Genomic DNA, 101,865 nt, shown 5'->3' on the forward strand with positions numbered 1-101,865 from the left:
GACAGTTGTAGCGCTCGACCAGCGTCACGTCGGCGCCGGCCTTCGCGGCAGCCCACGCCGCTGCGCAACCCGCCGGGCCGCCGCCGATCACCACCACATCGCACTTGTGATAGACGTCGATCTCGCGCGCCTCCTCGCGGATCGTGCCGCCGCGCCGGGGCGGGGGCAGGGTGTGCCGGGTGCTCTCGAACACGTCGGAGCCGAGGAAGCGCTCCTCGCTGTGGCCGGCGATCCGCTGCAACTTCACGTCTTTGTCGTCGGCCACGTTGCGCTCCCAATTTCACCGAAGTGCTATGCCCTCGAGCGCGGAGAGGCAAGCCGCGCGGCGGCTTTCGCATTGCGCCCCGGGAGGGCATTCGCTAGGGCGCCCACTCCGCGTGAGGCCCGATGGCGGAGTGGTTACGCAGAGGACTGCAAATCCTTGCACGCCGGTTCGATTCCGGCTCGGGCCTCCACTCCCCTCCAGCGCCGGGCGACCCTGAGATGAGCAGCGCCACGAGAGCTCCGGTGCGGCGCCCGCTGATCGTCGCGGCGATCATGCTGTCCTCGTTCATGATCGCCATCGAGCAGACTATCGTCGCTACGGCGATGCCGCAGATCGTGCGCTACATCGGCGGGCTCTCGCTCTATTCGTGGGTGTTCTCGTCGTTCCTGCTGACCCAGGCCGCTACCACCGTGCTGTTCGGCAAGCTGGCCGACCTTTACGGGCGCAAGCACGTGGTTCTGGCGGGCATCGCCATTTTCCTGATCGGCTCGATCGGTTGCGGCTTCGCCTGGTCGATGCCCTCGCTGATCGCGTTCCGGCTGGTGCAGGGCCTCGGCTCCGGGGCGATCATGCCGGTGACGATGACCATCGTCGGCGACCTGTTCCCCGCACGCGAGCGCGGCAAGGTCCAGGGTTGGCTGGCGAGCGTGTGGGGGGTCTCCTCGATCGCCGGGCCGCTGGCGGGCGGGTTGATCATCCAACACCTGAGCTGGGCGTGGATCTTCTGGATCAACGTGCCCGTCGGGCTCGCCTCGGCGGCACTGTTCTTCCTCTTCCTTCGTGAGGACGTCGAACACAAGAAGCGCAGCGTCGATGCAGCGGGGGCGGTGCTGTTCGCGCTCGCGGTCGCCGCGTTCATGCTGCTGTTGACCGAAGGCGGTTCGGGCCGAGTGTTCCTGCCGGCGCTGTCGCTCGCGGTGTGCCTCGTTTGCGCGGCACTGTTCGTGCTCCAGGAGCGGCGCGCAGCGGACCCGATGATCGCCTTCTCGCTGTGGTCCCGGCGAGTCATGGCGACGACCAACGGTGCGAGCCTCTTCAGCGGCGCGGCGATGATCGGGGTGACGAGCTTCCTGCCGATGTACGTCCAGGTCGAGATGGGCCGCTCGCCGCTCGTCGCCGGGTTCATGCTCACCGCCATGGTGCTCGGCTGGCCGATCGCCGCGACCTGGAGCGCGCGCAACTTCCACCGCTTCGGGTTGCGCCGGGTGCTGATCGCGGGAGCTGCGCTGATCGCGCTCGGCGGCGTGCCCTTCGTCCTCCTCAGCCCGACGACGTCGCCTTACGTCGCCGGCCTCGGTTCGCTGGTGATGGGCTTCGGCATGGGCTTCTTCAACACCGCCGCGATCATCATCGTGCAGGACAGCGTCGAGTGGCAGGAGCGCGGGGCGGCGACGTCCTCTTTCGTGTTCGCGCGCAACCTCGGCAGCACGCTTGGCGCCGCGGCGCTCGGCGGGTTGCTCAACTGGCGTCTGACCAGCGGCGGGTCGGGCTCGCTGCAGGACATCCAGCGCGCGCTCGCTGGCGGCTCATCGGCCACGCTGGCGGCGAGCAAGCAGGCGCTGGGGGAGGGCCTGCACCTGACCTTCTGGGGCGTGCTGGCCGTTGCCGCCGCAACCCTTTTGCTGGCGCTATGGGTTCCCCACGTCGAGTTGCGCCCGCGAGGCGAAGGGCACGGCGGCTAAGGTCCAGACCCTAGAGCACCATCAGGTCGTGCGCGAAGATGACCTCGCCCGAGAAGTGCTTCCTCGCCGCGGCGATCCACATTCCGTCGGTGACCCCCGGCATCAGCGAGACGGTGTGGGCGATGACCAGGGTCTTCACCCCGGCTTCTTGGGCTATCCGCCCTGCTTCCTCGATCGGCGTGTGCGAGCTGACCACGTGCTGCAGAAGCTTCTGCGCGTCCCCCGCAATCGCCGAGCCGCGTTCCTGGTTGTCGACGCGCGCATCGCCGGTCCGGCCGGCGAGAGCCGGGGCCTGGTTGGGATTGAGATAGATAGCCTCGTGCACCAGCACGTCGGCGCCCTTGGCCAGTTCGACAACGCTTTGCACCGGCGAGGTGTCGCCGGAAAAGGCGATCGAGCGGCCCGGTGTGTCGATGCGATAGGCGAGCGACTTGAAGATCGGCGTGTGCTTGACCAGCGTGCAGCTGACCTTGACCGTGCCGTCGTCCATCACCGCCTGCGGAGTGCTGAGCTCGTGGGCGGTGACCGGACCCATCGGTGGATGGCCGATGTCGTCGAGCCAGACGTCGACGTCTGGCTTGATCGCCTGCAGGTACCCGTCGAGCACCGTCTGGAGCGGCGGCGGGCCGTAGATGTCGAGCGGCCGGGTCAGCCCGGCGTACCAGGCGAAGTAGACCAGCGTGCCGAGCTCGATGTTATGGTCCGGGTGATTGTGGGTGATGAAGATGTTGCGGATGTCCTGCAGCTTCAGTCCGCCGCGGACCAGCTGCTCGCTGGCACCGTAGCCGCAGTCGACCACATAGACCCGGTCGCCGACGACCACCGCGTAGCACGTCATGTACTGCGCTCCGCCGACGCTGGGGCCGGCGCGCGAGCCGAGGATGTAGAGCTTGGTGTCGCTTTCCGGGGTGGCCAGCGCCATCCGCGAGGTGGCGAGCGATGCAGCAGCGGACACCGCTCCCGCGGTCCGCAGAAGACCGCGGCGGTCGATATTCCAGTTCTGACCCACTTTGATTACCCTTCCGATGTTCCGCCCCCAGGCGGCGGAATGGTGAATCCCTGCTCCCTTTCTCACAGGCTTATCGGCCGCTCGACGCTTGTCAATCGAGCACGGGGATTGCGGCCTCGCGCCAAGGCGATTAAGGGCCCGCGCTGTGCCGCCTTAGCTCAGTTGGTAGAGCATCGCATTCGTAATGCGGGGGTCACAGGTTCGAGTCCTGTAGGCGGCACCATACCCCATCAATCGAGAACGATCACCTCGCCCGCCAGCCGCTCGACCTCCGCGGCCGCGTGGCTGACGAGCAGCGTCGGCAAGCCGAGCTCGTCGCGGATGCGTTCGATCAGGCGCAGAATCTCCTCGGCGCGCGGCGGATCGAGCGAGGTCAGCGGTTCGTCGAGCAGGAGGAACTTCGGTGCGGCGAGGAGCGCACGGCCGATCGCCACGCGCTTGGCTTCACCGCCCGAGAGCGTCGCTGGAAAGCGCCGTGCGAGGTGGCCGATGCCGAGGAAATCGAGCGCTTCCGAGCGCGTCATCAACCCGGCTTCGGCCTGCTCTCCGTAAGCCAGGTTGGCGGACACCGTGCGGTGGGGGAACAGTCGCAAGTCCTGAAACACGTAGCCGGCGCGGCGGCGCTCGGGCGGCAGGTCGATGCCGATGGCGCTGTCGAACAGGGTCTCGCCGCCGATGCGGACGTGGCCGGAAAGCGGCTCGTGGAGACCGGCGATGCAGTTGAGCAGCGTGGTCTTGCCGATTCCCGATGGGCCGGTGATTGCCACCAGCTTCGCCTCGCTGGCGATCTCGCACTCGCGCGTGCCCTCGCCGGCGCGGTAGGTCAGGGCGATGTCAAAGGACATGGGCGCGCCTTCCGTGCGAACGGCGCACGAGGAGTTCAGAAGCGAGCAGAGCGGCCACCGAAAGCAGCACAGAGATGATTGCCAGGCGCGTCACCGCCGCTTCTGCTCCGGGCACCTGCAGCCCGGTGTAGATCGCCAGCGGCAGGGTGCGCGTCTCTCCGGGAATGTTGGAGGCGAAGGTGATCGTCGCGCCGAACTCCCCAAGCGAGCGGGCGAAGCCGAGCATGGTCCCGGCGAGCACCCCCGGCAGGCTGAGCGGAAGCGTGATCGTGAGGAACGCGCGCCACGGGGTCGCCCCCAATGTCCGCGCCGCACCGACCAGCTTGCGGTCGACGGCCTCGATCGACAGGCGCATCGCCCGCACCATCAGCGGTAGCGCCATCACCGCCGCGGCGAGGGCGGCGCCGGTCCAGCGGAACACCAGCACGAGGCCGGTCGTCTCCTCGAGCCAATGCCCCAGAGGCCCCGTGCGACCGAACAACAGCAGCAGGACCCAGCCGGTCACCACCGGCGGCAGCACCAGCGGCAAGTGCACTGCCGCGTCGAGCAGGATCCGCCCCGGAAAGCGCCGCCGGGCGAGCAGCCAGGCGAGGGCGTAGGCGACCGGCACGGTCAGCGCGACCGCGAGCACGCTGACCTTGAGCGACAGCGCGACGATCGCCCATTCGGCGGAGGTTGGCCAAGGGGCCATCAGAGGGGTTCGAATCCGAAGCCGGCGAAGATCGCACGGCCCCTTGGCGATTGGAGGAACCGCTCGAACGACTCCGCCTGCGGGCTTCTGGAGGCGGCGAGGATCGCGACCGGGTAGCGGATCGGCGGATGGCTCCCGGAGGGGAACGTCGCCACCACGCGCACCTTGGCGGAGGCCGCGGCGTCGGTCGCATAGACGATGCCCAGCGGTGCCTCGCCACTTTCGACGAGGGCGAGCGCGGCGCGGACATTCTCGGCGCGGACGATCCGGCCCGCGAGCTCGCCCCAAATGCCAAGATGCTCGAGCGCGGCCTTGCCGTACTTGCCCGCCGGCACGGCTTCGGGATCGGCCATCGCCAGCCGCCCGTTGCCGATGGCGGCGCCGATGCTTGCCGGGTTGGAGAGATCGACCGTCGCCGCGCTGGCCTTGGGAGCGATCACGACGATGGTGTTGCCCAGAAGGTCGTGGCGGGTGCCCGGCCGCAGAGCGCCGCCCGTCTCGACTGCATCCATCCACGCCTCGTCGGCCGACACGAACAGGTCGGCCGGCGCGCCGCTCTCGATCTGCCGGGCGAGCGCGGAAGACGCGGCGAACGAGAGCACCGGGTGAGGGTGATCCTGCTTCGCCCAGGCATCGGCTTCCGCCTGAAGGGCTTCCTGAAGGCTCGAAGCGGCCAGCACCACGAGGGGCTTCGGGCCGACACCGTTCGGACCACAGGCGGCGAGACAGAGGATGACAATGGGCGCTAGGATGCGGGCGACGGACCGGCTGAGCATTGGCGAGCTATATATCTCGGTATACAACTGGTCCAGTGCCGAGGAGGAGGCGGAAATGGCGCGGCTCAAGCTGAAGCTACAGCTTTACTGCGGCGACGAGATCGCCATGGGGCCGGGCAAGGCGGCGTTGCTGCGGGCGATCGCCCGCACCGGCTCGATCTCCGCTGCCGGCCGCGAGCTGGGGATGAGCTATCGTCGCGCCTGGCTGCTCGTCGACACGATGAACCGCTGCTTCGCCGAGCCGCTGGTCGAGGGGCGCTCGGGCTCGGGCGCGCGAGTGACGGCGGCGGGCGAGGCGGCGCTGGCCGATTACCTCGCGCTGGCCGAGCGGGCCGAGCACGCCGCCGACGGGGCCGCGTTCGAGCGGCTCGAGAAGATGATCCGCACGCATCCGGACTAAGGCGCGATCAGCACCTTGCATTGGCTGGCGCGGTGCTTGAGGCTTTCGAACACCTCGGGCGTCTCGGCGAGCGAGATGGTGTCGGTGACCAGCAGCCGAGGCTCGATCGCGCCTTCCGCCAGCGCATCGAGCGAGGCCAGGTATTCCGGCACGGTGAAGAACGCGCTGGTGACGAGGCGCACTTCCTTCGAGAGCATCGCGAAGCTGTTGAAGGTGTCGGGCTTCGTGCACAGGCCGAGCAGCAGGATCGTGCCGCGCGGGCGCACCTGGCTCACCGCCTGCTCGATCAGGCCGGGAATGCCGACGCACTCGAAAACAATGTCGGCCTGGCCGCCTAGCGCGCGCTCTGCGCTGCCGACTGGGTCCGCCGGATCGACGACGAACACGTCGGCGCCCATCTCGAGCGCGCGGGCTTGCTGGAATTCGGCGATGTCCTGGATCGCGACCTTGGCGGCACCCAGCCGCTTCGCCCAGAAGGCCACGGCGAGGCCGATCGGCCCGGCGCCGAGGACCAGGACCTTGTCACCCTGTTGCAGGCCGGAGAGGTTGACGCCGTGCTGCGCCACCGCCAGCGGCTCGATGATCGCGCCGTCGGCGAGCGACAGGTCGGCGGGCAGCTTGATGCACTGGTTTGGTCGCGTGAGCGCGAATTCGGCATAGCCGCCGCCTTGCAGGCCGAACTGCGCGCACCATTGGACCTCGCCCTTGCGGCAGTGCTGGCAATGGCCGCAGCTCTTGAGCGGGATCACCGAAACGAGATCGCCGGTCTTGAGGCCCTCGGCGCCCTTACCGAGCGCCACGACCTCGCCGGCGAACTCGTGGCCGAGCACGTCGCCGTGCTTGCAGCCGTAGGCGGCATCCTCGGTCATATGGAGGTCGGAGCCGCAGATGCCGCAACGGCCGACCTTGACGACCACCTGGCCATCGCCGGGGGTCGGATCTGGCAAGCTCTCAAGCGCGAGCGGCTTGTGCAGCTCCTGGAAGACGACCGCCCGCATCTACTCGGTCCAGCGGGGTTGTTCGCCCTTGGCGACTTCGCTGGAGTTTACCAGCAAGAAGCCATCGAGGATGTCGATCGAGTTGGGGAAAGCGGCCTTCACCCGCGCCTGCAGGTCCTTCGAGTCCTTTGAGGCGGCAACCAGGCCGGGCCAGGCGGCGATGTACTTGCGACTGAAGGCGATCCCGCTGGCATCGTTGGGCAGGTCCGGCTTGGCGTGCCCGGCGACGACGATCTCCGGCTTTAGCGCCTCGAACTGCGCAAGCGACTTGTCCCACGCGGCAATGTCCGCCGGGCTATGCTCGCCGAACCACAGAAACATCTGGTTGTAGACCAGGTCGCCGGCGATCAGCGCCTTGATGTCGGGCACCCACAAGGCCGTGGCATGGACGTGATCGCCCTGCATCGGCCCGAGCACCTTGAGCGCATGACCTTCGAGCATGATCGTGTCGCCGGTCATGGCCGCGGGCGCGCTCGGGTGCGCGGGGCCGTTCGCTCCAAGCATCGGGCTCCAGCGCTTCACCTTGAACGGCAGCGAGCGCCAGATGTCGGCAACAACGGTCGGATGAGCGACGATTTGCGCGTCTGGGAAGGCCTCGGCGATCACGTCCATCGAGAAGTAGTGATCCGGGTGGTCGTGGGTGACGAACACCGTCGTGAGGCGCTTGCCACTGTCGAGCACCATCGCGACCACCCGGTGCGCGTCGGCCTTGGTGAAAGGCGGATCGACCAGCACGGCATCGTGCTCCCCCTCGATCAGGGTAGCGTTGGAATAGAGCGATCCCGCGCTGGTGCGCAGCACTTCGATCTTGAGTGGCGGCTTGTCCTGCGCAGCGACAGGTGAGGCAAGCGATGCCAACGCGGCAAAGGCGACTCCGACGATCCGGTTCATGAGCTTCCCCTCAATTCAGCGGCTTGACCGGCCCGAGCTGCATGCCGCCGTCGATCATCACGTGGGCGCCGGTGATGTAGCTGCCGGCGTCACTCGCCAGCAGCAGCGCGAGCGGCTTGATCTGGTAGGTTTCGGCCATGCGCCCGACCGGGACCAGCTCGTCCCACGCCTTCTTCGCCGCGGGGTTCTTCTTGACCCAGCCATCGCCGATATTGGTGACGAACGGGCCGGGCGCGATGGCGTTCACCCGGATGCCATACGCGGCGAGCTCGTAAGCGGCGTGGCGCATGAAGTGCTTCACGCCCGCCTTCGCCGCCATGTAGGGCACGCCGACGATCGCCTCGTTGACCTCGGCGGCGTTCGAGCTGGTGATGACGATGGCGCCACCACGGCGTTGCGTATTGGCCTTCATCACCCGCGCCGCCTCGCGCACGGTGTGGAACACGCCGGTGAGGTTGATGCCGATCGACTTGTACCACCGCTCGGGCTCGTAGACGTCGATCTGCCCGGCGGGATTGCGCATGCCTTCGGGGGTCCAGAAGCCGTTGCCGACATCGAGCCCGGCGTTGGCGAAGGCGATGTCGCAACCGCCGTAAGCAGCGACGTGGTTGTCGAACGCCTGCGCCACCTGATCGAGTTGCGCGACGTCGCACACGTCCCAGCGTGCTTCATAGCCTTCGTCGACCAGCCGCTTGGCCTCACGCTCGGCACCTGCTGCGTCGATGTCGGTCAGCGTGACCTTCGCGCCCCCTTCCGCCATGCATTCGGCATAGGCGAGCCCGATCCCGCTCGCCGCCCCGGTAATCAGCGCCGAGCGGCCGCGGATGTCGAACTGGTCGAGGGTCTTGGGGCCTTCGCTCACAGATACAGCTTCGGGTTCACCGCGATGCCCTGCTCCTTGCAGTAGCTCTCGTAGTGGTTGATCATCCACCACACGTCGACCGTCTCGATCAACTGCGCCTGGTTGTCGTAGAACTCGATCGGGCCGACCATCCAGCCCCACAGCTTGCAGCCCTCGGGGTGGTCGGTGACGAGCGTGTGGCTTTCGCCCGGCACTTCGAAGATCAGCCCGCCGGGCGAAGCGACCCAGTCGTATTCGAGATAGCGGACCGAGCCGGTGATGCAGACCATCGTCACCGTGCCGCGGTGGAAGTGGGTGCCGATCGTCCCCGGGCCCTTCATCCACAGGATGTTCGAATAGGCGTTCTGGCGCACGTCGAACGCGAGGTGCTTGATCGCCGCGCTGTCGCCGAACGGCACCCACGGGCTGTCCCTGTCGCTTTCGGCGTCGATGTAGCGCCCGCCCGGCGTGTGCGCGCGGACGAGGTCCTTGTAGTTGAACGGGACGTCGACGATCCGCTGCTCGGTGTTCGGCGGGGCTTTCATCTGGCTGGCCATTGGGGCGGCTCCTTTCAGCGGATCAGGGTGTCGAGGTAGTCGGCGCCCACGCCGACTTCGTCGTAGTGGGCGCGGGCGTCCTTCATGTAGTCGAACACGTCGTAGTGGCCGACGGTGTTGCCCTGCTCGTCGAGCCACATCAGCGGGCCCGAAACGACGAAGAAAACCTTCATCGGGTCAGGGTGCTCGTAGCTGACCAGCGTGTGGCTCTCGCCAGGGGTCTCGAAGATGAAGTCGCCCGCGGTCGCGGTCCATTCGTGCTCGAGGTAGGCCCACTTGCCGCTGATCGTGTACGCCCAGATCGGCTTGGGGTGGTAGTGCCGGTTCACGATGCAGGGTTTCTTGGCCATCAGCACGTCTGCCCACATGTTGAGCGTCGGGCTGATCCACACCGGTTTCGAATAAACGTCCTCCACCTGCGGCCGTCCGATCGGCACCCACAGCCGCTCGTCGCCCTCGGCGATCTTGGCGAAGTAGGCTTCGGGCTTGGCACCCGGGCGGAGCGCGTGGGGGACCGGCGGCGTGCCTTTCCACGGCTCGGTGGTGGGAGCTTCGGGCATCGGTATTCCTCTCTCAGTCGTTCAGGCTGCGGCGGGCGTCATCCCCCGCTTGGCGAGCACGCGCGGCGCGCTTTCCTTGAGGCCGAAGGCGAACAGGCCGCCGACCAGTGTCAGCCCGACCATGATCCACAGCGGAGCCTGCAGGCCGTAGGCGTCGGCGAACACGCCGGCGATAGCCGGTCCGCCGGCGCCGCCGATGATCTCGCACGCGCCCATGCACAGGCCGAACACCGTGGCCGCCATAACCGGCGGCACGCTCTCCGACGGAACGGTGGCCATGAACAGCGGGAAGATACCGTTGAGCGCCCAGCCGACGAAGAAGATCGCCACCATGCCGGCGTAAGGCCCGGTGTAGTACATCGCCCCGAGCGGCAGGATAAGCGAGATGAACGGCATCGCGATCATCACCGGGCGGCGGCCGATCACGTCGGAAAGGCCCGCGGTGAGGAAGCTGCCGAGCGTCGCCGAGATGCCCAGCGTGCCCATCAGCCAGCTCTGGTCGCTGGCGCTGTAGCCGCGCACCTGCGTGAGATAGAGCGGCATGAACGCCCAGGTGATTACCAGGTAGGCGACGAGCACCACGCCCATGACCACGCAGATCCAGATGTTGCGGATCTGCAGCGCTTCCCAGATCGCCGCGATGTAGCCGCCGATGCCCTTGCCGGTCGCGTGCGGCGTGGGCGGAGCCGACGAGTTGACCGAGGGTACCGGCTCAGTTTCCTCGTGCTCCGGCTCCTTGAGCGTGAACCAGATCAGCGCAGCGCAGATTAGGCCGGGAATGCCTGCGATGTAGAACGCCTCGCGCCAGCCGTACTCCTGCGCCAGCATCGTCAGCACGACCGGGGCGACGAACGAGCCGAAGAAGTTCGAGCCGAAGTTCTGCGCCACGCCCTGGGCGAGCCCGCGCTTGGCCGGATCGACTTCGCTGGCGACCATCGCGTGGCTGATCGGCATGACCCCGCCTTCGGCGAGGCCCATCAGGATGCGCGCACCGATCAGCATGGCGAAGGTCGCGGCAAGGCCGGTGAGGAACGAGCACGCCGAGAACGCCGCGGTGGCGATCACCAACAGCAGCTTGCGGTTGCCGACGATGTCCGACACCCGGCTGACGCCGAACGCGGCGATTGCCCAGATGAAGCTGAAGATGCCGGCGACGTAGCCGACCTGGCTGTTCGACAAGTGCAGGTCCGGCTGCACGAAGGGCATCAGGAAATTGAGCGAGTTGCGGTCGAAGAAGACGATTCCGAAATTGACGCTCAGCAGCCCGACGAGCCAGGCCTGGTATCCGGGGGAATTGCGTTTGCTGCTCATCGACTATCCTTACAGGAACGAACGAACCGGATCGCTGCCGTCCCAGCCGAGGCTGGCTTTCCAGAAGCGGGTGAAGGTCTCGTCCATGCCTGGCGTGACCGGAAGAAGCTCGAGGAAGCCCCACTGCACGCCGGCGCCGTTGTCGAGGTAGACCACCTCGCCCCCGGTCGGCACCGCGGCGCGGAACGCTTCCGTGTAGCCGCGCGCCTGGTAGGCGAGGCTGTCGGCGTCGACGTCGGCGCTGGCGAGGCCGAAGTGATGGAAGCCGTAGCCACGGTGGGCGATGGTTTCGCGATAGACGCTCGGGTTGTTGTCGAGCGGCTGGATCAGTTCGATCAGCATGTGCCCGGCAAAGCCCATGCCGATGGTGATGTCGGCGGTGGATTCCTCGCCGCGATAGGTCTGGCCGGGCACGAGGAAATGGTCGAGCACGAAGAACGGCCCGGCGCCGGTGTTCTTCACCCAATGGTCGATCGCCGAGGGCAGATCCTCGACCACGAACGCGGTCTGCGCGATGCCGCCCATCGGCTGGCCGTAGCCGAGCTCGTCTGCCATGTGCCTCTCCACCCCCGGATCAAGTCCGGGGTTCGGCAATGGCTCGCCAATCGGCGCGACAAAGTCAATCACGCCGTGCTAGGCAGGGGCCAACGGAGACGAAATATGGCCACCCAGATAAAGCGTGACCTCCAGTGCAGCGCCGCCGAATGGGCCGCGCGGCAGGACCTCGCCGCCTGCTATCGGATCTTCGACATGCTCGGCTGGTCGGAGTCGATCTACAACCACATCACCTTGCGCGTGCCGGGCGAGGAAGCGTTCCTGATCAACCCGTTCGGCCTGCTGTGGTCGGAGGTGACCGCCAGCAACCTGGTCAAGATCGACAGCGAGGGCAACAAGCTGTGCGGCAGCCCCTATCCGGTCAACCTGGCGGGCTTCACCCAGCATTCGGTGTTCCACAAGCACCTGCCGTGGGCGCACGCGATCGTCCACACGCACACCCCCGACACGATGGCGGTGTGCTCGAGCGAAGAGGGGCTGACGCCGACCAACTTCTATTCGTGCTTCTTCGAGGGCTCCATCGGTTATCACGATTTCGAGGGCATCACGGTGCGCGCCGAGGAGGGCGAGCGACTGATCCAGAACGTCGGCAACCATCAGGTGCTGATGTTGCGCAACCATGGGCCCGTGGTGATGGCGCCGACGCTGCCGGCGATGTTCCTCAGCTACTACATGTTGCAGCGCGCCTGCGAGATCCAGGTCAAGACCAATGCCCTCGGCAAGCCGATCACCGTGCCGCCCGACGTAATCGAGGTGCACCAGCGCGACCGCGACCAGATGCTCACCGCCGAGTTCGGCAAGCTCGACTTCGAGGCGTGGAAGCGCAAGCTCGACACCGCCGACCGCGGCTGGCGCGACTGATCCGCGCTCGCTAGGACGACCCGATGCCGAGCCTGACCGTCAACGCGCGGCCGCTGCGCTTCGACCTCGATCCGTCGACCCCGCTGCTGTGGGCCTTGCGCGACGCGGCCAATCTCACCGGCACGAAGTACGGCTGTGGCGTCGGCGATTGCGGCGCGTGCATGGTGCTGGTCGACGGCGAGGCGCTGAGGAGCTGCCTGATCACGCTCGGCGAGGCCGAGGGCCGGGTGGTCGTCACCATCGAAGGCCTCAGTCGCGACCGTTCCCACCCGGTGCAGCAGGCCCTAGTGGCCGAACAGGCCATCCAGTGCGGTTTCTGCACGCCCGGAATCGCCATCGCCGCCGCGTCGTTGCTGGCGAAGAACGCCGCGCCGAGCGACGACGAGATCAGGCAGGCCATTCCGAACCTTTGCCGCTGCGGAGTGTACCAACGGCTGGTGCGGGCGATCCAGCGCGCCGCGCGAGTTACGGCTCGGCAGGAACGAATCAGCGCCGCGCCCGCTCCCGGGATAAGCCCGGCCGATGCCGCCTCCGCGGTGCCGGCGATGCGCAACGATGGACGCGAGGAGACACGATGAAGGCGACGATCTGGCACAACCCCGGCTGTGGCAAGTCGCGTGCGACGCTGGAGATTCTCCAGGGTCGCGGCGACGTCGATCTCGAGGTGCTCGAATACCTCAAGAACCCGCCGGGCCGCGACAAGCTCGTCCAGCTCTATCGCGATGCCGGCATCGCCCCGCGCGAGGGCGTGCGCACGTACGGCACCGACGCCGAGGAACGCGGCCTCACGACCGCCGACGACGCCACAGTGCTCGACGCGATGGTCGCCGATCCCCGGCTGATCGAGCGGCCGCTGGTCGAGACCGACAAGGGCGTTCGCCTGTGCCGCCCGCCCGAACGGGTCAACGAAATCCTCTGACCGCCTGTTGCATCGCGCCGCCTAATCTGCAAACCCCGGCCCGGCCGCGCCCCTCATGCCGGGGCATCACGAGAGGCACGATTTTGTATGAACGGTAACGAGCTCGCCGAACGTCGCACCGGCGTGAAGCTCAGGCGGAAGATCGCCGAGGCGCTTGGGCCGGCGGGCGTGTTCTTCCGCGGGTTTCTCGAGCATCCGCGGATGGTCGGTTCGATCATTCCCTCGTCGCGCAACACGATTCACAAGATGCTCGCGCCGGTGAAGTGGAACGAATGCAAGCTGTTCGTCGAATACGGCCCCGGCGTCGGCACCTTCTGCCGCCCGGTGCTCGACCGCCTGCCGCGCGACGGTGCGCTCCTCGTGATCGACACCAACCCCTTGTTCATCGACTATCTCAAGCGGACGATCCGTGACAGCCGCTTCCACCCCGTCCTCGGTTCGGCCGAGGACGTCGAGGCCATCGTCCAGGCACTCGGCTACGACAAGGCCGACTACGTCCTCTCGGGCCTCCCTTTCTCGACGCTGCCCGAAGGGGTCGGACCGGCGATCGCCGCGGCGACCCACCGGGTGGTACGCCGGGGCGGGGCGTTCCTGACTTATCAGTTCAGCGCCACCGCGCGCGATCTCACCGCGCGTCATTTCAAGCGCATCGAGACCGGCTTCGCCTGGTGGAACATCCCGCCGTGCCTGCTGTGCTGGGGCTGGCAGGAAGCCTGACCTTCGTTATTCGAACGTTTCGCTGAGCGCGGCCGGCGACGGCCCGGCGAACTGCGCGTGAACCGCCGAGAGCACGGCGAGGAAGGTCGTCACCCATGCGGCGTTCAGCATGCTGCCGACCAGGGCCTCGCCGAAGTGCGCCGCTTCCGTCCCGAACAGGCCGAACAGCAGGCCGAGCACCATCGAAACCACCAGCATGACCACGATGTAGGCGGCGAACAGCAAAACGAAGAACGCGAACAGCCGTCCGCCGTTGCCGTGGGTCAGCTGCCACGAGCGGGCGAGGGCCTTCAGCGGGCTGCCGACGTTCTCCTTGATCAGGATCGGCGGCACCAGCGAGAAACGCACGAACAGCACGGCCCATGCGACAAGGCCGGCGAAAATGACGATCCCGGCGAGCCACGTCGCGCCGGTCAGAGCCGCGAGGAGGAGAACGACCATCAGCGCGAACGACAGGGCCATCCCCAGCACCAGGTAGGCGGTTATATAGGACAGGACCTTGCGCGCTCCGAGCTTCAGCGCCTGCGCCACAGTCGGGCGGCGGCGGTCCGACAGCAGCGCGATCAGTCCGAGCATGCCGGCGGCCTGCACCACGATGATGATCAGGATCACCCACCAGAGCTGGCCATAGAAGGCGGAAAGCCGCTCCATCACCGCCTTCGCGTCGTTCGACGCGGCCGCGCTCATTCCGGCCAGGGGATCGGGCGAAATAAGCATGAAGGCGAAATATGGGAGGAAGAAGAACACGCCGGCGACCACCAGGATCACGTCGCGGTTGCCGCCGATGCGCCTGACGGCGTCGCTCCAGGCCAGATTCATCTCGAGTTTCATCGCTTAGCTTTCCTGTGGCCTCTTGACCCTTGATAAACGGCGCGCGCGCCGCCACGCAATCGGCGATGGCCACGGTTCCGGAGAATTCGATCGAATGGCGGCGCAGCGAGGCGCCGGTCCCCTATCGCCGGGCGCTCGCCGAGCAGGAAGCCCGCAACGCGGCGATCGCGGCCGGCGAGGCGGACGAACTGGTCTGGCTGCTCGAGCACCCGCCGGTCTACACCGCCGGCACCAGCGCACCGCCGGGCGAGCTGCTCGATCCGCGCTTCGAGGTCGTCGAGACCGGGCGCGGAGGGCGCTACACTTACCATGGCCCCGGACAGCGGGTCGGTTACGTGCTGCTCGATCTCGCCAAGCGCGGGCGCGACGTGCGTTGCTTCGTCCATTCGCTCGAAGGCTGGGTCATCGCCACGCTGGCCGACTTCGGCGTCGAGTCCTGGCGGACCGAGGGCCGGATCGGCATCTGGACGCGCGACGTCGACGGCAGCGAGGCGAAGATCGGCGCGATCGGCGTCCGCATCCGCCGCTGGGTGACGATGCACGGGTTTGCGGTCAACCTCGATCCCGACCTCACGCATTTCGGCGGCATCGTGCCCTGCGGGATCGCCGATTTCGGCGTCACCAGCCTCAGCAAGCTCGGGATCGAGGTTGCGCCCGAGGAGTGGGATGAGGCATTGCAGCGTCGCGCCGGCGGTTTCCTTGCCGCGCTGGCTGGTTCGGAGACTTGCACTTGACCCTCCCGCGTTCGCTCGCCCTGCTGCTCCCGCTGGTATTGCTGGCCGGATGCAACAAGCCCGCCCGCAACGACGAGCGCTCGGCCTCGGGCGAAGTGCTGCAGGGAACGGTGAGCGACGCGATGCTGCCGCTCGACAAGCTCAAGTCCGAGCCGCCGCTGCTCGCCCCGAGCAAGGCAGGCACCACGCCCGAAGGCGCGGAGGATGAGGCAAGCGGCGAGGGCGATGCGGCCAGCGAAGCCGCGGGAGAACCCGGCGAAGCGGCGACGGCCGCGCCTTCGCCGACCGCCGCGCCCTAGCCCAGGCCAGCCAGAAGCCGCCGCGCCTGTTCGAGGTGCGGCTGGTCGAGCATGCGGCCTTCCATCTGCAAGGCGCCCGCGGCCGGGGCGGCGGCAAAGGCGGCGACGATGCGCCGGGCCTCGGCGATCTCTTCTTCGCTCGGCATGAAGGCGGCGTTGATCACCGGCACCTGGTCGGGATGGATCGCCAGCATTCCGGCAAAGCCGTCGGCGTGGCTTTCCCGGGCGACCCGCTCAAGCGCGGCGAGATCGCGGAAATCGGCATAGAGCGTATCGATCGGCACGAGCTCGCAGGCATGCGCGGCTAGCAGCACTTGCGCGCGGACCATGCGAAAGGCGTCGGTCCAGCGTCCCTCGGCATCGCGTTTGCGGCTGGCGCCGATCGCCGCCGACAGGTCCTCGGCGCCCCAGGTCAGGCCGGCGAGTCGTGGGACACGAATGTCGAGATAGGCCGGGATGCCCAGCGCGGCGGCGGGCGTTTCGCTGACCAGCGGCAGCAACCTCGTGTGGCCTGGCGCGATTCCGTTGCGCTGCTCGAGATCGTGCAGTTCGGCGGCGAGGGTCTGCAATTGCGCCGGCCCGGCGGCCTTGGGCACCATGATCCCGTCGGGCCCGCTCGGCATCACCGCCAGCAGGTCTTCGCGCCAGAGACGCGTATCGAGCGCGTTGATGCGCACCCAGCGCCGGCCCGGGCCGCCGGTGCGGTGCTGCGAATCGAGCCAGTCGCGCGCCATCGAACGGGCCGCTTCCTTGGCTTGCGGAGCGACGGCGTCCTCGAGATCGACGATCACCACGTCGGCGCCGCACCCGGCCACCTTCGACAGCTTCTTCTCGCTGTCGCCCGGAACGAACAGCCACGAACGCATCGGCATCGCGCAATCTCCTTGGTCTTTCCTATAGCCTTCGCGGCGCGCGCGGCTAGACCGGGCCGGTGAATCCGCCCGCCGATCCGCCGCGCCACCGCCTGCTCCCGCTAGCCGCGCTGCTGATCGGCAACGCCGCGCTGGCGCTCGGGCCGTACTTCGTGCGGCTGGCGGACAGCGGCCCGATCGCCGCGGGCTTCTGGCGGCTGGCGCTCGCCCTGCCGCTGCTGTTCCTGTTCGCCAGCCGCGAGCCGAGCCCCGCCGCGCCGGTTTCGCGCAAGCTGCTGCTGGCGATTGGGCTCGGCGGGGTGTTCTTCGCGCTCGACCTGTCGAGCTGGCATGTCGGCATCGGCTTCACCCGGCTCGGCAACGCGGCGCTGTTCGGCAACTCGGGCAGCCTGATTCTGATGGTCTGGGGCTTCCTCGTCTGGCACCGCTGGCCGAAGGCGCGCGAGTGGCTCGGCATCGCCGCGGCCTTCACCGGCGCGGCGATCCTCCTCGGGCGCAGCTTCGAGGTTTCCGCGCAGACGCTGATCGGCGACTTGTTCTGCCTGCTCGCCGGCCTCCTCTACGCCGGCTACCTGCTGATCCTGCAGGACGCGCGCCGGGTGCTTGCAAGCTGGCGCCTGCTCGGCTGGTCCAGCGCCGCCGGGGTGCCCGTGCTGCTGCTCGTCGCTATCCTCCACGGCGAGCCGGTCTGGCCGCAGCACTGGGGCCCACTGGTCGCCCTGGCCTTCTCGAGCCAGATCGTCGGCCAGGGGATGCTGGTCTATTCGCTGCGGCATTTCTCGCCGCTGGCGATCGGCTTGGCGCTGCTGACCCAGCCGGCCATCGCCGCGCTCGCCGGGTGGCTGGCCTTCGGCGAGAGGCTCGGCTGGATCGACGTCGTCGGCATGGCGCTGCTCGCTTCGGCGCTGGTGATCGCCCGCGTGGCAGGGGAATCGACGGGGCCCACAGCCGCTGATAAGGTCACCGGATAAACCGGATAATCGGGTGGGGGGAACATGCAGCAAGACGGCAAGAGCTGGGATACCGGCTACGAGTGGAAGATCATCCTGATCCTGAGCCTGACCTTCGGACTGGTCGGGCTCGATCGCTTCATCCTGCCGGTACTGTTTCCGGCCTTCATGGGCGAGCTGGGGCTGACCTACCAGGACCTCGGCAACCTGGTCGGGATTCTCGCGGTGTTCTGGGGCATCTCGGCCTTCGCCATGGGCTTCCTGTCCGACCGGGTCGGGCGGCGCAAGGTGCTGATTCCGGCGGTGATCGTCTTCTCGCTGATGTCGGCCTTTTCGGGCATGGTCGGCGGCCTGGTCAGCCTGCTGCTGATCCGCGCCGTGATGGGGCTCGCCGAAGGGCCGGTCGCCTCGACCGGCGTGGCGGTGGCGGTCGAAGCCTCGCACCCCAAGCGGCGCGGCATGAACAACGGGATCTTCCAGTGCATGATCTCGCTGATGGGCAACGCGATAGGGCCGATAATTGCCACCCAACTGCTGCTTGTGACCACCTGGCGCACGGTGTTCATGCTAGTCGGTATCCCCGGCCTGGTGATGGCGGCGGTGATGTTCTTCCTGATCCGCGAACCGGAACACGGTACGCCTGACGGCGCGCGCGTGGCGCGCCCTGGCGTCGCCGACCTGTTCGGCCATCGCAACGTGCCGCTGGCCATGCTGACGCTGATGTGCGCGATGGGCGGCATCTTCGTGATGGGCGCGATGATGCCCAACTACCTGACCGACTATCTGCACCTCTCGGTCCAGCAGATGGGCGCTGTGGTCTCGGCGATCGGCTTCGGCGGCGCGCTCGGCCAGTTCGCCATGCCGACGGTGTCGGACTTCATCGGCCGCAAGCTGGCCACGCTGATTTCCTACATCCTCGCGGCGGTGTTCACCTACCTGTTCACCCAGGCCGGGGCGGACAGCCTGTCGACGCTGTTTTGGCTGATCTTCTTCGCCGCGCTGTTCAACTTCTCGGCGCTCGCCATCCTGGCTGGACCCGTTGCCGCCGAAGCGGCTCCGCTCGGCATGGTCGCTTCGGTGGCCGGGCTGGTGATCGGCGCGGGCGAGATATTCGGCGGCGGCGTGGCGCCGGCGATTGCCGGGCGCATCGCCAGCACGAGCGGAATCGAGCACGTCTTCACCTTCACCATCGCCAGCCTGATCTTGGGGTTCGTCGTCGCCCTGTTCCTCAAGGAGACGGCGCCGCGCAAGACAGGGGCTGCCTGAGTGACCACGCGGGGGATGGCCGGGATCGCGGGGCTGCTGCTGGCCGGCTGCACCACGATGCCGGCCGCGCCCCCGCCGGTCGACGCCGCGCCCGCGGTTGTCATCGCCAGCCCGACGGCCGCCGACCAGAATGCCACCTTCGATAAGGTCGGCCGCACGTACATCGATATCCTGACCGCCGAGAATCCCGTCGCCGCGACGCAACTGGGCGACCATCGGCACGACGGAGAGCTTCCGGCGATCGACGCCAGCGCGCGCAAGACCCGCGCGGTCATGGACAAGCAGTTGCTGCAAGCGCTCGGCCAGATTGACCGCAGCCGGCTCACGCCCGACAATCAGGTCGATTACGCGCTGCTCAAGAACGCCGTCGAGTACGACCTGTGGGACACCGAAACCCTGCAGACCTGGGCGTGGAACCCGCAGTATTACAATTCAAACGCCTCGAACGCGCTCTACCTGCTGATCGCGCGCGACTTCGCCCCGTGGCCCACGCGCTTCGAGGCGATCGTCTCGCGAATGGAAAAGCTCCCGGCTTTCCTCGCCGAGGAACGCAGGCAGCTCGACCCTAGGCGGGTGCCGAAGGTCTACGCCGAGACAGTGGCCAAACAGAACGCCGGGATCATGGAGATCGTCGACGCCGCGCTGCTGCCCGAGGTCGAGCGCAGCGGCGTTCCGCGCACGCGCTTCGATGCGGCGCTCGCCAATCTGAAGGCCGCGGTCGCCGAGCACCAAAAGTGGCTCGACGGGGTTCTGGTGCCGAACGCCAGGGGCGATTTCCGGCTCGGCCCGGCGCTTTACGACCGCAAGATGAAGTTCGAGCTTATGAGCTCGATGACCCGCCCCGAGCTCAAGGCCAAGGCGCAGCGGGCGTTCAATGACACCCGCGCCGAGATGGAGCGCCTCGCGCGCAGTTTCCCCGAGTGCGACAAGGGCACCCAGCAGCAGGCGATCGAGTGCGCGCTCGGCAGGAGCTACGCCAGGCGGGCGACGCGCGACACGTTGGAGCAAGTCGCGCGGGACACCCTGGCCCAGGCGACCGACTTCGTGCGCGAGAAGGGCTTCGTGACGATGCCTTCGGCGCCGGTACAGATCGTGCCGATGCCGGTGTTCAACCAGGGCAATTCGGTCGCCTACGACGATGCGCCTGGGCCGCTCGAGAAGGAGCAGCCGAACTTCTACACGATCTCGCCCATTCCGAAGGAGTGGACGGATCAGCAGGCGGCGAGCTTCCTCACCGAATACAACCTCTACATGCTACACGACCTGTCGATCCACGAGGCCATGCCCGGGCATTACCTGCAGCTCGACCATGCCAACATGAACGACGATCCCTTGCGCGGGGTGCTCCAGTCGGGCCCGTTCATCGAGGGCTGGGCGGTCTACGGCGAGGGGCTGATGGCCGAGCAGGGCTATCTCGGCGGCGACGCGACCGAGGACGGCAAGCTGTTCAAGCTGACGATGCTCAAGATGCGGCTGCGCTCGATCACCAACACCCTGCTCGACATCGGCATCCAGACCGAAGGCATGACCCGCGACCAGGCGATGGAGCTGATGATGGCCGGCGCCTTCCAGCAGGAGCGCGAGGCCGCCGGCAAGTGGCTGCGCGCGCAGCTCTCGTCCGTCCAGCTATTGAGCTACTTCACCGGCTACGAGGAGCACACGGCGCTGCGCGAGGAGGCCAGGCAGCGTTGGGACAAGGGCTTCACGCTGCGGCGCTACAACGACGAGGTCCTCGCGCACGGCTCGCCGCCGGTGAAATATGTGCGCGCCTTGATGTTCGACTTGCCGGTGCCGCAGGAATGAGCGCGCAGAAGCCACGGAAGCCGAAAAACGGCCAACGCAAGCATCGCGAAGACTTGCTCGACGAAGCGCTCGACGAGAGCTTCCCGGCGAGCGATCCACCGGCGATCACCGAGCCGCACCGCAAGCCCGGCGGGACGGAGGACTAGTCGCCCGAGGGCATCCTGCCCAAATCGCCCAGGCCGATCGTCCCGCTCGCCATTTCGAGCATGCGGTCGACGCTGCGCCGCGCGGCCAGGCGCACGCTTTCCTCGATCTCGATCCGCGGCTGGAGGTCGCGAAGGGCGAGGTAGAGCTTCTCCATCGTGTTGAGCGCCATGTACGGGCAGATGTTGCAGTTGCAGTTGCCGTCGGCACCCGGTGCGCCGATGAAGGTTTTGTTCGGCAGCGCCTTTTCCATCTGGTGGATGATGTGCGGCTCGGTGGCGACGATCAGCGTGTCGCCGGGGAACGTCTTGGCGAACTGCAGGATCGAGCTGGTCGAGCCGACGTGATCGGCGTGGTCGATGATGTGCGGCGGGCACTCGGGATGCGCGGCGACCGGGGCATCGGGGTGCTGCGCCATCAGCTTGAGCAGCTCGCGCTCGCTGAAGGCCTCGTGGACGATGCAAACGCCCGGCCACAGCAGCATCTCGCGGTCGAACTTGCGGTTGAGGTAGCCGCCGAGGTGCCGGTCGGGGCCGAAGATGATCGGCTGCTCCTTGGGAATCTGGTTGAGGATCGTCTCGGCCGATGAGCTGGTGACGATCACGTCGCTGAGCGCTTTAACCTCGGTCGAGCAGTTGATGTAGGTCAGCGCGATGTGATCGGGATGCGCCTCGCGGAAGGCCTTGAACTTGTGCGGGGGGCACGAGTCCTCGAGGCTGCAGCCTGCTTCCAGGTCGGGCAGCACGACGATCTTCTCAGGCGACAGAATCTTCGCCGTGTCGGCCATGAACTTGACTCCGCAGAACGCGATCACCTCGGCATCGGTGTCGGCCGCCTTGCGTGAGAGCTCGAGGGAATCGCCGACGAAATCGGCGAGGTCCTGCAGCTCGGGCTTCTGGTAGTAGTGCGCCAGGATGACGGCATTGCGCTCCTTGCGCAGCCGGTCGATCTCGGCGCGCAGGTCGGCGCCGGCAGGGAGTTTGGTTTCGACGGACATGGGCGGCCTCCTTGCCGGCCATATAGGAAGTCGCCCCGCCGCTGTCGCGGGCCTAGGCGCGCTTTTTTAGCCCCCGAGCGAGCGCACCAGCGCGACCAGCGGCGGGAAGCCCACCACCATATTCGGCAACACGGTCATCCCGACCAGCGCGGCGAGGCCCCAAAAATACGCCGGATGCACGCGCGCGCGGGTTCGCAAGTCGTAACCGATGGCCACGGCGAAGAAGAGCAGGTGCAGCGGAAGGAGTACGTAGGTCATCTGAAGGCCGACCCACGCGTGGGGCACGATGCGGCCGAGCCCCGGCGCGATGATGCAGATCGTGCCGCTCAGCATCAGGCGCTTGTGCCAGTCCGAACGCTTGCGCAGCGCGATGCCGGCCCAGGTCAGGCCCAGGAAGGCGGCGGTGGCAAGACCGTCCATCGCGATGATGTATTCCGGCGTGAAGGCAGGCGGCGTTCGATGGGTCGCGGTATTAATCGCCAGGACCATCGTGCCCATCAGCAGCACCCACAGGCTCCAGCCGGCGGTCAGGATGCCGAGCCGGCGGTGGACCGCCAGATTGCCGCTCGCGACGAGGCTGTTCTGGGTAACGAACAGGACCACCCATCCCATCATCGAGATGCCGTGGAGATGCACCCACCACGGCTCGCCGAAGTTGGACTGGCCGAGGACGATCGAGCGAACGAAGCCGGCGACGCACGCCCCGGCTAGGGCCAGCGCCATGTAGAAGAAGAACGCGCGTTCGCGCTGAACGGCGGATGGTGCGGATGATGCGATAGTCGCCACGAAGCCCTCCCCAAGCATAGCGACTTGAGGCGGGTGTCGGTGGTTATGCGGCCGATGTCAATCGCCGCCCAGGACGGTCGACGATTCAGCCGCCAAGCGACTTGGTTAGCGCCAGCACAGGGGGCGTCCAGGCAATCGCGAAGCTCACGCTCACCCAGCCGACGAGCGCACCCGCGCCCCAGAAATAGGCCGGATGGACGGCGCCGCGTGTGCGCTTGTCGTAGAGCATGGCCACCCCGAAATAGCCGACCAGCAAGATCGCCATGACCAGCCAGATACCGCGCTCGTCGAAGATGAAAGGTAGCGTGAGCCGGCCCCAGGCAACGGAGATGAGGTTCAGCATCGCTCCCAGCATCAGCCGTTTGTGCCAGTCCGGCGCCCGATTGCGCAGGCGGACCGCTGCGAGCACGAGGCCGCCGAAAGCGACCATGTTGAGCCAGTCCATCATCAGAAAATAGTTGGGTTGGAAGAACGGCGGCACGCGGTGGGTGCGGACGTCCATCGCCGTGATCACGAAACCGAGCACGACAATCCACGCGCTCCAGCCGGCGGCGATCGGGCCGAGCGTGCGGTGGGCAGTCACGTTGCCGCGATAGACGAGAAAGGTCTGGGTCAGGAACAACGCGACCCAGGTCATCATCGACGCCGCATGGAGATGGACCCACCACGGCGAGTAGATGCTCGACGCACCGATCGCGAAAAAGAAGCCGAAGCCCGCGAGGACCGTCACGACGACGGCCAACGCCATATAAAAGAAGAACGCGCGCTCTTTTTGAAGCGCGGAGATTCCCGATGATGCAACGGTTGCCATGATCTGCCTCCCCCGAGTCAGTCAGATGACGCAGAGTGACTCCTTACCGCCGGCGCTGTCAACCTGCCGGCTCGCCGTCGAAGCGCACCTTGACCTTGACGTCGCCGTAGCCGGCAACCTGCAGCGGGATGGCGAGGTTCTGCCCGATCGCCTCGCGCGCCGCCGCGCGGGCGAGGTCCATCAGGACAGGATTGGCGGCCTGCTGGACCGCCTGCTGCTCGGCGAGCCGGGTGTTGTTGCGAGTGAGACGGTCCTGCGCGGTGTTGGTGATCCAGATGCCTTCGCGCAGGTATTGCGCGTGGGCTTCGTCGAGGTTCGGTTTGCCGACGATCAGCGCGGGAAGCTGGACATCCATGGTGTGGGTCTCGCCGTTCCAGGCGAGGCGCCCACGGTCCATCTTCGACAAGTCGATGGTATAATCGACCCGCGCGGGGATCACCGCGACCTGGCGGCTCTTGATCGCCCCGAATAGCCGGCTGTCCTCGCTCGCAACCACCGGTGAGAGCTGGGCCGAGAAAACTGTCAACTTGTTCTGCTTTTCGAGAGCCGTGAGGCTGGTTGCCAGCGGATCGCCTAGATCTTCCGGCCCGAACGCCTTCCAGGCGAACCACGCTGCCAGCGCGAAGGCCACGATGAACAGCAGCCATGGCAGTGCCTGCACCCGCGCGAGCGAGGCCTGGCGGTGCGGCGCGTGCTGCAACCGGTCGCCGGCAGCCTCGCGTTTGATCAGGATAGGATCGTCCATATTTCTCCCGAACGGGCGACCAGGGCGCGCCGTTCCAGATCGAGCAGGTGCGCCTTCACCGAAAGTCCGGCAGCGGGCCACAGCCACGGATTGACGCCCTTGTACATCTGCGGGACCAGTTCGGCGATGACTTGCGGCTCTCGACCGAGGAGCTTCAATATCTGCCGCTCGCGCTGGCGGCGGTGGCCGATCATCCCGCGCACCAGTTGCCGGGGGTTGTGCACGGCGGGCCCGTGCGCCGGGTAATAGACCCTATCGGTGCGCTCCTGCAGCAGCGCGAGGCTGGCCATGTAGGCGGCCATGTCGCCGTCGGGCGGAGCGACGACGGTGGTCGACCAGCCCATCACGTGATCGCCGGTGAACAGCGCGCCGGTTCCCTCGAGAGCGAAGCACAAGTGGTTGGAAGTGTGTCCGGGGGTGGCAAGCGCGGTCAGCGTCCAGGCCGGCCCCGCCAGCTGCTCACCGTCGGTCAGTACGCGGTCGGGCGCGTAGTCCCCGTCGAACGGTGCGTCGGCGCGCGGCTCGTCGCTCTCGATCACCAGCGCCGCGCAGCCAATTACCGGCGCGCCGGTCATTTGCGCGAGCGGCGCGGCGGCCGGGGAGTGGTCGCGGTGAGTGTGGGTGCAGGCGATCGCGATCACGGGCGTGTCGCCGATGGCGCGTACGAGCGCGTTGAGATGCCCGGGCTCGGCGGGGCCGGGATCGATCACCGCCAGGCCCTCGCTGCTTCCGACGAGATAAGTTTGCGTGCCGGTGTACGTGAATGGCGAGCCGTTCGGCGCCAGCACCCGCCGGACGAGCGGCTCGAGCTGTTCGACTTCGCCGGTCGGCCAGGGTTGCGGGGGCATCGCCATCCGCCGCATATGGCTTGCGTGGATGAGGATTGAAATGACCGAACCGCTGATCCTGGTGCTCGACGAAGGGACGACCTCGACCCGGGCGATGCTGTTCACCCCGGCGGGCGAGCTGCGCGGCACCGCCCAGCGCGAGCTGACCCAGCACTATTCGCGGCCCGGCTGGGTCGAGCACGACGCGGGCGAGATCTGGGACAAGACCGTCGCCTGCGCTCGCGAGATGGTCGAGCGGGCGGGCGGGGCCGGGCGGATCGCCGCTATCGGCGTGACCAATCAGCGCGAGACGGTGGTCGCGTGGGACCGCGCGACCGGGGAGCCGCTCGCCCGTGCGCTGGTGTGGCAGGACCGGCGCACCGCAGCCTTCTGCGAGGAGCTGCGCGCTGCGGGGCACGAAGATGCGGTGCGCGAGACGACCGGGTTGCTGCTCGACCCCTATTTCTCGGCCACCAAGATGCGCTGGCTGCTCGACAACGAACCGGCCGTCGCCGAAGCGGCGCGCGCGGGGCGCCTGGCCTTCGGCACGATCGAAAGCTGGCTGGTCTTCAGGCTCACCGATGGTGCCGCGCATGTCAGCGACGCGGGGAACGCCAGCCGCACGCTACTGCTGCCGCTGACCGGCGCGACTTGGGACAGCGGTTTGTGCGACTTGTTCGGCGTGCCGCCCGCGGCCCTGCCAGAGGTCGTCGACAGCGCGGGTCAATTCGGCACGACGGCGCTGTTTGGCGCATGGATTCCGATCTGCGGCCTCGCCGGTGACCAGCAGGCGGCGACCATCGGCCAGGGCTGCCTCGCGCCCGGCGAAACCAAGGCGACTTACGGAACCGGGGCTTTCGTGCTCGCCAACAAGGGAAGCGACGCTCCCCGATCGCGAAATCGCCTGCTCGGGACGGTGCTCCACCAGCTTGGCGGACGGCGCTGCTACGCGCTCGAAGGCTCGGTGTTCGTTGCCGGCAGCCTGATCCAGTGGCTGCGCGACTCGCTGCAGATGATCGTCCGCGCCGACGAGAGCGAGGAGCTCGCCCGCTCAGTCGAGGACAACGCGGGGGTCGTGGTGGTTCCCGCGCTCTCGGGCCTCGGCGCGCCGCACTGGCGAGCCGAGGCGCGGGGGGCGATCACCGGGCTCAGCTTCGCCGCCACGCGCGCGCACGTCGTGCGCGCCGCGCTCGAGGCGATCAGCCACCAGACGCAGAATCTCGCCGACGCTTTCGCCGCCGACGGCGCGGAATGGACCGAGCTCAGGATCGACGGCGGGATGAGCGCCAACGACTGGCTGGCGCAGGATATCGCCGATATCACCGCGCTGCCGGTGGTGCGGCCCGATTTCGTCGAGACCACCGCGCTCGGCGCGGCAATGCTGGCTGCCGTGGGCGCAGGGCTGCACGGCTCGTTAGAACAAGCGTGTGCGGCGATGATCGGCGGCACGCGCCGGTTCGAACCGGCGATGGCGAACGACTTGCGTAAAGCCCGCCTGGCGGCGTGGGAAAAGGCGCTGGCGGCGGTCTAGGCCGCGCCGAGTTCGCGTCCGATGCGGTCGCGCAGGCGATGGATTGCGCTCGGATGCATCTCGAACCGCTCGCGCCAGGCTTTGTCGAGCCGGGCGATGCGCGCGTGAAAGCGCTCGGTCCTGAGGATCAACTCTTGCGTGTCGGGACCGAGCATCGCGAGCTGTTCGGGCTTGCTCTCCGGCTGCGAGCGCGGCAGACGCCCGTGGTGGCGCAACTGGAACTCGCTGATTTCGCCAGAGAAATAGGCGCGCTGATTGAGCAGCCAGGCGATCGCGTGCATCATCCGTGTGGTCGTGCGCAGCGCCTCGCAGCTCAGCGCCACCCGGGCGAGGTCCTCGTCCTCGCCGGCGAGGTCGAGCCGGCCCGACAGGTCGAACACCGCGCGCGCCTCGTCGGCGAGCACCAGCGCCTCGCAATAGAGCGATTCTATGATCGTCGGACTGAGGTCGGTGGGCTCGGCCATGGCGTTACAACGGAGCTAGGCCCGTTTCGGTGCCGGTTACCAGCGCGGTAACCATAATTTTCCGGTCTCGAGGCGGTTTGTCCCACGCGGACACGCATCAAGAAGCCAGCATTCAGGCGATGATGTCGGGCGTCAGGTAATCCTCGATCATCGCAATCTGGTCCTTGAGCTGCAGCTTGCGCTTCTTGAGCCTGGCGATTTGCAACTGGTCCTGGCTTTCGGTCGCTATCAGCGCGCCGATAGCGGCGTCGAGGTCGCGGTGCTCGGTGCGCAACATCGCCAGCCGCCGGCGCAGTTCCTCCTCGTTCACCGCCATCCAGCCTTTCTCGCCGCGCCGTTCCGAGCCCACGTCTCGCCGCGCGTTCGATTGAAGAATTAAGTGAGTTATGATTTGATGACAATCGCCCGGCTTGGGCACCGTTCGAGTCGTCCCGAGTCGCGCCAACAGGGGGTCGCAAGACAACCTCGCTGACCAGGAGAACGCTCTATGGAAACCACGCACATCGCCGCCCTTCAGGCCAGGCATGAAGGGCTGGAAGCCCGGCTCCGCGATGAACTCAGCCGACCCGCTCCCGATGATGCGATCCTGCAAACTCTCAAGAAACAGAAACTGCGCATCAAGGAAACTCTGGCGCAGATTTGATCCGGCCCTCCGCCGTCCAGGGCGGGAGGTAACGTTTTCAAAATGGCGGCGGATGCGATAGGCGGGCCGCATGTCCGCCGCAGCCGCCGCCCGCTCGATCCTGACCCAGCTGCACGAGCTGATGGCCTCGCGCATTTCCGCGCAAGGCAAGCTCAACCAGGTGGTCGACATCATCGGCGAGGCGCTCGATAGCGAGGTCTGCTCGATCTACCTCCTGCGTGACGGGATGCTCGAGCTGTTCGCCACCCGCGGGCTCAACCAGGGGGCGGTCCACGTCACCAAGCTCGGCGTCGGCGAAGGCCTGACCGGCACGATCGCCCAGAACATCGAGACCCTCAACCTCGCCGAGGCGACCGCCCACCCCGAGTTCCAGTACCGCCCTGAAACCGGCGAGGAAAAATTCCACTCGTTCGCCGGTGTGCCCATCGTCCGGCGCGAGCGGGCGATCGGGGTGCTGACCGTCCAGCACGTCGAGCCGCGGCGCTACGAGGACGTCGAGATCGAGGCGCTGCAGACGGTGGCGATGGTCCTCGCCGAGCTGATCCACAACGCCGGCCTCGCCGACGGCGAGGACAAGGGCGACGCGGCGAGCAGCCATACCGGGCAGGAAGTGCTCGACGGGCTTCAGCTGGTGAAGGGCCTCGCGCTCGGCCAGGCGGTGTTCCACCAGCCGCGCATCAATATCGAGCAGACCGTCGCCGAGGACGTCGAGGCCGAGCGGCAGCGGGTCTATCTCGCGTTCGACAAGATGCGCGAACAGATCGACACCATGGCCGGGCAGGCCGAGTTCGGCGTCGGCGGCGAGCACGAGGAGGTCCTGCAGACCTACAAGATGTTCGCCTACGACGAAGGCTGGAGCCGGCGGATCAACGAGGCGATCGATTCCGGCCTCACGGCCGAAGCGGCAATCGAGCGCGTCCAGCAACGCACCCGGATGCGCATGCGCGAGATCGACGATCCGCTGCTGGCCGACCGGATGCACGACCTCGAGGACTTGTCGAACCGGCTGCTACGGATCGTCTCAGGCCAGCTCGGCACCGCGGCGAGCGTCGGTCTGCGCGGCGATTCGATCCTCATCGCCAAGAATCTCGGACCCGCCGAGCTGCTCGAATACGACCGTCGCCGGCTCAAGGGCGTGGTGCTCGAGGAAGGCAGCCTGACGGCGCACGTAGTGATCGTCGCGCGGGCGATGGGCGTGCCGGTGCTCGGCCGCGTGCGCAACGCGCGCGGGCTGATCCGCGAAGGCGACACGCTGCTGCTCGACGGCGACTTCGCCAAGCTCACCGTGCGCCCGTCGCAAGGCGTGCTCGATGCCTTCGAGGCGCGCTTCGCGATCAACCGCAAGCGCCAGGCGGCCTATGCCAAGCTGCGCGACGTCGAGCCGTTCACTCGCGACGGTCAGCGCATCCAGGTCATGATGAACGCCGGCCTGCGCGACGACATGCCGATGCTCAGCCTGACCGGCGCCGACGGCATCGGTCTGTTCCGCACCGAATTCCAGTTCCTCGTCTCCGCGACGCTTCCGGCGCGCGACCGGCAGACGCGGCTTTACCGCGACGTGCTCGACATCGCCGGCGACAAGCCGGTGATCTTCCGCACGGTCGACATCGGCGGCGACAAGCAGCTGCCCTACCTCAGCAGCGAGATTAGCCGCGAGGACGAGAACCCGGCGATGGGCTGGCGCGCGCTGCGCCTGGCGCTCGAGCGCGAAGGACTGCTCAAGGCGCAGGCGCGCGCGCTGCTCGAGGCGAGCGCCGGCAAGACGCTCAACGTGATGTTCCCGATGGTTTCGGAACCGTGGGAATTCGACGCGGCGAAGAAGGTGTTCGATCGCCAGCTCGCCTATCTCAAGCGACTCAAGCACAGCCTGCCCGAGGCAATCAACTACGGCGTCATGCTCGAAGTGCCCTCGCTCGCCGAGATGCTCGACGTGCTGCTGCCGAAGATATCGTTCATCTCGATCGGGACCAACGACCTGACGCAGTTCCTGTTCGCCGCCGACCGCGGCAATCCGCGGCTCGCCGAACGCTACGACTGGCTGAGCCCGGCGATCCTGCGCTTCCTTGCCCGCGTAATCCAGGGCACGGCCGGGCACCGCGTGGACCTGGGCGTGTGCGGCGAGATGGGCGGGCGGCGGCTCGAGGCGCTGGCACTGATCGGGCTCGGCATCCGCCGCCTGTCGATCACCCCGGCGGCGGTCGGCCCGATCAAGGAACTGGTGCGCAAGGTCGACACGAGCGAGATCGGCGCTGCGATGAAGCGCTGGCTGGCCTCGCCGCCGCCGGACATGCGCGTGGCGCTGTTCGACTGGGCGGCCGAGCATGAGATAGAGGTGGATTAACCACCTATGGTGAGGCAGGCACGCGACGAGCCGAGCTTGACTTGCGACCGCCGGGCCCGTCTTTAGTCGCCTAACAGGTTCGCCGATTGGCTCCTATCCTCAGCAGGAGCGAGAATGGAAAACGACGACGCCATCATCGAGTCTCCGCCCGGAGTGGGCGAGCAACTTCGCGCGGCCCGCGAGGCGAAGGATCTCACGCTCGAGCAGGTCGCCGCCGAGACGCGCATTCCGCAGCGCCACCTGATGGCGATGGAAGAAGGCGATTTCGCCAAGCTGCCCGGCCGGACTTACGCAGTCGGCTTCGCGCGAACTTACGCCAAGACGGTGGGCCTCGATCCCGATGCCATCGGCGTGGGCGTGCGCGCCGAGCTCGATGCGCAGAGCGAGGACGGTTATCGCCCGGCGAGCTTCGAACCCGGCGACCCGGCGCGGGTGCCCTCGCGTGCGCTCGGTTGGTTCGCCGGCTTCGCGGTGCTGCTGCTGCTCGCCGGCGGGTTTTTCTTCTTCCGCACGATCTTCGCGCCGGCCGGTGAGCTGCCGTCGCTGGTCGAACAGCAGCGAGCGCAGCAGCAGACCCCGCAGCGCGCCGCGGCGCCGGGCGCGTTGCCGGCCGCGCCGACGGCCGCCAACCCGACCGGTCCGGTGGTGTTCACCGCGCTGGCGCCGGGGATCTGGGTCAAGTTTTACGACGCCAACGGCAAGCAGCTTATGCAGAAGCAGATGGTGCAGGGCGAAAGCTTCACCGTTCCGGCCGACGCGCAAGGGCCGATGCTGTGGACCGGGCGGCCCGACGCGTTGGCGATCACCGTCGGCGGCAAGCCGCTGCCCAAGCTCGCCGAGCAGGAACAGGTCATGAAAGATGTGCCGGTGACGGCGCAGGCGCTGCTCGCGCGCGGGCAGCCGAGCTCTGTTCCGGCGGGGGAAAAACACGCTCCCGCCGCGACCTGACCGGGTTCGCTCCTCGACAAGCGAGTCCCGCCCCGGCACAATCGCGACCGCGCCGTTCAGCGGCGGTTCGCCCGCCTTGCGCAAGTGAGCCTGCGCGAACCAGTTGAGGAGGGAATTTCGATGCGTTTCACCCGATGGCAGGCTTCTCGCGCGGTTCTCGCTGCGCTGGCCATGGCAGGCGTGCTCGCCGCCGCCGGCCCGGCTGCGGCGCAGGACGAGGCGGCGCGCGTGCGCAAGCTCGAGGACCAGGTCAGGGCGCTGCAGCGCAAGGTCTTCCCCGGACCGGACGGCAAGTTCTTCGCGCCCGAAGTCGATACGTCGAACAACCAACCCGTGCAGCAGCAGCAGCCGGTCGGCATTCCGGCGGCGACGCCGCTGACCGACCTGCTGGGACGGCTCGATTCGATCGAGGCCCAGCTCAATCGCCTGACCGCGCGAAGCGAGGTCAACGAAAACGCCATCTCGATGATCGAGGACCGCCTCGACAAGCTCGAAGCGGCCGGTGCGCCGGCAACCGCGGCCGTTCCGGTGCAGCCGACGGGCGCGATCGAGGTGCCGGACGCGGGCCCGCCCGCCGTGGCCGCGAAGAACCCGGCCAAGACCAATTCGCCCACCAGGCCCGCGGCGCCGAGCGCGGCACGGCTGGCCAAGGTCCAGGCGGTCGCCAAGCCCGACACCGGCAATGCGGGCGACGACGAATACTCGTACGGCTTCCGGCTGTGGGAGGCGGGACTCTATCCGGAGGCGCAGCAGCAGCTGAAGCTCTACGTCGACAAGTATCCCAACGATCCCAAGATCAGCTATGGCCGCAACCTGCTCGGCCGGGCCTATCTCGACGACAAGCAGCCCAAGGCCGCCGCGCCCTATTTCCTCGAGAACTACCAGAAGGACCCGAACGGCGCCCGCGCGCCCGACAGCCTGCTGTTCCTCGCCGAAGCGATGGTCGCGCTGAAGGACAACACACGCGCGTGCCGGGCGCTCGCCGAATTCAGCGACAAGTACCCGGCGCTCGCCACCGGGCGGCTGCAGGACCAGTATGACAGGGACCGCAAGCAAGCCGGTTGCAAGTGACGGGGTGACGCCCGAGCAGGCCGAGCGCTTTGCGGCCGATCTAGGTCGGCTGTGGCCCGAGGACGGGCGCTTCGGCCTGGCGGTCTCCGGCGGCCCGGACAGCCTCGCGCTGCTGCTGCTGGCGCACGCCGCACGCCCGGGACGCTTTGCCGTGGCGACGGTCGATCACGGGCTCCGGCCCGAGGCCGCCGCCGAATGCGCGTTGGTCGAACGGGCTTGCGCCGACCGCGGAATCGCCTGCGCCATCCTCAAGGTTGAACTGGCTGCCGGCAACCTCCAGGCCGAAGCGCGGGCCGCGCGCTATGCCGCGCTGGCCGAATGGGCCGAACGCGAAGGGGTGGCGGCGCTCGTCACCGCGCACCATGCCGACGACCAAGCCGAAACGCTGATCATGCGGCTCAACCGGGCGAGCGGCCTCGCAGGGCTGGCCGGGGTGCGCTCGCGCGGGGTCGTTCCCGGCGCGCGGTTGCCGCTGCTGCGGCCGCTCCTGAGTTGGCGGCGCGCCGAGCTGGCGGCAATCGTCGCCGGTGCCGGGCTCGAGGCGGTGCAAGACCCGAGCAACGCTGACGAGGCCTACGACCGTGTACGCATTCGCAAGGCGCTGGCGGCGGCCGACTGGCTCGACGCCGGGGCGGTGGCGGCAAGCGCCGAACATCTCGCCGACGCCGACGAGGCGCTCGGTTGGATGGTCGAGCGTGAGATGGCCGAGAACGTTTCGGTGATCGAAGACGGCATTCGTTACGAACCCGGCGCGCCCAAGGCCGTCGCCATCCGCGTGGCGGCGCGCATCGTCGGCGGCTTCGGCGGCAGTCCCCGCGGCGGCGCGGTCTCGCGGCTGGTCGACGATCTCACGAACGGTGAAGGCGGCAATGTCGCGGGCGTCGCGGCGAAGGTCTGCGATGGCGGCTGGGTCTTTCAACCCGAACCGCCTCGCCGCAGCTAAGTCTCGATCAGCGCATCGCCCACGCCGGCGCGCTTGCCGCGGGTGATGATGGCCTTGTCGCCGACCTCGGCGATGGCGAACAGCCTGGTCATGAAGGGGTTCGGCGCGCCGATGCAGCCGTGGCTCGCCCAGCCCTTCTCGACCGCGTGGCCGCCGTGGATGGCGACGCCGTCGCCGGTCAACCGCAGCGTCCAGGGCATCGGTGCGTTGCCGTAGATCTCGGAGACGTTGTGGCGCTCCTTGGAGAGGATCGGGAAGGTGCCGAGCGGGGTCGGGTGGTCGTCGGTGCCCAGCAGGACCGCGGTGGCGCCGATCTCGTAGCCGTCGCGGAACACCGAGAGCACGCGTGCGTCGAGATCGATGGTGATCACCAGCGGCCCTTGCGGCACGTCCTTGTCGTCCCAGAACCACTGGCCGTACCTGATCGGCCCGTCGATGGGCAGGATGCGCTTGATCACGAAGGGCTGCTCGGGCTCGCGAGCGGCTGGATGCGCCGTCGGCGTAAACGTTGCCGCAGAGACTTGAACCGGCTTCGGCGTCGGCGCGGCCTGCTTGGCCACCGGCGGGCTCATCGCCTCGAGCGCCTGGTAGGCGCCCACGGCCGAGCCGAGCACCAGCAGTACGCCAAGCGTTCCTCCGCCGATCCATTTCAGTGCCGGGCCCATGTCACGGATAATGCCCGATTAACCGCGCGGTGCCACCCCCCAAACCGCGGCGCGTCCCGCTGCGAGACGTGCGGGCTTGGCGAGTTAACGCTTACCCGTGCGCGCCGAACAGGTTGGCGATTGCGGTCGAGATGCGCAGCGACAGCGCGTGCGCCTGGTCGATCGGGTCGATGAAGGTGCGCCGCAGAGTTTCATATCCTTCGTCGGCCTGTTCCGGGTAATCGGTCGGCTCGGCGAGGTCGAAGTCGACGAGCCGCAAGAACTCGGTGGGGAACGCCCGGCGCAGCTCCGCCAGCGCGTCGTCGATTCTCAACGTGAACACCATCTCGAGCACGTCGTCGCGGCTCACGTCGTTGGCGCGGCTGAACGCCGGGACCGAGATCGCGCGCAGGAACATGTGCTGGAACAGCGCCAGCCGCAGGGCTTGCAGGGCGCCGATCGTTCGCCGCACCGTTTCCCGATCCTCCAGCGGCTGCTCGTCGGGAACCAGCGCCAGGAGGCGGTGAAGCTTCAGGCCATCGATCCGCAGACGCGAGGCCAGGCGGCGGAACACGCCGACACGGTCGTCCTTGACCAGATACTCGGCGAGCGCTTCGCAGGGTTCGGAAAGCTCGCTTTCGGTTCCGCGATAGGGCCGGCTTGCCCAATAGGCGGAATTGAACAGCTCGCCGTAGGCGGCAACGGTCTTGATGCTGCCCAGCGCCTCGGCCGCGCGTACCAGGCGGACGAGCTGGCGACCGCGTTCGCTCTCGCCGAGAAGCTCGGCGAGCTCCTCGTAGTTGCCCTCGGCCGCGCTGCCGAAGCCGGCGATCACGTTCACCGGATAGCCGAGCTGCTGCAGGACCGCGTTGTGCGGAATCGCCCGGATCTGCCTGAGGCTCATCTCGCGCTCGCTGGCCAGGTCGCTTTGCCGGCGCGAGACGCGGCTGCCGGTGGGGCTGAGCAAGCCGAGGCCGAAAGCGGTCACCGCGCGCGAATAAGTGCGGCTTTCGAGATGGACGTGCTGGTGGTCGCGGATCGCGCGGTAGAAATCGAGGCTCAGGTCGATGCGGCGGTAGAACGGGTCCGGCGGCGCCTCCGGATCGGCTTCGCCCGGGTGCAGCGCGGCAATTCGGCAGAGCGTCGCCAGCGCCAGCTCAGGCGTGGCAAAGAACAGGTAGCCGTCGCCGCCCTGGAAGCTCACTTCGGGCTCCAGCCGGATGCCGGCGCGGACAAACCGGCGCCGCGCCCACGGGCTCAGCGGCCACTCGAGCCGGTCCTTCATCCCGCCCGGATGAGCGCCGCGGCCCATGCTTTCGCCGTGGGTGTTGAAGATCAGCGCAGCGACGTCGGTCAGGCCGTTGGCGGCCATCGCCTCGGCGAGGCGGCCCTGCAGCCGCTCGATCGCCAGGCTGGCCGGAATCTGCCCCACGAAGCGCCCGGCGTCGGAAAATCCGGTCTCGATCGCCACCCGGCCGCGCCGCCGGGCGTAGGCGCGGTACTCCTCTTCGGCGAGCAGCTCGTCGAGAAACCGTCCGCCGTGCTCGAGCGCGCTTTCGGTTTCCATCAGCGGCGAGAGATCGACCTTGTCCTCGATGCCGAACATCCGCGCAAAGTAGAGCGCGGCGAGCACCGTCGCCGGTTGCTCGCACTCGGCGACGAGCATGCGGATCGGGGCGTCGGCGTCGATATGGTGGAGGATCTGCGCCATCGCCAGGAATTGGCGGATGGCGGTACTGCTCTCGATCGCGAGGGCGGCGAAATTCGCCCGGTGCGGGCGCACTTCGGCGATCGCCTCGCGCAAATGGACGATCGCCCCTTTGGTCGACAGGTCGAGCTCGCCGGTCGGGTCGATCCGCCGGCGGATCGCGTTGTGCAGCTGCTTGGCGTTCACCCGGAAGTGGATCCAGCCCATCCCGAGCCCGTCCGCGCGCATCGCCGCGGCGAGGGTCTTGAGCCGGATTGCCCGCTCGGGTTCCGCCTCGCGCGCTTCGCCCTCCAGTTGCGCGATGACCGGCGCGAGGCTGAGCAGCTTGCGCGGGTCGTCGGCGGTCAGGCGATTGGCGGCGGCCGAGAGCGCGGCGGGCGCGGAAAGGTCGCCGGCGAAGTCCTCGGCGCGCTCATTGGCATACAGGGTCGCCTGGCGCAGTTGGCCGAGCAGAGGATGCGCGGCGTCGGTCGCCTCGAGCGCATCGCCATAGCGCGCCAGCCGCTCGGCCTTCTCGGCGAGCCGGAAGCCCACCGAATCGTGCCAGGCGATATCGGTCCGCCCATCCATGTCGTAGCCGACCCAGGTGGCGAAGCGGAACGGCAGCGGGGCAAGGGCGCGCCACTCGTCGGGCCAGCGTTCGCGGGCGGCGCCGAGCAGGGTGGCGACGATCCGGTCGCGCGCGTCCTGCGCGTGGGTGAGGGCGCGCATCGCCTCGGCATGCTCGAAGACCAGGGTGAGCGGCGGGCGCTCGGCGGACGCCGCGCAGGCCTCGGCGGCAATCGGTCCCTCGCGGCTCGCCTCTCGGGCAACCGCCTCGGCCTGGGCGGGCGGCAGCAGGAACGTTGGGTGCGCGGTGAACACCGCGTGGAGCTGGGGCATCTCCCAGCGCGCGCGGAACTCGGCGAAATCGACGCCCTCGTCGGCCAGCTGCGCACCGAACGCAGCGAGGTTCGTCGCCGGATCGACCGGCGCGACCAGCCCGCGCAAGCGGCGGGCGCGGCTAGCGAGCGCCTGGCATTCGAACTCGGCGATGAGCGCTTCGCAGTCGCCGAGCGACAGCTCGCCGCCCTCGATCAGCCGCGAGAGGTCGAGCGAGAGCTGGAAAACGGGGTTGAAAAGCGGTGTCTCTTCGGTCCGCCGGTGCAGCGCCTGCAAGCGGTCGAGCAGGTCCGCGACGGTCTTCATCCGTTTTGGGTCTGGACCCTGAGGCGGCTCGCTCGTGCAGCCGCTTCGCGCACCGCCTCGGTGTCCAGCGGTCCCTTCGGCACGACCCAGCTGCCGCCGACGCAGAGCACCGCTTCGAGCGCGAGCCACTCGGGCGCGGTCGCTTCGGTGATCCCGCCGGTGGGGCAGAAGCGCACTTCGCCGAAGACGGCGGCGAACGCTTTCAACGTCGGCGTGCCGCCCGCCGCCATGGCCGGGAAGAACTTGAAGCGGTCGAGCCCGAGGTCGAGCCCGCGCATCACGTCGCTCGTCGTCGCCACGCCCGGCAGGTAGGGCACGCCACTGGCAATTACCGAGCGGCTGAGGTTGTCGGTTAGCCCGGGCGAGACGATGAACTCCGCCCCGGCGTCCAGCGCCGCATCGAGCTGGCGCTCGTTGAGCACGGTGCCCGCGCCGACGATGGCACCCGGGACTCGCTTCATCTCGCGGATCGCGTCGAGCGCGGCGGGCGTGCGCAGCGTGACCTCGAGCACCGTCAGCCCGCCCGCGACCAGAGCCTCGGCCAGCGGCCGCGCCTCGGCGGCGTCGTCGATCACCAGTACCGGGATCACCGGCGCAGTGCGCATGATCTGTTCGATCGGGCTCACGAGCCATGCTCGGCGGCGAAGGCGGCCGCGGCGCCGTAGAGGCCCGGCTGCGGGTGGACGATCATCTTCACGGGTATGCCGGCCATCATCTCGGTGTAGCGCCCCTTGAAGCGGAATCGTTCCCCGAATGCGGACTTGGGCAGCAGCTCGAGCAGGCGCATGCCGACGCCGCCGGCGAGCACCACCGCGCTGGCGCCGTGGGCCAGCGCATAGTCCCCGCACAGCCCGCCCAGCGAGCCGCAGAAGCGGTCGACCGCAGCGGCGGCGAGGCTATCCTCGCGGGCGATGCCGCGCTGCCAGATGGTCTTGTCGTCGAGCGGCTCGGGCCGCTTCTCGATTGCCGCGAGCGCCTGGTAGATCTCGCAGATGCCCGGGCCCGAATGCACCCGCTCGGTCGAAACCCGTCGGTGCTCCCTGCGCAGTTTGGACATCAGCCAGTCGTCGATCGCGTCGAACGGCGCGAAATCGATGTGCCCGCCCTCGGTCGACTGGACGTGGTAGCCGCCGGGGTGGCGATGGAAGTGGGCGACGCCGAGACCAGTGCCGGGGCCGATCACGCTGACCGTGCCGCACTCGGGCAGCGGCTTGTCCGGCCCGGCGATGTGGACCAGCTCGCTCTCGGGCGTGCGCGCCACCGCGTGGGCGACCGCGCCGAAGTCGTTGATCAGCGTCACCGCGTCGAGCCCGAGCTGCTCGTCGACCGCGTCGGTGCGGAAGATCCAGCTGTTGTTGGTCATCCGGATGGTGTCGCCGACGATCGGCGCGGCGATGGCGATCGATGCGGCGCGCGGCAGCGGGCCGTCGGAAACGCGCTCGAACTCCTCCCACGCGGTCTGCAGGCTGGCGTAGTCGCTGGTCTTGAGCGTGATCGGCTCCCCTACGGTGATCGTGCCGTTCCTGACCGTGGCGCGGGCGAAGCGGGCGTGCGTGCCGCCGACGTCGAGGGCGATGAGTTCGGTCACAACCCGCCCTCCGCCAGCATGGCCGATGCGCCGCGCTCGGCCTCGTCGGCGAAGTTGCGGAACATCCCGAACAGCTCGCGCCCGGTGCCGAGCTCGACCTCGCGCATCGGCGCCGGCTCGCGGCCGGTCAGGTCGGCCGTGGTCGACAGGGTGCCGTCTTCGGCCGAGACGCGCACCACGTCGCCGTCGCGCAGCAGCGCCAGCGATCCCCACGCGCCGTCCTTCTCGAGCGCCTCGGGGCTGACGTGGATCGCGGCGGGCACCTTACCGCTCGCCCCCGACATGCGCCCGTCGGTGACCAGCGCGACCTTGTAGCCGCGGTCCTGCACCACCCCGAGCACCGGGGTCAGCTTGTGCAGCTCGGGCATGCCGTTGGCGCGCGGGCCTTGGAAGCGCACGACGACCACCACGTCGCGGTCGAGTTCGCCGGCGGCGAAAGCTTGCGCGACGGCGGCCTGGCTGTCGAACACGAGGCACGGGGCTTCGACCGTCCAGCGAGAAGGATCGACCGCGCTGGTCTTGAACACCGCGCGGCCGAGGTTGCCTTGCAGGAGGCGCATGCCGCCGTCGGGCTGGAACGGGTTGGCCGTGCCGCGCAGGATGGTCTCATCGCCGCTCGCACCGGGATCACGCCAGGCAAGCTGCTCGCCGTCGAGCCACGGCTCCTGCGCATAAGCCGACAGGTCGTCGCCGCAGACGGTCATGACGTCGCGGTGGACCAGCCCGGCGTCGAGCAGCTCGCGCACGACGAACCCCAGCCCGCCGGCTGCCTGGAACATGTTCACGTCGCTCGCGCCGTTGGGATAGACGCGCGCGAGCAGCGGCACCGCGTGGCTCAGTTCGGCCATGTCGCTCCAGTCGATCTGGATCCCGGCCGCGCGCGCGAACGCCGGCACGTGGATCGCGTGGTTGGTCGAGCCGCCGGTCGCCAGCAGGCCGACGGCGGCGTTGACCACCGCTTTCTCGTCGACGCACTGCGCCAGCGGACGGTACTGGTTGCCCCCGCGGGTGATTTGGGCGAGCCGGTGGACGCCGGCGCGGGTGAGCGCCTGCCGCAGCGGCGTGCCGGGGTTGATAAACGCCGATCCTGGCAAGGTCAGGCCCATCAGGTCGAGCATCATCAGGTTGGAATTGGCGGTGCCGTAGAAGGTGCACACGCCCGGCGCGTGGTAGCTGGCGCTTTCGCTCGCGAGCAGCTCGGCGCGGGTCGCCTTGCCTTCGGCGTAGAGCTGGCGGACGCGCTGCTTTTCCTTGTTGGGAATGCCCGTCGGCATCGCCCCGGCGGAGAAGAACAGTGTCGGCAGGTAGCCGAACCTGAGGCCCCCGATCAGCAGGCCGGGCACGATCTTGTCGCACATGCCGAGCATCGCCACCGCGTCGTACATCGCGTGGCTCAGCCCGACGGCGGTCGAGAGCGCGATGACGTCGCGGCTGAACAGGCTCAGTTCCATGCCGTCGGCGCCCTGCGTCACCCCGTCGCACATCGCCGGCGTGCATCCGGCGACTTGCGCTGTGGCGCCGGCCTCGCGCGCCCAGACCTTCATCAGCGGCGGATAGGCCCCGAACGGCTGGTGCGAGGAGATCGTGTCGTTGTAGGCTGAAACGATGCCGATGTTCGGCCCGCGTTGGGCCGCGATCGAATCCTTGTCCTCGCCCATAGCCGCGAACCCGTGCGCGAGATTGGAGCAGGGCAGGGCGGTGTTGCGGTCGGCGTGCGCGTCGCCTTCGCGTTCCATCAGCTCGAGATAGCGCTCGCGCGTGCCCTTCGAGCGCTCGACGATCCGTTCGGTCACCCGGGCGATGCTGGGATGCAGCTCACTCATGCCAGCTCACCCCGTCGCGTTCGGCCAGCGCGATCGCCGCGCTCGGGCCCCAGCTGCCGGCGTTATACGGCTTGGGCTGCAGCCCCTCGCGCGCCCATTCCTCGCGGATTGCGTCGATCCACGCCCATTGCGCCTCGACCTCGTCGCGGCGGACGAACAGCGTCTGCTTGCCTTCGATCAGGTCGAGCAGGAGCCGCTCGTAGGCGATGCGCTTGTGGGTGCCGGAAAAGGCGTCGGGCATGGCGATGTCGAGCGGCACGCTGCGCAGCGCGATACCGTCGCGGTCGAGCCCGGGAACCTTGGCCATCAGCGAAAGCGAGATGTTCTCTTCGGGCTGGATGCCGATCACCAGCCGGTTGGGCTGCATCCTCGCGCCCTTGAAGATCGAGTGCGGCACGCAGCGGAACTGGACGACAATCTCGGTCACCCGCTCGTGCATCCGCTTGCCGGTGCGCAAGTAGAACGGCACGCCCTGCCAGCGCCAGTTGTCGAGATGGGCCTTGAGCGCGACGAAGGTCTCGGTGCCGCTGTCGCGCTTGAGCTCCTCGTCGTAGCCGGGCACGATCTGGCCGCCGACCGCGCCGCCGCGATATTGCCCCGTCACGCTCTCGTTGGCCGCCAGCGGGCGCAGCGCGCGCAGCACTTTGACCTTCTCGTCGCGCACCGGGTCGGCCTCGAAGCTCGATGGCGGCTCCATCGCCACCAGCGACAGCAGCTGGAGCATGTGGTTCTGGACCATGTCGCGCAGGGCGCCGGTCTGGTCGTAGAAGTCGACCCGGTCTTCCAGCCCGACGGTTTCGGCGACGGTGATCTGCACGTGGTCGATGTGGGTGGCATTCCACAGCGGCTCGAACAGGCTGTTGGCGAAGCGCAGCGCGAGCAGGTTCTGCACCGTCTCCTTGCCGAGGTAATGGTCGATGCGGAAGATGCGCGCTTCGGGAAAGGCCGCGGCGACGGCGTCGTTGATCTCGCGGCTCGAGGCCAGGTCGATGCCGAGCGGCTTTTCGAGCCCGATGCGCACCCCTTGGCCGGCGAGGCCGGCCTGGCGCAGGCCTTCGATGCTGACTTCGAACAGGCTCGGCGCGGTCGACAGGAAGATCGCCAGCCGGTCCTTCGAATCGCCGACCGCCGTGGCCAGGGCGTCGAACCCTTCGGAGGTGGTCACGTCGTTCGCCTGATAGTGGAGCCGGTTGAGGAAATCGGCCATGCGCCCGCGCCGGTTGGCCGGGAGGAACTTCTCGAGCGCGGCACGGGCGAAGTTGCGGTACTCGGAATCGCTCATCGGCGAGCGGGCCGTGCCGACGATGCGCAGCTTTTCCGGCAGCAGCCCGTCGGCGTCGAGCGCGCACAGCGACGGCAGCAGCATCCGCCGGGCGAGGTCGCCGGTGGCGCCGAACAGCAGCAGCGTGTCGGCGGTGAAGCTCATTGCGTGGCCCTGTTCGTCATTTCCGTCCGCCCATGCGTCGCCGCCACAGGCTCCCGCAAGCGCTAATGTCACGACTTTTGTGGTAGCGCTACCATTATGTTCAGGAAGCGGCTTACACGCTTTGAACGCATCCGCCGCCGGCTTGTTTCTTCAATCGCCCAGCAGGTGCGCGGCGAGCGAGCGCGTGTGCGGGTCGCGGCGGTGCTCGGCGATGAACACGCCTTGCCACGTGCCGAGCATCATTTGTCCGTCGGCAACCGGGATCGTCAGGGTACTGCCGGTGAGCATCGACTTGACGTGCGCCGGCATGTCGTCGGGGCCTTCGGTCGCGTGCTCGTACCCGGGCCCCTCGGGCGCGGCGGCATCGAGCCAGCGTACGAGGTCCCGGTGCACGGCGGCCGAGGCGTTCTCGGTGATCAGCAGGCCGGCGCTGGTATGCTGGCACAGCAGGTTCAGCACGCCGCGGGATATCCCGGTGCCGGCGATCCACTCGGAAACGTGCTCGCTCACTTCGTAGAGCCCGGGGCCATCGGTCTGGAAGGTCAGGATCGAGAGCGTATGCTGCATCGTTGCCCCTATAGAGCGATGTCGATCCAGGGCGAACTGTTTGCTGTCGAGGAGCCGCCGGCCGTGCCGGGGCTGGCGCTGGTGCGCGAGGCGGTCACTCCGGCCGAGGAGGCCGAGCTCGCCGCCCGGATCGACGCGGCGCCGCTGGCCCCGTTCCAGTTCGGCCAGTGGGAAGGCAAGCGGCTGACCGTGCATTACGGCTCGGCCTACGACTTCAGCCGCCACAAGCTGAACGATGCCCCGCCGCTGCCGGACTGGCTCGTCGCCGCGCGCGACAAGCTGGCGCCGCAAGTCGGGCGCGACCCGGGCGCGTTCGAGGCCGCGCTGCTGATTCGCTACGACCCCGGCGCCGGGATCGGCTGGCACCGCGACCGTCCGCAATACGGCGAGGTGCTCGGCCTCTCGCTCGGCGCCCCTTGCGTCCTGCGCTTGCGCCGGCGTACCGAAAGCGGCTTCGACCGCCGTGCCGTCGGCCTGCCACCGCGCTCGCTCTACCTGCTCTCCGGCGAAGTGCGCCGCGAGTGGGAGCACTCGATCGTCCCGCAGGGCGTCACCCGCCGCTCGATCACCTTGCGAACGCTGCGCTAACCCGCCACCGCCCGCTCGATCCGTCGGTCGGGCACCAGCCAGATCAGCGCCGCCGCGACGAACAGCGCCATCCCGGCTTCGGGCTGCCACAGCCACGCGGCTGCGATTCCGGCGAGGTAGAACAGCGGCGAGAGCTTGCCCTTCAGGTCGCGCCCGATCGCCAGCGCGAGCGCTCCGTCCGGTCCTTCGGCGGCGATGATCCGCCGCTGGAGGACGACATAGGCGATCGCGCAGGCGAGCAGGTTGGCGCCGTAGGTCATCGTCGGCCAGCGGGCGAAGTGGTTCTCACCCATCCACGCGGTGCCGAACGGCAGGAGGCTGAGCCAGAACAGCAAGTGCAGGTTGGCCCACAGGATGCCGCCGGTCACCCGGTCGGTCACGTGGAGCATGTGGTGGTGATTGTTCCAGTAGATGCCGATGTAGACGAAGCTCAGCACGTAGCTGAGGAACACCGGCCAGAGCGGCCACAGCGCCGCCGGGCTCGCATCGTGCGGCGCCTTCAGCTCGAGCACCATGATGGTGATGATGATCGCCAGCACACCGTCGCTGAACGCCTCGAGCCGCCTGGTGTCCATCGCCGTCCCTTCGAAATGGTGCGGCACGAATAGCGGCAAGCGGAGGCACTTGGAAAGCTGGACGATCCCCGCGCCATGCGGCACATTCTCCGTAGAGACAGATGGAGGGGTCGCCATGAAACAGGCACTGGTCGCGCTCGGCGCCGCGCTGTCGCTGCTGACCTCGCCGGCACAAGCAGCGATTTCGCAGGCGCAGACCACGGCCGGCGCGGTGCAGGGAGAGGTGGTCGACGGGATCGGCGAGTTCAAGGGCATTCCGTTTGCCGCGCCGCCCGTCGGCGAGCTCCGCTGGAAAGCGCCGCAGCCGCCCGCGCCGTGGCAGGGCGTGCGCAAGACCGTCGCCTTCGGCCCGGCGTGCCTGCAAGGCGCGATCCTCGCGCAGATGGGCAGCACCGCCGCGCAGTCGGAAGACTGCCTCTACATCGACGTGTGGACCCCGGCCAACACGCCCGCCGACAAGCTGCCGGTGATCGCCTGGATCTACGGCGGCGGGTTCAACTCGGGCGCCACCAGCGTGCCGATGTACGACGGGGCGAACTTCGCGCACCAGGGCCTGGTGCTGGTCAGCCTGTCGTACCGCGTCGGGCCGTTCGGCTTCCTCGCCACGCCGGAACTGAGCGCCGAGAGCGGCCACGGCTCGGGCAACTACGGGCTCCTCGACCTCGTCGCCGGGCTCCGGTGGGTGCACGACAACATCGCCCGCTTCGGCGGCGACCCGGCCAAGGTCACCATCATGGGCCACTCGGCGGGCAGCATGGCGGTGAGCGAACTGGTCGCCTCGCCGCTCGCGCGCGGCCTGTTCCGCGGCGCCATCGCCGAAAGCGGGGCCAACTTCGCCCCGCCGGGCTCGTTCGCCGCCGCCGGCGTGCCCTTGCAGGCCGAGGCCGACGCCAGAGGCAAGGCCTGGCTCTCCGCGCTCGGCGCCAACACGCTGACCGAGGCGCGGGCTCTGCCGGCCGAGAAGCTCGAAGCGGCGCAGCACGACAAGGGCGCGCCGCGCTTCGGGCCGGTGATGGACGGCTACGTGATCCCCGGCGACCAGGCGCTGCTGTGGCGGCAGGGCCGTTTCAACGACGTGCCGGTGCTCGTCGGCTCAACCTCGGACGAAGCCGCGGTATTCGGCGGCCGCCGCACGGTGACCCCGGCCGAGTTCGAGAGGCAGGTCCGTGACGGTTACGGCGCCAAGGCCGACGAAATCCTCGCCGCCTATCCGCACGAGACCGATGTCCAGGCGACCCGCTCGGCCAAGAACCTGATGACCGAAACCACCTTCACCTCGAACATGTTCGCCTGGGCCACGTTGCAGGCGCAGAACGGCCGTGCGCCGGCCTACGCATACTATTTTCACCGCCCGACCGACGCGAACCCCGAAGGCTCGGGCCACGGCAGCGAGGTGCCCCTGGTCTTTGCCAACGAGGATCACCGCCCGGGCCGAGCGGCGTGGAGCGACGAAGATCGCGCGCTGTCGCACGAACTGCAGAGCTACTGGGTCAACTTCGCCAAGACCGGCGATCCCAACGGCCCCGGCCTGCCCAAGTGGCCGAAGTTCCAGCCCGGCAAGATCACCGTGATGGCGCTCGGCAAGGACAACAAGCCGATTCCGCTGCCGCTCGAGTGGCGTCTCAAGGCGCTGGCGAACTATTACGCCTGGCGCCGCGCCCGGTAGGCTGCTTGCCATTTCCGGCGGCGGGGGACATCATCCAGGGTAATTGGGGGTGCGGATGAGACTGAAATGCCTCAGCCTGGCAGCATCGGCAGCGGCCCTCGCGGCTGCCGGGCAGGCTCACGCGGGCGACAAGGTGCTCCTCGGCCCGCCCCCCCAATGGGTCGTGGCGCATCCACCGGCCGCCGAACCATCGAAGCCCGGCGACCTGCCGGTCGAAATCGTCCAGCTGGAGCACCAGGTCCGTTTCGAAGGGGATGCCCAGCAGACCTATTCCGTCATCTCGCTGAAGTTCCTCAAGCCGGAAGGTCTGCAGGCCGGCAATATCACCTTCTCGTGGGAACCGGAGACGGAGGACCTGACCGTCAACCGGGTGCTCATCCATCGCGGTGACAAGACGATCGACGTCCTCGGCGAAGGGCAAACCTTCACAATCCTTCGCCGCGAGCAGGACCTCGAGCAGGCGACGCTGACGGGAACGCTGACGGCCAGCCTCATGCCCGAAGGACTGCAGGTCGGCGATGTGCTCGAAGCGGTTTCGACCAAGGTCAGCAGGAATCCGGTGACCGGATCTCATGCCGAAGATGTCCTCGGCCCGCTCAACCTTGCGGCCGGCCGCGTCGACGTATCCGTCGAATGGCCGCAGGGCAAAGCCATGCGGCTGGCCGAAACGGACGACCTGCCGCGATGGTCGCGCACGCTCGTGGACGGCTTCGAACGCGCATCCATTTCACTCGAGAACGTCCAGCCTGTCATTCCCCCCAACGACGCCCCGCCGCGCTACGGCGTCGCGCGCATGGCGGAAGCGACCGATTTCGCCTCGTGGGGCGACGTGGCCAACCTGTTCGTTCCGCTTTACCGGAAGGCTTCGAAAATCCCCTCCACCGGGCCCTTGCGGGTGGAACTGGAGAAGATCCGCGCATCGTCCGCCGATCCGGTCAAGCGCGCGGGCGCGGCGCTGCAGCTGGTCGAGAGCCGGATCCGTTACGTCGCGCTGGAAATGGGTACCGGGGGCCTCGTGCCGGCCGACGCGGCGGACACCTGGGCGCGCCGTTTCGGTGACTGCAAGGCGAAGACCGCGCTGCTCCTCGGGCTGCTCCACGAGCTCGGCGTCGAGGCCGAGCCGGTGGTCGTCAATGCCGGCTTCGGCGACGTCGTGGCGGATCGCCTTCCGGCGGTCGGGATGTTCAACCACATCCTCGTGCGGGCGAAGATCGCCGGGAAGACCTACTGGCTCGACGGCACGCGCACCGGCGATACCGGCCTGGCGCGGCTCCCCGTTCCCAACTTCGGCTGGGGATTGCCGATCAGCAAGGACGCGGCCGCGCTCGTGCGGATACTTCCTCCGCCGCTCGAGCAGCCGGATTCGGACATGACGATCGAGCTCGATGGGACCAGGGGCATTCGCGCCCCGGTCCCGGCCAAGCTCGAGCTGACGCTTCGCGGCGACAACGCGCTCGGCACCAACCAGATGCTCGCCAGCTTGGCCGGCAACGCGCGCGACGAGGCCTTGCGGAAATTCTGGCGCAGCCGCTTCGATTTCATCGATCCGCAGACCTACGACCTCGCTTTCGACCAGGACCAGGTCGAGCTGCATCTGACGATGCAGGGCACCGCCACCCTGGACTGGAAGGACGGCTGGTACGAAACCGACGAGACCGGGGTCGGCTATCGCCCCGATTTCAGCCGCGCGGCCGGGGCGGGGCACGATGCGCCGTTCGCCGTCAGCTACCCCTTCTTCGTGCGGACGCGCGAGACCATACTGCTGCCGCCGACTTTCACCGGCAAGGTCAGCGGCGACACGACCGAGGTCGACGAGACGATCGCCGGGGTCGAATACCACCGCCACGCCAGCCTGACAGGCAATCGTTTCATGATCGAGCGCACCTCGCGCAGCCTGGTGCCGGAAATCGCCTACAAGGACGCCACGGCAGCGGCAAAGCGCCTGCGTGAGCTCAGCCAGAATTCGGTATATCTGAGGATTCCCAACAGCTACCGGATGACCGAGGGCGATCTCGCGGTCGTCGCCAAGGAGACGCCGGACGACGACCCCGATGCACTCGTTACCCTGGGCAATTCGTTCCTCAACCTCGGCAAGAATGCCGATGCGCTCGAGCGCTTCCAGCGAGCCACCGATCTGGACGCGAAGAACGCCCTTGCGTGGGCCGATCGCGGGATCGCCGAAGCCTATCTGGGCAAGTTGAGCGAGGCGACCGCGTCGCTCGACAAGGCCGCGGCGATCGACCCGCAGAACCTCTACATGTTGCACGGCCGCGGCATCGTCGCCGAGCAGCGCCGGGCCTATACCGTGGCGATCGACGCCTACGGCCAGGCCATTGCCGTGAACCCCAAGGACGATTTCGCCTATGCCCGCCGGGCCCAGGCCAACTACGGCGCCGGCAAGGTCGATGCGGCCATGGCCGATGCGCAGAAGGCGATCGATCTCAAGCCCGACAACCTGCAAATGTACGCCTTGCGCACATTCGCCCTCACCACTCGCAAAAAACCGGACGACGCCGTGGCGGAAATCCAGCGCATGGTGGCGGCCAACGCCGGCAACGTCGACGCCGCGACGCTGGCGAAGCAGATGCTGACCCAGCTCGGAATGGCCGACAAGGCCAGGGCCATCGCCGGCCCGCCGGTCGATTCGGCGCCCACGCCCCAGTCGTTCTACGCCAAGGCGCTGCTGCGCGAGGCGAAGGATGTCGACGGCCAGTTGTCCGACTTGAATGAAGCGCTGAAGCTCGGTCCGGATTTCCAGCCGGCGCTCTACACGCGGGCCTCGCTGCTCTACGGCAAGGGGCAAAGCGAAGCCGCCCTGGCGGATGCCGAGCGGGCGCTGGCGGGCGATCCGAAAAACGTCGACCTGTACCTGCTCAAGGCGAACCTTTTGCGCAATCTCGGCCGCCGCGAGGAATCGCTGGCGGTGGCCAAGACGGTCACCGAGGCCAATCCGCAAATGCCGTTGGCTCACGTCATCGCCGGCAAGATCTACCAGGCGTACGATCGGCACGACGACGCGGTCGCGGCGATCGACCGTGCGATCGCCCTGGCGCCCGAGCCCTACATGTACCTCAATCGGGCCGACATCCGCCCGTTCGACGCGATCGAGGCGCGGCTGGCCGACGTCGACACCGCGCTGAAGATGGATCCGGAGTTCGCCCCGGCGCTGGCGATGAAGGCCGATCTGCTGGCCCGCAAGGGCGACCACGCCGCCGCGGCGAAGGTCTACGATACCGTCATCGCCAAGGAGCCGGAGGAGACCGGCTACCTGGTCTCCCGCGGCATCGAGCTGTGGCGCGCCGGCCAGCGAGCGGCGGCGGAGAAGGACTTTGCGGCGGCCGGCGACCGCGCGGTGGGGGCCATGCAGCTCAACAGCCTGTGCTACCGCAAGGCGGCCGCGGGAGTGGACCTGGAGCAGGCGCTGAAGGAATGCGACGAGTCGCTGAGCCTTTCTCCCGATGCCCCGCCCACGCTCGACAGTCGCGCGACCGTCTATCTGCAGATGGGCCGCTATGCCGATGCGAAGACCGACTACGACCGGGCCCTCGCCAAGATGCCGACGATGGCGCCTTCACTGCTCGGGCGTGCGGTCGCGCGGTTTCACCTCGGCGATGTCGACGGTGCCAGGCAAGACCTGGCCGCCGCGCGCAAGCAGCAGAACGACATCGTCGAGCGCTACAGAACGCTCGGCATGGCCGTTCCGCAGGAGCTGGCGAGCTAACTCCTTCGCCGGCATGCGGATTCCGGTAGTGACGAATGCTTCGGGAGATGCCAGACTAGACCGAGTCAACAAGGGCCGTCATTGAGCCCTCGGGAGTTGGATTTATGCGTTTTCCGATCGCTTGCGCTGCCGCGCTGGCCCTTTGCTTGCCCGCCCTTCCGGTTCAGGCGCACCATTCGATGGCGATGTTCGACCAGACCAAGACGGTCACCATCTCGGGCACCGTCAAGCAGTTCCAGTGGACCAACCCGCATTGCTACATCCAGCTGGTGGCCAAGGACGCCAAGGGGGCCGAGACCGAATGGAGCCTCGAGATGGGCGCGCCGATGTACCTTTATGCCAAGGGTTGGCGCCCTTCGAGCCTCAAGGCCGGCAACCAGATCACCGTGACGCTCAACCCGCTGCGCAACGGCGAGCCGGGCGGGATCGTGCTCACCGCCAGTACCGCCGACGGCAAGCAGATCGGCAAGTCGCTGGCGCGGACGTCCTGACGATGAGGATGGCTGGGCTGGCAGCCGCGGCGCTGCTCGCATTCGTCGCCGGACCGGCCGTGGGCCAGTCCCCGGCCAGGCTCCCCGACTGGAGCGGGTTGTGGGAGCCGGAGGGCACCGACACCGCGATCAGCGGGCTGTCCGAATCGATCACCGAGGCGCGGGTCGAGGGCAAGACCGCGACGTCGGGCGGCTTCAACCGGCCGCTGTTCGGCTTCGGTGCGCCGTGGAACGAGGAAGGCAAGCGCCGCCAGGCCGCGCGCCAGGGAGAGACCGCCAACTGCCGCGCGCTCGGCTGGGGCTTCCCGATGATGATGAATGCCGACGCGCCGATCCAGTTCTTCATCGCCCGCGACAAGGTCCTCGTCGTCAACGCCTACCGCGACGTCACCGACGTGCGCATGGCCAAGGCGCATCCGTCGGAGGACGACCTGTGGCCGACCGTGTGGGGCGATTCGATCGGCCACTGGGAGGGCGACACGCTGGTGATCGACACCATCGCGGTGAAGAACCCGCACGAATACTTCCACGGCGCCCCGCCGCTGTCGGAGAAGGCGCACTACGTCCAGCGCATCCGCATGGACAAGCCCGGCCACCTGGTCGACGACATAACCATCGAGGATCCGACGACGCTCACCGGGCCGTGGAGGAACCGCCTTTCGTTCCAGCCCGCCGTTGGGTTCGAACGAATGGTCTACGACAATTACGACAACGACCGCACCGAATGCGGCACCGACACCGGCATCGCGCCGTCGAAGGTCGGGCAGTCCGGCGAATAATCGCCCACGAAGGGGAGAACTCATGAGAATTCGCAACCACATCGCCGTCGCCGCGCTGGCGCTGGCCCTCGCGGCCCCGCTCGCGGCGCAGCAGCAGCCCACCGGCGAGAAGCCGGCGGTGATCGCCGCCATCCCCGGGGTGATCGCCAAGGGCGCCAAGTGGCAGCGCGTATGGCAGGGGCCGTTCAACGCCGACGGCATGGCCACCGCGCCCGACGGCTCGCTGCTGTTCGGGCAGGAACAGGCCAACACGGTGATGAAGCTGTGGCCCGACGGGCGCACCTGGGCCGCCTGGCCTTACGTCAAGGGCGCCGGCGCGGTCTCGGTCGACGCCGCCGGGCGGGTCTTCGCGGTCGAGCGCACCTGCACCGATCCCGGCCTCAAGGCCGACTGCAAGGAGCTCACCCGCGTCACCCAGATCGCCCCGGAGCACAAGGTGCTGGCCGACAAGTTCGCCGACGGCAAGGGCCTCGGCCGGCTGAACGACATCCAGGCCGACGGCCACGGCGGTGCCTGGTACACCCAGGGCGGGCTTTACCACGTCGCCGCCGACGGCACCGTCAGCACGGTGGCCGAGGGCGGCGGGATGTTCACCAACGGCGTCGTGCTCAGCCCCGACGGCAAGACGCTCTACGTCACCAACAAGCAGACGATCGTCGCCTTCGACGTCGACCCGAACGGCACGGCGAGCAACAAGCGCGACTTCGTCACCCTGGCGAACGAGGAGAAGGGCTTCGGTGGCGACGGGCTGGAAGTCGACAGCGCCGGCCGGCTCTACGTCACCGGCGACGCGGGCATTCACGTGATCGAACCGGGCGGCAAGGAGCTCGGCGTGATCCCGGTCCCGCGCCGCTCGATCACCCTCGCCTTCGCCGGGCCCGACCGGCGCACGCTCTACGTCGGCGCGATGGGCGGCACCGATCCCGACGGCAAGGAATGGCACACGCCCGACGGTGTGCGCAACGACGCGATGACCATCTACAAGGTCGCCACCCTGGCGGCGGGGCCGAAGTAGGGCGCGAAGTCTCCCTCCCGCAAGCGGGAGCGCGGAGCAGCCCGCAATGAAAACGCCGGACTCCTCGCGGAGCCCGGCGTCTTCATGTCGGCGAAGCGGGTTCGCTCAGTAGCCGCGATAGCTGCGATAGCGGTCGTAGCGGCGGTCGCCCCAGCGGCGATCCCACGAATAGCGGTCGTACATGCGATAGCCGCGCCCATCGTAGAACCAGCCGTCGTAGTAGCGGTAGCCGTTGTAGTAGTAGCCGTTGTTGTAGTTGTAGTAGTTCGGGTAGGTCTCGTAATAGAAGCTGACCCCGGGGCGGTTGTAGTAACCGTTGTAGTAGCCGCCGTTGTAGTAGCCGTTGTTGTAATAGCCGCGGCTGCCCGAGGCGGCGGCAGCGCCGATCGCGAGGCCGAGGATGCCCGCGCCGATGGCGATGGCGGCGTCGTCGCCGTGGTGGCGATAGTGGCGGTAGTAGGTCCGCGCGTCGGCCGGCGCGGCCGTGGCGAGCGCCGTGGCGGCCGCAGCGGTGCCGAGCAGGGCTTTCTTGAGGAAGGTCATGGTCAATCTCCGCTGCCCGCGGCGCCGGCCCCAATGCCGGACGATTCGCGGGGCATTGCAGTGGGTTGTGACATAGCACACTTGAACCGAACCCGAAACCTGCTGGCAGGTTCCGTTCAGGTTTGCGGAGTGTGGGGTGAATGGAGAGCGGCATGTGATGAGCGGCGGGATCGCATCACAAATCGCTTCGCCAGTTCCGTTGCCGCCGCATAAGCCAGTGTGATGCCGACCGTTCCCGCGAGGAGAAACGGGCTGAGCGGCACCAGCCCGAACGCCTCTCGCGACAGGGGAACGAAAGGCAGCGCCAGCGCCGCTGCGGCGATGGCCAGCGCACTTCCAAGGAGCAGAGGGGAGGGCCGGCTGCGCAAGGCGAAGCGGCGCGTGCGCAGGACGAACAACACCGCGAGCTCGGTCAGCAGGGAGACCACGAACCACGCCGTCTGGAATACCGCCGCGCCCGCGTGCGCGAGGTACACCAGCGCCGTGAAGGTCATCAGGTCGAACAGCGAGCTGACGAGACCGAAGGCGATCATGGAGCGCCGGACCTGGCGGATGTTCCAACGTTGCGGCGTGGCGATGTGCTCGGGGTCCACCCGGTCGCTCGAGATCGCCATCGAAGGCATGTCGGAGAGGAAGTTGTTGAGCAGGATTTGCTTGGGCAACAACGGCAGGAACGGCAGCAGCGGCGTCGCCAGCGCCATGCTGACCATATTGCCGAAGTTGGCGCTGGTGGTGATGACGATGTACTTGAGCGTGTTGCTGAAGGTGCGCCGGCCGTCGACCACGCCCTGCTGCAGGACCGCGAGGTCCTTCTTGAGGAGGACGATGTCGGCGCTCTCGCGCGCGACGTCGACCGCCGTGTCGACCGAGATGCCGACGTCGGCGAGGTGCAGCGCCGGCGCATCGTTGATGCCATCGCCCATGTACCCCACCGCGTGACCCGCCTGCTGCAGCGCGCGGATGATCCGTTCCTTCTGCTGAGGGTCGATCTCGGCGAAGACTGCGACTTGCGGCGCCCGCTGCCGCAGGGCCTCGGCGCTCATCGCCGCGACCTCGCTGCCGGTCAGCACACGCTTCGCGCTGAGACCGACTGCGCCGGCAATGTGCGCGGCGACCTAGCGATTGTCGCCGGTGATGAGCTTGAGCGCGATGCCCTTCGCGCGCAGGCCGCGGAGCGCCTCGGCGGCGTCGCGTTTGGGTGGATCGAGGAACAGCGCCAGGCCGAGGAAGGTCATCCCGGTCTCGTCCTCGCGGCGGTATTTCGCCTGCGGGCGCACCCGCCGTTCGGCCACCGCCAGCGCGCGGAATCCGGCGGTGCCCTTCTCGCGGACCATATCCTCGAGCGCCGCGCGCGACTTGTCGTCGAGTGGCACGTCCTTGCCGCCTTTGCGCAGCGACGAGCAGATCGCCAGCACCTCCGCGAAGGCGCCCTTGGTGATCATCCTGTGCCCGGCACCGGGCTCGGCGGTGACTATCGTCAGCCGGCGGCGAACGAAGTCGTAGGGGATCTCGTCGACCTTGCGCACCTCGCCGACGGTGAACTTCCGATCGGCTCCGGCCACGGTGATCGCTTCGTCGAGCGGGTTGGCGATGCCCGTCTCGAGCGAGGCGTTGAGGAAGGCGGCGCGATCGACTTCGGCGGACGGGCTACCGTCCCAGCCGATCGCCGCGTCGAGCCTGACCACTCCTTCGGTCAGCGTGCCGGTCTTGTCGGTGCACAGCACGTCCATGCTGCCGAGGTTCTCGATCGCATCGAGCCGGCGCACGATCACTCCGCCCGCGGCAAGATGGCGCGCGCCCGCGGCCAGGGTCACGCTGATGATCGCCGGCAGCATCTCGGGCGACAGCCCCACCGCCAGCGCCACCGCGAACAGCAGCGATTCGGCGACCGGCCGGCCGAGCAACTGGTTCACCGCCAGCACCGCCAGCACGATGACGATCATCACCTTGAGCAGCATCGTCCCGAAATGGCGGATGCCGCGGGCGAATTCGGTTTCGGGTTCGGATTTCCTCAGCTGCCGGGCAATGGCGCCGAATTCGGTGCGCTTGCCGGTTTCCGTGACCAGCATCGCCGCCGTTCCGCTGCGCAGCGAAGAGCCCGTGAACAGCATGTTGCTGCGCTGGGCGACCGGAGTGTCTTCGGGCAGGACGCCGGGCGTCTTTTCGACCGGCATCGATTCCCCGGTCAGCGCGGCCTCGGTCACCTGGCAGTCGCGCGTCTCGAGCACCACCCCGTCGGCCGGGACCAGGTTGCCCGCCGAAAGCAGCACCACGTCCCCCGGCACCAGCGTTTCCGCCGCGACGACCACCTCCTTCCCGCCGCGCCTGACGGTGACCCGCAGCGCCAGCTGCGCGCGCAACGCCGCCACGGCCTTGGTCGCGCGGTATTCCTGCGAGAAGCCGAGCAGGCCGCTGCCGAATAGGATCGCGAGGATGATGCCGGCGTCGAGCCAGTCGCCGAGCGCCATCGAGATGATCGCGCCGAAGACGAGGATCAGCCCAAGGGGGCCGAGGAATTGCCGCGCCAGCAGCATCGGCCAGCCGCGCTCCTCGCGATCCTCGATCCGGTTCGGGCCGGCGGTCGCGAGGCGGGCGGCGGCATCGGCGTCGGAAAGGCCTCCGGGGGCCGTGCCGAACTGCCTGAGCGCCGCCGCGCCGTCGATCGTCCACCCGGCCGTCATGCCGGCCGCTTCCGGGTTCGCCTCGCCCTGATCGTCATCCACATGCCGGGCAGCAGCGGCAACCACAGCGTGAGCATGCGCAACAGCAGGGTCGCCGCCAGCGCCGCTGCCGCCGGAATGCCGAGCAAGGCCAGCATAGCGGTGCACGTCGCCTCGAAGCTGCCGAGCCCCATCGGCAGCGGCGTCAGGGTCACCGCGATCGACGCCATCATGAACGCGATGAACGCGGTCGCCGGCAGGAATGGCCCGCCGAGCGCGCGCAGGCACGCCGCCAGCGTCACCGCGTCGGCGAGGAAGATCAGGCCGTTCCACGCGGCGACGCGCGCCAGCAACCGACGGTTGCGGATCAGCGGGCCGGGCGCTTCGCCGACGATCGACAGCAGCCGGTGCAGCGGCGGCAGGCGTTCGATCCAGCCGGGCAGCGACCGGCTGCCGCTGCGGCGAAGCCATAGCGCCAGCGAAGGGATCGCCAGCGCCACCAGCAGGAACGCGGTCACCGGGCCGACGACGATCGCGCTCGCCGCATGGTGCAGCCACAGCGCGACCAGCATGAGCACGGCGAGCAGCGCATAGACCGCGTAGTAGCCGACCATCGACACCAGCAGCGCCGCCACCGCCGCGCCGCGCGGCGTGCCCAGCGCCACCAGCCGGTCGATCAGCAGCACGTTCCCGCTCATCCCGGCCGCGGGCACGACCTGGTCGACGAACAGCTTGTTGAACGCGATCCGCCCCAGCTTGCGCATCGGCAGCGGCGCCCCCGCTTCGTCGAGAACCGCTGCCCAGCCGAGTGCGAGGAACAGGTAAGTGGCCAGTTGAAGCGCGAACGCCGCGACCAGCCAGGCGGGCTGGGCCGCGCGGGCCATTTCGGTAAAGCGCTCGAGGTCGCCCCAGTGCAGCACCAGCGCGATCAATCCGGCGAGAACGACGAGGGCAAGCAGCGCCGTGCGCCAGCCGCGGCGCTGGGGCGGTGCGGGGTGCGAACGATCGTCCATGCCAGCCTACCTACAGGCTAATGCGCGGCGCTGAGATCGGTAATTGTGCGGGCGTGAATCCAACAAACTCGCCCGGCCGGCCGGGGCGGGCCGCAAACCATTTTCCTACACGCCCGCGATCTGCTTATGTTCCACTCGGGCGCCCACGAATCGTGCCGGGCGCGGGGAATTCATGTAGGAGAAGTGTCACCCGTCGCGTCTGAGACAAACCATTGAAATAACAAGATAATACAGGCGACACCAGGGTGACAGGGTCCGTAAAGTGTCACCCTCTTTCGGCGATCGCTCCGAACAGGTCGTGCGAATCGGCGTCCTCGATCGTGGCCTCGGCGAAGTCGCCGGGCTTGAGCGTGGCGGGGACGTTGCGGAGGAACACCTGGCCGTCGATCTCGGGGGCGTCGGCCTGGCTGCGGGCGGTGGCGCCCACGTCGCCGTCCTCGTCGGGCTCGCCGACTTCGTCGACGATCACCGGCAGGGTCCTGCCGACCTTGGCGGCGAGCTTGGCGGCGCTGATGCGTTCGGTGACTTCCATCAGCCGGGCGTAGCGCTCTTCCTTGAGCGCCTCGGGCACCGGGTCGGGCAGGAGGTTGGCGGCGGCGCCTTCGACCGGCTCGAAGCGGAACGCGCCGACGCGGTCGAGCTGGGCCTCACCGAGCCAGTCGAGCAGGTAGGCGAAGTCGTCCTCGGTCTCGCCGGGGAAGCCGACGACGAAGCTGGAGCGGATGGTGAGGTCGGGGGCGATCGCGCGCCAGCTATTGATGCGCTCGAGCACCCGGGCCTCGTTGGCCGGGCGCTTCATCGCCTTCAGGACCTTGGGGCTGGCGTGCTGGAAGGGGATGTCGAGGTAGGGGGTCAGCAGCCCTTCGGCCATCAGCGGGATCACCGCGTCGACGTGGGGATAGGGGTAGACGTAGTGCAGGCGGACCCACGGCACCCGGCCCTCGGGAGTGCGAAGCTGGCCGAGCTCGCGGGCGAGGTCGGTCATGTGGGCGCGGACCGGGTGGCCGTGGAAGTCGCGGGCTTCGTGGCGGATGTCGACGCCGTAGGCGCTGGTGTCCTGGCTGATCACCAGCAGCTCCTTCGTCCCGGCGGCGACGAGCTTCTCGGCTTCGCGCAGCACGGCGTCGATCCGCCGGCTGGCGAGCTTCCCGCGCAGCCGGGGGATGATGCAGAAGGCGCAGGAGTGATTGCAGCCCTCGGAGATCTTGAGGTAGCTGTAATGGCGGGGGGTCAGCTTGATGTCGGGCTGCGGGATCAGGTCGACGAACGGCCCTTGCGTGGGCGGTGCGGCGACGTGGACCGCCTCGACCACCTGCTCGTACTGGTGCGCACCGGTGACCGCGAGGACTTGCGGGAAGCGGGCGCGGATAACGTCCGCCTCCTCGCCCATGCAGCCGGTGACGATCACCCGGCCGTTCTCGGCGATGGCCTCGCCGATCGCGTCGAGGCTCTCCTCCTTGGCGCTGTCGAGGAAGCCGCAAGTGTTGACGAGGACGACGTCGGCGCCGGCGTAGTCGGGGCTCATCGCGTAGCCGTCGGCGCGCAGGCGGGTGAGGATGCGCTCGGAATCGACCAGCGCCTTGGGGCAGCCGAGGCTGACCATGCCGACTTTCTTCGCCTCCGGGATGGAGCGAACGTTGGGAGTAGCGGATGTCACGATGGCGGCGCCCCTACACCCAAAGCGCCGGATGCGCTAGGTGGTGCGGGCAACGGGAAAGAGGAGGGGTAGATGGACATCAACTGGTTGGCGGTCGTTCTCGGGACGGTCGTGTTCTTCGCGCTCGGGGCGGTCTGGTACACGGCGCTGTTCGGCAAGGCCTGGCAGCGCGAAGTGGGCCTGAGCGACGAGCAGCTCAAGGCCGGCGGCAACATGGCGCTGACCATGGGCACCTGCTTCGTGCTCGAGTTCATCGTCGTGCTGACGCTCGGCCACCTGTTCGCCTTCCTCCATCCCGGCAATCACGCCAAGATGATGATGGCGAGCGGGTTCGGGCTGGCCATCATGTCGCCGGCGATCGGCATCACCTACCTCTACATGAGGAAATCGCTGAAGCTGTGGCTGATCGATGCCGGCTACTTCGTGATCGGCATGACCGCGGTCGGCCTGGTGTTCGTGCTGCTCGGCTAGGAGAAGGCTAATGGGGACGACAATTCACTGGCTCGCGGTCCTGGTGGCCGGCGTCTCGGGCTTCGCGGTCGGCGGGCTGTGGTACGGGCCGCTGTTCCTCAAGCCGTGGCTAAGGGCCGAAGGCAAGACCAAGGAACAGATGGGCGGCGGTCACCCGGCGATGGTGTTCGGCCTCGCGTTCCTCCTCAACCTTTTCTCGGCCTTCATTCTCGATCACGTGTTCGGGACTTACGGCAATCCCGCGCTGGCGCCGTCGCTACTGGTCGCCTTCGGCGTGGCGCTCGGCTTCGTCATCCCGGCCTATGGGGTGAACTACCTGTTCGCCGGGCGCAAGCTGGCGCTGTTCCTGATCGATGCCGGCTATTGGCTCGTCACCTACCTCGTAATGGGGGTGGTGCTCGTCCTCCTCAGCTAACCGGCGTAACGCTCGGCCAGCGTGCCGAGCGAGGCGTGGTGAGTGAGGTCGAGGTGGAGCGGGGTGACCGAGATGTAGCCGTCGCCGACGGCTTCGAGGTCGGTGCCGTGGTCGAGCGTGTGCTCGATGTCCTCGAGCCCGAACCAGTAGTACGGCCGCCCGCGCGGGTCGACGCCTTCGACGAGCGAGCCGCGGGCGTAGTCGTGGAAACCCTGGCGGACCACGCGGATGCCCTTGACCGCCTCGGCGGGAAGGGCGGGGAAGTTGACGTTGATCACCGTGCGCCGGGCGATCGGCACGGCGGTGAGCGGGGCGAGCACCTTGGCGGCCCAGGCTTCGGCGGCCGAGAAGCCGTGGCCGGAGTCGCGGAAGGCCTGGCTCATCGCCACCGCGGGAATGCCGGCGAGGGCGGCTTCCATCGCGGCGGAGATGGTGCCCGAATAGGTCACGTCGTCGGCGAGGTTCTCGCCGTGGTTGATGCCCGAGATCACCAGGTCGGGCTGGCGGTCGGGAAACAGCTTGCGCAGCGCCAGGTTGACCGCGTCGGTCGGGGTGCCCGCCACTGCGAAGCGCTTCTCGCCGTGGCGGTGGAGGCGGACCGGCTGGCTGAGTGTCAGCGAATGGCCCGCACCCGAGTTCTCTTCCGCCGGGGCGCAGACCCACACGTCGTCCGACAGCCGCGCCGCAATCGCTTCCAGCAGTTCCAGCCCGGGCGCGTGGATGCCGTCGTCGTTGGTCAGCAGGATGCGCATCAGCGCGCCGGCGTGAGCGTGTCGAGCCCGCCCATGTACGGGAGCAGCGCGGTCGGCACCGTGACCGAACCGTCGGCCTGCTGCCCGTTCTCCAGCACCGCCACCAGCGTGCGCCCGACCGCCAGCCCCGAGCCGTTGAGCGTGTGGACGAACGCGGTGCCCCTCTGCCCCTCGGGACGATACCGGGCGTTCATCCGCCGCGCCTGGAAATCGCCGCACCAGCTGACCGAGCTGATCTCGCGATAGGCGCCCTGGCCGGGCAGCCAGACTTCGAGGTCGTAAGTCTTCTTCGCCGTCGCCCCCATGTCGCCGGTGCACAGCAGCACCTTGCGATAGGGCAGGTCGAGCGCCTGCAGCACGCTCTCGGCGCTGGCGAGCATGTGCTCGTGCTCGACCTGCCAGTCGTCGGCGCGGCAGATCGTCACCAGTTCGACCTTGGAGAACTGGTGCTGGCGGATGTAGCCGCGGGTGTCCTTGCCCGCCGCGCCGGCCTCGGAGCGGAAGCACGGGGTGAGCGCGGTAAGCCGGATCGGCTGCGCGAGGTCGCCCAGGATCTGCTCACGCACCGAGTTGGCGAGGCTGACCTCGGAGGTCGGGATGAGCCAGCGGCCGTCGGTCGTCTGGAACAGGTCCTCGGCAAACTTGGGGAGCTGCCCTGTGCCGTAGACCGCCTCATCGCGCACCAGCAGCGGGACGACGCATTCGACGTAGCCGTTACGCTGCGTCTGCAGGTCGAGCATGAACTGGCCGAGCGCGCGTTCGAGCCGGGCCATCTGACCGCGCAGGAAGGCGAAGCGCGCGCCGGACATGGCAGCAGCGGTCTCGAAGTCGAGCCCCAGGGCCGGCCCGAGATCGGCGTGCTCCTTCGGCACGAACGCGAAATTGCGTTGCTGGCCCCAGCGGGCGACTTCCTGGTTGCCGCTTTCGTCGCTGCCCCTCGGAACGCTGTCGTCGGGAATGTTCGGCAGGCCGGCGAGCAGAGCGTCGAGTTCCTCCCCGAGCGCGCGGTCTTCCTCTTCCAGCGCCGGCAGCGCGGTCTTGAGCTCGGCGACTTCGGCCTTGAGCGCATCGGCGGCACCTGAGTCGCCTTTGCCCATTGCCTGGCCGATCAGCTTCGAAGCCTCGTTGCGGCGGCTTTGCGCTTCCTGCAGCCGAGTGGTCACCGCCCGCCGGCGCTCGTCGAGGGCGAGAACGCGCGCTGCCGCCGGCTCGGCGCCGCGCGCGGCAAGGCCCGCGTCGAACGCGGCGGGATTATCACGGATGAAACGCAGGTCGTGCATGGGGCGGCGCTATGCCCGCACGCCGCGCGAATTGTCCAGTGCGCACACGGCATTGGGAACCGGGCTCGCCGGCATGCGTCTGAATTGCAACGCGGTCCTTCGGCCGCCCCGACCAATTCGCCGCGCGAAGGACATGCCCGAGACGACTCTTCACCCACCGCGGCGAACCCGGTTCATCGACCTGCTCGACGCGGGCATGCGCCTGGGGCGCAAAGCCGGGCTTCTCGAGCCGCCCAAGCTCGAACGCGAAGCGCTGATGGCGAACGCCGCCGAATACACCGGACTCGGCGATTTCGGCGATCCGTGGTTTCTGGATCCTTTCGACAAACTGCTCGATGCGCTCCACGGTGAGGCGCGGCTCAACGCCGCCGGCGAATGGGCTGCCAAGAAGCAATTCGAGAAGGTGCTGCACGACCGCCTGTGGGCACAACAGTGGTTCGAACGCTATCCCGAAATCCTCGCGCGTCCGTTGCCGCATCCGGTGGTCGTCGTCGGGCCGATGCGCTCGGGGACCACGCGGCTCCATCGCCTGCTTTCGGGCGACACGCGCTTCACGCATTTGCGCAGCTTCGAGACCATCAGCCCTGTGCCTCGGCCGGATTTCGAACTCGGGGGACATGACTCGCGCGTCGAGCTGGCGGCCAAGCTCAAGCGCCTTGCCAAGCTGTCCAATCCGCACACCTTGACCATTCACCCGACGGGGCCGTTCGAGCCGGAGGAAGAGCTCGGGCTGCTGTGCAACAGCTTCTGGGGCCTGAAGCACCCCTCGCAGTGGTGGATCCCGTCGTACAGCCGCTGGTGCGAGGAACACGACGCCACGGGCGCCTACGAGCAGCTCGCCCGGCTGCTGAAGCTCGTCGGCTGGGCGCAGCAGGCTTCGAGCTTGCGCCCGTGGGTGCTCAAGATGGCGCAGCACATGCTCGACCTGCCGGCGTTGCTCAAGGTCTTCCCCGACGCGCGGATCGTGTTCACCCATCGCGATCCGCTGTCGGTAGTCGGCAGCGCTGCCTCGCTGGCATGGAATCAGACGGTGATCTATTCGGACCACGCCGATCCGCACGCGATCGGCGACGAATGGCTGCGCACGACGCGGGTCATGATCGAACGGATGCGCGCGGTACGCCCGAAGATCCCCCGCAGCCGCTTCGTCGACGTGCACTTCGATGAAATGGAACGCGACTGGCGGGGCACGATGGAGCGGGTCTATCGCTTCCTCGGTTTCGACATCGGCCCGGCCATTCCGGCGATGGAGGCCTATCAGCGGCGCACCCATCGCCGGCATCGGCGCCGGCATCGCTACAGCCTGGAAGAATTCGGCCTTACGCCGCGGCGAGTGCTCGACGAGCTCGGGGAGTACATGCGAACCTACGAGATCGCCTCGGATGCAAGGCGCTCGGCTTCGGCCGGGTAGGAAGCCCTTCGCCTCCGCGCAGGAGTTTCAGGGCGTGAGCGTGATCGATACGCTGACCGAGCGAGGATCCTGGCGAACGTATTGCCTGGTCGAGAAGATGCGCAGCGGATTGCCATATGCAAAGCTGTCACCGCGGGCGTTGAACAGGTTCCGTGCCTCGAATGCGAGAGTCCAAATGCCGCGGCGTCCTTCCAGAGAAAGTCCGGTTTCGAGGTAGTTGCCCATCGGCCGGTCGAGCGCGGGATCGAAACTCAACCGCGCAGGTCCGACATACCGGCCGTTCGCGGCAATGCTCGCGTCCCAGGCACCGACCGCGAAGTCGCGCGCCAGCGCGCCGCGCAAAGTCCATGCGGGCACGACCGGCAATCGGCGATCATGCAGCTCGAGACCCGATGAATCGCGGGTCAGCAAGGCCGATTGGATCATGGCGCCGCCGTCGACGTGCCAGCCCCGGCCCAATTGGGCGCTTGCCGATAATTCGGCACCGCTGATGGTGCCATCGCCGACATTGGCTGCCTCGACGAGCCCGTTTGCGAGCAGCACGTCCGATTGAATTTCGCGCCACCATGAATGGTAGAGTCCGAGATCGAAATGGAGCGAGCCGACCGTCTGGCGCCAGCCTCCCTCGAGCGTCATGAGGTCGTCTTCGTCGAGCTGCCTGACCTGTCCACCGGTATCGAGCGTCGTGCCGCCCTGGCGCACGGCCGAGCCGTAACGCAGGTACATCAGGCTTCCCTTGCGAGGATGCCAGGCCAGCGAAGCGGCCGGAGAGATGCGAGTTCGGTTCGCCTCTTCGAGGCCTTCGTCAGTCGCGCTGGCGCGGTCTTCGTGCAGGGCAGTATGGGACAGCCGGCCGCCAAGCGTGGCATCCAGGGCGTCCGTGAGCGACAGCGTCGCTTCGCCGAACAACGCGGACTCGCTCTCCTTGCGCTCGACCGTTTCCAGGGTTTGCGTGCTCGCGCCCTGGCCATTCAGCACCCGGGTCGAACGCTGCCATGCTTCGATGCGGGCGAGACCGCCGAGCCAGCCCAGTCCCCGCCAGCGTCCGGTCATCCGCAATTCGCTGTCCCACAGGCGATAGTGGGAGTCGTCGTCCAGGGTTTGCGGACTGGGCAACCCGAAGCTGCCCGCGCCTTGCGTCGCGTCGTATCGGTCATCGACGTCATGGACCGTATAGCCTGTCGAGATGACGACCTCGGTCGAGCCGCCATGAGCCACTCTGAGCGAGCCGTGGAGCAGATTGTTGCGATGCGGTTCGGGAAGCTGTCCGGGGCGCGTGCGAGCTTCCGGCAGGTAGGTGTAATTGCTGTCGTGAGCGTTGAGCCGCTGGCCGAAGCCGGTCACGTCGGCGCGCCAGCCTCCCCCCGCTTCGATGCCGAGACCGGCGCGGGCACCGAGCACCGTGGTGGCGTTGCTATCGTTGCGGTCGCCGGTGTCGAGCCAACCGGGCGATCGCTCGCCATAGGCGACGACACGCACCGCCGCGACATCCGCCACCAGCGGAATGTTCGCCACCAGCGAGCCACCTCCGCCGATCTCGCCCCCGGTGACCGATTGGCCCGTCGCCGAAGCACTAATTGCAAAGCTCGACGGATCGGCACGCCTGGTGACGATGCGATAGATGCCGCCGAGCGCACCGCCGCCGTAGAGCGAGCCTTGCGGCCCCTTGAGCAGTTCGACGCGATCGACGTCGACGAGGCGAATGTCGGGATCGGGTGCCACGTAAGTGATCCGGGCATCGTCGAGCAGCACCGCGACCGTTGCCTGGCTCCTGCCTCCGAAGGGGCTGTCGGCGACGCCGCGCAGGAACATGCGATTGCGGCCCGGCCCTTGTCCGGCCAACGCGAAGCTCTCGGTGCGTTCGGCGATTCTCTGGGTGCCGGAGCGCGGATCGACCCGCGTCGTGCCGTCGACGGGAACGACAGTGGCGGCAAGCGGCGCATTCTCGAGCGTCAAGTCACGCTTTGTCGCGCTGACGACGATTTCCTCGCCCGATACGGTCGACGTTGTCCCTGCGGAAGTCGGCCTGTCGGGCGGTGCTGGAGCGTCACGGGCCGGCTCTATCCGCCAGGCTGTCGGGCCGACACGCCGCGCGACGTACCGCGAGCCGCGCAACAGGCGTTTAAGCGCCGCCTCAATGGAAAGCTTACCGTGCAGAGGCTGCGTCCGAAGGCGCGGCAAGGCTCCCTCAGCGCCCACAGAAACGAGGGCTTCACGCGACAGTTCGGCAATGGCTTCGGGTAGCGTTTCGGCGGCAATGTCGAATTGTCGCCGCGGTTCGTCCCGCGCTTCAGCCGGGTTCGCGGAGACGATAGACGCCGCCGCGGTGAACAATGCCAAGCCCCATGAGCTGCGCCAGGTCGCGAACTGCTGAATCGCCATTGCGGATCGACAAGCTTCCCGAGAAACGCCGGCCGGCCAGCGGCGGAGGCACCGTTACCGAAATGCCGGCATAGCGGCCCAGATCGGTCGCGACCAGCGACAAGGGTGCCGCGTCATAGGACAAACGCCCTTCGCGCCACTCGCCGACGTCGCGCGGCGAAACGGCCGCCACTGTGGCGAGCCGGTGAGCTGGATCGAACAGTATACGCCGCCCCGCCGCCAGTTCGACCCGTTTGCCCAAGGCTTCGCCGCGAAGCTCGAGCTTTCCGTCGGCAACTTCGACCCGAACCGCGAGGCCATCCGTCTGGACTTCGAAATGGGTGCCGATGTCGCCGATCTCGAGACCGCCGGCACTGATGTTCATTTGCCGCGCCGGATCGTGGCGGATCGCGAAATAGGCGCCGCCTCGCAGGGCGAGTTGTTCGCCCTTTCGCCCCGTCACCGTCAGCTGGCTGCGCGGCCCGAGGACGACTTGCGATCCGTCGCTCAGTGCTATCGTCAGAGGCACGGTGCCGCTGGTGAAGGACTGCGGCCCGGGGGCGGTGAATTGGGGCGCCACCAGAAGCGCGGCGAGCGACGCGGCCATGACGCCGCCCGCCCAGAGAGGCCAGCGACGGGCGGCGGCAGGTTTCGCTGCATGACGGTATTCGCCGAGGACAGCCGGATGTTCATTCAGTGCGGTGTCCGCCATGGCGACCTCATCGTAGGCGCTGCGATGCCGCGGGTCGGCTTCGAGCCAACGCGTGAAGCCGTCCCAATCCATGGCGTCGTGCGAGCTGGCGAGATGCCAGACCGCGGCCTGTTCGAAGATCGTATCGTCCGCCCCGTTCATGGTCTTGAATTCCTGTTCGGCGCTGCGTCCCCCGCCGTCTGCTGTTCATGAGACGTTGCAGTGCCGAAGAATCCGCAGTCCCTCAGGCTGGTGCGCAAGTGCTTCATCGCCAGGGCCAGGTGCTTTTCGACCCCGCTGCGGCTTATTCCCATGATTTGCGCGATCTCGGTCTGGCCGCGCCCCTCGAAGCGATAAAGCAGCAGCGCGCGCCGCGCGCCCTCGGGAAGCGCGGCAACGGCACGGCGCAACAGGTCCGCCTCTTCCGCTTCGATCAGGCTCGCCTCGGCGTCAGGCGCGGGATCCATCTGCAGCTCGATCGACCCTGCGGCGGGTTCGCCACGTTCGAGCCATGCGCGGTCACGTTGCATGGCCCGCCTTCGCGTGCGCGCGCGGTCGAGGACCAGGTTGTTCGCCATTCGGAAGAGATAGGCGCGGCCGTTGGCGATGGGGCCGGTGGCGGCCAGGACAGATTTCAGCCACAGCTCCTGCAGCAAGTCGTCGGCGTCGGCGGCGTCACCGCAGCGCGCCGCGAGGAAGCGGCGCAACTCGGGCCGGTGCGCTTCGATCAGCGCTCCCAGCCCGGCGTCCGCAATCGCCGGTTCACTCTCCGTCATCGCCGTTATCGCCTCACCGTTCGGCATGAACGATCAGCCCTACTATACCCGGTGCGATAACTTCGTCTTTGATCGAAATCGACCCGGCCGCGAAGCCTCCCTCGACCAGCGCGCCTTGGAGTTCGCGCGCATCGTAGAGCCGGTGGAGGCCGCTCCGGGCGAAGCGCCAGCGCTCCATCGTCTTCCGGTGGGTCACATAGGCAATCAGCCGCCCGCCGTCGCGGAGCGACCGATGCAAGGCCGCGACCATGGCGCCCCGCGCGTCCGCGAAATAGAGAACGTTGAGCGCCAGAACCGCGTCGAATGGCAGCCACGAGCGGGGCAGGGCCTCGATGGCGCTGCAGGCCAGCGTCGCCTCTGACCCGAGACGGGAGCGCGCGACGGCGATCATCGCGGCCGAGCGGTCGATGCCATAGAGCTGGCACTCCGCCTTCGCTGCGACCGCGGCCAGTGCCGCCCCGGTGCCGCAGCCGGCGTCGAGAATGCGCTCGCCTGCCATGGGTTCGAGCGCCTCGATCGCCAGCCGAAGCGGGCGCCCGTTGGCGAGATCCATCGCCTGGCCGAGCAGGCGCCCGGGCAGGCCACGCGGATGCGCCAGTTGGGCGGCGAAACGCGCCGATAGCGTCATGCGTGAATCGGCAATCAGCCGATCTTGGCGAGGAGAGCCTGGACCTCGCGGCGCCGACCGGCGTCCCAGGCCGGGCGCGACGGATCGTGCGGTGCCCGCAAGGCCTTCTGCAAGTAGCTTCTCGCCCCCGCCTTGTCGCCCTGGTCGAAGAGGAAGTCGCCGTAGAAATAGTTGGCATCGAGCCCGTTCGGATCGGTGGCCAGTGCCTCCCTCAGGAGCGCCCTGGCCTTTGCTTTGTCACCGAAGCCGATCGGCGACCCGGGGACCTTGTAATAGAGCACCCCGAGGCTCATCGCCGCCCCGCCGTCTTCCGCTTTGGGGTTGATCGAGTACGCCTTCGCGAGAATGTCGCGCGCCTTGGTGGCCAGGCCGAGCTTGTGCAGGAAGTTCGCCCGGTTTGCCTGCTCGCTGGTGACGATGCCTTCCCAAACGAGCGGCTCGGCCTTGCCCGGATACTTTTGGACCAGCGCCGAGGCTTGCTGCGCCAGCCGATCGAGAGCCTTGGTCTGCGTGCTCGAGCCTTTCACCTCGTAGGCGATATGGGCCCAGTTATCGTTGATGGCCTTGACCTCCTGGGTCATCGAGGCGGCCGCCATGGCGGGCACAGCGAATGCCAGCAGCGCTGCGGCTGCAAGAGTAAAAGGGGGTCTTTGGAACATGGGGGTCTCCTTGAGGGGTCAGGAAAAGGCGGCTCGAGCGCGGCGAACCTGCGATTTGAGGCCGTTGTCGATGACGGCCGGGACGAGAGCATTGAGCGCGGCATAGACACGCTCCATCGCGCCGATGCTGAGGTGGGCTTTGCGCGACGCGATCGTCTCGACGATACGCCGCGCGACCCAGTCGGGCTCGTCCGCCTTCATGCGAGCCATCTTGAGGAAACGCTCGACCTCGCCGGTGTTGAAAGCCGTGCGTGCCGCCCGCGGGTTGATGTGGGTGACGGCGACGCCGCTTCCGGCAAGCTCGCGGCGCAAGGCCTGGCTCAGCCCCGCCAGACCAGCCTTGCTGCTCGAGTAGGCGGCAAACCACGGATAGGGGATCGATCCGAGGACCGAACCGATGTTGACGATGTGCCCCGAGCCCCGCGTCCGCATCGGGCCGGCGACCGCGGCAGCCAGGGCTGCCGGGACTCCGAGGTTGATCCGGTAACACAATGCCACGGCGTCGAGCGGCTGCGTCTCGTGCAGCCCGAAACGCATCACTCCGGCGACGTTGATGAGAATGTCGGGCGGGTCCGCAGCGAGTTGCCGGCAAAGGTCCCGCAACGCGCCATCGTCGGCCAGATCGGCCACGATCGAGCGGTCGCAATGTTCGACCGCGATCCGGTCGATGCACAGCGTTCGTGCGCCATAGCGTCGCAGCAGGCGCGAGACGGGATAGCCGATTCCGCCCGCGGCGCCGGTGATCGCGACCCACTTGCCGTCAAACGAGCGCATCGGCCGGCTCCAATTCGATCGATCCGAACATTCCGCCGAACAGGACGAAGATCTCGCGCGCCATGTCGCGCACCGCAGCTCTGTCCGTCTCGTCGCCCAGTTCGTTCACGAGGGACTGCAGGAAACGCATGTGCGACCGATCGAGAGCCCCGTGCGAAGTCAGATAAGTGAACGCCTCCGGCGGCAGGCCTAGGCGCAGGGCGACGGCCCCGGCCCCGCGGGTGGCGAGCGCGACGCTGACGCTTTCGAGCACGTAGACCATGCCGAAGAACGACACCGGATTGCCGGCGCGAATCCGATCGTAGGCATGGTCGACCATCGATTGGGTGGCCCTGTGCGGGCGACTGCGCCGGGCAGCGTCCGCATCGCCCCCCGCCGCGGCGATGTCTGCGAGGATCCATTCTTCGTGCCCGGTTTCCTCGGCGATGTATTCGTCGAGTGCCTCGACCAGTTCGGGCCGATCGCCGAGGCGAGCGCGCGCTTCCACCATCAGCGGCACGGTGTGCCGGACGTGGTGATAGGCTTGCGTGAGATAATCGATGTAGGTTTCGCGCGAGATGGTTCCGGCAAGTCCCGCCCGGACTTGCGGCACCGCCAGGAACGCCAGGCGCTGGCGCACCGTGGCATCTCCGAGTTCGGTAAAGAAGTCGGGAGCGGGCAGGTACGCGGCTTCGATCGCCTTGCGTTTCAGGCGTCCGTTGCCCGTCAGCCGCCCATTGTCCGGCGTGAAATGCGCGACCTCTCGCCAGCTGGCGAGGCGGGCATAGCCGGGAAGGCTCGCATTGACCGAAGCCACCGCCGCGGCGAGGTCGCTTCCCGGTGCCGCGGGGACCAGCAGTGCCTGCGGAAAGGGTAGGCCATCGCCATAGACGAATGCCTGGGCGATCTCGGCCCGGGCGAGCAGGGCCTCCTCGATCCATTCGGGCGAAATGTTGCGTCCATGACCGGTGACGATAAGGTTCGACTTGCGCCCTTCGATCCACAGCCGGCCATCGCCATCGATCCGGCCGATGTCTCCGGTGGCAAATGGCGATCGCGGGGCTTCGCCGCCCAGCAGACCCAGGCAAAGCGGACCATCGAGAAGCACTTCACCATCATCGGCAATCCGCGCCCGCAGGTGGCCCAGAGGCCTACCGACCGAGCCTGTTTCGCCGCCCGACGGGTCTTCCAGTGTCGCGACCGAGCCGCATTCGGTAAGCCCGTAGCCCTGCCGCACCGGCAGGCCGAGCGCTCGCGCGCGGGTCATCAGCGTTGGCGGCGTACGCGCTCCGCCGACCGCCACCATCGTAAGCAACGGCAGCCGTTCGCCGCTCGTCTCGAGCGCGGCAACGAGTCCCGCCAGAAGCTCCGGCACCAGGATCAGCGAGGTAATCCGCCACTCGGCAAGCCGCCGCGCGAGCAGTGCGAAATCGGGACGAAAGGGATCGGCCATTCCGGCAAGCGCCTGTGGCGGGCAGACATATGTTCCGCCCGCCAGCATCGTCGTGAAGAAGCCGGCCACCGTCTCGAGAAGGACTCCGGACGGCAGCAAGGCCAGATGCCTGCCGGCATGTTCGGTACCGACCGCGCGGACCACTTCCTCCGCCACCGCCAGCAGGTGGTCCGCCGAAAGGCACACGCCCTTCGGATTACCGGAGGAGCCGGACGTGAAGGTGATCCGCGCGGTCCCGACGGGAAGCGCGACCGGCCCGGATGGGGACCACGGGCCGAGCGCATTCCCGCCGGTTAGCAATAGAGTGGCGCCGCTCTCGGCGAGTGCGTGGCGGCGTTGGCTGTCGGTAAAGAACAGCGGAAGCGACAGCACCGGAACGCCCGCTTCGAGGCACGCCAGTTCGAGCAAGGCCGTCTCGACCCCGTGATCGAGCTGCAGGGCGACCGGCCCCTCACCGTTGACGATGCCGGCGAGGGCTTCCTCGACGCGCCGCGGCAGCGCCGCATAAGTGACGGGTGGACCGTCGATGGGATCGAGGGCGATCTTCGCGGGCGCTCGCTCGGCATAAGTCTGGATCGCTGCAAGCAATCGGGTCATGCGGCGCGCCCCCGGCGAGCCAGGAACGCGGCGATCGCGCGCTGCCCATCGACAATCGATCCGGCGCACACCCGCGGATCGGTGCGATAATAGCTGCCCCACTCGCCAGCGGCGGCATCCAGCCTTGCGGGATCGGCGGGCGCCAGCTCGTGAACCGGAATTCCGATCCTGGCGAACATGCGGCGAAGCGGCGCGGTCAGCGTGGCGACGACCACTTCGCTCGAACTGCCGAGATCGTTCGCCGCCTCGCCCCAGAGCGAGATCATCTGCCAGGCATTGTCGGCTGCGAGGTTGCCGATCTCGACGATGGCATCGCGGGTTATCGGGCGGCCCAATTTCGCGGACACGATGCTTTCGATCGGCTCGTCGAGATAGGCTTCGAGGAAGAGCGGCTGCGTTCCCGCGCGCCGGTATCCCAGCGCCGCCCGCACGGCGCCATGGCGACAGGCGATCGCGTAATCGCCATAGCCCGCCGCCTTGTCCGTCCCGTACGCGCGCCGAAAGGTCTCGTCGATAAACGTCCGCGCTCGCACCGAATCCATGAACAAGGCTCCTGCCGTCTCGAGCCATGACGGCACGCCCGTCGACAATCCGCAGTTGGCCCGTGAGCGTTGTGGGGCGGCAGCTGAAAGGCCGCCGGCCCGCTATCGGCCAAGCGACCGGGGCAGAGGGAAGCGTGCGGAAGTGCGCCGCGACGAAGGGCCCGCACGCGGATCGCGCTTTATGGTCCGAAGGATGGCGTAGCTTTCTTCGACCGCCGAATCTCACTTTGGCCTTGCGAGAGAATCGCCTTGCTCGCGATTTTGAGCAGGCCTGACCGCCGTCTGGTTCCGAGAGTTCCTCCGCTGGCCCTAATCGGAGGCGCCACGAATCAGATCGATCAGGCCGTCAGGGTCGGCGGGCGGCGCGTCGGCGCGCCAGGCGACATGTTGGTCCGGGCGGCTGAGCAGCAGCTTGTGCTCGAAAGGATCGGGAAGCTCGCTGACGTCGATGTCGAGCACCTTGAGGGGAAGGCCCGCCGCGGCGGCCGCTTCGACCAAGCTCGATGCGTCCACCAAGGCATCGAACCGCAGCAGCGTGTAATTCGGCCCCAGCGCGTCGTAGAGCGAGCGGCCGTCCTTCAGCCACATATGCGGCGTACGGCAGCCTGGAACGGTGGAAGGCGTGTAGTCGTACATCGTGTACGGCGGCTGCACCTCGCCATCATAGGCGATGATCGGTGAACCATCGTAGTAATACCCGTAATTCAGCCCCGCGCAGGCGAACTGCTGAACGTGGAGCGCGTAGGCAGCCTCCCCGACGCGGCGGCGGCAAGCTTCGCCTTCGGGTGTGGCGTCCTCCAATTCCGGCGGTACGCTCGTCCGCTCGCGAATGGCGCTTTCCGCGTGGCGCATGGCAAAGTGCGAGACCTGCTCGGTGATCGGCTGGCGCTCGCGCTCGTGCGCGTCGAGCAGGGCTTGCGGGGCCCAACCCTTCAGACAGGCGGCCATCATCCAGCTGAGATTCATTGCATCGGCGATGCCGGCGTTCATGCCGTAGCCGGCATAGGGCACCCACAGGTGCGCCGCGTCCCCGCAGATGAAAGCCCGGCGGTCGCGGAAGCGGTCGGCGACCATGCGCCGGCCGATCCAGTCCTCCTTTCCGAGGAGCTCGTATTCCAGCTCCGGCCCCACGCCGAGCAGTAACCGGATGCAGCGGTCGCGGTCGACCGTGTCGAAGTCCGCCTCGTGCGGCAGCAGGTAATTGTGGATGAGCCAGGTCTCGCGGCCGTCGATGGCCACCAGATTTCCGGAACGCTCGGGGTTATAGAGATAACTCATCCACGCGTCAGGCTTGGTGATCCGCTCGCGCAATCCCGGCGCGCGGATATAGCTGGACTGGACGCGCTGGATCAGCTCGTCCCCTGCGAGCTTGGCGCCGATCGCCTTGCGCACCCGAGATCGGCCTCCCTCGCAGCCGACGATGTATTCGGCGCGGATCTCGACCGGCTCCCCAGATTCCAGGTCTCGCGCATGGGCGACGACCCTTTCGTCATCCTGATCGAAGTTCTCGAATTCGGTTCGGTTCAGGATGCGCACGCCCGGCGCGCGGCGGGCCTCGTCAAACAGCAAGGGCTCGAGAAAGACCTGGTTCACCCGGTGGGGAGGCTCAGGTGTCGGCCACCAGCCGTCAGGACCGGAATTGTCCGTGTACCGATCCCGCCGGCACGGGATGTGGATGCGCATCAGCTCGTAGCCCGTGGCGCGGGTCCGCACGACGACGTCGTTCGGATAGTCCTCCGGCAGCCCCGCGGCGCGCACTTTCTGCGCCAGGTCCAGTCGGCGGAAAATCTCCATGGTGCGCGAGGAAACGTGGTTGCACTTCACGCTTGGCGGCTCGCCGGGGTGGCGGCGCTCAACCACCACGCTGTCGACGCCGCGCCATGCCAAGTCTATCGCCAGGCACAGGCCCACAGGCCCACCGCCGACGATCAACACCGAGGCCTCGAGGGTTCTGGTCATGGCCGGTGCTTAGGCTTCGGCGCCGAATCCAACAAATCCCGAGTTTTGCCAGAGGCCCGGCCACCAGCTCGACTGCGCCAGCGCCCTCCGTTCGCCTTGTGGGGAATTCCAGCCAGTGAGTAACCGGTCATGCTCTCCTGAAGCAGGACGGCTTCGAGCCGCGCAGCGGGAGGTGACCGAAAACGGACCGATCGCTTGCGGCTTGGCTATCGGCGGAAGCTGCCGTCTTCCTCCGGCAACGCAGCGTCGTCGGTCTTGGCAAGTCGTACCGGTTCGAGGCGCGGAGCAAGCAGGTGCACCACGAGGAGCGCGAGCACGTAAGCGCTGGCGCAAATCGCGAACAGCACGGCATAGCTCCCCGTCGAGTCGAGAATGTAGCCCGTGAAAAGGGCCATCCCCATCCCGCCGAGGGCGCCCACCGTGCCGCCGATTCCGATCACCGAGCCGACCGCCGTGCGCGGGAAGATGTCCGACGGGAGCGTGTAGAGATTGGCCGAAAAAGCTTGGTGCGCCGCCGTCGCCAAGCCGATCACCAGCACCGCTCCCCAGACGCTGGCGATGTCCTGCGCGAACCAGATCGGGAACACGCAGGCGGCCCAGAAGGCCATCGTCGCCTTGCGCGCGACATTGACGCTCAAGCCGGCCTTGATCAGCCGTCCCGACATCCATCCGCCGAGCACGCTGCCGGCGTCCGAGATCAGGTAGATCGCGGCCAGCGGCAGCCCGAACGAGGTCAGATCCAGGTCGTAACGCTGGAACAGGTAGCCGGGCAGCCAGAACAGGAAGAACCACCAGATCGGGTCGATCAGGAACTTGCCGAGGGCATAGGCCCAGGTCTCGCGCTTGCCGAGCAGTTGCATCCACGGGATGGTTTCGGCGGGATCGGCCGGGTCGTGCTGGATCCACGCCAGCTCCTGGCGGCTGACGCGCTTGTGCTCGGCAGGGTGGCGGTAAACGCTCCACCACGCGATGAGCCAGGCAATGCCGAAGAAGCCGGTGAGGAAGAACGCCGCTCGCCAGCCGAAGCTGACCACCAGCACCGGCACAAGCAGCGGAGTGACGATTGCGCCGATATTGGCGCCGGCGTTGAAGATGCCGATCGCCAGCGCGCGCTCGCGTTGCGGAAACCAGTCGGTCACCGCGCGAATCCCGGCCGGGAAGTTGCCCGACTCGCCGATCCCCAGCCCGAAGCGCGCCGCGGCGAAGCTGGCCACGCCCGACGCCAGCCCGTGCGCCATGTGCGAAATGGTCCATATGACCAAGGCCAGGGCATAACCGACGCGGGCGCCGAGCCGGTCCACCAGCCGGCCGAAGCTGATGTAGCCGACCGCGTAAGCGAGCTGGAACCAGAACACGATCAGGGCGAAGTTGCTCTCGCTCCAGCCGAACTCCTGGCTCAGCGTCGGCTTGAGCACGCCGATCATCTGCCGGTCGATGTAGTTGATCGCGGTGGCCGCGAAGAGCAGTCCGACGATCACCCAGCGGAACCGGCCGACGCGTTCACCGGCTCGTGCGATGGTCTCCTCGGCGAGACTGGCTTCGGCCACGATTGCTCTCCCGTTTGCCCGCTGTGCGGGTCGCTTCACTCTTACCCGGTCACCGTGCGATGGTGCAGGCGACCTCCCCGATTCCTTCGAAGCGCGCCGACAAGCGGTCTCCCGGTCGAACTGGGTGCACACCAGTCACGGCGCCGCTCGATATCCACCAGCCGCTCCGCGGCTCGATGCCGCGTCCGGACAGGTTGTCGAGCAGAAAGCGTACCGCGCCGAGCGGCCCGTCGAGCATGGTCGCGGCGGTCGCCCGGCCGACCATGCGGTCGCCGATCCGCGTCTCGACTTCGATCGCGTCGAGATCGACCCAGCGCTCGCGCGCGACGGTCACTCCGAGCACGAGCCCGGCATTATTGCCCTGGTCGGACGCGGTCACGCATGCGCCGTCGGCGTTGATACCCGCATAAGGGGACGAGGCGATCTCGATTCCGATCCTAACCTGGTCGATCCAGGCGAGCGTTTCGGCATCGCCGCGCGGCCGCTTACCGCCTTCGGGCACACGGAGGCGCAGGAGGAACTCTGCTTCGCCGGCAGCAAAGCCATCCGCGAATACCGGCAGCGCAGGTTCGGCGCCGGTACCGTCGACGATCGTATCGGCAAAGATCGGACCGGCCAGCCGGCTGGCCCCCAGAAGCCGGTCTTCGGGCGGGTTGATCCGGCCGACCTTCCAGCCGCCGATTTCCCGCTGCCACAGCTTGATCGCAGCATCCTGCACCCGATAGGCCTGGGCAAGGTCGTGCGGGCGAACGCCAGGATAGTCGGCGATTGCCCGACCGGTTCGCCGTGCTTCGACAAACGCGCGCGCAGCGATGATACCGGTGTCGTCCGCCACTAACCCCTCACAAACCTGCGTTTCCCGAGTGCTAATGGAAACCGGTGTCATTGACAATCAGATTATCCGCGTCCTGACATTGTCAGAGGGTGACGCCGCGCTTCCAGATGGCAATCACGCGGTGTCCGCCGCGCTCGGACGCCGTCGCTACGCCGCCGGCGATGCCCAGCATGGTGCGGCAAAAGTCCTCGACGACACCGGGCTCGGGCTCACTCAGCAAGCGCCCCGCGTCGAAATCGATCCAGTGGCTCTTCAACGTGGCCAGGATGGTGTTCGACGCCACCTTGACGGTTGGCACGGGAAACCCGAGCGGGGTTCCGCGTCCGGTGGTGAAGACAATCATGGTCGCGCCGGCGGCTGCGAGGGCGGTCGAGGAGACCGCGTCGTTGCCTGGCGCTTCGAGCAATGACAGGCCGGGGATGCTGGCCTGCTCGCCATAATCGAGGACGCCGGCCAGCGCCGACTTGCCGGCCTTCTGCACTGCGCCGAGCGACTTCTCTTCCAGCGTGGTGATCCCGCCGGCGATATTGCCGGGCGAGGGGTTCTCCGAGACCGGTTGCCCTTGCTCCAGGAAGTATCGCTTGAAGCGATTGAGCAAGTCGCCGGCATCGCGGTGGACGTCGGCGGACACGCTGCGGGCGAGAAGGGCGTTCTCCGCACCGAAGATCTCCGGGATTTCCGTCAGGACCACGCTGCCGCCGCTCGCCGCCAGCCGATCGCTGAAGCGCCCGAGCAGGGGGTTGGCGGTGACGCCCGACAAGGCATCCGACCCGCCGCATTTGAGGCCGACGACCAGCTCCGCCGCCTCGGCCGTTTCGCGATGAGCGCCGGCACAACCGGCCACGAGTTCATCGATAAGATCGAGGGCTGCCTGCCGCTCGTCGGGCATCTCCTGCGCGCGCAGGGTGCGAATCTTGCCTCGGCTCCGCTCCGGTACCTCCGCGAGCAGCGCGTCGAGCTGGTTGGATTCGCAGCCGAGGCCGATCAGCAACACGCCCCCGGCGTTGGGATTGTCGCACAACCCGGCGAGCAACCGGCGCGTGCCGGCGAGGTCGTCGCCCAGCTGCGAGCAGCCATGTGGATGAGCGAAGCCGTGAACGCCATCCACGACGCCGCGATGACGCGCCGCGGCCTCGCGCGCCACATCTTCGGCGAGTGGAGCGACACAGCCGACGGTCGGCAGCACCCAGATCTCGTTGCGGGTCGCCCAGCGCCCGTCCGGTCGGCGATAACCGCGCCACTGCCCAAGCGGCGCGGACGAACGCCCGTCCGGCTCCGACAGCCTTTCCCGATATTCGACCTCGCCTTCCAGCGCGGTCGCCAGATTGTGCGAATGAACATGCGTGCCAGGGTCGATGTCGGCGGTCGCCCGGCCGATCGCCTCGCCATACTTGATCACCGCCTCCCCGCGCGCGTGATGTCGCAACGCCAGTTTGTGCCCCGCTGCCACGGCCTCGCGCACGACGATCTCCTGGTCGTCGAGTGAAACGGTGGCACCCACCGCAATATCCGCGAGCGCAACGGCGACGCTGTCGGCCGGATGGCAGCGGAGAACGGGGGATTCGGAAACCGGTGTCATCGTTTGCTATTGCCTTGCCCCGCGGAACGCTGCAAGCGAAACGGCGATAGAATGGGGCGACGAGGGCATGGCCGGCGAGCGCAAACGCGATCAGCAACCGACGATCAACGACGTCGCCCGCATCGCCGGCGTTTCGAAGAAGACCGTCAGCCGCGTCATCAACCGCTCGCCGCTGCTCAACAAGGACACCCGCGAACGCGTCGAAAGCGTGATCGCCCGCCTCGCCTACGTGCCCAATCCGCAGGCGCGGGCGCTTGCCCTCAGGCGGAATTTCCTGATCGGGCTGCTGCACGACAATCCCAACGCGCAGATGGTGCTGAGCTTCCAGGAAGGGGTCCTCGAAGCCATCCGCGAGACCGAGTTCGCGCTGATCGTCCGCCCAGTCGACCGCCACTCGCCGTCGATGCTCGACGACGTGCGGACCTTCCTCGAGAGGCAGCGCCTGTTCGGGGTGCTGATCCTGCCGCCGATTTCGGAGAACGACGAGCTCGCCGAGCTGTGCCGCGAGCTCGGCTGCGGCTATGTGCGGATGGGCTCGGCCAAGCTCGACGACGACGCGCACCTGGTCGAATCCAACGACCGCCAGGCCGTCGGTAACGCGATCGACTACCTTGTCGAGCAAGGTCATCGTCGCATCGCCCTGATCGCCGGCCCTGACGGTTTCCGCTCGGCGCAGGAGCGGCGCAAGGGTTTCCACGAAGCGATGGCGCGGCACCAGCTCGACTGCGGCCCCGAGCTGGTCGCGCAGGGCAATTATACCTTCGAGACCGGTCTCGCCGCGGCCGAGCGGCTGCTCGAGGTGAGCCCGCGGCCGACGGCGATCTTCGCCAGCAACGACGAAATGGCCGCGGGCGCTCTGCACGCGGCGCGCCAGCGCGAGATCGACGTTCCGCGCGACCTGTCGCTGGTCGGATTCGACGACACCGCGATCGCCGCGCACATCTGGCCGCCGATGACCACCGTTCGCTGGCCGATCCTGTCGATGGCGCGGTCCGCTGCGCTCAAGCTCATCTATCCGGCCGAGGCCGAGAAACAGCCGTCGAAGTTCCTGTCCGATCTGGTCCGCCGGGCCTCGGTGACGTCGCCGTCCGGGAAGTCGGGCTGAGCTAAGGCTTGATAAGCCGCGCCGTCTCGGCTTATGAAGAATCATGACACCGGTTACCAAACCGGACGCGCGCCAACCCAGGGGAGAGCCCGTGCCCATGTTCCGCAAGACCTTCCACGCGACGCATCCGGTGATGATGGACAGCGTCGCCAATGACGACCTGCGCGCGCGTTACCTCGTCCCGGGAATGTTCGCCGACGGCGAGATCAACCTCAACTATTCGCACAACGAGCGCTTCGTGATCGGCGGCGCGGTGCCGAAGGGGGCCGCGATTCGCTTGCCCGATCAGACCGAGCCGGCGAGCGCCAAGGGGCACCCGTTCCTCGAACGGCGCGAGATGGCGGCGGTGAACATCGGCGGCGACGGCGCGATCACCGTCGACGGGCAGCGCTTCGAGATGGGCAACAAGGAGTGCCTCTATATCCCGATGGGCTCGCGCGAGGTGCTGTTCGAAGGCGACGGCGCTCGGTTCTACCTGGCCTCGCTGCCGGCACACAAGGCGTGCCCGATCAAGCACATCACGCTCGCCCAGGCCAACCCGCTCGAACGCGGCGACCTCGCCAATTCGAACCACCGGACGATCTACCAGCTGGTCATCCCCGGCGTCTGCGAAAGCGCGCAGCTCCTGCTTGGGCTGACCGTGCTCGAGGAAGGCAGCGTGTGGAACACGATGCCGCCGCACCTCCACGACCGGCGCAGCGAGATCTACCTGTATTTCGACCTGCCCGAGGCGAGCGACCGGGTGATGCACTACATGGGCGAGCCCGAGGCGATGCGGCACATCGTCGTCGCCAACGAGGAAGCGGTGATCAGCCCGCCGTGGTCGATCCACATGGGCTCGGGCACCAAGGCCTACGCGTTCATCTGGGCGATGGGCGGGGAGAACCTCGACTATACCGACATGAACGTGCTCGACATCTGCCAGCTCAAGTGAGCGCTTTCGACCTGACCGGCCGGGTCGCCGCGGTGACCGGGGCCAATGCCGGAATTGGCCAGGGCATCGCGTTGGCGTTGGCCGAGGCCGGGGCGGACGTCGCCGCGATCGGCCGCACGCCGGCGGAAGAGACCGCCGCGCAGGTTCGCGCGCTCGGCCGCCGGTGCGAGCTGGTCTCGGCCGACCTGTCATCGATCGCTCCGGTCGGCGCGGCGATCGGCGCGGTGGTCGAGCGGCTCGGCCGGCTCGACATCCTCGTCAACAACGCCGGGATCATCCGCCGCGCCGACGCGCTCGCGTTCACCGAGGAAGACTGGGACGCGGTGATCGACACCAACCTCAAGACGCCGTTCTTCCTCGCCCAGGCCGCCGCGCGGCACATGGCCGGGTGGACCTCGCCGGCCGGGCGGCGCGGCAAGATCATCAACATCGCCTCGATGCTCAGCTTCCAGGGCGGCGTTCGCGTGCCGAGCTACACCGCCTCGAAAAGCGGCCTCGCGGGCCTGACCAAGCTGCTCGCCAACGAGTGGGCGGCGAAGGGCATCAACGTCAACGCCATCGCGCCGGGCTACATCGCCACCGCCAACACCGCGGCGCTGCAGGCGGACGAGACCCGCAACCGGCAGATCCTCGAGCGCATTCCCGAAGGGCGCTGGGGCGATCCGGCGGACATCGGCGGGGCGGCGGTGTTCCTCGCCAGTTCGGCGGCGGACTACGTGCAAGGCCACGTCCTCGCGGTCGACGGCGGGTGGCTGGCGCGGTGACCTCCGCAGGTCCGGTCGTCTGCTTCGGCGAGATGCTGCTGCGCCTGTCGCCGCCAGGCGGCACGCCGCTGGCGCAGGCGAGCCGGCTCGAGCTCAACGTCGGCGGTGCCGAGGCCAATGTCGCCGCGGCGCTGGCCTCGCTCGGGCGGCCGACGCGCATGGTTACAGTCCTGCCCGACAACGCGCTCGGCCGGCGGGCACTTACCGCCTTGCGCGGGGCCGGGGTCGACACGGCGTTCGTCGGCACCGCGTCCGGGCGGATGGGCCTCTACTATTTCGAGCCGCCCGCCGGGCCGCGGCCGGGCCACGTCGTTTACGACCGGGCGAGTAGCGCCTTCGCCGAAGCCGAACCGGACCAGTTCGATTTCGCCGCGGCCCTTGAGGGCGCGGCGCTGCTGCACTTGTCCGGCATCACCCCCGCGCTCGGCCCCAGAGGTTGCGCGCTGGCAAGCGCCGCGGTGGCCGCGGCTGCGCAAGCCGGCGTCCCGGTCTGCTTCGACGGCAACTTCCGCGCCAACCTCTGGGCCGCGTGGCCGTGCGACCCGCGCGAGCGGCTGGTGCCGCTGGTCGAGCGGGCGAGCGTGCTGTTGGGCAACCATCGCGACATCTCGCTGCTGCTCGGGCGCGAGTTCACCGGCGAGGGCGAAGGGCGGCGGCGCGAGGCGGCCGAGGCGGCCTTTGCCGCGTTTCCCAAGCTCGAGACGATCGCCTCGACCTCGCGCCAGGTGGCGGGCGCCGGCCATCACCGGCTGGCCGCGCGGGTCGACCGGCGCGACGGCGGCTGGCAGACCGAGGAGCTGCCGATCACCGGAATCGTCGACCGCATCGGCACCGGCGATGCCTTCGCCGCCGGGGTGCTGCATCGTCTGCTGGCCGGCGCGGATGCGCGCGAAGCGGCCGAGAGCGGGCTGGCGCTGGCGGCGCTCAAGCACGGCATTTCGGGCGACATGACACTGCTTCCCGCGGCCGAGCTCGACGCTTTCGACCCCGGCGACGCCGATGTCCGCCGCTGAGCGGATCGACCGGCGGCGCTTCCTCGCCGCAGCGGGCACGGCCGGGGCGATGCTGGCTGCCGGCCCGCTTTCCGCCGCGGCAGCCGACCCGCGGGTGGGGCGCTACCAGGGCCTGATAGATCGCGGCGTGCCGGCCTTCCTCGGCATCCGCTACGCCCGTGCGGCGCGCTTCGCCCCGCCGGTGCGCGAGCCGTGGGAGGGCGAGCCCTGCAAGGCCGCCGCCTTCGGTCCCATCGCGCCGCAATCCGGAGGGCAGGGCGCGCGGCAGAGCGAGGACTGCCTGTTCCTCAACGTCTGGACGCCCGAGGCGAACCCCAGGACGAAGCGGCCGGTGATGGTCTACTTCCACGGCGGCGCCTACTCGGGCGGCACCGTCACCGACCCGCTGACCCAAGGCGCCCGGCTGGCGGCGCAGGGCGACGTCGTCGTGGTCACGGTCAACCACCGGCTCAACCTGTTCGGCTACGGCTGGCTCGCCCCGTTCGGCCCACGCTTCGCCGACAGCGGCAACCTCGGCCAGCTCGACCTGATCGCCGCGCTCGGCTGGGTGCGCGACCACGTGGCGGCGTTCGGCGGCGACCCGGCGCGGGTCACGGTCTTCGGCCAGTCGGGCGGCGGCGCCAAGATCGCCACGCTGATGGCGATGCCCGCGGCGAAAGGCCTGTTCCACGCCGCCGCGACGATGAGCGGCCAGCAAGTCACCGCCAGCGGCCCGGCCCACGCCTGGGCGCGGACGCGGGCGCTGATGAGCAAGCTCGGCCTTGCCGGCGCCGATCCCGCGCCGCTGCTGGCCCTGCCGTGGGAGCGGCTGGCCGAAGGCCTCCAGGCCGACGATCCGCTCATGCCCGGGCGGGTCTACTTCGGCCCGGTGCTCGACATGACCAACCTCCCGCGCCACCCGTTCTGGCCCGACGCTGCGCCACAGTCGCTGGGCGTGCCGATGATCCTCGGCAACGTCCGCGACGAGACCCGCGCCTTCATCGACCCGCGCGGTCCCCGGCTCGCCGGGCTCGGCTGGAGCAACCTCGCCGAGCGGATCGCGCCCGAGATCCGCATCGACCTCGAGCCGCACTGGGTGGTCGCGCAGTACCGCGCGCAGTTCCCCGAGTGGAGCCCCGAGCAGCTGTTCTACGCCGCCACCACCGCCGGGCGCAGCTGGCCGGGGCAGGTGATCGAGGCCGACGCCCGCATCGCCGCCGGCGCCGCGCGGACCTGGGTCTACCAGCTCGATCGCCCCTCACCGGTCGACCCCTTGCGCGGCGCGGCGCACACCGACGACCTGCCCTACGTCTTCGGCACGCTCGACGCGCCGGGCAGCTACTCGGGCACCGACGCGCGCGCCCGGCAGGTCAGCGCCGCGATGATGCGCGCCTTCACCGGCCTCGCCCGCAGCGGCGTGCCCGGCCTCGCCGAGTGGCGGCCCTACACGCTGCCGGCGCGCGAGACGCTGGTGCTCGGCGAGCAGTCGATCGCCACGGTCGCCGACCCTCGCCGCTGGCAACGCGAGCTGTGGGCGCGGGCGCCGTACATCCAGCCGGGCAGCTAGCCCTCACGCCCTCGCGTAAGTGTTGTTGAGCGGATTGACCCGCGCATAGCCCTCGGCGATCGCCGCTCCCTCGCTGGGTGCAGCACGCGAAGTTGACACACCTGACACAGTTGACACGGTCCCGGCCTCGGCGAGCGGCGCCAGCGGTTCGGCCAGCAGGCTGTCGACGGCGGCGAGGCTGCGCGCGCGCCGCTGGTCCCATTGCGCGGCGGCGTTCAGGCGGGCACGCCACCGGGCCTCGGCCAGCCCCTCGGCATAGGCGCGATCCTCGGCGACCAGCCGGTCGGTTCGGGCCGCCGCCTGCGTGGGAGAAAGCTCTCCCTCGTCCTCGTCGGCTTCGGGGTGCTCGGCGAGCCACGCCTCGGCGAATGCCTCTTCGGCATCCTCGGCGGCGATCTCCATGTGGTCGTCGCGTTCGACGACCAGCCCGTCGTCGTCGCACTCGCAGCCGTCATCCGCGCGCTCGCCGGCGACCAGCGCCAGCAGCTCGTCGAAGCGGGCGGCATCGTCGCGGGCGCGCGAATCCTCGGCCAGCTTGTCGAGCCGCGCCATGTGGGCGAGCAGCAGGCGCGAATCGTATTTGCGCCGGGTGCCGACCAGCTCGCCGCGGTACCACACCTCTTCCTCGACCCCGTGGATAGCGCGGCATTCGAGCACCTCGGCGCTGACCGTGCGGGCGATCACCAGCGCGGCATCCCACGCCCGCGCGAACGCCGCGTCGCGCCGGCGGAGATGGTACGCCGCCTCGCGGCTCATGCCCACCCGCCCGCAGGCCGTGCGCACGGCGCCGTCATGGGCGAGATGGTCGAGGAACTGCGCCTTGCGCGCGGGGGTCCAGCCCCTTGGACTGCCTGCAAGGCAGGCGCTCAGGGCAGGCTGGCGGATGGCGGTGGAAAGGGCGGTTTGGTCGGTCATGTTCGCGAATCTCCCGGTGAGAACAGAAAGCGAACATCTATTGATACCAAACGGGTCGTGTAGGAAAGCGCTTTTTTTGGCGGCGGACGAGGAGGTCTGTTTTGGGTGGAAAGCGGACATTTGTTATCAGCCAAATCCTTCGAGTGGCTCAACGGTGATCTGGCCATCTTGGTCAACACGGCACCTTGAGATTGCACGCCCGTATGCAAGCTCGTCCGGACGCAACGGATGCTGACGGAAGGTGCGAGTAAGAGACTGTCCGTTCGGCAGCTTGCATCGGACGGTCACAACCAGGTTTGAGGGACTATGCTCATAAATGACTTCGCAGCGGGGTTCGCCAGCGGCCCGCTTAAGTTTGTCGGTGCGGACGTAGATGTAGTCGCGTTCGGATAGCCGTTGTTTCAGCGACGATGCCTCATCGTCATCGATGCCAAGTTCGGGCGCTCCTGCGGCGACTGCATGAACCAGCCAGTCAGCGAAGATCGCTAATCGATCTGCACCCGGCGTCTCATAGGCTGCGAACGGGAAGGTCATTTCAACCAAGCGGACGCCAGCCGACGTGGGTGGCGACGTTTCAAGCACGCCGTCACCTCGCCCTATCCAACAAAATACCTTGCTGAATGGGGCGTCTCGCCTTCGCAAGAACTCGGCAAGCAACGAAGCTGTTGAGGTGTGCACGAGCTTATCGACCGATGCCGTTGCCTCCGCAGGCTCATTCCACGACGGCCCGAAGTCTATCCAATCGAACTTGATGACCCACCTCACTAGCGATTTGGGCTATTCTCGCCGACGGAGCTAATGTCCGCAATGGGTGGAAAGCGGACGTCGGAGGAAACGAACTTAGACCCCTAGCGAAGGTATATCGAGTCGGGCCCTCTGACCTCACGCCACTCGGCCACGCAGAGAACTTCGGACATCTTCTGCAATACGCTTGATGCGTTGAGCTTCTCGTCATCGGCAAAGAAGATGCTCATGCCGGTCACGCCGCTTTCCCAATGAACTGGGAATCTGACCCCGATTGGGAAGTCGTCTCCAGCTTTCCCGGCTGTGACGACCTGCCAGTCACCGCCGGGCAAGCGATAGCACCCTTCGGCGAATCCCATGTCTTCTTCCATTACCAAATCCCAAGTGATTTCAGCGTTCATGGGTGGTTGCGTCTGGTCCTGGATACATATGATTTATGCGCCTGTCGCCGAACGTCCGCAATGGGTCGAAAGCGGACATGCGCAAGTGACGGCCGGCTCACCGGCCTTTCAGGCCTCTGCGGTTTGCGCAGGCAAGACGGCGGCGAGGCCGTGGGTCGCGGCAAGGTCCGGGCGTGGAGGCACGACGCTGAAGGGTGGGGCCGGGGGGAAGGGGAGCCGACGGGGAAGGAAGGAGTGGCGAGTCCCCTAGACCCCGCGAGCCCCAAGCCTCGGCTGGGGCAAGTCCGCCGAGCCGAGCTTCGCCGAGCCTTCCCACAGGTCCAGGTCGCCCTCTTGCGCGAAGGCGTCGATCTCGCGCAGCTCCTCATCGGCGAAGGCGAGGCCCTCCAGCGCGCCCAGCGAATCGTCGAGCTGGGCGACCGAGCGGGCGCCGATCAGCGCCGAGGTGACGCGCGGGTCGCGCAGGACCCAGGCGATGGCCATTTGCGCCAGCGACTGGCCGCGCCGCCGGGCGATCGCGTCGAGGCCGCGGATCCGCGCCAGGTTCGCGTCCGAGAGGAACTCGCGCCGCAGCGAGCCTTCCTTGCCGGCGCGGGCATCGGCGGGAATGCCGCCGAGGTACTTGGCCGTCAGCATGCCCTGCGCGAGCGGCGAGAAGGCGATGCAGCCCACGCCGAGCTCGTCGAGCGTGCCGAGCAGCTCGCGCTCGATCCAGCGGTTGAGCAGCGAATAGCTCGGCTGGTGGATCAGCAGCGGCACGCCCTCGGCGCGCAGCATGGCCTCGGCCTGGCGGGTCAGCTCGGGCGAATAGGACGAAATGCCGACGTAGAGCGCCTTGCCCTGGCGGTGCAGGTGGGCCAGCGCGCCCATCGTCTCGTCGAGCGGCGTCCTGGGATCGACGCGGTGCGAATAGAAGATGTCGACGTAGTCGAGGCCCATGCGCTGCAAGCTCTGGTCGCAGCTGGCGATCAGGTACTTCCGGCTCCCGCCCACGTCGCCGTAAGGGCCGGGCCACATGTCCCAGCCGGCCTTGGTCGACACGACCAGCTCGTCGCGGTGAGCCTTGAAGTCGGCGGCGAGGACGCGGCCGAAATTCGCCTCCGCCGAGCCGTAGGGCGGGCCGTAATTGTTCGCCAGGTCGAAATGGGTGACGCCGCGGTCGAACGCGCGGCGCAGGATCGCCCGGCCGGTTTCGAACACGTCGGCCCCGCCGAAGTTCTGCCACAGGCCGAGCGAGATCGCCGGAAGGTCGAGCCCGCTGCGCCCGCAGCGGCGATAGGGCATGCGCCCGTCGTAGCGCGCTGGATCGGGCGAGTAGCTGTCGGGGAAGCTCATGACGGCCCTTTACCGGCTGCCGAGGCCCGCAGCAACGCGCGCGCCGCCGCGGGACAGCGGCTTCAGCGGCAATCCAGGGCCACGCGCATCGCCGCGCCGGTATAGCGCACCGTCTTCGCAGCAGCCGGCTGGCTCGCGCACACGACGCGGAGCGGCTGGGTGGAGGCGGCCCCGGCGTAATGCCCGACGCGCGGAGCGATCGTCAGCTTGTGCTTGCGGTCGTCCCAGGCGAAGCGGACCAGCTCGTAATCGCCGCTCTCGAATCCGAAGCCGTCGCCGGCATCGTCGTAGAGCGCGAAGTCGCCGTCGGCGCCCGGATAGACGCGGATTTCGAGTGGTTCGCTTGTCGGCGCGTCGGCGTATGGCTTCACCGGCCCCATCGGCACGATGCTGCCGGCACGGGCGTAGACCGGGATGCGATCGAGCGGCGCGGCGGCGGCGATCGTCTGGCCCGCGGCGGCGCGCTGGCCGGTCCAGAAATCGTACCACGGCCGCTGCCCGGGCAGATAGACGCTGCGGGTGGTCGCGCCCTCCTGAACCACCGGCGCGACCAGCAGCGCCTTGCCGAACATGTATTCGTCGGTGAGGGTCAGCGCTTTCGGGTCGGCGGCGAAATCGAACGCCAGCGCGCGCATCATCGTGCCGCGCCCCTTCGCCACGTCCCACGACAGCGAATAGATGTACGGCAGCAGGCGATAGCGCAGCTTGACGTTTTCGATCAGCCGCGGCTGCACCATTCCGTCCCAGTTCCAGATTTCCTTGCCCGCGTTGGTTCCGTGGACGCGGAACTGCGGGGTGAAGATCGCAAACTGCTGCCAGCGGGTGAACAGCTCGGCATATTTGCCGTCGTGGGTGTCGCCGCCGAAAAAGCCGCCGATGTCTGCCGACCACAGCGGCAGGCCGCTCATCGAGAAGTTGAGCGCGGCGGGGATCTGGTGGCGGAACACCTCCCAGTTGCCCTGCGTGTCGCCCGACCAGGTGATCGCCGCGTTGCGCTGCTGGCCGGCGTAGGCCGAGCGGGTGAGGATGACCGGCCGCTTGTCGGTGACGTCGCGGCGCATGGTGTCATACACCGCGGAGGTGTGCAGCAGCGGGTAGGAGTTGAACACTTCCTTGCCCGGTCCGGCGGCGGTGTCGAGCCGGCGCAGTTCGCCCCAGTCGCCGCCAAGCTCGGGTTCGGAGGCGTCGAGCCACCAGGCGTCGAAGCCTTGCGCGGCGTAGCTGTCGCGGATCATGCCGCTGTAGAGCGCGCGCGCCTTGGGGTTCCACGCGTCGTACCAGCGGCCGGAGCCGCTCGGATAGACGTTCCGGAATGTCGGCGCGAGCAGGCCGCCGATGGCATCGAGCGCCTCGGCGTTGGCGGTGCCGGCGTCGAACCGCGCCCAGACCGACACCGGCAGGTGCACGTGCATCGCGTGCATCTGCGCGGCCATCGCCTGGGGGTCGGGCCAGCGGGCCGGGTCGAACTTCATCGCCCCCCATTCGCCCGGCCGCCAGTGCTGCCAGTCGGTCACGATCGCGTCGATCGGGACGCCCATCGCGCGATACGTGCGGGCGACCCCGAGCTCCTGATCCTGCGTTTCGTAATGCTCGCGCGACTGCCAGAAGCCCCAGGTCCAGCGCGGCATCAGCGGCGCGTCGCCGGTCAGCCAGCGATAGCCGGCGATCACCTCGTCCGCCTGCGGGCCGAGGATGAAGTCGTAATCGATCCCCGCCCCGGCTTCGTTGCGGATGACGAGGGGGAACGCCGCGCCGCCCTTGGCGACGTCGACGTCCATTACCGAGGGGTTGTTCCACAGCACGCCGAAGCCCGCCGGGCTGAGCATCATCGGCACCGCCACGTCGCCGTTCTTCTGCTGCAAGTGGACCGTGCTGCCGCTGTAATCGAGCAGGCCGTCCTGATGCTGGCCGAGCCCGTAGATCGCCGTGCGGGTGCGGAACGCGTCCATCGTGCCGGTGCCGCTGGCCCCTGTGCCGATCGCCCGCTCGGCTTCTTCGAGCAGAGTGCGCCCGCGCGCGTCGGCGAAGGACAGGGCGGAAGTCTGCCGGTCGACGCGGACGGTCAGCCTCGGAGTAGCGAGGAAGTACGCCGCCGGCGTCTCGCGCACGGTGAAGGGCACCGTCTCGGCCCTGGCGGTCACCGCCGGGTTGTAATTGCCGGCGTAGCCGGGCGCGCCGAAACGCACGTGGACGATCGAATCCGACCACGGCTCGAGCGTCAGCACCCCGCTGCCGGTGCGGATTTCGATTCCGTGCGGGAGGCGCTGCATCGCCTCGATGTGGTCGGCCTGCGCCGGAAACGCCGCGCCGAGCGCGAGAGCGCAGCCCATCAATATCTGTCGCACATGCCGTCCCTTCCCGAATTACTCATACAATTGCAGATTGCAGCGGCAGGAGCAACCGGGAAGGCCGGCGGGATTACGGCGAGCCGAGGCGCATCGCCCGGTCGCGCGGGGAGAGATGCTCCTGCGCGCCCGCCTTCTGCCCCGGGTAGGCGCCGGACCTGGGGGTCATCGTATCGAGGTTCCAGTCGGCCTCGCGGAACGGCGCGCGGGTCGATTCGAGCTTGGGATAACCGCCGACTTCGTCTTCCGAATCGAGAATGTCGCCGCGCCCTTCGGCGATGAAGAACAGCACGCGGATCTCTTCCTCGCCGCGGTCCCACGGACGCGCGCCGGCGGTCGCCAGCAGCGTCGTTTCGACCTCGCCGCTCGGCAGCACGTCGTAACCCGACAAGTCGGCCAGCGGCGCGTCCTTCTCGATCAGCCTGGCGCCCGTCTCGCCGTAGCGGCCGAACATCGGCAGCGCCTTGCCGAAACGGTCGACCGCGCGGTTGTCCTTGCCGTAATAGGCCAGGTCGCCGACGCCGCCGAGCATCAGGAACGGCAGGCCAGGGTCGGTGTCGTTGCCGGCGCGGTAAACGTTGCCGACCGCGGTGATCTCGCCGGTGACCGGTGCGTGGCCGGCCCATTCGAGGTCCATCAGGTTGTAATGCACCGCGCGGTGGCCGGGGTCGTAGATCAGGTTGTTGACCATCAGCACCTGCGCGCCGCCCTTGACCAGCGGCGAGCGCTCGACGTTGTGCGCCCAGATGTTGCGCTCGAACACGATGCCGGTGGCGTTGTCGTGGACCAGCGAGCCCTTGGAATGCTCGCCCTTGGCATGGCTGGCGTTGGCGAGCCCTTCGGCGGCGAGGTTGAGGCGGAAGACCACGTCGTGCGTGGTGTTCTGCCGCCATTCGGCGACCGTCTTGCCGGCGAAGCGCGGGCCGGAGGCGGACATGTTCTCGTCGATCGCCCACATGAAGGTGTTGTTCTCGATCACCACGTTGTGCGCGCCGACGGTGGAGAAGGCATCGGCCTCCCAGCCGCTCAGGTGCGGCTGCCCGGCGGCGCCGGTGAGCACGCGCAAGTGGCTGATCTTCACGTCGTGCGCGTGGACGTCGATCCCGCCGCGCAGCAGCGTGATGCCCGGCGAGGGCGCGGTCTGCCCGGCGATGGTGACGTAGGGCTCCTTGATGTCGAGCACCGAGCGGTCGAGGTCGATCGCGCCGCCGACTTCGAAGACGATGATCCGCTTGCCCTTCGCGGCGACCGCCTCGGCCAGGCTGCCGGGGCCGTCCTTGGCCAGCGTCGTGACGCGGATCACGCGCCCGCCCTTGCCGCCTTCGGTCGGGTCGGCCGGATGGGCGAAGGCCGCGCCGGCCAGGACCAGCAGCAGCGGGGCCACCAGCGTGCGAATTGTGCGAAGTGCCGTCGTGCTCATCATACCCTCCCGGTGACCTTGTTGACAGAGCCGTCAAGAACAGGCAATAGGTCATGACACCGGTTACCACAAGAGACCGGATGAGGGAATGGATGTCTGTGGGAATGTCAGGGAATTCCGCGCCTTGCGTCGTTTTTCCGGTCTCATGGACACCGGTAGCAACGGGTACGCCGGGGAGGACACCATGAGCACGCGTTTTTCGACCACGATCCGGTTCGCACTTCTGGCCAGCTCGGCGCTGTTGCTGCCGCAGGCGGCGTTCGCGCAGGACGCGGCCGACGGCGGCGCTCCGGCGCAGGACAAGGCGGCGGCCGATCCGGCGACGGGCACCTCGGCGGCGAGCGAGATCGTGGTTTCGGGTTTCCGCGCCTCGCTCAACAAGGCGCTCGACATCAAGCGCAATTCGGTCAGCTCGGTCGACGCGATCGTGGCGGAGGACATCGCCAAGTTCCCCGACCAGAACCTCGCCGAATCGCTCCAGCGCATCCCCGGCATCTCGATCCAGCGCGACGCCGGCGAAGGCCGCGCGATCACCGTCCGCGGCCTCGGCGCGCAATTCACCCGGGTGCGGGTCAACGGGCTCGAGACGGTGGCGACCTCGAGCGACGGCGCGAGCTCAAACCGCGACCGCGCCTTCGACTTCAACGTCTTCGCGTCCGAGCTGTTCAGCAGCCTGGTGGTCCACAAGACCGCCGAAGCCTCGCTCGACGAAGGCTCGCTGGGCGCGGTGGTGGACCTCAACACCGGCAATCCGCTCGCCGGCGAAGCGGGCCTGCACGGCGTCGCCTCTGTGGTCGGATCGTACAACGACTTGTCCAAGGACCTCGGGCCGCGCCTTGCCGGCCTGGTCAGCTGGCGCAACGACGCCGGCACATTCGGCGCGTCGTTCTCGGCCGCCTATTCGAACACCGACACCTTCGAGCTCGGCAACAACACGGTGCGCTGGGCGCAGGCCAAGTTCCGCAAAGTCGACGGCGTCTCGTGCGCGACCAGCAACGCCACTTGCGACCCCGTGTCGCTGGCCTTCCACCCGCGCATCCCGCGCTACGGCCTGGTCGAGCACCGGCGCGACCGCCTCGGGCTCACCGGCTCGCTGCAATTCTCGCCCACCGATGCGACCAGGATCTCGATCGACGGCCTTTATTCGAAGTTCAAGGAGGACCGCGAGGAGCGCTGGGGCGAAGTCCTGCTGCGCTCGAACGAGAAGAACATCGACGTCGTCGATCCGGTCATCGACAGCGACAACAACCTGATCTCGGCGACGCTCAACAACGCCTACGTCCGCACCGAGCACTACCTGCGCAAGAGTTCGACCGAGTTCTACCAGCTCGGCGGCACGTGGGACCAGGACCTGACCGACACCCTGCGCTTCACCGCCGTGGGCGGGTTCTCCAAGTCGAACGCGGACATTCCGGTCGAAACGACGATGGTTTTCGACGACAGGGACGCGAACGGCTACCACTACGACTACAGCGACATGAAGAGCCCGCTGCTGACTTTCGGCACCAGCGTTACCGATCCCTCGGTGTTCCAGCTCGCCGAAATCCGCGACCGGCCGTCGAACGTCACCAATCGCTTCAAGACCGGGCAATTGCGCGCCGAATGGGATGCGACCGACCATATCACCCTGAAGGCGGGCGGCGTGTGGCGCCGCTTCAACTTCGACGCGGTCGGCTTCACGCGCGACACGGCGGTGTGCGGCTCGAGCGGGCCGGACAAGGTGCTCGGCACGCTGACCTGCTCGTCGACCGTCTACGGCTTCCCGGTGACGAGCGAGTTCAGCCAGCTGTTCACGCTCGGCAAGGCGGGCCAGCCGTCCGGCAACACCAACCAGTGGCTGATACCGAACCTGGCCACCACCACCGAGTACACCGGGCTCTACAGCCGCACTCCGGCGGTGGACGCGGGCAACACACGCTCGGTCCAGGAAACCACGTCGGGCGGGTACTTCCAGGCCGACGTGAAGGGCCACATCGGGCGCATGGACTTCGCTGCCAACGCGGGCGTCCGCTACGCCCACACCGACCAGAGCTCGACCGGCATCCTGTCGGGCACCGAGGTGACGGTCACGCGCAGCTATGACGACTGGCTGCCGTCGGCCAACCTGGCGCTCTATCCCAGACACGACATCATCGTTCGCGCGGCGGCCGCCAAGGTTATCACCCGTCCGACGCTCGGCAACCTGACCCCCGGCGGCTCGGTCGACGGCTTCAATTACAAGATCAGCTACGGCAACCCGTTCCTCGATCCCTACCGCGCGACCAATTACGACCTCGGCGTCGAATGGTACTTCATGCCGGAAGCGGTCCTTTCGGTGGCGGCGTTCCTCAAGGACGTGAAGAGCTTCCCGATCTCCGACACCTACAGCGCGCCGTTCTCCTCGACCGGCCTGACCAGGGACGCGCTGCCCCCGAGCTCGCCGGCCTACATCAACTTCGATCCCAACCAGGTCTACACAATCTCGGCCAACGTGAACGGCAAGGGCGCGACGCTGAAGGGAGTCGAGCTGGCGCTGCAGCTGCCGTTCAAGTTCCTCGACAGCCCGATCCTGAGCAACTTCGGGGTGCTGGCGAACGCGACCTTCATCTCGTCCGACGCCGATTACAGCGTCAGCGGTCCGGCCGTTACTCCCGGCGGCCCACTGGTCAAGAGCGACCGCAACGCCACCCTGTTCGGGGTTTCGAAGCAGGCATACAACGCCACGCTGTTCTACGACGACGGCAAGTTCAGCGCCCGCGCGATGGTCAGCTACCGCAGCCGCTACATCGACTCCAACAGCGGCACCGGCAACGTGTTCGAAGGTTACGGCGCGACCACCAACCTCGATGCCTCGGTGCGCTACAAGATCACCGACTCGCTCGAGGTATCGGTGGAAGGCAACAACCTGCTCGACACCTACCGCTATCGTTACACCGACTTCGACGCGAACCGGAACTATGAGAACAACCACTTCGGCCGCACGATCCTGTTCGGTGCCCGCCTCAAGGTCTGATCGCGCGCCGGGGCCTTGCGCCCCGGCCGCCTTGCGGAGCAGACCGGCCGAATGAAGACCGATCGCCGATCGCTGATCGCCGCGGGCCTCGCTCTCGGAGCCGCCGCGAGAGCGGGCGCGCAGACGCCGCCGCCGGCTGCCGCGAAGGCGCCGCCGCCGGGATTGCCGCAGCCGGTCGAGACCATCGACCTGTGGCCCGCCGGCGCGCCGGGGCTTCCCAAGGCGCCGCTCACCGAGACGGTCGAAGAACGCTCCACCGATGCGCTGGTCACCGATCGCGCGGTGCTCGGCATCGCGCGCCCGCGCATGGCGGTGTTTCGCCCCGACCGGCCCAACGGCGCCGCGCTGCTGCTCGCGCCCGGCGGCGGCTACCACCATGTCGTGGTCGACAAGGAAGGCTACGAGATGGCGCGCTGGCTGACCGCCCGCGGGTTCACCGCCTTCGTGCTGTTCTACCGGCTGCCGGGCGAGGGCTGGGCGGCCGGTCCCGACGTGGCCCTGGCCGATGCCCAGCGTTCGATCCGGCTGATCCGCCAGCGGGCGAGGGACTTCGCGCTCGACCCGGAGCGGGTCGGGGCGATGGGTTTTTCCGCCGGCGGTCACGTTTGCGCCGACCTCGCCGCGCGCTTCGCCGCGAAGACCTACACGCCGGTCGACGCCGCCGACCGCCTCTCGGCCAGGCCGTTCTGCGCGGCGCCGATCTATCCGGTCGTCTCGATGGACCCGCGCTACGCCCATCCCGGCTCGCGCGACCTGCTGCTCGGCCCCCATCCCTCGGGCGCTCTCGAGGCGGCGCACTCGCCCGACCGCAACGTGCCGGACGATGCCCCGCCGCACTTCCTGCTCCACGCCGAGGACGACGACGTCGTGCCGGTGGAGAACACCCTGCTGCTGCGCGCGGCGCTCAAGGCGAAGAAGATTCCCGTCGAAACCCACTTGTTCCAGAACGGCGGCCACGGCTTCGGGCTGCGCAAGGCGATCGGCAAGCCGCTCGCGGCCTGGCCCGAGCTGTGGCGGGCGTGGGCGCAGACGGCCGGCTTTCTCTGATGCCGGCCGACCGGCGCGATCTCCTCAAAGGTGCGGGACTCCTGGCGGCATCGGGCCTGGTCGGCGGCGCCGCTGCGGCGGCTGAACCGCTGGCTGACGCGCGGCCACCGGTCCGCTGGCGGCGCGGCTTCGACAATCAGCGGATCGCCGACCTCGGCGACGGGCGCTTCCTCAACCCGATCCTCGCCGGCGACCGCCCCGACCCGGCGGTGCTGCGCGACGGCGACGACTACTACGCTACCTTCTCGTCTTTCGACGCCTATCCCGGCCTGCTCATCTGGCATTCGCGCGACCTGGTGAACTGGCGCCCGCTCAAGCCGGCGCTCCAGCGCAACATCGGTTCGGTATGGGCGCCGGGCCTGCACAAGGACCGCGGCCGTTACCTGCTGTATATTCCGGTCAAGGCGCAGCCGAACGACATCTTCGTCAGCCACGCCGAGCACATCGAGGGGCCGTGGAGCGATCCGGTCCCGCTCGGCCTGCCCGACCATATCGACCCGTGCTTCGCGGTCGGCGAGGACGGCTCGCGCTGGCTGTTTCTCTCCGGCGGCGACCGCGTGCGGCTGGCGGACGACGGACTCTCGCTCGCGGGCGGGGTCGAGCACGTCTACGACCCGTGGCACTATCCGTCGGACTGGGTGGTCGAGGGCTTCTCGCCGGAAGGACCGAAGCTCCACCGGATCGGCGGCTGGTTCTACATGCTCACTGCCGTCGGCGGCACCGCCGGTCCGCCGACCGGGCACATGGTCATCGCCGCGCGCTCGCACTCGATCCACGGGCCGTGGGAGCAGCATCCGGGCAATCCGCTGGTCCGCACCACGAGCGAGACCGAAGCCTGGTGGTCGCGCGGCCACGCCTCGCTCGTCGAGGGCCCCGACGGCAGCTGGTGGTCGTTCTATCACGGCTACGAGAACGGCTTCTGGACGCTCGGCCGGCAGACACTTCTCGATCCCGTCGAGTTCACCCCCGACGGCTGGTTCCGGATGACCGGCGGCGATCTCTCGCAGCCGCTGGCCAAGCCTGGCGGGGGTACCGCCTTGCCCCCGGGGATGGCTTTGTCCGACACCTTTGCCGGCCCGCTGGCGCTGGGCGGCAAGTGGGCATTCTTCCGCCCGGCGCCCGACGAGGGTTCGCGCGTGCGGGTGAGCGGCGGCGCGCTGCACCTCGCGGGGAAGGGCGACGCCCCGTCGAGCGGCTCGCCGCTGCTGATTACCGCCGGCGACACCAGCTACCGGTTCGAATGCGATGTCGAAGCGGCTCCCGGCGGCCGCGCAGGCCTGGTCCTGTTTTACGACGACAGGCTCTATTGCGGGCTCGGCTTCGACCGCGAGCGCTTCGTCACCCACCAGTACGGTCTCGAGCGCGGCCGCCCGGCCAACCCGCACGGGAGCCGGATGCGCATCCGGGTGACCAACCGCCGCCATATCGTCACCTACGACACCAGCGGCGACGGCGGGCGCAGCTGGCGGCGCTTCGATCGCGGGATGGAGGTTTCAGGCTACCACCACAACGTCCGCGGCGGCTTCCTGATGCTGCGCCCGGGACTCTACGCTGCCGGTCCCGGCGAGGCGGTGTTTCGCGACTTTCGTTTCACCGCGCTTTGAGCGCGTCGAGAGCGGGCCGCCAGATCGTTGATCTAATGGTGGGCGCGGCAGGGATTGAACCTGCGACCCCACCCGTGTGAAGGGTGTGCTCTACCACTGAGCTACGCGCCCGTCCGGCCCGCGGACAGGGGCGCGCCTTTGCCATGGCGCGTGCGCGATGACAAGCGGTCAGTCCAGCAGGCGCGCGAGCATCGCGACGAGGCTGAAACTCGTGCCCGGCGGTTTGCCGGTCGGCCGCTCGGGCGCGGTCGAAGCCTCGCATTCGAGGCACAGGGCTTCCATCCCGCGGACGCCCGTCAGCCTGTCGAGGTCGGCCAGCAGCCGGTTGCCCAGCGCCGCCTGGCGCCCGGCGAAGTAGCCGATCATGTCGCGCGCCGCGGGGGCGGTATTCTCGTCGTCGCCGAGCAGCGTCGCGAGAGTCGAATCCCACGTGCTCGGCTTGTCGGCGAGGTACTTCGGATACCACCGGCCCTTCTTGAGATTGGCTTGCGCGGCCGCGTAGTCGAGCGCGTCCTGCAAGTCGCCGAATTGGTCGACGAGCCCTATCTGGCGCGCGCTGCCGCCGTCCCACACCCGGCCCTGGCCGATCGAGTCGACCCGCTCCACCGGCATCTTCCGCGCCCTGGAAACGAGGCCGAGGAACCGCTGGTAGCCGAAATCGACCGAGCTTTGCAGGAGCGTTTCGGTTTCGGGCGTAAGCCCGCCGAGAAGGTCGGGCTGGCCGGAGAGCGGGGTGGTGCGAACCCCGTCGCTGGTCACGCCGTATTGCGCCAGCGCGTCCTCGAACGTCGGGATCACGCCGAAGATGCCGATCGAGCCGGTGATCGTCTCGGGCTCGGCGAAGATCCGGTCGCCGGCGGTGGAAACCCAGTAGCCGCCGCTCGCCGCGACGTTGCCCATCGACACCACGATCGGGATGCCGCGCGATTTCTGCCGCAGGATCGCCCGGCGGATCGCTTCCGAGCCGGTGACGGTGCCGCCCGGCGAATCGACCCGCACGACCAGCGCGGCGAGGTCGTCGTCGAGCGCGTCGTCGAGCAGCTTGGAGATCCGTTCGGCGCCGGCCTCGCCGGGCCCCGCGTTGCCGTCGCTGATCTCGCCGGCGATGGTGATCACGCCGATCGGCTTGCCCTTGCCCGAGAGCGAGCGCGTGCCGTCGTCGGGCGAAATGGCGGCGAGCCAGGTTTCGTAATCGGTCGAGGCGAAGGCGCCCGGGGTGTCATCCCATTTGTCCTTGCCGGCGATCTCGGCGACGTGCTTGCCCCAGGCGACCTTGTCGCCGATCGTGTCGGCGAGGCCGGCCTGCAGCGAAGCCTTGGCCAGGTCGCCCTGGCTGCCGGCGATCCACTCGCCGATCTGCTGGGTCGCCAGCGCGATGTTCGCCTTTGGGCGCGCCTGCTTCACGTTGGCCTGCCATTCCTGCCACAGCGAGCCGTAAAGCGCCTCGGCGTTCTCCCGCGCCGCGGGCGACATCCCGCTCAGCATGTAGGGCTCGACCGCGCTCTTGTAGGTGCCGACGCGGAACACGTGCGCCTTGACCTTCAGCTTGTCGAACAGGCCGGCGTAATAGAGGTTGCTCCCGCCCGGGCCGCTCAAGGCCGCGCCGCCCATCGGGTCGACCCACACCTCGCTCGAATGCGCGGCCAGCAGCATCGAATCGTCGGTGTAGGCGACGGCGTAGGTGAGCACCGGCTTGCCGGTGCGGCGGAAGCGGTCGAGCGCGGCGCCGATCTCTTCCATCTGCACGAAGCCGCCACCGAGGAAGGTGGAAAGGTCGAGCGCGATCGCCTTGATCCGATCGTCCCTGGCGGCCTCGTCGATCGAATGGATGAGGTCGCGCGCGGCGAACTGGTGGGTCGGCGCGGCGCTGCTGAGCACCGCGTCGAGCGGATGGATGCGCGAGGGTTCCTCGACCACTTGCCCGTCGAGCTCGAGCAGCAACGCCCCCGAGCGCACCGCCGCCGGATTGGGGCGAGCGCTCAGCACCATGTATACCGCCCAGAAGAACAGCAGCAGGAAGACGAGCGAGAGCCCGTCCTTGATGCCGACCAGCAGCCGCCAGACTTTGCCTGCGAAACTCATGCGCCCGTTCCTGCTCGCCATTCAAACCCCCGCCACGTTCTTAGGGCCCCCGGCAGTTGGGTTCCACCGGAAAGCGCTTGAGCGGCCCACGCGAGTCGACTAAGGGCTTTGCGTCCCGAAGTTGTATGGACTACAACAATCTCCATGGAGCCGCACAACAAACTGGCCGCGTGGCTGCAGGCCGAGAACATCTCGCAGGCGGAAATGGCCCGCCGGTGCGAATACGACCGTTCCAACTTTCACCGCCTGCTCTCGGGCAAGCTGTCGCCCTCGCTGGTCCTGGCGGCGCGCATCGAGCGGGAAACCAGGGGCGCCATTCCCGCGGTCGCCTGGGCCGAGGAAGCGTCGTCCGGCGACACCTCCCACGCGGGCCGCTATCCGGCCGGCGGGCGGGCCTTCCCGCACCGCCACTTGCTCTCGATCGGCCAGCTCGAGACTCACGAGATCCTCTACCTTCTCGACGAGGCCGAGCAGTGGGTCGCGCTCAACCGCCAGCCGCAGAAGCATTCGGACCGGCTTGCCGGCCTGACGATCATCAACGCCTTCTTCGAGAACTCGACGCGAACGCTGCTGAGCTTCGAGATCGCCGGCAAGCGGCTCGGCGCCGACGTCGTCAACATGCACGCCGCGCAATCGAGCGTGAAGAAGGGAGAGACGCTGATCGACACCGCGGTGACGCTCAATTCGATGCGCGCCGACGCGATCGTCATCCGCCATCAATCGAGCGGTGCGGTGGCGCTGATCGCCGACAAGGTCGATTGCCCGGTGCTCAACGCCGGCGACGGCCAGCACGAGCACCCCACGCAGGCGCTGCTCGACGCGCTGGCGCTGCGCCACAAGCTGCGCGAGCGCGGTGAGGAGAGCTTCAACGGCCTGGTGGTGACGATCTGCGGCGACGTGCTGCACAGCCGCGTCGCGCGTTCGAACATCCTCTGCCTGCAGGCGCTCGGCGCCAGGGTGCGCGTCTGCGCGCCGCCGGCGCTGATGCCCACCGGCGTCGAGGCGATGGGCGCCGAGCCTTTTGCCTCCTTCGAGGCGGCGCTCAGCGGAGCCGACGTGGTGATGATGCTGCGGTTGCAGAACGAGCGGATGGAGGGCCAGTTCATTCCCAGTCCGCGCGAGTACCGCCACCTTTACGGCCTGACCCTCGAGCGGCTCAGGCGCTGCGCGCCCGAGGCGATCGTCATGCATCCGGGCCCGATGAACCGCGGGGTCGAGATCGACAGCAACGTCGCCGAGCTCGCCGGACAGTCGATCATCACCGACCAGGTCGAGATGGGCGTCGCCATCCGCATGGCCTGCCTCGACGTGCTCACCCGTCGCGAGCGCGGCGTGGAGGGCTGGGCATGAAGGCGCAGCGGCCTCTGACCATCACCGGCGGGCGACTAGTCCTGCCCGGCGGCGTCCGCCCCGGCGCGATCCGCTGCGTCGACGGACGCATCGCGGCAGTCGGCGAGGTAAATCCTGCCGAGGGCGACGAGGTGATCGACGCCGCGGGCGCGCTGGTGACGCCGGGGCTGGTGGATTTCGGTGTCTTCGCGATCGACAAGCCGGCGTTCCACTTCGGCGGCATCACCCGCGCCGCGCTGATGCCCGACCGCTCGCCACCGCTCGACACGCCTTCGTCGGTTCGCTTCGCCGCCCAGAGCGGCAAGCCCGACTTGTGGGTCCACCCGCTCGCCGCCGCCACGGTCGGGCTCGAGGGCGGGCAGCTCGCCGAGCTCGCCCTGATGCGCGAGGCCGGGGCAAGGGCAATCGCCACCGGGCGGAAATGGATCGCCGACAGCGGCACGATGCTGCGGCTGCTGCAATACGCGGCGATGCTCGACCTGGTGGTGGTCAGCCACGCCGAGGACGGCGGGCTCGCCGGCAGCGCCGCCGCCACCGCCGGCGAGATGGCCACCCGTCTCGGCTTGCCGAGCGCGCCGGCGGAGGCCGAGGCCCTGGCGGTGGCGCGCGACCTCGCGCTCGCCGAAATGGCCGGTACCCGGCTGCACTTGCGCCATGTGACCACCCGCGCGGCGCTCGACCTCGTGCGCGCGGCGAAAGCGCGCGGGGTGCGGGTAACCGCAGGGGTTAGTCCGGCCCATTTCATGCTCTCGGATCTCGCGTTGCAGGATTTCCGCACTTTCGCCCGCCTCTCGCCGCCGCTGCGCAGCGAGTCCGACCGCCAGGCGGTCGTCGCGGGACTGGCGGACGGGACAATCGACGTCGTCGGCAGCGGGCACGACCCGCGCGGCCCCGAGGACAAGCGCTTGCCGTTCGCCGACGCGGCCCCGGGAATGGCCGGCGCCGAGACGCTGCTGGCGCTTACGCTGACGCTGGCGCGTGACGGCGTGATTCCGGTCGAGCGGGTGTTCGACTTGCTGGCTCGCAGTCCAGCAAGGCTCCTCGGTGTCGAGGCCGGCGAGTTGCGCGAAGGCGCCGAAGCCGATCTCGCGCTGGTCGATCCCGACAAGCCCTGGGTGGTCGATTCCGCGCGGATGGCGGCGAGCGCCGGCAACACGCCGTTCGACAAGCAGCCGGTCGAGGGCAGGGTCACCGCCTTGTGGAAGGGCGGGGTTCGGATCGACGGCTAGCTTCGGACACGATTCGTCGCGTTAAACCAATATGGCACGGCCAGCGCGACGCCGCGGCGAACCTTCTTGCGTGGCTCATGACGAAAAACCCCTCCCGGTCAGGGGAGGGGTCCTTCGGGGGTACCGTAAGAATGCCGAATGATCAGCGCAGCGCGAGGCGGGTTCCGCTGTCGATCGCGCCCGGGAGTGGACGGCCCTCGGCGTAGGCAAAGCAGCCCTGGCCAGAGCTCTTCACGCGGCCGCACATGGCCTGGCTGCTGGCGACGCCGAAGCCCGCGGCGGAGACGCGCCAGTAGTGCTTGCCGCCCACGATCGCCTCGCTGATCACCATCTGGTGGTTCGAAAGCTCGGGATAGCGCTTGGCGTAGATGCCCCAGGCGCGGTGCGCGCCCTGTTCGCTGGCGAAGCTGCCGAGCTGGACGAGGTGAGTGCCGCTCGATGGCTTGGCGGCAACCGCCCGGGCAGCGCGCGGGGCGACGCTCTGGCGCGCGGCGGCCGTCTGTACGACCGGGTGCGAAACGAAGCGGCGCGTGTCCGGGATCACCTGCGCGGCCGGGCCGCGGGCGGGTACGATCGTGGCGAAGGCAGCCTGGAAATTGTCGGGCTCGACGGTCTTCGGCGCCGGATTGTCGGCGACCGCGACTTGCGGAGCGGCCTGCTCGAGCGCTGCCAGTTCGTGGCTCTTGACCGGCTGCGGCGCGACCGCGGGCGCGTCGTTGGCGGCGAGCTCGGCCTTGGGAGCGGCATTCGCGGCCGCCTCGCTGGCGAGTTGCTCGACGCTCGGGTTGTTGCCCAGGGCCAGCTGGGCCGGCTGCCCGCCGTCGGCAATCCCGGCGGGGGCGCCGATCAGCGCGGCGACGCGGGTCTGCCACGCTTGCGGCGTGGCCATCTGCGCCCATTCTTCCATCCGGCTGCCGACGAGGTTGGCGGGCACGTCCTGCGCCGCCATCAGCCGCGCTTCTTTCCAGCGCCCGGCGAGCGCGTAGCTGTACGCGAGGTTCTGGCGCACCTTGGCGGTGTTCTCGCCGCCGCGGATGGCGTTCGAAAGCACCTGGATGCCGCGGCCGGGCTCGCCCGACAGCGCATAGGCGAGGCCGAGGTCTGCGGGCGCGATCTGGCCTTCCCAGTCGCCCAGCAGCGCCGAGGCTTCCTGGTACTTGCCCTGACCATCGAGCGCGAGCGCGAGGCTGAGCGCGGTGCGGGCCGAATTGTCGCCGAGCTTCATCGCGTCGTCGAAGGTCGCCGCGGCCGAAGCGAAGCGGCCGGCATCGAGGTAGGCCGTGCCGAGCATCGCCCGGTACGCCGGGTTGTGCGGTTCGGCGAGGACGGCGGCTTCGGCGTGCTCGACCGCGTTCTGCGCCTTGCCCTTGGCCAGCGCCGCCTCGGCGCGGCTCGCCGACAACTCGGCGCGCGGGGCGGCGTTGGTGGCGCAGCCGGAGAGCAGGCCCGCGGCTATCGCGGTGGAGACGGCGAGACCCATCATCCGTTTGCTGTTGGCGGTGCGATTCATCACGTGAGACCCCCTTGGTCGAATTTTCAGTCGCGCTTGACCTGTGCGGCCAGCGCCTCGATTTCCGGAATGTCGCTCAGGAAGCGATCGAGCGCTTCGGTGACCAGTTGCTGCGCGCTGCGGTTGCGCACGGTGCTGGCGAGCCGAAGCTTGAGATGCCGCTTGGCGTCGAGCCGCAGCGTGAAGGCCGCGCGGCGGTTGAACGACGAGGAGCGCTCGACTGGCGGCGTTGCCGAGCGAACGGGAGCTTTCGCCACCGCGACCGGCCGCGTTACCTCCGGAGCGAGCGCCTCGCGCTTGCGCATCGGAATCGCCGGCGCGGCATCCTGGCCGGATTCGGCGAGGCGTGCCTCGAGCTCCTCGTGCATCGTGCGCACTTTCGGCTTCGGCGAGCCTTTGTCGGTCTTGGCTTCGGCCGCGGGATTGTGCGGCGCGGGGGTCAGCTGGAGGACCTCGGCGGAGTGATCCGCCGCGGCATCGTCTTCGCCCATGTCGTTCCAGCCGAGGTCTTCGAGGCTTTGCGCGGCGGTCTTGGCAGTGGTGGCCGTGAAACCGGGCGCTTGCGGGCGCATGGCCGGCTTGGCCGTGCCCTTGCGCGCGAGGAGCGAGGGTCCGAGCGAGGCGAGAGGCTTGGGGTCATTCATGGCGACCTACCCCCCGCCGCTTACTGTGCGATCCGGCGGCCGAAGCCGCCTTGCGGACGATTGGCACCCTGTATCTGGGTGACACCGGTGCCCGGCGCGGCAAACACGGTGCGGCGGAAGTTCCGCTCGAGCCGATCGGCCATGTAGTGCCACAGCGCGGCGACTTCCTGCGCGCTGCGTCCTTCGGGATCGACTTCCATCACGGTGCGCCCGTCGATCATCGAGGCGGCGAAATCGGTGCGGTGATGGAGCGTGATCGGAGCGACGGTGCCGTGCTGCGACAGCGCGACGGCGGCCTCCGAGGTAATCTTGGCTTTCGGCGTGGCGCCGTTGACGACGAAGATCAAGGGCTTGCCGGCGCGCTCGCACAAGTCGACCGTGGCGCCCACGGCGCGCAAGTCGTGCGGGCTCGGGCGGGTCGGCACGACGATCAGCTCGGCGACGCTGATGACCGACTGGATGGCCATGGTGATGGCCGGCGGAGTATCGACCACCGCCAGCTTGAAACCCTGTTGGCGGAGCGTTGCGAGGTCGCCGGCGAGGCGGGCCACGGTGGTATGGGCGAAAGCGGGATATTCCGCCTCGCGCTCGTTCCACCAGTCGGCGAGCGAGCCTTGCGGATCGATGTCGATGAGCACCACGGGTCCGGCGCCGGCGCGCTGCGCCTGCACCGCCAGGTGCCCGGAGAGCGTCGTCTTGCCCGAACCGCCCTTCTGCGAAGCCAATGCCAAAACGCGCAAGGCGAATCCCCCAAAGTTGCCGCCGGCGGGAAAACTCCGGCCCTTCAATCAGCGGGATCGCAGAACACCCCTAAATTTGGGTTAACGGGATGGCAGGTTTGCGGCCGGCCGCCGGCCGCGTCGCGGCGATCCCCGCATCGCTCGCGCCAATCTATCTTCGCGACATAAATCCTTTGCTAACAATGGGTTTACTATGGCACGCTGCGAAAGGTCGCAGGGGCGCAACGATGAAACATTGGGGGACGGGGGCCATCCTGGGCGCGACTGCGTTGGCGGCGCTCGCCAGCGGCGGAGCCGCGCGGGCCGACGTGAAGGCGGGCGTCGATGCCTGGGCGCGAGGCGATTACGCCGCGGCGGTCCACGAATGGGAAGGCCCGGCCTCGGTCGGCGATGCGGACGCCATGTTCAACCTCGCGCAGGCCTATCGCCTCGGCCGCGGTGTGCCGCAGGACCCGACCAGGGCCGAAGCGCTCTACGCCCAGGCCGCCGCCAAGGGCCATCTCCAGGCGGCCGACACCTACGGCCTGATGCTGTTCCAGGACGGCCGACGCGAAGCCGCGCTGCCCTATATCGAAGATGCCGCGCGGCGCGGGGATCCGCGCTCCGAATACCTTCTCGGCATCGCCAGGTTCAACGGCGACATCGTGTCGAAGGACTGGGTCGAGGCCTATGCGCTGGTGTCGATGGCCAACGCCCAGAGCCTGCCGCAGGCCGCCGCGGCGCTGGCGCAGATGGATCAGCACATCCCCCTCGCGCAGCGCCAGCAGGCGGCCGGGCTCGCGCTCGAGCTGCAGAAGCAGGCCGATGCGGCGCGCGGGCGCGAGCTTGCCGCCGCCGATCTTGGCGGCGGGGTTTCGGCCGGCTCGCGCGGCCCGGCTCCCGCCGCGCCCTTGCCCGCGT

The 101,865-nt window shown here is 68.3% G+C and carries 96 protein-coding genes and 3 tRNA genes; 40 read left to right on the forward strand and 59 right to left on the reverse strand.

Translation table 11 applies throughout. The features are described from left to right. Window positions 1-265 (reverse strand): FAD-dependent oxidoreductase (locus G7B69_RS16850; RefSeq protein ID WP_243415158.1); only part of this gene is annotated, 265 nt, incomplete at its 3' end. A 116-nt stretch (window positions 266-381) separates the two neighbouring features. Between G7B69_RS16850 and G7B69_RS12375 the strand changes: the two genes are divergently transcribed. Then, a tRNA-Cys gene (locus tag G7B69_RS12375) sits at window positions 382-455 on the forward strand. A gap of 28 nt (window positions 456-483) precedes the next feature. Further along, entirely contained in the window at window positions 484-1,947 is a 1,464-nt protein-coding gene (locus G7B69_RS12380; protein WP_166179737.1) for an MDR family MFS transporter, read from the forward strand. Between the two features lie 10 nt (window positions 1,948-1,957). Here G7B69_RS12380 and G7B69_RS12385 read toward each other — a convergent pair whose 3' ends face one another. Then, a complete protein-coding gene (locus tag G7B69_RS12385) occupies window positions 1,958-2,902 on the reverse strand; it encodes an MBL fold metallo-hydrolase (RefSeq protein WP_166179739.1) in 945 nt (314 codons plus the stop codon). 201 nt (window positions 2,903-3,103) lie between these two features. On the opposite strand from G7B69_RS12385, the gene G7B69_RS12390 reads away from it, so the two are divergent. Further along, a tRNA-Thr gene (locus G7B69_RS12390) sits at window positions 3,104-3,179 on the forward strand. A gap of 7 nt (window positions 3,180-3,186) precedes the next feature. Here the strand turns inward: G7B69_RS12390 and G7B69_RS12395 are convergent. Genes G7B69_RS12395 through modA form a run of 3 tightly spaced genes read right to left on the reverse strand, consistent with a single transcriptional unit; the run spans window position 3,187 to window position 5,268 of the window. Continuing rightward, window positions 3,187-3,801 carry an ATP-binding cassette domain-containing protein gene (locus G7B69_RS12395; protein ID WP_166179741.1) on the reverse strand — a complete coding sequence of 205 codons (615 nt, stop codon included), beginning with the start codon at window positions 3,799-3,801 and terminating at the stop codon, window positions 3,187-3,189. Next, window positions 3,791-4,492, reverse strand: a complete 702-nt coding sequence (gene modB, locus G7B69_RS12400; protein ID WP_166179743.1) for a molybdate ABC transporter permease subunit — start codon at window positions 4,490-4,492, stop codon at window positions 3,791-3,793. The genes G7B69_RS12395 and modB overlap by 11 nt, the downstream gene beginning before the upstream one ends. Continuing rightward, window positions 4,492-5,268, reverse strand: a complete 777-nt coding sequence (gene modA, locus G7B69_RS12405) for a molybdate ABC transporter substrate-binding protein (RefSeq protein WP_166179907.1) — start codon at window positions 5,266-5,268, stop codon at window positions 4,492-4,494. The genes modB and modA overlap by 1 nt, the downstream gene beginning before the upstream one ends. Window positions 5,269-5,323: 55 nt before the next feature. Here modA and G7B69_RS12410 point away from each other — a divergent pair, with 55 nt between their 5' ends. Then, entirely contained in the window at window positions 5,324-5,668 is a 345-nt protein-coding gene (locus G7B69_RS12410; RefSeq protein WP_166179745.1) for a winged helix-turn-helix domain-containing protein, read from the forward strand. Here G7B69_RS12410 and G7B69_RS12415 read toward each other — a convergent pair. From G7B69_RS12415 to G7B69_RS12445, 7 genes are read right to left on the reverse strand one after another with little or no spacing between them, the layout of a single operon-like run. Then, window positions 5,665-6,666, reverse strand: coding sequence for an alcohol dehydrogenase catalytic domain-containing protein (locus tag G7B69_RS12415; RefSeq protein WP_166179747.1), 1,002 nt, complete (start codon window positions 6,664-6,666; stop codon window positions 5,665-5,667). The two genes, G7B69_RS12410 and G7B69_RS12415, sit on opposite strands and share 4 nt — an antisense overlap. Then, complete coding sequence (locus G7B69_RS12420; RefSeq protein ID WP_166179749.1) at window positions 6,667-7,557, reverse strand: MBL fold metallo-hydrolase; 891 nt, start codon at window positions 7,555-7,557, stop codon at window positions 6,667-6,669. Window positions 7,558-7,567: 10 nt separating this feature from the next. Then, entirely contained in the window at window positions 7,568-8,419 is an 852-nt protein-coding gene (locus tag G7B69_RS12425; protein ID WP_166179751.1) for an SDR family NAD(P)-dependent oxidoreductase, read from the reverse strand. Then, on the reverse strand, window positions 8,416-8,955 hold the full coding sequence (locus G7B69_RS12430; RefSeq protein ID WP_166179753.1) for a 2,4'-dihydroxyacetophenone dioxygenase family protein: 540 nt from the start codon (window positions 8,953-8,955) through the stop codon (window positions 8,416-8,418). The genes G7B69_RS12425 and G7B69_RS12430 overlap by 4 nt, the downstream gene beginning before the upstream one ends. Before the next feature lie 14 nt (window positions 8,956-8,969). After that, on the reverse strand, window positions 8,970-9,515 hold the full coding sequence (locus tag G7B69_RS12435; RefSeq protein WP_166179755.1) for a 2,4'-dihydroxyacetophenone dioxygenase family protein: 546 nt from the start codon (window positions 9,513-9,515) through the stop codon (window positions 8,970-8,972). Window positions 9,516-9,536: 21 nt separating this feature from the next. Then, window positions 9,537-10,826: an MFS transporter gene (locus G7B69_RS12440; protein ID WP_166179757.1), complete on the reverse strand. Its 1,290-nt coding sequence runs from the start codon at window positions 10,824-10,826 to the stop codon at window positions 9,537-9,539. 9 nt (window positions 10,827-10,835) lie between these two features. Further along, window positions 10,836-11,381, reverse strand: coding sequence for a VOC family protein (locus G7B69_RS12445; protein ID WP_166179759.1), 546 nt, complete (start codon window positions 11,379-11,381; stop codon window positions 10,836-10,838). Between the two features lie 105 nt (window positions 11,382-11,486). Between G7B69_RS12445 and G7B69_RS12450 the strand changes: the two genes are divergently transcribed. The 4 genes from G7B69_RS12450 to G7B69_RS12465 all read left to right on the forward strand — a co-directional run bounded on the left by G7B69_RS12450 (window position 11,487) and on the right by G7B69_RS12465 (window position 13,878). Next, on the forward strand, window positions 11,487-12,242 hold the full coding sequence (locus G7B69_RS12450; RefSeq protein WP_166179761.1) for a class II aldolase/adducin family protein: 756 nt from the start codon (window positions 11,487-11,489) through the stop codon (window positions 12,240-12,242). A gap of 23 nt (window positions 12,243-12,265) precedes the next feature. Beyond that, window positions 12,266-12,820, forward strand: coding sequence for a (2Fe-2S)-binding protein (locus tag G7B69_RS12455; RefSeq protein ID WP_166179763.1), 555 nt, complete (start codon window positions 12,266-12,268; stop codon window positions 12,818-12,820). Continuing rightward, entirely contained in the window at window positions 12,817-13,161 is a 345-nt protein-coding gene (locus G7B69_RS12460) for an arsenate reductase family protein (protein ID WP_166179765.1), read from the forward strand. The genes G7B69_RS12455 and G7B69_RS12460 overlap by 4 nt, the downstream gene beginning before the upstream one ends. Before the next feature lie 87 nt (window positions 13,162-13,248). Continuing rightward, window positions 13,249-13,878, forward strand: coding sequence for a class I SAM-dependent methyltransferase (locus G7B69_RS12465; RefSeq protein ID WP_166179767.1), 630 nt, complete (start codon window positions 13,249-13,251; stop codon window positions 13,876-13,878). Between the two features lie 6 nt (window positions 13,879-13,884). Here the strand turns inward: G7B69_RS12465 and G7B69_RS12470 are convergent, their stop codons facing one another. Next, entirely contained in the window at window positions 13,885-14,709 is an 825-nt protein-coding gene (locus G7B69_RS12470; RefSeq protein WP_166179770.1) for a glycerophosphoryl diester phosphodiesterase membrane domain-containing protein, read from the reverse strand. A 65-nt stretch (window positions 14,710-14,774) separates the two neighbouring features. Here G7B69_RS12470 and lipB point away from each other — a divergent pair, with 65 nt between their 5' ends. After that, the gene (gene lipB, locus G7B69_RS12475) at window positions 14,775-15,443 is read left to right on the forward strand and encodes a lipoyl(octanoyl) transferase LipB (protein WP_166179773.1); all 669 of its coding nucleotides are present in this window, start codon (window positions 14,775-14,777) and stop codon (window positions 15,441-15,443) included. Continuing rightward, window positions 15,440-15,742, forward strand: a complete 303-nt coding sequence (locus G7B69_RS12480; protein WP_166179775.1) for a hypothetical protein — start codon at window positions 15,440-15,442, stop codon at window positions 15,740-15,742. The genes lipB and G7B69_RS12480 overlap by 4 nt, the downstream gene beginning before the upstream one ends. On the opposite strand, the gene G7B69_RS12485 is transcribed toward G7B69_RS12480, so the two are convergent. Beyond that, entirely contained in the window at window positions 15,739-16,614 is an 876-nt protein-coding gene (locus G7B69_RS12485; protein WP_207786013.1) for an HpcH/HpaI aldolase/citrate lyase family protein, read from the reverse strand. The genes G7B69_RS12480 and G7B69_RS12485 overlap by 4 nt on opposite strands. Window positions 16,615-16,673: 59 nt before the next feature. Here G7B69_RS12485 and G7B69_RS12490 point away from each other — a divergent pair, with 59 nt between their 5' ends. From G7B69_RS12490 to G7B69_RS12505, 4 genes are read left to right on the forward strand one after another with little or no spacing between them, the layout of a single operon-like run. Next, window positions 16,674-17,585, forward strand: a complete 912-nt coding sequence (locus tag G7B69_RS12490; protein ID WP_166179777.1) for a DMT family transporter — start codon at window positions 16,674-16,676, stop codon at window positions 17,583-17,585. A 24-nt stretch (window positions 17,586-17,609) separates the two neighbouring features. After that, on the forward strand, window positions 17,610-18,830 hold the full coding sequence (locus G7B69_RS12495) for an MFS transporter (protein ID WP_166179779.1): 1,221 nt from the start codon (window positions 17,610-17,612) through the stop codon (window positions 18,828-18,830). Beyond that, the gene (locus tag G7B69_RS12500; protein ID WP_166179781.1) at window positions 18,831-20,633 is read left to right on the forward strand and encodes a DUF885 domain-containing protein; all 1,803 of its coding nucleotides are present in this window, start codon (window positions 18,831-18,833) and stop codon (window positions 20,631-20,633) included. It begins immediately after the preceding gene. Further along, complete coding sequence (locus G7B69_RS12505) at window positions 20,630-20,779, forward strand: hypothetical protein (protein ID WP_166179783.1); 150 nt, start codon at window positions 20,630-20,632, stop codon at window positions 20,777-20,779. Before G7B69_RS12500 ends, G7B69_RS12505 begins: the two co-directional genes overlap by 4 nt. Here G7B69_RS12505 and nadA read toward each other — a convergent pair. The 5 genes from nadA to G7B69_RS12530 form a co-directional block, all read right to left on the reverse strand. Continuing rightward, window positions 20,776-21,774, reverse strand: coding sequence for a quinolinate synthase NadA (nadA, locus tag G7B69_RS12510; RefSeq protein ID WP_166179785.1), 999 nt, complete (start codon window positions 21,772-21,774; stop codon window positions 20,776-20,778). The two genes, G7B69_RS12505 and nadA, sit on opposite strands and share 4 nt — an antisense overlap. A 66-nt stretch (window positions 21,775-21,840) precedes the next feature. Beyond that, window positions 21,841-22,560 (reverse strand): hypothetical protein, encoded by a 720-nt coding sequence (locus G7B69_RS12515; RefSeq protein ID WP_166179787.1) that lies wholly within the window; start codon window positions 22,558-22,560, stop codon window positions 21,841-21,843. An 85-nt stretch (window positions 22,561-22,645) separates the two neighbouring features. After that, entirely contained in the window at window positions 22,646-23,308 is a 663-nt protein-coding gene (locus tag G7B69_RS12520; protein WP_166179789.1) for a hypothetical protein, read from the reverse strand. 121 nt (window positions 23,309-23,429) lie between these two features. Next, on the reverse strand, window positions 23,430-24,116 hold the full coding sequence (locus G7B69_RS12525; protein ID WP_166179791.1) for a DUF4230 domain-containing protein: 687 nt from the start codon (window positions 24,114-24,116) through the stop codon (window positions 23,430-23,432). After that, window positions 24,098-24,970 carry an MBL fold metallo-hydrolase gene (locus G7B69_RS12530; RefSeq protein WP_166179793.1) on the reverse strand — a complete coding sequence of 291 codons (873 nt, stop codon included), beginning with the start codon at window positions 24,968-24,970 and terminating at the stop codon, window positions 24,098-24,100. Before G7B69_RS12530 ends, G7B69_RS12525 begins: the two co-directional genes overlap by 19 nt. Window positions 24,971-25,004: 34 nt before the next feature. On the opposite strand from G7B69_RS12530, the gene glpK reads away from it, so the two are divergent. After that, window positions 25,005-26,474, forward strand: a complete 1,470-nt coding sequence (glpK, locus tag G7B69_RS12535; RefSeq protein ID WP_166179795.1) for a glycerol kinase GlpK — start codon at window positions 25,005-25,007, stop codon at window positions 26,472-26,474. Here the strand turns inward: glpK and G7B69_RS12540 are convergent. Beyond that, window positions 26,471-26,938 (reverse strand): DUF1465 family protein, encoded by a 468-nt coding sequence (locus G7B69_RS12540; protein ID WP_166179797.1) that lies wholly within the window; start codon window positions 26,936-26,938, stop codon window positions 26,471-26,473. The two genes, glpK and G7B69_RS12540, sit on opposite strands and share 4 nt — an antisense overlap. A gap of 112 nt (window positions 26,939-27,050) precedes the next feature. Further along, entirely contained in the window at window positions 27,051-27,248 is a 198-nt protein-coding gene (locus tag G7B69_RS12545) for a YdcH family protein (RefSeq protein WP_166179910.1), read from the reverse strand. Between the two features lie 177 nt (window positions 27,249-27,425). Here G7B69_RS12545 and G7B69_RS12550 point away from each other — a divergent pair, with 177 nt between their 5' ends. The 5 genes from G7B69_RS12550 to tilS all read left to right on the forward strand — a co-directional run bounded on the left by G7B69_RS12550 (window position 27,426) and on the right by tilS (window position 32,884). Further along, window positions 27,426-27,581, forward strand: a complete 156-nt coding sequence (locus tag G7B69_RS12550; RefSeq protein ID WP_166179799.1) for a YdcH family protein — start codon at window positions 27,426-27,428, stop codon at window positions 27,579-27,581. Window positions 27,582-27,651: 70 nt separating this feature from the next. Continuing rightward, complete coding sequence (ptsP, locus tag G7B69_RS12555; protein ID WP_166179801.1) at window positions 27,652-29,922, forward strand: phosphoenolpyruvate--protein phosphotransferase; 2,271 nt, start codon at window positions 27,652-27,654, stop codon at window positions 29,920-29,922. A gap of 114 nt (window positions 29,923-30,036) precedes the next feature. Then, window positions 30,037-30,870 carry a helix-turn-helix domain-containing protein gene (locus G7B69_RS12560; RefSeq protein ID WP_166179803.1) on the forward strand — a complete coding sequence of 278 codons (834 nt, stop codon included), beginning with the start codon at window positions 30,037-30,039 and terminating at the stop codon, window positions 30,868-30,870. Window positions 30,871-30,990: 120 nt separating this feature from the next. Then, window positions 30,991-31,941, forward strand: a complete 951-nt coding sequence (locus G7B69_RS12565; protein ID WP_243415160.1) for a tetratricopeptide repeat protein — start codon at window positions 30,991-30,993, stop codon at window positions 31,939-31,941. Next, window positions 31,907-32,884, forward strand: a complete 978-nt coding sequence (tilS, locus tag G7B69_RS12570) for a tRNA lysidine(34) synthetase TilS (protein ID WP_166179805.1) — start codon at window positions 31,907-31,909, stop codon at window positions 32,882-32,884. The genes G7B69_RS12565 and tilS overlap by 35 nt, the downstream gene beginning before the upstream one ends. Here the strand turns inward: tilS and G7B69_RS12575 are convergent. From G7B69_RS12575 to G7B69_RS12605, 7 genes are all read right to left on the reverse strand, one after another. Beyond that, the gene (locus G7B69_RS12575; protein ID WP_166179807.1) at window positions 32,881-33,549 is read right to left on the reverse strand and encodes a L,D-transpeptidase family protein; all 669 of its coding nucleotides are present in this window, start codon (window positions 33,547-33,549) and stop codon (window positions 32,881-32,883) included. The two genes, tilS and G7B69_RS12575, sit on opposite strands and share 4 nt — an antisense overlap. 91 nt (window positions 33,550-33,640) lie before the next feature. Beyond that, a complete protein-coding gene (locus G7B69_RS12580) occupies window positions 33,641-36,424 on the reverse strand; it encodes a phosphoenolpyruvate carboxylase (protein WP_166179809.1) in 2,784 nt (927 codons plus the stop codon). After that, entirely contained in the window at window positions 36,421-37,050 is a 630-nt protein-coding gene (gene eda, locus G7B69_RS12585) for a bifunctional 4-hydroxy-2-oxoglutarate aldolase/2-dehydro-3-deoxy-phosphogluconate aldolase (protein WP_166179811.1), read from the reverse strand. Before eda ends, G7B69_RS12580 begins: the two co-directional genes overlap by 4 nt. Further along, window positions 37,047-38,012: a glucokinase gene (gene glk, locus G7B69_RS12590; protein WP_166179813.1), complete on the reverse strand. Its 966-nt coding sequence runs from the start codon at window positions 38,010-38,012 to the stop codon at window positions 37,047-37,049. The genes eda and glk overlap by 4 nt, the downstream gene beginning before the upstream one ends. Beyond that, the gene (gene edd / locus G7B69_RS12595) at window positions 38,009-39,835 is read right to left on the reverse strand and encodes a phosphogluconate dehydratase (protein WP_166179815.1); all 1,827 of its coding nucleotides are present in this window, start codon (window positions 39,833-39,835) and stop codon (window positions 38,009-38,011) included. Before edd ends, glk begins: the two co-directional genes overlap by 4 nt. Then, window positions 39,828-41,261 carry a glucose-6-phosphate dehydrogenase gene (gene zwf, locus G7B69_RS12600; protein WP_166179818.1) on the reverse strand — a complete coding sequence of 478 codons (1,434 nt, stop codon included), beginning with the start codon at window positions 41,259-41,261 and terminating at the stop codon, window positions 39,828-39,830. The genes edd and zwf overlap by 8 nt, the downstream gene beginning before the upstream one ends. A gap of 150 nt (window positions 41,262-41,411) precedes the next feature. Beyond that, the gene (locus G7B69_RS12605; RefSeq protein ID WP_166179820.1) at window positions 41,412-41,828 is read right to left on the reverse strand and encodes a secondary thiamine-phosphate synthase enzyme YjbQ; all 417 of its coding nucleotides are present in this window, start codon (window positions 41,826-41,828) and stop codon (window positions 41,412-41,414) included. Window positions 41,829-41,846: 18 nt separating this feature from the next. Between G7B69_RS12605 and G7B69_RS12610 the strand changes: the two genes are divergently transcribed. After that, a complete protein-coding gene (locus tag G7B69_RS12610; protein ID WP_166179822.1) occupies window positions 41,847-42,416 on the forward strand; it encodes an alpha-ketoglutarate-dependent dioxygenase AlkB in 570 nt (189 codons plus the stop codon). On the opposite strand, the gene G7B69_RS12615 is transcribed toward G7B69_RS12610, so the two are convergent. Then, on the reverse strand, window positions 42,413-43,018 hold the full coding sequence (locus G7B69_RS12615; protein ID WP_243415161.1) for a TMEM175 family protein: 606 nt from the start codon (window positions 43,016-43,018) through the stop codon (window positions 42,413-42,415). The two genes, G7B69_RS12610 and G7B69_RS12615, sit on opposite strands and share 4 nt — an antisense overlap. An 88-nt stretch (window positions 43,019-43,106) precedes the next feature. Between G7B69_RS12615 and G7B69_RS12620 the strand changes: the two genes are divergently transcribed. The 5 genes from G7B69_RS12620 to G7B69_RS12640 all read left to right on the forward strand — a co-directional run bounded on the left by G7B69_RS12620 (window position 43,107) and on the right by G7B69_RS12640 (window position 50,663). Further along, window positions 43,107-44,657: a carboxylesterase/lipase family protein gene (locus G7B69_RS12620; RefSeq protein ID WP_166179824.1), complete on the forward strand. Its 1,551-nt coding sequence runs from the start codon at window positions 43,107-43,109 to the stop codon at window positions 44,655-44,657. Window positions 44,658-44,712: 55 nt separating this feature from the next. Then, window positions 44,713-48,378, forward strand: a complete 3,666-nt coding sequence (locus tag G7B69_RS12625) for a tetratricopeptide repeat protein (RefSeq protein WP_243415165.1) — start codon at window positions 44,713-44,715, stop codon at window positions 48,376-48,378. Between the two features lie 104 nt (window positions 48,379-48,482). Further along, a complete protein-coding gene (locus tag G7B69_RS12630; protein WP_166179828.1) occupies window positions 48,483-48,869 on the forward strand; it encodes a DUF6152 family protein in 387 nt (128 codons plus the stop codon). Between the two features lie 8 nt (window positions 48,870-48,877). Next, window positions 48,878-49,648: a hypothetical protein gene (locus tag G7B69_RS12635; RefSeq protein ID WP_166179735.1), complete on the forward strand. Its 771-nt coding sequence runs from the start codon at window positions 48,878-48,880 to the stop codon at window positions 49,646-49,648. A 22-nt stretch (window positions 49,649-49,670) separates the two neighbouring features. After that, a complete protein-coding gene (locus tag G7B69_RS12640) occupies window positions 49,671-50,663 on the forward strand; it encodes an SMP-30/gluconolactonase/LRE family protein (RefSeq protein WP_166179830.1) in 993 nt (330 codons plus the stop codon). A 105-nt stretch (window positions 50,664-50,768) separates the two neighbouring features. Here the strand turns inward: G7B69_RS12640 and G7B69_RS12645 are convergent, their stop codons facing one another. From G7B69_RS12645 to rimO, 5 genes are all read right to left on the reverse strand, one after another. Then, a complete protein-coding gene (locus G7B69_RS12645) occupies window positions 50,769-51,206 on the reverse strand; it encodes a hypothetical protein (RefSeq protein ID WP_166179832.1) in 438 nt (145 codons plus the stop codon). 116 nt (window positions 51,207-51,322) lie between these two features. Then, window positions 51,323-52,249, reverse strand: a complete 927-nt coding sequence (locus tag G7B69_RS16950) for an HAD-IC family P-type ATPase (RefSeq protein ID WP_207786014.1) — start codon at window positions 52,247-52,249, stop codon at window positions 51,323-51,325. Between the two features lie 72 nt (window positions 52,250-52,321). Beyond that, a complete protein-coding gene (locus G7B69_RS16725) occupies window positions 52,322-53,929 on the reverse strand; it encodes a cation-translocating P-type ATPase (RefSeq protein WP_207786015.1) in 1,608 nt (535 codons plus the stop codon). Next, window positions 53,884-54,879 carry a lysylphosphatidylglycerol synthase transmembrane domain-containing protein gene (locus G7B69_RS12655; protein ID WP_166179834.1) on the reverse strand — a complete coding sequence of 332 codons (996 nt, stop codon included), beginning with the start codon at window positions 54,877-54,879 and terminating at the stop codon, window positions 53,884-53,886. Before G7B69_RS12655 ends, G7B69_RS16725 begins: the two co-directional genes overlap by 46 nt. A gap of 265 nt (window positions 54,880-55,144) precedes the next feature. After that, window positions 55,145-56,482 (reverse strand): 30S ribosomal protein S12 methylthiotransferase RimO, encoded by a 1,338-nt coding sequence (gene rimO, locus G7B69_RS12660; protein ID WP_166179913.1) that lies wholly within the window; start codon window positions 56,480-56,482, stop codon window positions 55,145-55,147. Window positions 56,483-56,608: 126 nt separating this feature from the next. Between rimO and G7B69_RS12665 the strand changes: the two genes are divergently transcribed. After that, complete coding sequence (locus G7B69_RS12665) at window positions 56,609-57,007, forward strand: DUF1761 domain-containing protein (RefSeq protein WP_166179836.1); 399 nt, start codon at window positions 56,609-56,611, stop codon at window positions 57,005-57,007. Window positions 57,008-57,017: 10 nt separating this feature from the next. Then, window positions 57,018-57,422 (forward strand): DUF1761 domain-containing protein, encoded by a 405-nt coding sequence (locus G7B69_RS12670; RefSeq protein ID WP_166179838.1) that lies wholly within the window; start codon window positions 57,018-57,020, stop codon window positions 57,420-57,422. Here G7B69_RS12670 and surE read toward each other — a convergent pair. Beyond that, on the reverse strand, window positions 57,419-58,174 hold the full coding sequence (surE, locus tag G7B69_RS12675; protein ID WP_166179841.1) for a 5'/3'-nucleotidase SurE: 756 nt from the start codon (window positions 58,172-58,174) through the stop codon (window positions 57,419-57,421). The genes G7B69_RS12670 and surE overlap by 4 nt on opposite strands. After that, the gene (gene serS / locus G7B69_RS12680) at window positions 58,174-59,454 is read right to left on the reverse strand and encodes a serine--tRNA ligase (RefSeq protein ID WP_166179843.1); all 1,281 of its coding nucleotides are present in this window, start codon (window positions 59,452-59,454) and stop codon (window positions 58,174-58,176) included. The genes surE and serS overlap by 1 nt, the downstream gene beginning before the upstream one ends. A 133-nt stretch (window positions 59,455-59,587) precedes the next feature. Between serS and G7B69_RS12685 the strand changes: the two genes are divergently transcribed. Next, window positions 59,588-60,865: a sulfotransferase family protein gene (locus tag G7B69_RS12685; protein WP_166179845.1), complete on the forward strand. Its 1,278-nt coding sequence runs from the start codon at window positions 59,588-59,590 to the stop codon at window positions 60,863-60,865. Between the two features lie 27 nt (window positions 60,866-60,892). Here G7B69_RS12685 and G7B69_RS12690 read toward each other — a convergent pair whose 3' ends face one another. From G7B69_RS12690 to G7B69_RS12745, 12 genes are all read right to left on the reverse strand, one after another. Then, a complete protein-coding gene (locus G7B69_RS12690; RefSeq protein ID WP_166179847.1) occupies window positions 60,893-63,247 on the reverse strand; it encodes a TonB-dependent receptor in 2,355 nt (784 codons plus the stop codon). Continuing rightward, window positions 63,156-64,079, reverse strand: coding sequence for a FecR family protein (locus G7B69_RS12695; protein ID WP_243415162.1), 924 nt, complete (start codon window positions 64,077-64,079; stop codon window positions 63,156-63,158). The genes G7B69_RS12690 and G7B69_RS12695 overlap by 92 nt, the downstream gene beginning before the upstream one ends. Further along, window positions 64,076-64,693 (reverse strand): RNA polymerase sigma factor, encoded by a 618-nt coding sequence (locus G7B69_RS12700; protein ID WP_166179849.1) that lies wholly within the window; start codon window positions 64,691-64,693, stop codon window positions 64,076-64,078. The genes G7B69_RS12695 and G7B69_RS12700 overlap by 4 nt, the downstream gene beginning before the upstream one ends. Window positions 64,694-64,706: 13 nt before the next feature. Continuing rightward, window positions 64,707-65,321 carry a class I SAM-dependent methyltransferase gene (locus G7B69_RS12705; protein ID WP_166179851.1) on the reverse strand — a complete coding sequence of 205 codons (615 nt, stop codon included), beginning with the start codon at window positions 65,319-65,321 and terminating at the stop codon, window positions 64,707-64,709. Window positions 65,322-65,335: 14 nt separating this feature from the next. Beyond that, window positions 65,336-65,980, reverse strand: coding sequence for a tetratricopeptide repeat protein (locus G7B69_RS12710; protein ID WP_243415163.1), 645 nt, complete (start codon window positions 65,978-65,980; stop codon window positions 65,336-65,338). 18 nt (window positions 65,981-65,998) lie between these two features. Next, complete coding sequence (locus tag G7B69_RS12715; RefSeq protein ID WP_166179853.1) at window positions 65,999-66,754, reverse strand: SDR family NAD(P)-dependent oxidoreductase; 756 nt, start codon at window positions 66,752-66,754, stop codon at window positions 65,999-66,001. After that, a complete protein-coding gene (locus tag G7B69_RS12720) occupies window positions 66,741-68,783 on the reverse strand; it encodes an AMP-binding protein (RefSeq protein ID WP_166179855.1) in 2,043 nt (680 codons plus the stop codon). Before G7B69_RS12720 ends, G7B69_RS12715 begins: the two co-directional genes overlap by 14 nt. Next, window positions 68,780-69,325 carry a thermostable hemolysin gene (locus tag G7B69_RS12725; protein ID WP_166179857.1) on the reverse strand — a complete coding sequence of 182 codons (546 nt, stop codon included), beginning with the start codon at window positions 69,323-69,325 and terminating at the stop codon, window positions 68,780-68,782. Before G7B69_RS12725 ends, G7B69_RS12720 begins: the two co-directional genes overlap by 4 nt. A gap of 309 nt (window positions 69,326-69,634) precedes the next feature. Beyond that, entirely contained in the window at window positions 69,635-71,284 is a 1,650-nt protein-coding gene (locus G7B69_RS12730; protein ID WP_166179859.1) for an FAD-dependent oxidoreductase, read from the reverse strand. Between the two features lie 206 nt (window positions 71,285-71,490). Then, window positions 71,491-72,831, reverse strand: a complete 1,341-nt coding sequence (locus G7B69_RS12735) for an MFS transporter (RefSeq protein WP_243415164.1) — start codon at window positions 72,829-72,831, stop codon at window positions 71,491-71,493. 49 nt (window positions 72,832-72,880) lie between these two features. Then, on the reverse strand, window positions 72,881-73,666 hold the full coding sequence (locus tag G7B69_RS12740) for a 2-keto-4-pentenoate hydratase (protein ID WP_166179861.1): 786 nt from the start codon (window positions 73,664-73,666) through the stop codon (window positions 72,881-72,883). An 82-nt stretch (window positions 73,667-73,748) separates the two neighbouring features. Continuing rightward, window positions 73,749-75,245, reverse strand: coding sequence for a UxaA family hydrolase (locus tag G7B69_RS12745; protein ID WP_166179863.1), 1,497 nt, complete (start codon window positions 75,243-75,245; stop codon window positions 73,749-73,751). A 67-nt stretch (window positions 75,246-75,312) separates the two neighbouring features. Here G7B69_RS12745 and G7B69_RS12750 point away from each other — a divergent pair, with 67 nt between their 5' ends. The 5 genes from G7B69_RS12750 (at window position 75,313) to G7B69_RS12770 (ending at window position 80,607) form a co-directional block, all read left to right on the forward strand. After that, window positions 75,313-76,350 carry a LacI family DNA-binding transcriptional regulator gene (locus tag G7B69_RS12750; protein ID WP_166179865.1) on the forward strand — a complete coding sequence of 346 codons (1,038 nt, stop codon included), beginning with the start codon at window positions 75,313-75,315 and terminating at the stop codon, window positions 76,348-76,350. Between the two features lie 97 nt (window positions 76,351-76,447). Next, window positions 76,448-77,284, forward strand: a complete 837-nt coding sequence (kduI, locus tag G7B69_RS12755; RefSeq protein WP_166179867.1) for a 5-dehydro-4-deoxy-D-glucuronate isomerase — start codon at window positions 76,448-76,450, stop codon at window positions 77,282-77,284. Further along, window positions 77,281-78,048: a 2-dehydro-3-deoxy-D-gluconate 5-dehydrogenase KduD gene (kduD, locus tag G7B69_RS12760; RefSeq protein WP_166179869.1), complete on the forward strand. Its 768-nt coding sequence runs from the start codon at window positions 77,281-77,283 to the stop codon at window positions 78,046-78,048. The genes kduI and kduD overlap by 4 nt, the downstream gene beginning before the upstream one ends. Window positions 78,049-78,080: 32 nt before the next feature. Beyond that, a complete protein-coding gene (locus G7B69_RS12765) occupies window positions 78,081-79,061 on the forward strand; it encodes a sugar kinase (RefSeq protein WP_243415167.1) in 981 nt (326 codons plus the stop codon). After that, window positions 79,048-80,607 (forward strand): carboxylesterase/lipase family protein, encoded by a 1,560-nt coding sequence (locus tag G7B69_RS12770; RefSeq protein ID WP_166179873.1) that lies wholly within the window; start codon window positions 79,048-79,050, stop codon window positions 80,605-80,607. The genes G7B69_RS12765 and G7B69_RS12770 overlap by 14 nt, the downstream gene beginning before the upstream one ends. Window positions 80,608-80,610: 3 nt before the next feature. On the opposite strand, the gene G7B69_RS12775 is transcribed toward G7B69_RS12770, so the two are convergent. The 6 genes from G7B69_RS12775 to G7B69_RS12800 form a co-directional block, all read right to left on the reverse strand. Beyond that, entirely contained in the window at window positions 80,611-81,522 is a 912-nt protein-coding gene (locus tag G7B69_RS12775) for a hypothetical protein (RefSeq protein WP_166179875.1), read from the reverse strand. A gap of 126 nt (window positions 81,523-81,648) precedes the next feature. Then, window positions 81,649-82,065 carry a hypothetical protein gene (locus tag G7B69_RS12780; protein WP_166179877.1) on the reverse strand — a complete coding sequence of 139 codons (417 nt, stop codon included), beginning with the start codon at window positions 82,063-82,065 and terminating at the stop codon, window positions 81,649-81,651. A 305-nt stretch (window positions 82,066-82,370) separates the two neighbouring features. Continuing rightward, the gene (locus G7B69_RS12785; RefSeq protein WP_166179879.1) at window positions 82,371-82,667 is read right to left on the reverse strand and encodes a hypothetical protein; all 297 of its coding nucleotides are present in this window, start codon (window positions 82,665-82,667) and stop codon (window positions 82,371-82,373) included. Window positions 82,668-82,913: 246 nt separating this feature from the next. Further along, entirely contained in the window at window positions 82,914-84,002 is a 1,089-nt protein-coding gene (gene mgrA, locus G7B69_RS12790; protein ID WP_166179881.1) for an L-glyceraldehyde 3-phosphate reductase, read from the reverse strand. Window positions 84,003-84,064: 62 nt separating this feature from the next. Then, on the reverse strand, window positions 84,065-86,347 hold the full coding sequence (locus G7B69_RS12795; protein WP_207786016.1) for a glycoside hydrolase family 31 protein: 2,283 nt from the start codon (window positions 86,345-86,347) through the stop codon (window positions 84,065-84,067). Between the two features lie 73 nt (window positions 86,348-86,420). Next, the gene (locus G7B69_RS12800) at window positions 86,421-87,767 is read right to left on the reverse strand and encodes a pectate lyase (protein WP_166179883.1); all 1,347 of its coding nucleotides are present in this window, start codon (window positions 87,765-87,767) and stop codon (window positions 86,421-86,423) included. A gap of 184 nt (window positions 87,768-87,951) precedes the next feature. Between G7B69_RS12800 and G7B69_RS12805 the strand changes: the two genes are divergently transcribed. The 3 genes from G7B69_RS12805 to G7B69_RS12815 are packed head-to-tail and all read left to right on the forward strand — an operon-like array spanning window position 87,952 to window position 93,410. Beyond that, window positions 87,952-90,759, forward strand: a complete 2,808-nt coding sequence (locus tag G7B69_RS12805; protein ID WP_166179885.1) for a TonB-dependent receptor — start codon at window positions 87,952-87,954, stop codon at window positions 90,757-90,759. 51 nt (window positions 90,760-90,810) lie between these two features. Next, a complete protein-coding gene (locus tag G7B69_RS12810) occupies window positions 90,811-91,806 on the forward strand; it encodes an alpha/beta hydrolase (protein ID WP_166179887.1) in 996 nt (331 codons plus the stop codon). Next, on the forward strand, window positions 91,806-93,410 hold the full coding sequence (locus G7B69_RS12815) for a family 43 glycosylhydrolase (protein ID WP_166179889.1): 1,605 nt from the start codon (window positions 91,806-91,808) through the stop codon (window positions 93,408-93,410). The genes G7B69_RS12810 and G7B69_RS12815 overlap by 1 nt, the downstream gene beginning before the upstream one ends. A 36-nt stretch (window positions 93,411-93,446) precedes the next feature. On the opposite strand, the gene G7B69_RS12820 is transcribed toward G7B69_RS12815, so the two are convergent. Both G7B69_RS12820 and sppA read right to left on the reverse strand, forming a co-directional pair. Further along, window positions 93,447-93,521, reverse strand: a tRNA-Val gene (locus tag G7B69_RS12820). 57 nt (window positions 93,522-93,578) lie between these two features. Beyond that, window positions 93,579-95,492, reverse strand: coding sequence for a signal peptide peptidase SppA (gene sppA / locus G7B69_RS12825; RefSeq protein WP_166179891.1), 1,914 nt, complete (start codon window positions 95,490-95,492; stop codon window positions 93,579-93,581). A 144-nt stretch (window positions 95,493-95,636) separates the two neighbouring features. Between sppA and G7B69_RS12830 the strand changes: the two genes are divergently transcribed. Then, window positions 95,637-96,842, forward strand: a complete 1,206-nt coding sequence (locus G7B69_RS12830; RefSeq protein ID WP_341479190.1) for an aspartate carbamoyltransferase catalytic subunit — start codon at window positions 95,637-95,639, stop codon at window positions 96,840-96,842. Further along, the gene (locus G7B69_RS12835) at window positions 96,839-98,071 is read left to right on the forward strand and encodes a dihydroorotase (RefSeq protein WP_166179893.1); all 1,233 of its coding nucleotides are present in this window, start codon (window positions 96,839-96,841) and stop codon (window positions 98,069-98,071) included. The genes G7B69_RS12830 and G7B69_RS12835 overlap by 4 nt, the downstream gene beginning before the upstream one ends. A gap of 142 nt (window positions 98,072-98,213) precedes the next feature. Here the strand turns inward: G7B69_RS12835 and G7B69_RS12840 are convergent, their stop codons facing one another. From G7B69_RS12840 to G7B69_RS12850, 3 genes are read right to left on the reverse strand one after another with little or no spacing between them, the layout of a single operon-like run. After that, window positions 98,214-99,581: an SPOR domain-containing protein gene (locus tag G7B69_RS12840; RefSeq protein ID WP_166179896.1), complete on the reverse strand. Its 1,368-nt coding sequence runs from the start codon at window positions 99,579-99,581 to the stop codon at window positions 98,214-98,216. Window positions 99,582-99,607: 26 nt separating this feature from the next. Further along, a complete protein-coding gene (locus tag G7B69_RS12845; protein WP_166179898.1) occupies window positions 99,608-100,225 on the reverse strand; it encodes a hypothetical protein in 618 nt (205 codons plus the stop codon). A 20-nt stretch (window positions 100,226-100,245) separates the two neighbouring features. Continuing rightward, entirely contained in the window at window positions 100,246-100,965 is a 720-nt protein-coding gene (locus G7B69_RS12850) for a ParA family protein (RefSeq protein WP_166179900.1), read from the reverse strand. Between the two features lie 227 nt (window positions 100,966-101,192). Between G7B69_RS12850 and G7B69_RS12855 the strand changes: the two genes are divergently transcribed. Continuing rightward, the coding region (locus tag G7B69_RS12855) for an SEL1-like repeat protein (RefSeq protein WP_166179902.1) at window positions 101,193-101,865 on the forward strand (673 nt) is incomplete at its 3' end.

Source organism: Croceibacterium segetis (assembly GCF_011320115.1).
GTDB classification, from domain to species: Bacteria; Pseudomonadota; Alphaproteobacteria; order Sphingomonadales; family Sphingomonadaceae; genus Croceibacterium_B; species Croceibacterium_B segetis.

Coding starts and splice junctions, on each gene's coding strand:
- G7B69_RS12380 (WP_166179737.1), top strand. CDS start 484: ATGAGCAGCGCCACGAGAGCTCCGGTGCGGCGCCCGCTGATCGTCGCG.
- G7B69_RS12395 (WP_166179741.1), bottom strand. CDS start 3,801: ATGTCCTTTGACATCGCCCTGACCTACCGCGCCGGCGAGGGCACGCGC.
- modB (WP_166179743.1), bottom strand. CDS start 4,492: ATGGCCCCTTGGCCAACCTCCGCCGAATGGGCGATCGTCGCGCTGTCG.
- modA (WP_166179907.1), bottom strand. CDS start 5,268: ATGCTCAGCCGGTCCGTCGCCCGCATCCTAGCGCCCATTGTCATCCTC.
- G7B69_RS12410 (WP_166179745.1), top strand. CDS start 5,324: ATGGCGCGGCTCAAGCTGAAGCTACAGCTTTACTGCGGCGACGAGATC.
- G7B69_RS12415 (WP_166179747.1), bottom strand. CDS start 6,666: ATGCGGGCGGTCGTCTTCCAGGAGCTGCACAAGCCGCTCGCGCTTGAG.
- G7B69_RS12420 (WP_166179749.1), bottom strand. CDS start 7,557: ATGAACCGGATCGTCGGAGTCGCCTTTGCCGCGTTGGCATCGCTTGCC.
- G7B69_RS12430 (WP_166179753.1), bottom strand. CDS start 8,955: ATGGCCAGCCAGATGAAAGCCCCGCCGAACACCGAGCAGCGGATCGTC.
- G7B69_RS12435 (WP_166179755.1), bottom strand. CDS start 9,515: ATGCCCGAAGCTCCCACCACCGAGCCGTGGAAAGGCACGCCGCCGGTC.
- G7B69_RS12440 (WP_166179757.1), bottom strand. CDS start 10,826: ATGAGCAGCAAACGCAATTCCCCCGGATACCAGGCCTGGCTCGTCGGG.
- G7B69_RS12445 (WP_166179759.1), bottom strand. CDS start 11,381: ATGGCAGACGAGCTCGGCTACGGCCAGCCGATGGGCGGCATCGCGCAG.
- G7B69_RS12450 (WP_166179761.1), top strand. CDS start 11,487: ATGGCCACCCAGATAAAGCGTGACCTCCAGTGCAGCGCCGCCGAATGG.
- G7B69_RS12455 (WP_166179763.1), top strand. CDS start 12,266: ATGCCGAGCCTGACCGTCAACGCGCGGCCGCTGCGCTTCGACCTCGAT.
- G7B69_RS12460 (WP_166179765.1), top strand. CDS start 12,817: ATGAAGGCGACGATCTGGCACAACCCCGGCTGTGGCAAGTCGCGTGCG.
- G7B69_RS12465 (WP_166179767.1), top strand. CDS start 13,249: ATGAACGGTAACGAGCTCGCCGAACGTCGCACCGGCGTGAAGCTCAGG.
- G7B69_RS12470 (WP_166179770.1), bottom strand. CDS start 14,709: ATGAAACTCGAGATGAATCTGGCCTGGAGCGACGCCGTCAGGCGCATC.
- lipB (WP_166179773.1), top strand. CDS start 14,775: ATGGCCACGGTTCCGGAGAATTCGATCGAATGGCGGCGCAGCGAGGCG.
- G7B69_RS12485 (WP_207786013.1), bottom strand. CDS start 16,614: ATGCCGATGCGTTCGTGGCTGTTCGTTCCGGGCGACAGCGAGAAGAAG.
- G7B69_RS12495 (WP_166179779.1), top strand. CDS start 17,610: ATGCAGCAAGACGGCAAGAGCTGGGATACCGGCTACGAGTGGAAGATC.
- G7B69_RS12505 (WP_166179783.1), top strand. CDS start 20,630: ATGAGCGCGCAGAAGCCACGGAAGCCGAAAAACGGCCAACGCAAGCAT.
- nadA (WP_166179785.1), bottom strand. CDS start 21,774: ATGTCCGTCGAAACCAAACTCCCTGCCGGCGCCGACCTGCGCGCCGAG.
- G7B69_RS12520 (WP_166179789.1), bottom strand. CDS start 23,308: ATGGCGTTGGCCGTCGTCGTGACGGTCCTCGCGGGCTTCGGCTTCTTT.
- G7B69_RS12525 (WP_166179791.1), bottom strand. CDS start 24,116: ATGGACGATCCTATCCTGATCAAACGCGAGGCTGCCGGCGACCGGTTG.
- G7B69_RS12530 (WP_166179793.1), bottom strand. CDS start 24,970: ATGGCGATGCCCCCGCAACCCTGGCCGACCGGCGAAGTCGAACAGCTC.
- glpK (WP_166179795.1), top strand. CDS start 25,005: ATGACCGAACCGCTGATCCTGGTGCTCGACGAAGGGACGACCTCGACC.
- G7B69_RS12540 (WP_166179797.1), bottom strand. CDS start 26,938: ATGGCCGAGCCCACCGACCTCAGTCCGACGATCATAGAATCGCTCTAT.
- G7B69_RS12550 (WP_166179799.1), top strand. CDS start 27,426: ATGGAAACCACGCACATCGCCGCCCTTCAGGCCAGGCATGAAGGGCTG.
- ptsP (WP_166179801.1), top strand. CDS start 27,652: ATGTCCGCCGCAGCCGCCGCCCGCTCGATCCTGACCCAGCTGCACGAG.
- G7B69_RS12560 (WP_166179803.1), top strand. CDS start 30,037: ATGGAAAACGACGACGCCATCATCGAGTCTCCGCCCGGAGTGGGCGAG.
- G7B69_RS12565 (WP_243415160.1), top strand. CDS start 30,991: ATGCGTTTCACCCGATGGCAGGCTTCTCGCGCGGTTCTCGCTGCGCTG.
- tilS (WP_166179805.1), top strand. CDS start 31,907: ATGACAGGGACCGCAAGCAAGCCGGTTGCAAGTGACGGGGTGACGCCC.
- G7B69_RS12575 (WP_166179807.1), bottom strand. CDS start 33,549: ATGGGCCCGGCACTGAAATGGATCGGCGGAGGAACGCTTGGCGTACTG.
- G7B69_RS12580 (WP_166179809.1), bottom strand. CDS start 36,424: ATGAAGACCGTCGCGGACCTGCTCGACCGCTTGCAGGCGCTGCACCGG.
- edd (WP_166179815.1), bottom strand. CDS start 39,835: ATGAGTGAGCTGCATCCCAGCATCGCCCGGGTGACCGAACGGATCGTC.
- zwf (WP_166179818.1), bottom strand. CDS start 41,261: ATGAGCTTCACCGCCGACACGCTGCTGCTGTTCGGCGCCACCGGCGAC.
- G7B69_RS12605 (WP_166179820.1), bottom strand. CDS start 41,828: ATGCAGCATACGCTCTCGATCCTGACCTTCCAGACCGATGGCCCCGGG.
- G7B69_RS12610 (WP_166179822.1), top strand. CDS start 41,847: ATGTCGATCCAGGGCGAACTGTTTGCTGTCGAGGAGCCGCCGGCCGTG.
- G7B69_RS12620 (WP_166179824.1), top strand. CDS start 43,107: ATGAAACAGGCACTGGTCGCGCTCGGCGCCGCGCTGTCGCTGCTGACC.
- G7B69_RS12625 (WP_243415165.1), top strand. CDS start 44,713: ATGAGACTGAAATGCCTCAGCCTGGCAGCATCGGCAGCGGCCCTCGCG.
- G7B69_RS12630 (WP_166179828.1), top strand. CDS start 48,483: ATGCGTTTTCCGATCGCTTGCGCTGCCGCGCTGGCCCTTTGCTTGCCC.
- G7B69_RS12635 (WP_166179735.1), top strand. CDS start 48,878: ATGGCTGGGCTGGCAGCCGCGGCGCTGCTCGCATTCGTCGCCGGACCG.
- G7B69_RS12640 (WP_166179830.1), top strand. CDS start 49,671: ATGAGAATTCGCAACCACATCGCCGTCGCCGCGCTGGCGCTGGCCCTC.
- G7B69_RS12645 (WP_166179832.1), bottom strand. CDS start 51,206: ATGACCTTCCTCAAGAAAGCCCTGCTCGGCACCGCTGCGGCCGCCACG.
- G7B69_RS16950 (WP_207786014.1), bottom strand. CDS start 52,249: ATGAGCGCCGAGGCCCTGCGGCAGCGGGCGCCGCAAGTCGCAGTCTTC.
- G7B69_RS12655 (WP_166179834.1), bottom strand. CDS start 54,879: ATGGACGATCGTTCGCACCCCGCACCGCCCCAGCGCCGCGGCTGGCGC.
- rimO (WP_166179913.1), bottom strand. CDS start 56,482: ATGGTCAGCCTCGGCTGCCCCAAGGCGCTGGTCGATTCCGAGCGCATC.
- G7B69_RS12665 (WP_166179836.1), top strand. CDS start 56,609: ATGGACATCAACTGGTTGGCGGTCGTTCTCGGGACGGTCGTGTTCTTC.
- G7B69_RS12670 (WP_166179838.1), top strand. CDS start 57,018: ATGGGGACGACAATTCACTGGCTCGCGGTCCTGGTGGCCGGCGTCTCG.
- surE (WP_166179841.1), bottom strand. CDS start 58,174: ATGCGCATCCTGCTGACCAACGACGACGGCATCCACGCGCCCGGGCTG.
- serS (WP_166179843.1), bottom strand. CDS start 59,454: ATGCACGACCTGCGTTTCATCCGTGATAATCCCGCCGCGTTCGACGCG.
- G7B69_RS12685 (WP_166179845.1), top strand. CDS start 59,588: ATGCCCGAGACGACTCTTCACCCACCGCGGCGAACCCGGTTCATCGAC.
- G7B69_RS12690 (WP_166179847.1), bottom strand. CDS start 63,247: ATGGCGATTCAGCAGTTCGCGACCTGGCGCAGCTCATGGGGCTTGGCA.
- G7B69_RS12695 (WP_243415162.1), bottom strand. CDS start 64,079: ATGAACGGGGCGGACGATACGATCTTCGAACAGGCCGCGGTCTGGCAT.
- G7B69_RS12700 (WP_166179849.1), bottom strand. CDS start 64,693: ATGACGGAGAGTGAACCGGCGATTGCGGACGCCGGGCTGGGAGCGCTG.
- G7B69_RS12705 (WP_166179851.1), bottom strand. CDS start 65,321: ATGACGCTATCGGCGCGTTTCGCCGCCCAACTGGCGCATCCGCGTGGC.
- G7B69_RS12710 (WP_243415163.1), bottom strand. CDS start 65,980: ATGTTCCAAAGACCCCCTTTTACTCTTGCAGCCGCAGCGCTGCTGGCA.
- G7B69_RS12715 (WP_166179853.1), bottom strand. CDS start 66,754: ATGCGCTCGTTTGACGGCAAGTGGGTCGCGATCACCGGCGCCGCGGGC.
- G7B69_RS12720 (WP_166179855.1), bottom strand. CDS start 68,783: ATGACCCGATTGCTTGCAGCGATCCAGACTTATGCCGAGCGAGCGCCC.
- G7B69_RS12725 (WP_166179857.1), bottom strand. CDS start 69,325: ATGGATTCGGTGCGAGCGCGGACGTTTATCGACGAGACCTTTCGGCGC.
- G7B69_RS12730 (WP_166179859.1), bottom strand. CDS start 71,284: ATGACCAGAACCCTCGAGGCCTCGGTGTTGATCGTCGGCGGTGGGCCT.
- G7B69_RS12745 (WP_166179863.1), bottom strand. CDS start 75,245: ATGACACCGGTTTCCGAATCCCCCGTTCTCCGCTGCCATCCGGCCGAC.
- G7B69_RS12750 (WP_166179865.1), top strand. CDS start 75,313: ATGGCCGGCGAGCGCAAACGCGATCAGCAACCGACGATCAACGACGTC.
- kduI (WP_166179867.1), top strand. CDS start 76,448: ATGTTCCGCAAGACCTTCCACGCGACGCATCCGGTGATGATGGACAGC.
- G7B69_RS12765 (WP_243415167.1), top strand. CDS start 78,081: ATGCTGCTGCGCCTGTCGCCGCCAGGCGGCACGCCGCTGGCGCAGGCG.
- G7B69_RS12770 (WP_166179873.1), top strand. CDS start 79,048: ATGTCCGCCGCTGAGCGGATCGACCGGCGGCGCTTCCTCGCCGCAGCG.
- G7B69_RS12775 (WP_166179875.1), bottom strand. CDS start 81,522: ATGACCGACCAAACCGCCCTTTCCACCGCCATCCGCCAGCCTGCCCTG.
- G7B69_RS12785 (WP_166179879.1), bottom strand. CDS start 82,667: ATGAACGCTGAAATCACTTGGGATTTGGTAATGGAAGAAGACATGGGA.
- mgrA (WP_166179881.1), bottom strand. CDS start 84,002: ATGAGCTTCCCCGACAGCTACTCGCCCGATCCAGCGCGCTACGACGGG.
- G7B69_RS12800 (WP_166179883.1), bottom strand. CDS start 87,767: ATGAGCACGACGGCACTTCGCACAATTCGCACGCTGGTGGCCCCGCTG.
- G7B69_RS12805 (WP_166179885.1), top strand. CDS start 87,952: ATGAGCACGCGTTTTTCGACCACGATCCGGTTCGCACTTCTGGCCAGC.
- G7B69_RS12810 (WP_166179887.1), top strand. CDS start 90,811: ATGAAGACCGATCGCCGATCGCTGATCGCCGCGGGCCTCGCTCTCGGA.
- G7B69_RS12815 (WP_166179889.1), top strand. CDS start 91,806: ATGCCGGCCGACCGGCGCGATCTCCTCAAAGGTGCGGGACTCCTGGCG.
- sppA (WP_166179891.1), bottom strand. CDS start 95,492: ATGAGTTTCGCAGGCAAAGTCTGGCGGCTGCTGGTCGGCATCAAGGAC.
- G7B69_RS12830 (WP_341479190.1), top strand. CDS start 95,637: ATGGAGCCGCACAACAAACTGGCCGCGTGGCTGCAGGCCGAGAACATC.
- G7B69_RS12835 (WP_166179893.1), top strand. CDS start 96,839: ATGAAGGCGCAGCGGCCTCTGACCATCACCGGCGGGCGACTAGTCCTG.
- G7B69_RS12840 (WP_166179896.1), bottom strand. CDS start 99,581: ATGAATCGCACCGCCAACAGCAAACGGATGATGGGTCTCGCCGTCTCC.
- G7B69_RS12845 (WP_166179898.1), bottom strand. CDS start 100,225: ATGAATGACCCCAAGCCTCTCGCCTCGCTCGGACCCTCGCTCCTCGCG.